The 86,685-nt window shown below is 42.7% G+C and carries 92 protein-coding genes and 13 tRNA genes; 62 read left to right on the top strand and 43 right to left on the bottom strand.

Annotated elements, in window-relative coordinates:
* The 4 genes from PHC85_01685 to PHC85_01670 form a co-directional block, all read left to right on the top strand.
* Positions 1-623, top strand: a 623-nt coding sequence (locus PHC85_01685; protein ID MDD5032809.1) for a hypothetical protein, incomplete at its 5' end; no start/stop codon positions are given.
* A gap of 6 nt (positions 624-629) precedes the next feature.
* Positions 630-2,180 (top strand): LamG domain-containing protein, encoded by a 1,551-nt coding sequence (locus PHC85_01680; GenBank protein MDD5032808.1) that lies wholly within the window; start codon positions 630-632, stop codon positions 2,178-2,180.
* A 12-nt stretch (positions 2,181-2,192) separates the two neighbouring features.
* Positions 2,193-3,161, top strand: a complete 969-nt coding sequence (locus PHC85_01675) for a hypothetical protein (GenBank protein ID MDD5032807.1) — start codon at positions 2,193-2,195, stop codon at positions 3,159-3,161.
* Positions 3,162-3,167: 6 nt separating this feature from the next.
* Entirely contained in the window at positions 3,168-5,207 is a 2,040-nt protein-coding gene (locus tag PHC85_01670) for a hypothetical protein (protein MDD5032806.1), read from the top strand.
* A 73-nt stretch (positions 5,208-5,280) separates the two neighbouring features.
* Here the strand turns inward: PHC85_01670 and PHC85_01665 are convergent.
* A tRNA-Ala gene (locus PHC85_01665) sits at positions 5,281-5,351 on the bottom strand.
* Positions 5,352-5,428: 77 nt separating this feature from the next.
* On the opposite strand from PHC85_01665, the gene PHC85_01660 reads away from it, so the two are divergent.
* The 4 genes from PHC85_01660 (at position 5,429) to PHC85_01645 (ending at position 9,648) form a co-directional block, all read left to right on the top strand.
* Positions 5,429-7,417, top strand: coding sequence for a sodium-translocating pyrophosphatase (locus PHC85_01660; GenBank protein MDD5032805.1), 1,989 nt, complete (start codon positions 5,429-5,431; stop codon positions 7,415-7,417).
* A gap of 89 nt (positions 7,418-7,506) precedes the next feature.
* The gene (locus PHC85_01655; GenBank protein MDD5032804.1) at positions 7,507-7,875 is read left to right on the top strand and encodes a hypothetical protein; all 369 of its coding nucleotides are present in this window, start codon (positions 7,507-7,509) and stop codon (positions 7,873-7,875) included.
* Positions 7,876-8,006: 131 nt separating this feature from the next.
* On the top strand, positions 8,007-9,053 hold the full coding sequence (locus PHC85_01650; GenBank protein MDD5032803.1) for a trigger factor: 1,047 nt from the start codon (positions 8,007-8,009) through the stop codon (positions 9,051-9,053).
* Between the two features lie 13 nt (positions 9,054-9,066).
* Positions 9,067-9,648, top strand: coding sequence for an ATP-dependent Clp protease proteolytic subunit (locus PHC85_01645; protein ID MDD5032802.1), 582 nt, complete (start codon positions 9,067-9,069; stop codon positions 9,646-9,648).
* A 57-nt stretch (positions 9,649-9,705) separates the two neighbouring features.
* On the opposite strand, the gene ftsZ is transcribed toward PHC85_01645, so the two are convergent.
* The 8 genes from ftsZ to lepB all read right to left on the bottom strand — a co-directional run bounded on the left by ftsZ (position 9,706) and on the right by lepB (position 15,472).
* Complete coding sequence (gene ftsZ / locus PHC85_01640) at positions 9,706-10,836, bottom strand: cell division protein FtsZ (protein MDD5032801.1); 1,131 nt, start codon at positions 10,834-10,836, stop codon at positions 9,706-9,708.
* Between the two features lie 104 nt (positions 10,837-10,940).
* Positions 10,941-12,119 (bottom strand): cell division protein FtsA, encoded by a 1,179-nt coding sequence (gene ftsA, locus PHC85_01635; GenBank protein ID MDD5032800.1) that lies wholly within the window; start codon positions 12,117-12,119, stop codon positions 10,941-10,943.
* A 23-nt stretch (positions 12,120-12,142) separates the two neighbouring features.
* Positions 12,143-12,493 carry an rRNA maturation RNAse YbeY gene (locus tag PHC85_01630; protein MDD5032799.1) on the bottom strand — a complete coding sequence of 117 codons (351 nt, stop codon included), beginning with the start codon at positions 12,491-12,493 and terminating at the stop codon, positions 12,143-12,145.
* Entirely contained in the window at positions 12,487-12,960 is a 474-nt protein-coding gene (locus tag PHC85_01625) for a GatB/YqeY domain-containing protein (GenBank protein MDD5032798.1), read from the bottom strand. Before PHC85_01625 ends, PHC85_01630 begins: the two co-directional genes overlap by 7 nt.
* Entirely contained in the window at positions 12,957-13,196 is a 240-nt protein-coding gene (locus PHC85_01620; GenBank protein ID MDD5032797.1) for a hypothetical protein, read from the bottom strand. The genes PHC85_01625 and PHC85_01620 overlap by 4 nt, the downstream gene beginning before the upstream one ends.
* Before the next feature lie 18 nt (positions 13,197-13,214).
* On the bottom strand, positions 13,215-13,583 hold the full coding sequence (locus tag PHC85_01615) for a histidine triad nucleotide-binding protein (protein ID MDD5032796.1): 369 nt from the start codon (positions 13,581-13,583) through the stop codon (positions 13,215-13,217).
* Positions 13,580-14,860, bottom strand: a complete 1,281-nt coding sequence (gene hisS / locus PHC85_01610) for a histidine--tRNA ligase (protein MDD5032795.1) — start codon at positions 14,858-14,860, stop codon at positions 13,580-13,582. The genes PHC85_01615 and hisS overlap by 4 nt, the downstream gene beginning before the upstream one ends.
* 21 nt (positions 14,861-14,881) lie before the next feature.
* On the bottom strand, positions 14,882-15,472 hold the full coding sequence (gene lepB, locus PHC85_01605; protein MDD5032794.1) for a signal peptidase I: 591 nt from the start codon (positions 15,470-15,472) through the stop codon (positions 14,882-14,884).
* Between the two features lie 199 nt (positions 15,473-15,671).
* Here lepB and PHC85_01600 point away from each other — a divergent pair, with 199 nt between their 5' ends.
* The 3 genes from PHC85_01600 to pth all read left to right on the top strand — a co-directional run bounded on the left by PHC85_01600 (position 15,672) and on the right by pth (position 17,829).
* Positions 15,672-15,968, top strand: coding sequence for a hypothetical protein (locus PHC85_01600; GenBank protein ID MDD5032793.1), 297 nt, complete (start codon positions 15,672-15,674; stop codon positions 15,966-15,968).
* 168 nt (positions 15,969-16,136) lie between these two features.
* Positions 16,137-17,069 (top strand): hypothetical protein, encoded by a 933-nt coding sequence (locus PHC85_01595; protein ID MDD5032792.1) that lies wholly within the window; start codon positions 16,137-16,139, stop codon positions 17,067-17,069.
* Between the two features lie 193 nt (positions 17,070-17,262).
* Positions 17,263-17,829, top strand: a complete 567-nt coding sequence (gene pth, locus PHC85_01590) for an aminoacyl-tRNA hydrolase (GenBank protein ID MDD5032791.1) — start codon at positions 17,263-17,265, stop codon at positions 17,827-17,829.
* Between the two features lie 97 nt (positions 17,830-17,926).
* On the opposite strand, the gene PHC85_01585 is transcribed toward pth, so the two are convergent.
* Positions 17,927-19,018, bottom strand: a complete 1,092-nt coding sequence (locus PHC85_01585) for a S1 RNA-binding domain-containing protein (GenBank protein ID MDD5032790.1) — start codon at positions 19,016-19,018, stop codon at positions 17,927-17,929.
* 100 nt (positions 19,019-19,118) lie between these two features.
* Between PHC85_01585 and PHC85_01580 the strand changes: the two genes are divergently transcribed.
* From PHC85_01580 to PHC85_01535, 10 genes are all read left to right on the top strand, one after another.
* Entirely contained in the window at positions 19,119-19,778 is a 660-nt protein-coding gene (locus PHC85_01580) for an MBL fold metallo-hydrolase (GenBank protein ID MDD5032789.1), read from the top strand.
* A gap of 8 nt (positions 19,779-19,786) precedes the next feature.
* A complete protein-coding gene (locus PHC85_01575; GenBank protein ID MDD5032788.1) occupies positions 19,787-20,047 on the top strand; it encodes a hypothetical protein in 261 nt (86 codons plus the stop codon).
* Positions 20,048-20,101: 54 nt separating this feature from the next.
* The gene (gene gyrA / locus PHC85_01570; protein MDD5032787.1) at positions 20,102-22,576 is read left to right on the top strand and encodes a DNA gyrase subunit A; all 2,475 of its coding nucleotides are present in this window, start codon (positions 20,102-20,104) and stop codon (positions 22,574-22,576) included.
* A 78-nt stretch (positions 22,577-22,654) separates the two neighbouring features.
* Positions 22,655-23,209 carry a methyltransferase domain-containing protein gene (locus tag PHC85_01565; protein ID MDD5032786.1) on the top strand — a complete coding sequence of 185 codons (555 nt, stop codon included), beginning with the start codon at positions 22,655-22,657 and terminating at the stop codon, positions 23,207-23,209.
* A 5-nt stretch (positions 23,210-23,214) separates the two neighbouring features.
* Positions 23,215-24,522, top strand: coding sequence for an extracellular solute-binding protein (locus PHC85_01560; protein ID MDD5032785.1), 1,308 nt, complete (start codon positions 23,215-23,217; stop codon positions 24,520-24,522).
* A 13-nt stretch (positions 24,523-24,535) separates the two neighbouring features.
* Positions 24,536-24,946, top strand: coding sequence for a hypothetical protein (locus PHC85_01555; protein MDD5032784.1), 411 nt, complete (start codon positions 24,536-24,538; stop codon positions 24,944-24,946).
* Between the two features lie 22 nt (positions 24,947-24,968).
* Entirely contained in the window at positions 24,969-25,352 is a 384-nt protein-coding gene (locus tag PHC85_01550) for a hypothetical protein (protein ID MDD5032783.1), read from the top strand.
* Positions 25,353-25,422: 70 nt separating this feature from the next.
* The gene (locus tag PHC85_01545) at positions 25,423-25,776 is read left to right on the top strand and encodes a hypothetical protein (protein MDD5032782.1); all 354 of its coding nucleotides are present in this window, start codon (positions 25,423-25,425) and stop codon (positions 25,774-25,776) included.
* A gap of 18 nt (positions 25,777-25,794) precedes the next feature.
* Positions 25,795-26,034, top strand: coding sequence for a hypothetical protein (locus PHC85_01540; GenBank protein ID MDD5032781.1), 240 nt, complete (start codon positions 25,795-25,797; stop codon positions 26,032-26,034).
* Entirely contained in the window at positions 26,034-26,486 is a 453-nt protein-coding gene (locus tag PHC85_01535) for a pilin (protein ID MDD5032780.1), read from the top strand. Before PHC85_01540 ends, PHC85_01535 begins: the two co-directional genes overlap by 1 nt.
* Positions 26,487-26,561: 75 nt before the next feature.
* Here PHC85_01535 and PHC85_01530 read toward each other — a convergent pair whose 3' ends face one another.
* The 9 genes from PHC85_01530 to infB all read right to left on the bottom strand — a co-directional run bounded on the left by PHC85_01530 (position 26,562) and on the right by infB (position 32,092).
* Positions 26,562-27,050: a hypothetical protein gene (locus PHC85_01530; protein MDD5032779.1), complete on the bottom strand. Its 489-nt coding sequence runs from the start codon at positions 27,048-27,050 to the stop codon at positions 26,562-26,564.
* The gene (locus PHC85_01525) at positions 27,043-28,398 is read right to left on the bottom strand and encodes a hypothetical protein (GenBank protein ID MDD5032778.1); all 1,356 of its coding nucleotides are present in this window, start codon (positions 28,396-28,398) and stop codon (positions 27,043-27,045) included. The genes PHC85_01530 and PHC85_01525 overlap by 8 nt, the downstream gene beginning before the upstream one ends.
* 284 nt (positions 28,399-28,682) lie before the next feature.
* A complete protein-coding gene (locus PHC85_01520; GenBank protein MDD5032777.1) occupies positions 28,683-29,000 on the bottom strand; it encodes a hypothetical protein in 318 nt (105 codons plus the stop codon).
* An 861-nt stretch (positions 29,001-29,861) separates the two neighbouring features.
* Positions 29,862-29,932: transfer RNA gene (locus tag PHC85_01515), tRNA-Gly, on the bottom strand.
* A gap of 21 nt (positions 29,933-29,953) precedes the next feature.
* Positions 29,954-30,037, bottom strand: a tRNA-Leu gene (locus PHC85_01510).
* Between the two features lie 5 nt (positions 30,038-30,042).
* Positions 30,043-30,124 (bottom strand) — tRNA-Leu (locus PHC85_01505).
* Between the two features lie 38 nt (positions 30,125-30,162).
* Positions 30,163-30,234 (bottom strand) — tRNA-Cys (locus tag PHC85_01500).
* A 4-nt stretch (positions 30,235-30,238) separates the two neighbouring features.
* Positions 30,239-30,571 (bottom strand): 30S ribosome-binding factor RbfA, encoded by a 333-nt coding sequence (gene rbfA, locus PHC85_01495; protein ID MDD5032776.1) that lies wholly within the window; start codon positions 30,569-30,571, stop codon positions 30,239-30,241.
* 3 nt (positions 30,572-30,574) lie between these two features.
* Positions 30,575-32,092 carry a translation initiation factor IF-2 gene (gene infB, locus PHC85_01490; GenBank protein ID MDD5032775.1) on the bottom strand — a complete coding sequence of 506 codons (1,518 nt, stop codon included), beginning with the start codon at positions 32,090-32,092 and terminating at the stop codon, positions 30,575-30,577.
* 187 nt (positions 32,093-32,279) lie between these two features.
* Between infB and ftsH the strand changes: the two genes are divergently transcribed.
* The 3 genes from ftsH (at position 32,280) to PHC85_01475 (ending at position 35,873) form a co-directional block, all read left to right on the top strand.
* A complete protein-coding gene (gene ftsH / locus PHC85_01485) occupies positions 32,280-34,139 on the top strand; it encodes an ATP-dependent zinc metalloprotease FtsH (GenBank protein ID MDD5032774.1) in 1,860 nt (619 codons plus the stop codon).
* Between the two features lie 9 nt (positions 34,140-34,148).
* Positions 34,149-34,221: transfer RNA gene (locus PHC85_01480), tRNA-Ile, on the top strand.
* Between the two features lie 107 nt (positions 34,222-34,328).
* The gene (locus tag PHC85_01475; protein MDD5032773.1) at positions 34,329-35,873 is read left to right on the top strand and encodes a glycosyltransferase family 2 protein; all 1,545 of its coding nucleotides are present in this window, start codon (positions 34,329-34,331) and stop codon (positions 35,871-35,873) included.
* A 16-nt stretch (positions 35,874-35,889) separates the two neighbouring features.
* Here the strand turns inward: PHC85_01475 and recG are convergent, their stop codons facing one another.
* The 4 genes from recG to PHC85_01455 all read right to left on the bottom strand — a co-directional run bounded on the left by recG (position 35,890) and on the right by PHC85_01455 (position 39,800).
* Positions 35,890-38,079, bottom strand: coding sequence for an ATP-dependent DNA helicase RecG (recG, locus tag PHC85_01470; protein MDD5032772.1), 2,190 nt, complete (start codon positions 38,077-38,079; stop codon positions 35,890-35,892).
* Entirely contained in the window at positions 38,058-39,176 is a 1,119-nt protein-coding gene (locus PHC85_01465; protein MDD5032771.1) for a glycosyltransferase family 4 protein, read from the bottom strand. Before PHC85_01465 ends, recG begins: the two co-directional genes overlap by 22 nt.
* 2 nt (positions 39,177-39,178) lie before the next feature.
* A tRNA-Arg gene (locus tag PHC85_01460) sits at positions 39,179-39,250 on the bottom strand.
* Between the two features lie 40 nt (positions 39,251-39,290).
* A complete protein-coding gene (locus PHC85_01455) occupies positions 39,291-39,800 on the bottom strand; it encodes a DUF5673 domain-containing protein (GenBank protein ID MDD5032770.1) in 510 nt (169 codons plus the stop codon).
* Between the two features lie 108 nt (positions 39,801-39,908).
* Here PHC85_01455 and PHC85_01450 point away from each other — a divergent pair, with 108 nt between their 5' ends.
* From PHC85_01450 to PHC85_01425, 6 genes are all read left to right on the top strand, one after another.
* Positions 39,909-41,147 carry a PKD domain-containing protein gene (locus PHC85_01450; protein ID MDD5032769.1) on the top strand — a complete coding sequence of 413 codons (1,239 nt, stop codon included), beginning with the start codon at positions 39,909-39,911 and terminating at the stop codon, positions 41,145-41,147.
* Between the two features lie 117 nt (positions 41,148-41,264).
* Complete coding sequence (locus tag PHC85_01445) at positions 41,265-43,187, top strand: PKD domain-containing protein (protein ID MDD5032768.1); 1,923 nt, start codon at positions 41,265-41,267, stop codon at positions 43,185-43,187.
* Positions 43,188-43,286: 99 nt separating this feature from the next.
* The gene (locus PHC85_01440) at positions 43,287-43,865 is read left to right on the top strand and encodes a prepilin-type N-terminal cleavage/methylation domain-containing protein (GenBank protein ID MDD5032767.1); all 579 of its coding nucleotides are present in this window, start codon (positions 43,287-43,289) and stop codon (positions 43,863-43,865) included.
* Positions 43,866-43,875: 10 nt separating this feature from the next.
* Positions 43,876-44,400: a hypothetical protein gene (locus PHC85_01435; GenBank protein MDD5032766.1), complete on the top strand. Its 525-nt coding sequence runs from the start codon at positions 43,876-43,878 to the stop codon at positions 44,398-44,400.
* A gap of 18 nt (positions 44,401-44,418) precedes the next feature.
* Positions 44,419-44,937, top strand: coding sequence for a hypothetical protein (locus PHC85_01430; GenBank protein ID MDD5032765.1), 519 nt, complete (start codon positions 44,419-44,421; stop codon positions 44,935-44,937).
* Between the two features lie 40 nt (positions 44,938-44,977).
* Positions 44,978-45,352 (top strand): hypothetical protein, encoded by a 375-nt coding sequence (locus PHC85_01425; protein MDD5032764.1) that lies wholly within the window; start codon positions 44,978-44,980, stop codon positions 45,350-45,352.
* 76 nt (positions 45,353-45,428) lie between these two features.
* Here PHC85_01425 and PHC85_01420 read toward each other — a convergent pair whose 3' ends face one another.
* From PHC85_01420 to PHC85_01390, 7 genes are all read right to left on the bottom strand, one after another.
* A complete protein-coding gene (locus PHC85_01420; GenBank protein MDD5032763.1) occupies positions 45,429-45,752 on the bottom strand; it encodes an RNA-binding protein in 324 nt (107 codons plus the stop codon).
* 136 nt (positions 45,753-45,888) lie between these two features.
* Positions 45,889-46,506 (bottom strand): DedA family protein, encoded by a 618-nt coding sequence (locus PHC85_01415; protein MDD5032762.1) that lies wholly within the window; start codon positions 46,504-46,506, stop codon positions 45,889-45,891.
* 27 nt (positions 46,507-46,533) lie between these two features.
* A tRNA-Ser gene (locus PHC85_01410) sits at positions 46,534-46,623 on the bottom strand.
* Between the two features lie 103 nt (positions 46,624-46,726).
* Positions 46,727-46,951 carry a DUF5652 family protein gene (locus tag PHC85_01405; GenBank protein MDD5032761.1) on the bottom strand — a complete coding sequence of 75 codons (225 nt, stop codon included), beginning with the start codon at positions 46,949-46,951 and terminating at the stop codon, positions 46,727-46,729.
* A 68-nt stretch (positions 46,952-47,019) separates the two neighbouring features.
* Positions 47,020-47,634 (bottom strand): class I SAM-dependent methyltransferase, encoded by a 615-nt coding sequence (locus PHC85_01400; GenBank protein ID MDD5032760.1) that lies wholly within the window; start codon positions 47,632-47,634, stop codon positions 47,020-47,022.
* A gap of 40 nt (positions 47,635-47,674) precedes the next feature.
* Positions 47,675-47,761, bottom strand: a tRNA-Ser gene (locus PHC85_01395).
* A gap of 25 nt (positions 47,762-47,786) precedes the next feature.
* Positions 47,787-48,437: a ComF family protein gene (locus PHC85_01390; protein MDD5032759.1), complete on the bottom strand. Its 651-nt coding sequence runs from the start codon at positions 48,435-48,437 to the stop codon at positions 47,787-47,789.
* A gap of 49 nt (positions 48,438-48,486) precedes the next feature.
* Between PHC85_01390 and pilM the strand changes: the two genes are divergently transcribed.
* The 14 genes from pilM to PHC85_01320 all read left to right on the top strand — a co-directional run bounded on the left by pilM (position 48,487) and on the right by PHC85_01320 (position 62,140).
* The gene (pilM, locus tag PHC85_01385) at positions 48,487-49,623 is read left to right on the top strand and encodes a type IV pilus assembly protein PilM (GenBank protein MDD5032758.1); all 1,137 of its coding nucleotides are present in this window, start codon (positions 48,487-48,489) and stop codon (positions 49,621-49,623) included.
* An 8-nt stretch (positions 49,624-49,631) separates the two neighbouring features.
* Positions 49,632-50,249, top strand: a complete 618-nt coding sequence (locus tag PHC85_01380) for a hypothetical protein (protein MDD5032757.1) — start codon at positions 49,632-49,634, stop codon at positions 50,247-50,249.
* Between the two features lie 22 nt (positions 50,250-50,271).
* Entirely contained in the window at positions 50,272-50,826 is a 555-nt protein-coding gene (locus PHC85_01375; GenBank protein MDD5032756.1) for a hypothetical protein, read from the top strand.
* An 11-nt stretch (positions 50,827-50,837) separates the two neighbouring features.
* Positions 50,838-51,179: a hypothetical protein gene (locus PHC85_01370; GenBank protein ID MDD5032755.1), complete on the top strand. Its 342-nt coding sequence runs from the start codon at positions 50,838-50,840 to the stop codon at positions 51,177-51,179.
* Between the two features lie 60 nt (positions 51,180-51,239).
* The gene (locus PHC85_01365; protein MDD5032754.1) at positions 51,240-52,949 is read left to right on the top strand and encodes a GspE/PulE family protein; all 1,710 of its coding nucleotides are present in this window, start codon (positions 51,240-51,242) and stop codon (positions 52,947-52,949) included.
* Positions 52,950-52,983: 34 nt separating this feature from the next.
* Entirely contained in the window at positions 52,984-53,427 is a 444-nt protein-coding gene (locus PHC85_01360; GenBank protein ID MDD5032753.1) for a response regulator, read from the top strand.
* A gap of 72 nt (positions 53,428-53,499) precedes the next feature.
* Positions 53,500-54,573: a PilT/PilU family type 4a pilus ATPase gene (locus tag PHC85_01355; GenBank protein MDD5032752.1), complete on the top strand. Its 1,074-nt coding sequence runs from the start codon at positions 53,500-53,502 to the stop codon at positions 54,571-54,573.
* Positions 54,574-54,579: 6 nt separating this feature from the next.
* Positions 54,580-55,788, top strand: a complete 1,209-nt coding sequence (locus PHC85_01350; GenBank protein MDD5032751.1) for a type II secretion system F family protein — start codon at positions 54,580-54,582, stop codon at positions 55,786-55,788.
* Between the two features lie 126 nt (positions 55,789-55,914).
* On the top strand, positions 55,915-56,424 hold the full coding sequence (locus tag PHC85_01345; protein ID MDD5032750.1) for a type II secretion system protein: 510 nt from the start codon (positions 55,915-55,917) through the stop codon (positions 56,422-56,424).
* A 108-nt stretch (positions 56,425-56,532) separates the two neighbouring features.
* Positions 56,533-57,300, top strand: a complete 768-nt coding sequence (locus PHC85_01340) for a prepilin peptidase (protein MDD5032749.1) — start codon at positions 56,533-56,535, stop codon at positions 57,298-57,300.
* 32 nt (positions 57,301-57,332) lie between these two features.
* On the top strand, positions 57,333-59,402 hold the full coding sequence (gene ligA, locus PHC85_01335) for an NAD-dependent DNA ligase LigA (protein MDD5032748.1): 2,070 nt from the start codon (positions 57,333-57,335) through the stop codon (positions 59,400-59,402).
* Between the two features lie 361 nt (positions 59,403-59,763).
* The gene (locus tag PHC85_01330; GenBank protein ID MDD5032747.1) at positions 59,764-60,084 is read left to right on the top strand and encodes an aspartyl/glutamyl-tRNA amidotransferase subunit C; all 321 of its coding nucleotides are present in this window, start codon (positions 59,764-59,766) and stop codon (positions 60,082-60,084) included.
* Positions 60,080-61,531 (top strand): Asp-tRNA(Asn)/Glu-tRNA(Gln) amidotransferase subunit GatA, encoded by a 1,452-nt coding sequence (gene gatA / locus PHC85_01325; GenBank protein ID MDD5032746.1) that lies wholly within the window; start codon positions 60,080-60,082, stop codon positions 61,529-61,531. The genes PHC85_01330 and gatA overlap by 5 nt, the downstream gene beginning before the upstream one ends.
* Before the next feature lie 45 nt (positions 61,532-61,576).
* Positions 61,577-62,140: a hypothetical protein gene (locus tag PHC85_01320; protein MDD5032745.1), complete on the top strand. Its 564-nt coding sequence runs from the start codon at positions 61,577-61,579 to the stop codon at positions 62,138-62,140.
* Between the two features lie 158 nt (positions 62,141-62,298).
* On the opposite strand, the gene PHC85_01315 is transcribed toward PHC85_01320, so the two are convergent.
* Positions 62,299-62,370, bottom strand: a tRNA-Ile gene (locus PHC85_01315).
* Between the two features lie 559 nt (positions 62,371-62,929).
* On the opposite strand from PHC85_01315, the gene PHC85_01310 reads away from it, so the two are divergent.
* Positions 62,930-63,328, top strand: coding sequence for a hypothetical protein (locus tag PHC85_01310; GenBank protein ID MDD5032744.1), 399 nt, complete (start codon positions 62,930-62,932; stop codon positions 63,326-63,328).
* A gap of 62 nt (positions 63,329-63,390) precedes the next feature.
* On the opposite strand, the gene PHC85_01305 is transcribed toward PHC85_01310, so the two are convergent.
* Both PHC85_01305 and PHC85_01300 read right to left on the bottom strand, forming a co-directional pair.
* Positions 63,391-63,464: transfer RNA gene (locus PHC85_01305), tRNA-Asp, on the bottom strand.
* 20 nt (positions 63,465-63,484) lie between these two features.
* A tRNA-Met gene (locus tag PHC85_01300) sits at positions 63,485-63,558 on the bottom strand.
* Between the two features lie 93 nt (positions 63,559-63,651).
* On the opposite strand from PHC85_01300, the gene PHC85_01295 reads away from it, so the two are divergent.
* The 11 genes from PHC85_01295 (at position 63,652) to recA (ending at position 73,563) form a co-directional block, all read left to right on the top strand.
* Positions 63,652-64,110, top strand: coding sequence for a C40 family peptidase (locus tag PHC85_01295; GenBank protein MDD5032743.1), 459 nt, complete (start codon positions 63,652-63,654; stop codon positions 64,108-64,110).
* Between the two features lie 89 nt (positions 64,111-64,199).
* Positions 64,200-64,826 carry a hypothetical protein gene (locus tag PHC85_01290; GenBank protein MDD5032742.1) on the top strand — a complete coding sequence of 209 codons (627 nt, stop codon included), beginning with the start codon at positions 64,200-64,202 and terminating at the stop codon, positions 64,824-64,826.
* A gap of 37 nt (positions 64,827-64,863) precedes the next feature.
* Positions 64,864-65,721 carry a transketolase gene (locus tag PHC85_01285; protein MDD5032741.1) on the top strand — a complete coding sequence of 286 codons (858 nt, stop codon included), beginning with the start codon at positions 64,864-64,866 and terminating at the stop codon, positions 65,719-65,721.
* A gap of 23 nt (positions 65,722-65,744) precedes the next feature.
* On the top strand, positions 65,745-66,740 hold the full coding sequence (locus PHC85_01280) for a transketolase C-terminal domain-containing protein (GenBank protein ID MDD5032740.1): 996 nt from the start codon (positions 65,745-65,747) through the stop codon (positions 66,738-66,740).
* Between the two features lie 36 nt (positions 66,741-66,776).
* Entirely contained in the window at positions 66,777-67,361 is a 585-nt protein-coding gene (locus tag PHC85_01275) for a type II secretion system protein (GenBank protein MDD5032739.1), read from the top strand.
* A 72-nt stretch (positions 67,362-67,433) separates the two neighbouring features.
* A complete protein-coding gene (locus PHC85_01270) occupies positions 67,434-68,021 on the top strand; it encodes a type II secretion system protein (protein MDD5032738.1) in 588 nt (195 codons plus the stop codon).
* A gap of 30 nt (positions 68,022-68,051) precedes the next feature.
* Entirely contained in the window at positions 68,052-69,038 is a 987-nt protein-coding gene (locus PHC85_01265) for a carbohydrate kinase family protein (protein MDD5032737.1), read from the top strand.
* Positions 69,039-69,168: 130 nt separating this feature from the next.
* Positions 69,169-69,813, top strand: coding sequence for a S41 family peptidase (locus tag PHC85_01260; GenBank protein ID MDD5032736.1), 645 nt, complete (start codon positions 69,169-69,171; stop codon positions 69,811-69,813).
* Between the two features lie 149 nt (positions 69,814-69,962).
* Positions 69,963-72,149 (top strand): DNA translocase FtsK, encoded by a 2,187-nt coding sequence (locus PHC85_01255; protein ID MDD5032735.1) that lies wholly within the window; start codon positions 69,963-69,965, stop codon positions 72,147-72,149.
* Entirely contained in the window at positions 72,142-72,501 is a 360-nt protein-coding gene (locus tag PHC85_01250; GenBank protein MDD5032734.1) for a hypothetical protein, read from the top strand. Before PHC85_01255 ends, PHC85_01250 begins: the two co-directional genes overlap by 8 nt.
* 75 nt (positions 72,502-72,576) lie before the next feature.
* Complete coding sequence (recA, locus tag PHC85_01245; GenBank protein ID MDD5032733.1) at positions 72,577-73,563, top strand: recombinase RecA; 987 nt, start codon at positions 72,577-72,579, stop codon at positions 73,561-73,563.
* Positions 73,564-73,597: 34 nt separating this feature from the next.
* Here the strand turns inward: recA and rpsR are convergent, their stop codons facing one another.
* From rpsR to ychF, 4 genes are read right to left on the bottom strand one after another with little or no spacing between them, the layout of a single operon-like run.
* Positions 73,598-73,798, bottom strand: a complete 201-nt coding sequence (rpsR, locus tag PHC85_01240) for a 30S ribosomal protein S18 (GenBank protein MDD5032732.1) — start codon at positions 73,796-73,798, stop codon at positions 73,598-73,600.
* A 17-nt stretch (positions 73,799-73,815) separates the two neighbouring features.
* On the bottom strand, positions 73,816-74,271 hold the full coding sequence (locus PHC85_01235) for a single-stranded DNA-binding protein (protein ID MDD5032731.1): 456 nt from the start codon (positions 74,269-74,271) through the stop codon (positions 73,816-73,818).
* Positions 74,272-74,295: 24 nt separating this feature from the next.
* Positions 74,296-74,787, bottom strand: a complete 492-nt coding sequence (locus tag PHC85_01230; GenBank protein ID MDD5032730.1) for a 30S ribosomal protein S6 — start codon at positions 74,785-74,787, stop codon at positions 74,296-74,298.
* 45 nt (positions 74,788-74,832) lie between these two features.
* Complete coding sequence (gene ychF / locus PHC85_01225; protein MDD5032729.1) at positions 74,833-75,885, bottom strand: redox-regulated ATPase YchF; 1,053 nt, start codon at positions 75,883-75,885, stop codon at positions 74,833-74,835.
* Positions 75,886-75,910: 25 nt separating this feature from the next.
* Here ychF and PHC85_01220 point away from each other — a divergent pair, with 25 nt between their 5' ends.
* Positions 75,911-77,269: a phosphomannomutase/phosphoglucomutase gene (locus PHC85_01220; protein MDD5032728.1), complete on the top strand. Its 1,359-nt coding sequence runs from the start codon at positions 75,911-75,913 to the stop codon at positions 77,267-77,269.
* A 73-nt stretch (positions 77,270-77,342) separates the two neighbouring features.
* Here PHC85_01220 and PHC85_01215 read toward each other — a convergent pair whose 3' ends face one another.
* The 6 genes from PHC85_01215 to secG form a co-directional block, all read right to left on the bottom strand.
* Complete coding sequence (locus tag PHC85_01215) at positions 77,343-77,558, bottom strand: hypothetical protein (GenBank protein MDD5032727.1); 216 nt, start codon at positions 77,556-77,558, stop codon at positions 77,343-77,345.
* Between the two features lie 157 nt (positions 77,559-77,715).
* Complete coding sequence (locus PHC85_01210; GenBank protein ID MDD5032726.1) at positions 77,716-79,470, bottom strand: ribonuclease J; 1,755 nt, start codon at positions 79,468-79,470, stop codon at positions 77,716-77,718.
* A 62-nt stretch (positions 79,471-79,532) separates the two neighbouring features.
* A tRNA-Leu gene (locus PHC85_01205) sits at positions 79,533-79,614 on the bottom strand.
* 71 nt (positions 79,615-79,685) lie between these two features.
* A complete protein-coding gene (locus PHC85_01200; protein ID MDD5032725.1) occupies positions 79,686-80,435 on the bottom strand; it encodes a glucose-6-phosphate isomerase family protein in 750 nt (249 codons plus the stop codon).
* Complete coding sequence (locus tag PHC85_01195) at positions 80,414-82,171, bottom strand: ABC transporter substrate-binding protein (protein ID MDD5032724.1); 1,758 nt, start codon at positions 82,169-82,171, stop codon at positions 80,414-80,416. The genes PHC85_01200 and PHC85_01195 overlap by 22 nt, the downstream gene beginning before the upstream one ends.
* A 55-nt stretch (positions 82,172-82,226) precedes the next feature.
* On the bottom strand, positions 82,227-82,445 hold the full coding sequence (gene secG / locus PHC85_01190; protein ID MDD5032723.1) for a preprotein translocase subunit SecG: 219 nt from the start codon (positions 82,443-82,445) through the stop codon (positions 82,227-82,229).
* Positions 82,446-82,696: 251 nt separating this feature from the next.
* Here secG and PHC85_01185 point away from each other — a divergent pair, with 251 nt between their 5' ends.
* From PHC85_01185 to PHC85_01165, 5 genes are all read left to right on the top strand, one after another.
* Positions 82,697-83,014: a co-chaperone GroES gene (locus PHC85_01185; protein MDD5032722.1), complete on the top strand. Its 318-nt coding sequence runs from the start codon at positions 82,697-82,699 to the stop codon at positions 83,012-83,014.
* Between the two features lie 42 nt (positions 83,015-83,056).
* A complete protein-coding gene (gene groL / locus PHC85_01180) occupies positions 83,057-84,754 on the top strand; it encodes a chaperonin GroEL (GenBank protein MDD5032721.1) in 1,698 nt (565 codons plus the stop codon).
* Between the two features lie 117 nt (positions 84,755-84,871).
* Positions 84,872-85,432, top strand: a complete 561-nt coding sequence (locus PHC85_01175; GenBank protein ID MDD5032720.1) for a LemA family protein — start codon at positions 84,872-84,874, stop codon at positions 85,430-85,432.
* 2 nt (positions 85,433-85,434) lie between these two features.
* Positions 85,435-86,346: a M48 family metallopeptidase gene (locus PHC85_01170; GenBank protein MDD5032719.1), complete on the top strand. Its 912-nt coding sequence runs from the start codon at positions 85,435-85,437 to the stop codon at positions 86,344-86,346.
* Positions 86,347-86,387: 41 nt separating this feature from the next.
* On the top strand, positions 86,388-86,685 hold a 298-nt coding region (locus tag PHC85_01165; protein MDD5032718.1), incomplete at its 3' end, for a myo-inositol-1-phosphate synthase.

Raw genomic sequence — 86,685 nt, 5'->3', positions numbered from 1 at the left:
TTGCAGAGAATTCTCCCAAAGAAGTTCTTTCTGCCACCGGAGACGGAGTGGACATCTACAAAATGGTCTCATACGCCTGGGCAGGCATTAAAGCCCAGCAGGAGAAGATAGATAAAATGGAATTGAGGATGGGGGAGCTGGAGGGGATTATTTTAAACAGCGGTAGCAATAACATTGAAGACCGCGAAGAAAATGATTCTATTTCCTCATGGCTCTCCGGCAGGATATTAAATGTCAAAAAATTATTTGTTGAGGAGGAGATATGTATTGGCAATACTTGTGTTAATGAACAGCGTCTTAGGGAACTTCTTGATAAAAACGGAATAACGCCGGGGACGCCAGATGATAACATAGAAAAAATTCTGCCGAGTCTGCCGGCTGACGGAGAAGAATTTTTAGAAGAACCGGCGGAAGAACCTCGGGAAGAAATAGAAACTTTACCGGCGGAAGAGCCGGCTGCGGAACAGCCGGAAACGCCGGCAGCGCCGGAAACTTCGCCTGCTGAAACACCCGCGGTAGAACAACCGGAGACACCGGAAACACCCGCGACAGAAATTCCTCCGGCAGAAAATCCGCCGACAGAATTTGTTCCGAATGAAACAGCGGGAGAAACGGCCCAATAATTTGAAATGAATTTTACAAAAAATCAAAAGCTTATCGCTATCTCAATTTTTGTCGTCGTCATTGTCGGGTTCTTTTTAAACTCCGTAATTGGCGGCACGGGAATCATTGTTAATGTCACGCCAAAAAATAATTTAGATTCCGGCCTTGTCGGCTATTGGACTTTTGACGGGAAAGACACCAATTGGGGAACCGGGCAGATAACGGATAAAAGCGGGAATAACAACACGGGAAAAGTTGTGGGAATGTCCACCTCAACCGCGCCGACAATAGGAGTTTCCGGACAGGCGCTGAATTTTGTGAGAGCGTCATCGCGGAAAGTCGTGGTTTCGGACGCTTCTTCTATTCAGCTTACGAATGCCGTAACCGTATCTATGTGGATAAAGCCTACGGTAACAGGAACTGACCGTAAGCTTTTATCCAAACAGAGCGGCGCTGTTATGACAGGATACAAATTAAGCATTTATACCAATAATAAGGTTGAATTTGAAATCAGGGGCAATAGCACTTCCGATTTAAACAGAAATGTTTCCGGCGGGACAACGCTTGCGGCAAATACGTGGTACCATGTTGTCGGTCTGTTTTCGGATAGCGATAATTTAATTGCCACTTATGTAAACGGAGTTCTTGACCGTTCTCTTGTTACGCAGAAAGGGCTTGGTTCAAACAATTTGGATATGTGGATAGGAGCCGGGCAAAACGAATCATATTGTTCTCCAAACGGTTGTTTTTTTGACGGCGTGATTGATGATGTCCGTGTTTATAACCGGGCATTGTCATCAAATGAAATTTTTGAATTATATAAAACAGGCGAGAGAAAAGCCAATATGAATATTTCTCAGAAAAATGCAATTGCCGGCAGCCTTGTCGGCTACTGGACTTTTGACGGAAAAGACACCAATTGGGGAACCGGGCAGATAACGGATAAAAGCGGAAACGGCAACACGGGGCAGATGGTGGGAATGTCCACTTCAACCGCGCCGACAATAGGAGTTTCCGGACAGGCTCTGAATTTTGACGGGGTAAATGATTATGTAAACGCTGGTTCCGCCGCTTCTTTGGACGATGTCCGCCCCATAACGATTTCCGCTTGGATAAAACCCGATAGCTATGGCGGCGCCAACGAAGGGGCGATTGTTTCTAAGGGAGATTCAGGGGCTTCCGGCGCGTGGAGATTGTATTTAAATCAGGCCGCTTCCAATTTTATTTTCCAAGCGGGCGGGTCAAGTCCGCCGTGGCGTTCCAGCAGTGTAAATATTATTACTCTTTCTCAGTGGCAGCATCTGGTGATTACATGGGACGGCGGATTGGATCCTACGGGAATAAACCTATATTATAATGGTTCATTATCAAATGACTCCGGTAGCATAGGTGATTCACTTACTTCTGACGCTTCTAATTCGCTTTATATGGGAATGCGGTATGCCGGAGGCAGAGACGTTCCTAACTATTTTGACGGCGCGATTGACAATGTCCGTATTTATAGCCGTGTTTTATCGGCAAGCGAAATTCAGAGCTTATATAATTCCGGCGCGAAGAGCCTTAATATTTCTCAATAAAAAATTTAATTTATGCTTTTTTCTGTCAAAAAATTTTTTGTTGCCCCGGAGAGTAAACATGAAAAATTATTTCGTGTTTTTTGTCGTATTCTGCCGGCGTTTTTGTTTCTGTTTTTCGTTTCTTCCGCCGCCGCTTCCACTCTTTATTTCAGTCCGTCATCGGGAAATTTTCCGGGAGAAAATGTTTTTCGCGTAGACGTAAAAATTGATACAGGAGACGAAACGATAAACCTTGTTGACGTCAAAATAAATTTTTCGGAAAAAGATTTGGAAATAGCGGATTTTTCAGACGGCGGTTCTCTCGTCAATTTTTGGGTTAAAGAACCGGAAATTAGGGGCGGAGTTTTAAGTTTGGCGGGAATTACTCCGGGAGGTTTTTTCGGCGACGGCACTATTTTGAAATTGGCAATAAGGGCAAAAAATTCCAACTCTTCGGTATCGCTTGATTTTTCAGAAAATTCTCGCGTTCTTTTAAACAGCGGCGGAGGAAACGAAGCGAATCTCATCTTGCAGGGAGCGGATTACTCAATAGGGGAAAGCGGCGGGGTTGAGTCCGGCAAGACGGATTATTTTTCCGACGGGGAAAAAGACGACATCCCTCCGGAACCCTTTGAGCCGGTTCTTGGCAATGACCAGGATTTTTTTAAAGGCAGGTACTTTATCGCTTTCGGTTCGCAGGACAAGGATTCGGGAATAGACCATTATGAAATTTCTGAATCAAAAAAATCGAAAATAAAAGACGCGGTTTGGGTGACGGCCGAAAGCCCCTATGTTTTAAGAGATCAGACGCTTTCAAGCTACGTGTATGTTAAAGCCGTTGACAAAGCCGGCAACGAAAGAATTGCGGCGGTCTATCCGAAAAACGCGACATGGACGCGGTTTAAATTAATCTCTTCTGCGGTTATTTTATTTTTGGTATTATTAATTACAGCGGTTGTTTTTAGGAAAAAAAATATTATACGGAATAAAAATCTTGCGTAATTTAAGATGGCATTAATAAAAAAATTTTCCCCTCTTTTTGTTTTTTTTCCTGTCTTACTCGTTTTTTTTGCGTGTTTTCCTTTTGGCGTTTCGGCTTCTTCTCTTGTTTTTTCTCCTTCAAGCGGAACTTTTACCGCGGGAAGCGTTTTCGATGTTTCCGTTTTTTTGGATACCGAAGACGAATCGGTTAATGCTGTCTCGGTTTTGATAAAATTTCCTCCTGAAAAAATTCAGCTTGTGTCTCCAACGACCGGACAATCCATTATAGATATGTGGGTCAGCCAGCCGAAGTTCAATAACCAGACCGGCATTATAGAATTAAAAGGTGGCATGCCCGGCGGCATGAATGTGCAAAAAGGGCTTATTACCAAATTATCATTTCGAGTCAAAAGTATCGGTTCGGCAGCTTTAAAATTTTTGGATGAAAGCCAGGTTCTTTTAAATGACGGCATGGGGACTGAATCTTTAAAGCATGCGGGCAACGCTTTTTTTAGTTTCGTTCTGCCGCCTCCGGCGGGGCCGCTCGTGGTTTCTTCGACTCATCCCGAGCAGACGCGTTGGTATTCAAATCCGACGGCCGTGCTGAATTGGGGCTCCGGAGAAAAAGTAGACGGTTATAGTTATGTTTTGAATAATGATTTAATTTCCGACAGTGACGGTATTTCCGAAGGCAAAAATGAAACCGTTGTTTACAAAGATCTTGAAAACGGCAGGCATTATTTTCATATAAAATCTTTGAGGAACGGAGCGTGGGGAGGATTGACTCATTTTGTCGTCAATATTGATAATGAAATCCCCGCGTCTTTCCCCGTTGAAATTTCTCCGTCAAGCAAGACCAGCAATTTGCAGCCGATAATTAAATTCGGCACGACTGATGAGTTTTCCGGTATAGACCATTACGAACTTAAGCTCATAGACCTTAATCCTTCGGCCGATAATTCGGATAGCTGCGGTGAAGGGTGCTCCTCTTTTTTTATAGAAACTGGAAGCCCTTATATTCCACCTGCGCTGAATCTTGGCAAATACGATTTGATTATCCGCGCTTTTGACAAGGCTGGAAATTACAGAGAGGTTGTCCAAAGGCTGGAAATAATAAATCCGCTTTTCCGGTTCGTGGACGAAAGAGGTTTTGAGATAAGGGGGGTGATAACTATTCCGTGGTTTTTATTTTGGATAATTGTCGTTGCGTTTCTGGCGGTTTTATATTTGTCCGCAATATCTTTGGGCAGGAAGCGCAAAATGATTGAAGAAAAAAATGGCGTTAATAGATTGCCCGGGACAGTGAAAGAGAAGCTTAAGGAGCTTCGGAAATATAAAGAAAGATACGGCAAAATTATGGTAATTGTCGGCTTGTTTTTATGCTCGGCTGTTTTTGCCGAAGCAAATGTTTCTGTTAATCCGCCGATAATAACCACCGTGACTAGAAATATTTCAAACGAAGAGATATTTTATATAGGAGGAAAGACCGAGACTGTCGGAGGAGAAGTGATTATTTATCTTCAGAATTTGCAGACAGGAGAAACACTCGGAAAAAGCGTCAGCCCGAATGGCAGAGGAGATTGGTTTTACACGCATACCGATTTTTTGCCGACCGGCAGTTATCTTTTATGGGTTCAGAATAGAATAGGCGAAGAAATGAGTCCGCCGAGTCCCCAGGTGAATCTTGTCGTGCGCGAAACCGCCCTGCAAATGGGGTCTTCAAGAATAAGTTTTGAGACTTTCTATTTTATCGGGATGGCGGGTTCGATTTTAATAATTGTTTTTTTGATTGCGTATATAATTTTTCACGTCTTACGCCTGAGGAAGGCGCACTTGAAAATCATCGCTGAAACGAAGGAGGCGGAAGAAGCGGTGCGGCGCGGCTTCGCTATTTTGAGAAAAGATATTCAATCCGAACTTTCCATGCTGAAAGAAATTCATATGGGGAAAAGTCTGTCGCTTGAAGCAAAAGAAAAAGAAGAACAGCTTTTAAGCGATTTAAATGAAGTGGAGAAAAATATCGGCAAGGAGGTGTTTGACATAGAAAAAGCCGAATACGAAGATTAGGATTTCGTTTTTAACCGGAATAATTAAACCGCCCCGCTCCGACGTTTTATCGGAGCGGGGCGGTTTTTTATTTTGGACCTAGCCAGAATCGAACTGGCGTCTCGTCAATGCGAATGACGTGTCGTACCACTAGACCATAGGCCCCTAAATCTTTGCCTTGAGTTATCTTACAAAATTTATATAATGAATTCAATGTCGTTATCGGCTTAATTTTTTATTTTATGTCAGAAACATTTGTGATTTCTTCGGCCTTTTTGGCCATCGCTTTTGCTATCTGGTCGGCTTTCCGCGTTTTAAAACTTCCCTCGGGAAATGAAAGAATGGGGGAAATCGCTTTGGCTATCCAGGAGGGAGCGAAAGCCTATTTAAACAGGCAATATAAAACAGTCGCGTTTGTGGCGATTGCTTTATTTTTAGCGATTGGACTAGCGGTGAATTGGCTTACCGCGTTTGCGTTTTTGATAGGAGCGTTTTTCTCCGCCTTGACTGGATACATAGGAATGAACGTATCTGTTCGCGCCAATGTTCGCACTGCCGAAGCCGCGAAAAGCGGCCTCAAAAATGCCTTGGCCGTTGCCGTAAAAGGCGGAACAGTTACCGGAATGCTTGTCGTCGGCTTGGCTCTTTTGGGCGTCGCCGGATTTTATTTCATTACAAAAGACATTCACGCGCTTATCGGATTCGGTTTTGGAGGTTCTTTGATTTCTATTTTCGCGCGGCTCGGCGGAGGAATTTTTACAAAGGCCGCTGATGTAGGAGCCGACCTTGTCGGAAAAGTGGAAGCCGGAATTCCGGAAGACGACCCTCGCAATCCTGCGGTTATCGCCGATAATGTCGGCGATAATGTCGGCGATTGCAGCGGAATGGCCGCGGACCTTTTTGAAACTTACGCAGTTACCGCTATTGCGGCAATGCTTCTGGGTTTTTTGGTTTTTCCGGATTTTCCAAACGCTATTTTCTTTCCATTAATTTTGGGAGCGGTTTCGATAGTCGCTTCTCTTGTCGGAAGTTTTTTTATCCGGCTTGGCAAAGGAAAGGGAATTATGGCCGCGCTCTATAAAGGGCTTATCGCTTCGGCGTTCCTGTCCGCTTTCGCTTTTTATCCGATTACAGAGAAAATTATGGTTGGCAATGGAAAATACGAAACGTTCTCGCTTTATCTCTGTTCTCTTATAGGCCTTGTCATAACCGGATTTATGGTTTTTATCACCGAGTATTACACTTCAAAATCTTACAAGCCGGTTCAGGACATAGCCAAAGCTTCTGAAACAGGACACGGGACGAATGTTATTGCCGGACTTGCGGTCTCCATGAAATCAACGGCGTGGCCCGTTATTGTTATTGTTGCCGCGATTTTAACTTCTTTTTGGCTTGCGGGGATTTACGGAGTGGCAGTGGCGGCAATGGCGATGCTTTCAATGGCGGGAATAATTGTTGCCATAGATTCTTACGGACCGATTACGGATAATGCCGGAGGAATTGCCGAGATGGCGGAAATGGGAGAAGAGGTGAGGAATATTACCGACCCGTTGGATGCCGTGGGGAATACCACCAAAGCCGTTACCAAAGGATATGCTATTGCTTCTGCGGCTCTCGCGGCGCTCGTTCTTTTTGCGGATTTTACGAATAGTATCGGCGCAAACGGCGGCGTTGTTTCATTTTTAATAAACGATCCGAAAGTCTTAGCCGGACTTTTTATTGGCGGACTTTTGCCGTATTATTTTGGAGCGCTTTCAATGCAGGCCGTTGGAAGAGCCGCAGGTTTTGTCGTTGAAGAAGTCAGAAGGCAATTTAAAGAAAAGCCCGGCATAATGGACAGAACCGAAAAACCGGACTACGGAAGAGCCGTTGACATTGTCACTAAGGCCGCTTTAAGACAGATGATAATTCCCGCGCTTATACCGGTTGTCGCGCCTATTGTTGTAGGTTTTGTTTTGGGCGTTGAAGCGCTCGGAGGGCTTTTGGTTGGTTCTATTATTACGGGAATTTTTGTGGCGATTTCAATGACATCTGGCGGAGGCGCTTGGGATAATGCCAAAAAATTTATTGAGGACGGAAATTATGGTGGAAAAGGTTCGTTCGCGCACAAAGCCGCTGTCACCGGAGATACTGTTGGCGATCCGTACAAAGATACTGCCGGTCCGGCAATTAATCCGATGGTAAAGGTGGCGAATATAGTGGCTTTGCTTATCGTGGGACTTTTGGTGTAAGGTTTTTTTGAAGCTTGATAATTACCGGATTATTTGATAGATAAAAGAAAGAACAAAATATCTATTTTGGCTGAAAAAGGAGGCAAAGAATGAATTTAGAATTGGGTGAAGATGAGTGGTTATTTGAGCATAATAAGTGGCTGAAGATAATTGAAAAAGTTCGGGCCAAAAAACCATTCGATAACTTTTATGGGTTTGAAGGGCTTACGGTTGTCGGTTCGTGCGAACATTGCGAACTGGCAAAATCAAACAAATGCAATGCGGCTATTTGGGAAAGAAAAAAATGCCACCATTTGCATCATCACTTCAGCCTCTTGTTATTTTCGATGTTTGTGGATGAAATGTGCGATGAAAATCCTGATTTCTCCAGAGCGCTGGACCACGCCACAAAAATTCTTGCCATTATCGAATATTGCGGCAGGGAGTGGGGATACCTAAAAGAAAAAGTTGCGGTTTAAGAGCATCGGGTTAGAAGTCCTGTTTGGCGGCTTATCGCCAAACAGGACTTTTTTTATTTAGAAATTGCGGCTGTGTTTTTTTGTTTTTGCCCGCGGTTTGCAAATATTTTTGTGAGTGATATTATTTCAAAATGTCATTAGAAATCAAAAAACTTCCCAAATCAGAAGTTGAAATAACCGGCGAAGTGGAAGCCGGCGAATTTTTGAAATTTTACAAGAAAGCGGTTGAGGACTTGGCGAAAGAAATCAAAGTGGACGGATTCAGGCCGGGGAAAGCGCCGGAACAAATTATCGTTGAAAAACTCGGAGAAGGCGCAGTTTTGGAAGAAGCGGCCGAGCTCGCTTTAAGCGACGTTTACCCGAAGATTATTTCGGATAAAAAAATAGAAGCTATAGGCCGGCCAAAAGCGACGATAACAAAAATCGCCAAGGGCGATTCGCTTGGCTTTAAATTTGTCGTTTCTGTTCTGCCGGAAATGAAATTGCCGGACAACTTTAAAGAAATAGCGCTGGAAAAGCTAAAAGTAAAAGAAGAAGCGAAGGTCAGTGAAAAAGAATTGGAAGAAGCCGTCGATTATTTGAGGAAAGCGCGGAAAAAAGAGGGGAGCGGGGAACTTCCGGAACTTGACGATGAATTTGCGAGAAGCGTCGGAAAGTTTGAAAATCTTGAGCATCTTAAAAAAACAGTGTCTGAAAATCTCCAAATTGAAAAAGAGATGAACCTTAAAGAAAAAAAGAGGCTTGAAGCGCTTGAAGAAATTTTAAAAAAATCGGAATTCGAGATCCCGGATATCCTGATTGACGCGGAAAAACTAAAAATGCTTCAAGAGCTGAAATCGAGCATAGTCAACATGGGATTGAAGTGGGAGGACTATCTTCAGCACGTGAACAAAAAAGAAGAAGAAATTGTCGCGGGATGGGCGGAGGAATCGCTTCGCCGAGTTAGATACGGACTGCTTTTAAGGCATCTCGGAGAAATTCTGCCGATTGAAATTTTGCACGAGGAAGTGCATAAGAAAGCCGATGAATTTGGCGCTCCTCACAGCGACGAACACGGGATTGACCGCAAAAGATTTGAGGATTATGCTTATGGCATAATAAGAAATGAAAAAATATTTTTAGCACTGGGCGAACCTTCGTCTGCCGATAAAAAAGGATCTCCCGGCGAACAAAATTAAAATCATAAAATTTATGTTAATCCCAACAGTAATAGAAAAATCGCAATTTGGAGAGCGCGCTTACGACATTTATTCCCGCCTTTTAAAGGAAAGGATAGTTTTCGTGGGCGGTCCCATAACCGATGATTTGTCGAATATAGTTATCGCTCAGCTTCTTTTTTTGGACTCTCAGGATTCTAAAAAGGACATTTCACTTTACATAAATTCTCCCGGCGGTTCCGTCACCGCCACTTTGGCGATTTACGATACGATGAACCACGTGAAATCCGATGTTTCGACGATTTGCGTGGGGATGGCGGCGTCAGGAGGAGCCGTGCTTTTGGCCGGAGGCAAAAAAGGAAAAAGATTTGTTTTGCCGAATTCGGAGGTGATGATTCATCAGGTTTTGGGTGGGGCGGAAGGACAAGCGTCCGATATAGAGATAGAAGCGAAGCATATCTTAAGAGTAAAAGAAAAAATAAACCAGATTCTCGCGAAGCATACCGGAAAATCTTTGGCTCAGGTTGAAAAAGACGCGGACAGGAATTTTTTCATGGATGCCGAGGAAGCGAAAAAGTACGGGCTTGTGGACGAGATTATAAAAGGGAAGAATTGATTTCAATAAAAATACCCCGGCGTTATGCCGGGGTATTTTTATTTGCGATTTCCTTTTTTAATCTTCCTTTTTTGCTGTTCTCCTTAGAAAAGCGGGAATAGCTTCCCAGTCTTTTGATTTGTCGTCCATTTTTTTGGAAGGGTCAAATTCCTCTTTTTTTATTCTTTCAACTTTTTCGCCCGGTTGCCCTCCGTGAAAAAGACTTTGCGTTTTGATCGGCGTTTTTTGTTTCTCTTCCGGAAATCCCGAAGCCACTACCGTGACTTTCAATTCATTTTTCTTCAGCCTTTCGTCGTGGAAAGCGCCGAATATGATTTTCGCGTATTCGTCTACAGATTCTGTTACCACTTTGGCGGCTTCCTGAATTTCGGACATTGTCATTTCCGGGCCGCCGGAGATGGCAAAAAGTATGCCTTTGGCTCCGTCTATGGAGATATCCAAAAGAGGCGAATTTATGGCTAATCTGGCCGCTTCTTCCGCTCTTTTTTCTCCCTGCGAAGTTCCGATTCCCATAAGAGCCGAGCCCGCGTTTTGCATAACGGCTTTGACATCGGCAAAATCAACGTTGATTATGCCCGGCAAAGTGATAAGGTCTGAAATTCCTTCAACGGCTTGCCTTAAAACTTCGTCGCACATGGCGAAAGCCGAGACAAACGAAGTGTCCTTTTGCACTACATTTAAAAGTCTGTCGTTCGGAATGATTATTATCGCGTCCACCGCTTCCCGGAGTTCTTGGAGTCCTTCTTCCGCTATCCTTGCTCTTTGCGCTCCTTCAAATCCGAATGGTTTTGTCACTACGCCGACAGTGAGAACTCCTTGGTCTTTGGCAATTTTTGCTATAACCGGAGACGCTCCGGTGCCGGTGCCTCCTCCGAAGCCGCAGGTGATAAACGCCATGTCCGCGCCTTTTATCGCTTCCTGAATTTCTTCTTTGGTTTCTTCGGCGGCTTGTTTGCCGATATTCGGGTTCATCCCCGCGCCGAGTCCGCGCGTGAGGTTTTTACCTATGTGTATTTTTTTGGGAGCCAGGCTGTTATGAAGGTCTTGAGCGTCGGTGTTTATGCAGATGAATTCAACTCCTTTTACTTTTGAACGGAGCATGTGGTCAACGGTATTCGCGCCCGAACCGCCAATGCCTAAAACCTTTATTCTGGCGAATGCTTCTACGTCTGGTTGAACTCGAGTCATGATATATAAAAATTAGATAAAACTCCCGTTATTGTCAACGGGAGTTTTATCAGAATAGAATTGCTTGAAGTGGTCAACTTTTTTCTTGCAAAAAACGCTGTTTTTTAAGGTATAAAATTTTTGAAAAATTGAGCGATTTTTCCTTTCGGTTTGGACATGATGTCTTGTCCGAAAGATGGGATATTACTTTCGTTTGCTCCGATAAGGCAGAGGCCGAGAGCAACCGACCATGACGGGTCGGCGTGCGAACCCTTCGGCGCGCCCGGAAATTCTCCTCTGCATATTTTTACCGGAAGCTGCAGTGATTTTTTTGCAATCTCGTCTATTCCTTCAAGCTTTGAACCGCCGCCGGTCAGAATTATTCCCCCCGGAAGAAGTTTAGCTCTTTTTATTTTATCAAGATGATTTTCAACAAATTCAAAAATATCTTTAAGACGCGGTTCTATTACGCTTGCCAGCTTTTTTTTGATGGCTATGTCTTTTCCGTAAGAAAGTTTAAATTCTTCCGCTTCGTTTAAGCCCACCTGGAATGCCTGCGCGATGTCGTATGTTATGTGATTTGAACCAATGGGTAGAATTTCGTGGGAAATAGGGCCGCCTTCTTCAAAGACCATTAAGGAAGAGGTATCGCCCCCTATGTTTACGAGAATGCATCCGACTTCTTTATCCTTTTTGCCCAAAAGAGCGTGGCTTGTTGCCCAAGAATCAACAACTACGTCTTCAATGGAGATTCCGGCAATTTCAAGGCTTTTTTCAAGACCGCTTAAATGCTGGGATAAAATCGTTATAAAAAGAGCATCAACTTCAAGTTTTTCTCCTCTCATTCCAACGGGATTTCCCATAACCGGTTCGTCGTCTATTTTATAGGCGATAGGGAAGACATGGATTATGTCTCTGTTTAGAAGGTAGGAAGAAGAAGTTCTGCGCAGCTGAGTTTCGCACTGGCTTAAAGATCTTTTTACGTCCGCATCGCTGATTTCGTGGTCGGCTCTGGAAACGGCGATTGAGCCTTTTGACCTTACGGCGTCAATTCCCGCTCCTCCGACCGAAACATATGCCTGCTTGATGCTTATGCCCGTGTTTTCTCTGGCTTTTTTTAGAGAATCTTTTATTGCCGCTCCTACTTCGCGGCTGTCTATTATGTAGCCTTTTCTGAGCCCCAAGCTTGGGCTTGAGCCCGTCCCAAGTATGTAAGGAAGAGTTTCGTTTTTTCTTTTTTCGGCTATCGCCGTCTTAATCGACGATGTGCCGATATCTATTCCCATTATGATATCCCGCGCCATAAAATACTGTTTTGCTTATGACTTTATTTTAACTCTTCGCAGATTTTTTTGAAATATTTTTGTTCTGTTTTTTCCATTTTTTCTCCGTGTTCCATCCCTTTCAGGTGGAGAAGGGAGTGGACAAAGAGGGAAAGAGCTTTTTTGTGAGTATTTTTTGAGTTTAGAAAAATCTCCCCGTATCCTTTGTTTATTATAAACGATAGTGTGTCTGCCGGGGTTTTTTTGTTCCGATAAACCCGGTTGAATTTGGACATGAGCTTATTTTCCGCCAAAATTACACTGAGCGAATATTTTTTGCCGAGGACCATGTCTTTGATTTTTTCCCAGGGCAAAGCCGGCCTTCTTTTTTTTGTCAAATTGACTAAGTTTAACATTGGACGCAGCCGGAATTTTCAAGAGCTTTTTTTATCGCGGCTCCCACTTTGTCGCCGGACGCGCGGCCTTTGATTTTTTGCATGGCGACTTTCATCGCTTGACCGAAATCTTTAATAGATTCGGCTTTTGATTCCGCCACGGCTTCTTTCGCTATTTTTTCAATTTCTTCAAGAGGAAGTTCTTCGGGAAGAAGAGCTTCTATGATTAAATTTTCTTCTTTTTCTTTCCGGGCCAAATCGTCGCGTTTCGCTTCAGTGTAAGCCGCGGCCGCGTCGCGCCGCTTTTTCGCTTCCGCCCTTACTGCTTCTATCATTTTTTCTTCGCTTATTCCGGTTTCTTTCTGTTTGAGTTCTATTTCTTTATTGTTTATGGACGAAAGAAGCATCTTCATTACGGAGACTTTTACTTCGTTTTTCTCTCTCATCCCGTTTTTGAGTTCTTCCTTTATTTTTTCTTTGAGATTCATGATTTATGAGAATATGCCGTCGGTTTTATTTTCCCGAGTTTGAAAAGTTTTTCCATTTTTTTCGCGCGCGCCATTCTTTTCAGCGCTTCTTCTTTTTTCTTCAGCGCCGATTTCGCCCTTGTCTTAAATTGGCGATTTTTGAATTTCGAAATAACTCCCGACTGTTTCATCTTCCGGCTGAATCTTTTTAGCAAACTCACCGTGGTTTCTTTTTTCTTTTTTGTGACTTGGACCATTATTGATTGGTTATTGTTTTAATTTTTAAAATTAACGCCTATCGGGTGTATATTTTCGGAGAGGGGAGCGCCTCCCACAAGATGAAGATGAATATGGTTTACTTCCTGCCCTCCGTGTTTTTTAACCCTGAAAAGAAGTTTATATCCTTTTTCTGAAATGTTCAAATCCCTGGCGATTTTTTGCGCGGCCATTATCATCCGTCCGGCGACGGGCTCGTCCGTTTTTTCTAGGTCGTCGATTGTTTCAATATGCCGGTTTGGAATTATCAAAACGTGAGCGGGCGCCATTGGTTTCGCGTCTTTAAACGCCGAAACCATGTCGTCTTTGTAAAGGAATTCCGTTTTTATCTCTCCGTTTAAGATTTTGCAGAAAACGCAGTCTGTCATAGCTTCTTTTTTAAGTATTCGGCGAGATTGGAAAGCGGCACCGTTTCCTGAGACGCTGTTTCCACATTTTTGACGATTATGGAATTGTCTAAAGATTCTTTTTGCCCGAATATCAGCGCGTAGGGAGCTTTTGTTTTTCCCGCCAGGTTCAACTGTCCTCTCATGCTGTTTTTGGTTAAAGAATGCCTTACCGGTATTTTTGCTTTTCTTAGGATTTCCAGGATCTTTAAGCTTTTGAATTTCGCTTCGTTTCCAAGCTGGATGAAAAATACTTTCGGTTTTTTCTTTTCCAGGTCGTCTTTTCCTTTTTCTTTCATTTTTTCGATTACGCGGTCAACGCCCAAAGCGGCGCCGACTGCGGGAATATCCTTGCCGCCAAGCATCTTTGCCAGTGAATCATAGCGTCCGCCTCCGACAAGCACCAGGGAGTCGTCTTCAATCGTAAGTTCAAAAGCGGTTCTGGAATAGTAATCAAGCCCGCGAACAAGATAGTGGTCGATGTAGTAGGGGATTTCGGACGAATCAAGCACCTCAAGCGTTTCTTTAAAATGATTTTTACACGGATCGCACAGGTAATTTATGATCTGAGGAGCTTCTTCTTTTATTTTCGCGCAGCTTTCTTCTTTGCAGTCTAAAATTCGGAGAGGGTTTGTTTTGATGCGGCGGTTGCAATTTTTGCATAAATACGAAGATTTTTTGCGTAAATAGGTTGTAAGTTCTTTTAGATAAGCTTTTCTGCAGTTTTTGCATCCTACGGAATTGATGCGGAGAGTTATCGGTTTTAACCCCGCCGCTTCTTCAAGTATCACGAGAAATGTTTTTATAATTGTCGCGTCCGTGATCGGGTCTGTTTCTCCGAGTATCTCAAGCCCCAGCTGTTCAAATTCTCTGCGTCTTCCTTTTTGAGGATTTTCGTGCCTAAAGAAAGAACCTTCGTAGTAAAGCATTACCGGCTGAGGTTTGGTGTGGAGTCCGTGTTCAATGTAAAGGCGCGTCATGGGAGCCGTACCTTCGGGCCTTAGAACAAGTTTGTCGCCGCCTTTGGTTTTGAGATTATACATTTCTTTTTCAACGATATCGGTTGTCTCTCCGAGTGTTGTCGTAAAAAGCTCCTCTTTTTCGAGTATGGGCGTGCGTACGGGTTTAAATCCGTAAAAAAAGGCGATTGCCGCCGCTTTTTCAACAAATTTTTTTCTTAAAAGATATTCTTTGGGCAGAATATCGTGCATGCCCTTGGCTTTTTGCACCGGTTCTTTTTTTGTCGGTTTTATTGGCATTTTTTATTTTAGTAAAGAAATTTAAAAAGAGATGCTTGCCTTGTTAAAAGGCCAAAGACGTATCCACGCGCGGCCGATTATCAAATCTTTTTTCAGAGGACCCCACGAGCGCGAATCGGAACTCATCCCGCGATTGTCGCCCATGACGAAATACTGGTCGTTTGAAAGAAGCATCGTGAGATTCGTGGTCCGCATTTCTTCGGGAAGATATGATTCTTGAAGCATAATGCCTTCCGGGAACTCATTGTTGTACGCGTAGATGCTATTGTTTTTTATCTCAACGCGTTCCCCCGGGAGCCCGACTATTCTTTTTATGAAAAATTTAGACGGATCGTCGGGGTAGCGGAATACGATAACTTCTCCTCTTTGCGGCGCTTTAAATTTGTATGAAAATTCGTCTATTATAAGGTACTCTCCGTTTTCAAAATTGGGGTACATTGAAGAACCGCTTACTATAAACGGCTGGGCTATCCAAAGCCTTAAGGGCACGACAATTATGCCTGCAATGATGAAAAACTTAACAAATTCCCATAAAGACCGTCTAAAGCCGGCCGTGCTTTCGGGCTGTTTTTCCGGTGTTTTTTCTATGTTTTCTTTATTTTCGTTCTCCATTAAGGCAAATTATATAGCAAAAAAATAGGGAAATCAAGGGGTAGAGAATCAACCTTATTTTAAGCCATTTTTCACCGCTTTTTGCCGCTTTTTGACCTTGACAAATAATCCTTTTGGGTGTATAATTAAAATAAAATTTGAAAAGCTACCAAGACCTTAAGTCTTTTTTTAAGGAAAAAAAGAAAGGGAGGAGAAGGAAATGATTACCGTTGATTTGAGTTTAAAAAATCTGCAACTGTATAATGGTTGCGAAATTGGGGAGGTTGGCGGTCGGCAGACGTTGATTACAGAGCCTTTTGAAGCTTCCAATATCGTTGGCCGCAATGCCAACGCTATTGTAGAAGCGACTCCGGCTGACCAGCGGGACGAGGTGGTGCTCACCGGTCCCATGGCCGTATGGGCTTACCTGATTGTTTTTCATCAAGTGGTCCATAAATTCCGTCGCGTGGTGTACGATGACGGTCGCGGCGGTCGGGTTTTGGTGGCACAGCACTAAATTGGACAAGGAGAGCTCTGTCGCGTTTGTAAGCGACATCTCTCCTCTTTTTCCGAAGTCGTCAAAGTTTTGGTGGCTTCAGAAGAGGAAAGTTCTTTGAGAGCGTTAAATGAGAGTTAAACCGTAAAAGCGGAAAAAAATAGAATATGATATGAAGGGAGAACGGAGATGAAAAAGATATTGGATGGCAAGTTTATGATTACATCCCACGGCCATTGGGGTAGCGACAATGAGCCCGATGAGGCGCAATACGTCAAAATCGGGATGGACCGTACGTCCACCCGAAAGTCTTGGGCTTTCGGGTGGGGTGAGAGAAATTCTTGTACCCCGGCGGAGTTAGCTGATTTTATCTTGGCTAATCCCCGTCTTTTTGCCGGAAGCGTGTTCCGGCTTGAAACACGGGGCCGCGACCTGATTATCAAAACGGTCGCTCCGGGCGCGTGGATTGGGTCCGGCGGTCGCTGGGCAAAGGGCATGACTGCTTGTCTAAAAAACAGCGGTCGGGTAAATATCCAATCCATCCCCTCAGCCACAGGGACATCTTCTTCGCCTTTCAGGTTTCGTTTTGCGGAAGGATGGGAAGATGTTTTCTTTGGCAAAGTGGCCGATAAGGTTGTTGGTCACGAAGGAGTCACTTCTCAAGACAATTCCCATAATTATCTTGGGGATGTCTGGGGATTAGACATGCCTTTGCCGGAGGTTGAAAGGTTGCGAAAATTGGCAAAGGCGATTGACGAATCTGCTCGCCTTCGTCAAGAGCGAAAATATCAGGAGAGCGAAACGCTTAAAGCCGCCGTAAAGGTAACGCACCCCAACCTTTATTTTGGTGGTAGAATTTATGTCATTGATTTGCCGAAAGAGTGGTTGGAGTGGTCAAAAGCGGTTGCGGTCGCCGTAGCGGATGTTCGCGCAAGTGGAAGCGACCGTAAGTTGCAACTGGGCGTCTACGGGGATTATCTCTTTGTTGGCGGTTCGTGCCAGAAGGATAATCCTGCTGATGTGGAGATGGTTGGAAAAATTCTGGCCGTTGTTTCTCCTTTGGGCGGCGATGTAGTATCGCACAAAGGTTATGACGGTCAATTCCAAATAGTAAGGAAATAGTTCTTTCACGGCGAGTCGCGCCTTAAAAACGCGCGACTCGCCCTTCATCCTAAATTTTGATTTAAAATTTGAGGTTTAAGATGAGGGGTTCGTTATTTGATTGTTTGCCTGCCGTTTTTGGAATAAAGGCGCCGCGCGTGAAGAACCGCGGAGCCTTTTTGATTTTTAGAAAAATCGAGTTAAAATAATTCATATGTTTTATTTAGTCGGTTTGGGAAACCCGGATGAGGAATACGAAGGCACAAGGCATAATACCGGCAGGATGGCGGTTATGGAATTTTGCCGTGTAAATGATTTTTCCGATTTTGAAGAAGATAAAAAAAATCTTTCGCTTTCCGCGGAAGGGAAAGCGGGTAAGGAAAAAATCGCCGCTTTTCTTCCTGAAACTTTTATGAATAAATCCGGTTCGGCGCTAAAAAAAATCATTACTTCGAAGAAGAAAGCGGAGCAGATGATTGTTGTTCACGATGACATTGACCTTGCTTTTGGCAAATTCAAAATTTCTTTTGGGAAAGGTTCCGGCGGGCACAAGGGCGTTGAATCAATAATGCGTCAGGTAAAAACAAAAGATTTTTGGAGGGTTCGCATCGGCATAATTCCCGCCGGCTCCAAAGGAAAACTAAAAAAGCCCGATGGTGAAAAACTTTTGAATTTTTTGATGGCTAAATTCAAGCCGGACGAAAAAACCGCTTTGAAAAAAGTCTTTAAGGCGGCTGGAAGCGAAATAGAGAAGATTATTTCAGGAGAAAGAAAAGTCTGATTTCATTGAAAGAACGCCCCGCCACAAAAAGTGGCGGGGCTTAGTCATCCGCAAAAAGCATACGATGTATAAAGAACATTACATCTTCCTCCTTTGATTATTGCAGATATGACAATATCAGCCGTTCTTCGTCCGGTTCAAAAAGGTTTATTTTGAAATCGTAGGATTTTCCGAGCTCCAATTTGTTTTTCATCTCTTCTTCCGAGGGGAATTCGGAAATATGGATAAGTCCGGCAACTCCTTCTTCTATGCTCGCGAGAGTTCCGTATTTATTGTATTTGATGACGACGCCCTTTACGGTGTCACCTTTTTTGTATTTGTTTTTAGCGCCTTGCCACGGGTTGAATTTGAGCGCCTTTACGGAAAGTGAAATTTTGCCGTCTTTTATGGAGATTATTTGCGCGTTGATTTTTTGTCCGACTGTAAAAAGTTTGTTCGGGTCTTCAACCAAACCCCAGTCAAGTTCGGAAATATGAGCGAGCCCTTCAAGCCCGTCTTCTATTTTTATAAAAATCCCGAAATTAACCACGCCGGTTATTTCTCCGTCCACCACGTCGCCGATTTTGTATTTGGCTATGGCGTCTTTCATTTTTCCCGCTTCGGTTTCTTTTTCGGAAAAAATGAGTTTGTTTTCTTTTTTGTCTACGTCTATGACTATGACCGAGAGTTTTTCGGCCATAAGTTTTTTGAGTTCTCCTAAAATCATATCTTTATCTCCGCCTTCGACTCTAGGATAGTGGCTGGTTTTGAGCTGGGAAGCGGGGAGAAATCCCTGAAGACCCTTCCATTCAAAAATAAGGCCCCCTTTGTTGGCTTCTATCGGCGCCAACGAAAAAACCGTCTGGCCGGCTCTTGCTTCTTCGGCTTCAACCCATACCAGTTCCTGTCCTGCTTCTTTTAAGGAAAGTTCAAAATAGCCGTCTTCGTTTTCGGCGTCAACAATTTTTGCCGTTATTTTGTCTCCTGTCTTGAGCGCTTTTATAATTTCACGCGCGTTGTTGTATTCTCTGCCGTAAATTATCCCCGTTCCGAAAGGCTTTACACCCACAAAAAGCGTCCCTTTCTTTTTTTTCAGAACTTCTCCTTCAATGAGGTCGCCTTTCTTCGGCGGGGTCATAGGGAAGATTTTTGAAAGGAAATCCATTGAGCCTCCCTGTTTTTTTATTACGTTTTTCTCTGCTGTAAGCATGAGGAATAGTATAGTAATTGCGCCGGTTTTTTGCAAGAGTTTTCCATTTTTTAGCCCTTTTATTTTTTGCGATAATCCTCTATAATTTAATTAATAAAACATGGTTATCACATACTACGGAGCCTCCTGTTTTAAGGTTCAATCAGGGGATACGATTTTAGTTTTTGACCCGCCTTCAAAGAAGTCGGGATTTAAGTCGCCTCGTTTCCAGGCGGATGTAGTTTTCGCCAGCCATGGCCACGACAATCACAATGGCGCCGAAAATATCTCGGCAAAAGAAGGCAAAGAAAAACCGTTTGTCGCCGCCGGTCCCGGAGAATACGAAATCGCGGGAATTTATGCCCGAGGAATAAAAAGTTTTCATGATAAAGAAAACGGGCAAAAAGACGGGCTTAACACGATTTTTTCGGTTCTTTTTGAGAACCTTAATATCTGCCACCTCGGCGATTTCAATGAAAAAGAATTAAGGCCGGAGGTTGCCGAGATTTTGGGAGATGTGGATATTCTTTTTATTCCGGTGGGCGGAGACGAAGTTTTGGATGCGGAGAACGCTTCAAAAATAATCAATCAGATAGAGCCTAAAATAATAATTCCGATGCATTATATAACGAAAGATTTCAAGCCCGACGAAAAAAAGCTTAAAGAATTTTTAAAAGAAATCGGGCAGGACGATACAAAGCCGGTTGAAAAGTTCAGTTTCAAGAAAAAGGACATAGAAGCGAATAAAAGCGATGTTGTGGTTTTATCGCCTATATTATAGAAGAAAGCATGAGGATTCTGGATTGGATTGAAAAAACAAGAGAAAAGCCGGAAGGTCAGAGAAAGATAACGGCGTTCTTTTTGACGCTGGGATGCATGGCGATAGTGATTTTTTTATGGCTTTTTGTTGAACTTATTCCGGGCAGGTTTGCCGATGAAAATTCGGACAACGTCCGCGCTCTTTCGGAAAAAGGTCCGATATCGGTTGTCGGAGACATGATTGGAGAGACCGTGGTAAGAATAAAAGAGCTGAATATTTTTGATGAGTGATTTTAAAATTGTTCCGGCAAGAATTCGTTTCGCCGGACATCCAAAAATAAATAAATGAAACCGAAAGAAGAAAAAAATAAGAACGCGGAGGAAGAAAAACCGATTTCCAAAATCATTGAGCAGGATATCAGCGCGGAAATGAGAAAATCGTATCTGGACTACGCGATGTCCGTTATCGTGAGCCGCGCGCTTCCCGATGTTCGTGACGGGCTTAAGCCCGTGCAGAGAAGAATTTTGACTGTAATGCACGAAGACGGGCTTTCAAGTTCCGCCCGCTTCAAAAAATCGGCAACGGTTGTGGGCGATACCATGAGCAAATATCATCCTCACGGCGATATGGCTATTTACGACACCATGGCAAGAATGGCGCAGGACTTTTCTTTGCGTTATCCGCTTGTTGACGGCCAAGGCAACTGGGGTTCCATAGACGGAGACGCGCCGGCGGCTCATCGCTATACCGAAGCCCGCATGACTAAAATTGCCGGAGAAATGCTTAAAGATATTGAAAAGGAAACGATTGATTTTATTCCCAATTATGACGGAAGGCTTAAAGAGCCTAAAGTTCTTCCTGCGGCCATACCGAACCTTTTGATGAACGGCACTATCGGAATCGCCGTGGGTATGGCCACCAATATTCCTCCTCATAATCTCGCGGAACTCATTTCGGCCGCGGCCCATCTCATAGACAATCCTAAATCCGGAGTTGAAGATTTGATGCAATTCGTAAAAGGTCCGGATTTTCCCACCGGCGGCATCATTTTTAATGAAAAAGATATTGAAGCGGCGTATGCCACCGGACGCGGCGGAGTGGTGACAAGGGGAGAAACGGAAATAGCGGAAGTGAAAGAAGGGCAGTATCAGATATTGGTTTCGTCCATTCCTTATTCCGTGAACAAGGCGGACCTCATCACTAAAATTGCCGACCTTGTGCAGGAGAAAAAGATAGAAGGAATCCGTGATCTGCGCGACGAGTCCGACAAAGAGGGCCTTTCTATTGTTATAGACCTTAAAAACGGGGCAAACCCGCAAAAAATTCTTAACGCTTTGTATAAACATACCGAGCTGGAGAAAGTGTATCATTTCAATATGCTGGCTTTGGTTGACGGCATACAGCCGCAGGTGCTTTCGCTGAAGGCCATTCTGGAAAAATTTTTGGAGCATCGGTTTGTCGTTATTGAACGCCGCGCGAAATTTGACTTGAACGTCGCCAAAAACCGCGCGCATATTTTGGAGGGGCTTAAAATAGCGCTTGATCATATAAATGAAATTATCAAAACCATAAGAAGTTCTTCGGATAAAGACGAAGCTCGCGTAAGATTAATGAAAAATTTCAAACTGTCCGAAAGGCAGGCGGTGGCAATTTTGGAAATGCGCTTACAGGCGCTTGCCGCTCTTGAAAGGCGGAAAGTGGAAGACGAGCTTGCGGAAAAAAAGAAACTGATAAAAGAATTGGAAGCGTTTTTAAAAGACCCGAAGAAAATAATGGCCGCAGTCAAAAAAGAACTTCTTGATATAAAAGAAAAATACGGAGACGAAAGACGGACAAAGGTAATGAAGCGCGCCGTCGGAAATATTTCCGAGGAAGACATAATTCCGGAAGAAACCGTGACTCTCGTTTTGACGGAAGGGGGGTACATAAAAAGGTCAAAACCGGAATCGTACAAGGTTCAAAAAAGAGGAGGCAAGGGAGTTATTGATCTGACAACGAGGGAAGAAGATTCGGTGCGCATTCTTCTTCAGGCGAATACTCACGACGATTTAATGTTTTTTACCGACAAAGGGAAGGCGTATAAAATAAAAATGTACGAGCTCCCGGAGGGTAAGCGCGCCACGAAAGGCAAATCGGCGATGAACTTTATTTCAATGAGTTCGGAAGAGCGAATAACCTCCATTTTGGTAATGCCGAAAACCGGAAATGAGGATAAAACTTTTCTGGCAATGGTCACGAGAAGAGGAGTCGTTAAAAAAGTTCCGATTTCGCAGTTTAAAGACGTAAGAAGGAGCGGAATTATCGCGATTAAGCTTCAAAAAGGAGACGAGCTCGGATGGGCGCGGATTGTTTCTTCATCAGACCATTTGATTCTTGTGAGCGCCAAAGGCCAGGCAATAAGATTTAAGGAATCCGATGTCAGGCAGATGGGCAGGCAGGCGGCGGGAGTGCGCGCCATCAGGCTTAAAGCGGGAGACGAGCTTGTGGGTTCTGACGTGATAGCTTCCAAAGAAAAAGACACATATGTTCTTACCTTAAGCGAAAAAGGATTTGGCAAAAAAACAAAAGTGAGCGAATACCGTTTGCAGAAGAGGGGAGGTTCCGGAATTAAAACCGCGAAGGTGACTTCAAAAACAGGAGTGCTTTCAGCCGCGAAAGTTCTTGAACCGGAGCTTGAAGAAATTATCGCGATTTCCAAAAAAGGACAGATAATCAAAACTCATCTTTCGGAAATTCATGTTTCCGGCAGGCAGACTCAGGGGGTGAAAGTGATGACCCTTAAAGAGGGGGACAAGCTGGCATCAATAACTTGCCTTTAGAAAAATTAAATTCTTATGCACACCCGGGCGGTTTTTCCGCCCTTTTTTTGTGTTAGAATTTAAGAAAAAGGAAAACAAATGTTTTTGAATCCCGCGAAAATAATAGCTGATTTGGATTTGAGACCCGGCATGAAGGTTGCTGATTTTGGTTGCGGCTCGGGCCATTTTACGGGCGAGATGGCGAGAAGAGTGGGAAGAAGCGGGATTGTTTATACTTTTGACATACAGAAAGAAGTGCTTGAAGCGTTAAAGAGCAAACTTTTGGTTGAAGGCATTACCAATGCGCAATTCAGCCGCGTTGATTTGGAAAAAGAAAAAGGCACAGGGCTCGCGGATTCTCTTGTTGATTTTGTGCTGATTTCCAATTCGCTTTTTCAGATGGAAGATAAGGGAGCGGCGATAAGAGAAGCGTTTAGAATTTTGCGTCCCGGAGGAAAAATAGCGGCAGTGGAATGGAAATTGTCTGTTGTCGGCATTGGCCCTCCTCCAAGCCTGAGAACCGGCGAAGAAGATTTGCGGGCGCTTTTTTCCGGAGCGGGTTTTGAATTTCTAAAAAGTTTTGACGCCGGAGACAGCCATTACGGAATGGCGTTTATAAAGCCCGACACCGGCGTTTACAAAAAAGTTTTTTAAAAAATATGTCTAAATTTCAAATAGCGCTTTACGGCGCAATAGGAGCTTTGGTTCTTTTATCTTTTCTCGTTTTGTCGGGAATTTTACCGTGGCTTCCCGGCCAAAGTTCGGAACCCCCCGCAGACCTTACTATGTGGGGAGTGTTTTCCGAAGATTCGTGGGGCAGGATAATTGACGCGGTCAATTCCGAGAACCAAAAGTCTTTTTCCATAAAATATTATGAAAAAGACCCTGCCACTTACGAAACCGAACTTGTTAATGCCATAGCTTCGGGCACCGGCCCCGATTTATGGTTTTTGCCTCAGGACCTTCTTTTGAAGCACGGAAGCAAGGCATTTTTTATACCCTATGAATCTTTAAGCGAAAGGACGTTTCGGGATACTTTTGTAGACAGCGGATTTCTTTTTATGAAAAAAGACGGCATTGCCGGAATGCCTTTTTGTGTTGATCCCCTGGTTTTGTATTGGAACAAAGATATTTTTTCAAAAGCCGCCATAGCGAACCCGTCGGCGACCTGGGACGGATTTTTAAATCAATCGCGAGCCATGACGGAAAAAGACGAGTCGGGAAATATTTTGAAGTCGGGCGGAGCAATGGGCGAATTTTCCAACATAAAAAACGCCAAAGAAGTTTTTTCGCTCCTTCTTCTCCAGACAGGGAATAAAATTATTGATCCGGAAACAAACAAGCTTTCTTTCGGAGAGAGAGGGGACTCGTCGGTTGACCCCGCGGCGAGCGCTTTGAATTTTTTCACGAGTTTTTCAAATCCGACAAAGATTTCTTATTCATGGAACAGGGCGCTGCCGGAGGACATTGATTTTTTTGTGTCAGGAAAACTTGCCGTGTATTTTGGATACGCGAGCGAAGCGAGGGAAATTGTCCGTAAAAACCCCCATCTGAATTTTGATGTTTATCAAGTCCCGCAGGTCAAAGATTCGGCAACCCAGTCTACTTTCGGCCGTGTTTACGTTATGGCGGTTTCGAAATCGACCGCAAACGCTTCCAAGGCCTTTTTGGCGGCTTCGGTTTTCAGCTCGGACGAAGTTCAAAAGATGATAGAAGAGAATCTTTATTTGCCTCCGGTTAAAAGAGCCCTTTTAAGTTCAGGACAAGGAGTTGAGGATAATCCTTTTATGGAAACATTTTACAAAGCAGCCATACGTTCAAAGTCGTGGCTTGAACCCGATCCTTCGGCAGTTTCTTTGATTTTTAAAAACATGGTTGATTCGGTGGTGAGCGGAAAGAAAAATGTTTCTTCGGCAATCCGCGACGCCAAAATCCTTTTGGCGGAAGAGATGGATAAATTGGAATAAACATAGAGGAGCAATGGGGAGAAATATAAAAATTTTGGGAGTAAACATCTTGACTGTTTTTTTCTTGATGTTTCCTCTTTTGGCTGGAGCGGCAAAGATAGTGCCTTGCGGCGGCGCGGGACAGCCTGCGTGCGATTTTTGCAAGTTTGCCGAGCTTGCGGGCAATCTTGTAAAATTTCTTGCTTTTAATATAGTTTTGCCTTTGTCCGTTTTGTCTTTTGCCGCGGCGGGAATTATTTTTATGACGGGAGGAGATAATTCAAGCCAAATTGAGAAAGGGAAAAACATTTTTAAATTTACGGCAACCGGCATTGTTATCGCTTTCGCGGCTTACGCCGTAATCAATACGATACTTGGTTTTCTGCTTGACCCCGGGTTCAGTCTGTATAAATCGTGGAACCAGTTTCCTTCCTGCTCGCTTTAGGTTAAAATTATTTTAAGAGAAGATGAAAGTATTCTTGTATAAAAATATGAACTGCTTGTTTCCGGCGTTTTTGCTGGCGGTTTTGATTTTTCTGCCGGTATTTGCTGTTTGCGAGGCTGTCGGTTTTGGCGAAAGTAGCGGGGGTACCGGGCTTGAAAACCCCATAGGCACTTCTGATTTTTCAGTCATTGTCAAAAAAATTACCGCGCTTGTCGCTAAAATAGGAAGTATAATCGCGGCCCTTATGGTAATTTGGTCCGGGTTTCTTTTTACCACGGCGCGCGGCGATACTGAGCAGCTTAAAAAGGCTAGAAGCACTTTTTATTACGCGGTAATCGGCGCGGCGGTGCTTTTGGGCGCTTACGCTATAGCGGCGGCAGTATCGGATTTCGCGCAAAAACTTTAATAATCGCAGTCAAATTTTAAAATAAGGTCGAAAAAAAGAATCATTAAAATTATCAATTAAAAATCATAATATGAAAAAATTATCCAGATTTTCTCCGTTTATTCCGGCAATTGTGGGATTTGCGCCGCTTTGCGCTTTCGCCGCCTCAGACCTTGAATCTATTCTTGATACGCTTAAAAGTTTGGCGAACGGGATTATTCCGCTTTTCATGCTTCTCGCCGTCGCGGTGTTTTTGTGGGGCATAGTGAAATACGTTACTGCCGGAGGAGATGAAGCGAATGAGAAGAAAGCAAGAGGGCTTATCATCTACGGACTTATCGGAATTTTCGTTATGGTCGCTTTCTGGGGAATAATCCAGATTTTTGCCGATACTTTCGGTATCCAGACAGGAGGCAGTCCGAATTTTCCTGACATTAGCCTCTAATAACCGAAAACTCATATAATGGATAAAGTTATAAACACCATTATAGAAGAAGCCATACAGCCATTCGTGATTTTTATTTTCGCGGTGGCTATTATGGTTTTTATCTATGGCGTGGTTGAAATGATTTATTCGGCCGATAACGAAGAGAAGAGAAAAAAAGGGAAACAGCATCTGGCGTGGGGTTTAATTGGAATGGCTTTGATGATTTCCAGTCAGGGCGTGCTTATGATTATTCAAAATTTTGTCGATTCATTTTGATGTCCTTTGGGAAAAACATAAAATCGTACTCCGTATTTTTGCCTTTGTGCGCTGTTTGTTTTCTTTTGCCTTTTTTTGCCGCAGCAGCTTCTGTTAAGGAAGTTTTTGAAAGAGGCACGGACATCGTGCTTCAGATAATACAGCTTTTATGGCTTGTCGCGTCTGTGGTTTTTATTTTCGGAGTTCTCAGATACATCACCACGGCGAATAATCCCGAAAAAAGAAAATCGGCTAAAAATTTTCTGATATACGGGCTTATAGGATTTTTTGTCTTGCTTTCTTTTTGGGGGCTTATCCGGATTTTACAGGACACGGTTTTCGGGCAAAGCCCTTCAGACACTTATTACGATTACGGATATGACGCAACGGGAGATTATTCCGCCGATTACTATTATTGGAATCCGCCCGAAGAGGATAATTCAGACACTTACATGGATTATTCCGATTGGTGATTAAGAGCGGTATTTATTTGGAATAGAAAAAGGGGTTCGTGTTTAACACGAACCCCTTTTGGGTTTTTCTCCTCGCTATCCATTAAGTGAAAAGGTAGTGGGGATTTTTTCTTTTGTCTCCGAGTCTTCATGCCAGCCTATGGCATGGTTTGGAGAATCAAAGACCAGTTTAAACTTGCCGCCATGCCGGTCCGCTCCCGTCCAACTTCCTTCATACACGATTCCGTCAAGGGATTTTCCCTCAAATCTGCCCACCCCTTTGCGTTCCAGAATCATGTCGGTTCGCGTCCGATTTGCGGCAACCGTTATGTTCGCCTCGCGTCGTTGCTCCGGATTTATTTTACCGGAATGTTTCCATTTCAAGACACCGGTGCTGGCGAAATGAGGAATGACAGCTTGTGTTTTCTCTTTCCTTTTTTCTTCTCCTGTTCTTGCTGCATGGATTAAGTATGCCCTTTGAAAGAACACAGCAAGGCAAATTAAAACTATAAACCACCAAAGCGAAGAGGGAAGCTTTCCTATAACTACCGGTTTCTCTTCCGGCTTTTCTTTTTTATCAGCCATTTTTTACCTCCTTTACCGCTCTAACGATTCCGCCAACGATTGCAGAAATTGCGTCTTGGCTTTCCGGCGTTAAAGAGATTTGAACTTCTTTGACAGATTTTTGAATCTTTTTTTGCTGGATCATGACAATCTCGTCAGCTTGTTTTCTTGTTCTGCCGGTGGGTATTGTTTTTGTTTTTCCGTTCTCGTCTTTTACCACTGCTTCCATAAGCTCACTGCTTCTCTCGTTGACATTCAATACCTGGACTTTTTCAGCAGCCCTTTCTCTCTGTTCCATCGCCTCTTTTTCCATTGATTTTGCGAGTTCTCCAAACGGGACGACTTTTCCGATATCCAGCTGTGTAATAATTATTCCCAGCTCTGGTTTCCGGAAATTTCCTTTGCCTTGTCTGACTGCCTCAATATCTTCTTCCCGGTTTTCTACCTGTTTTTTTATCAGATCTTCTTTTTTGCTTTCTTTCAGCTTTTCTTCAAGCTTAGCCCAATCCTCGCTTTTTCCGTCACTTGAGTAGAGTTTTTTCAGATTTTCCGTAAGCGGTTTTCGGGGCTCGGCAAAATATCTGAAAAGAGCTATCGTGGGAATTTCTGAATCAATCTTGCATAAAGACATAGGAGCCATTTTTTTAAGAAGCCTGTTTACCGCTTCCCATTGGGCGGCCAGAAGTTCCATATAACCCGCAGGACCTTCTTCGGGCGAAGCGGCCCATTGTCTTATAGTGCTTGTCCATATGTTAAACAAATTTTCTACCGCTCCTTTAGCTCCGCCCACGTTTTGAAAATTTCGAAGATTTTTCGGGTCGGGTTTCCAGGAAATTACTCCAGTAATTTTTGATTCGGCTTGATCCGGAGTTCTTACGTCCTGTTCAGGCAATTGTTCGGCGCGGACTCTCATGTCAAAGGCGATTATGCCGAAGAGAAAAGGGTATAAGGGTAAAAAAGTCCAGCCGTTTACCGTAAATAAGCAAGTTCTCATGCCAAAAATGGTGATAAGTCCTGCTGTTGGCGGTTCAGCGGGCAGATTTCTCCAGGCTCCGTAAAAAATTCCGCAAGGGAGAAACCATGTTATTGCTACGACAAAAATTAATTCAATATACCCGCCGCTGTAAGATGTTCCTTTGAAAATCGAATCCACGGGGATTATTTGGCATCCCCTCCAGATAAGGTAGAAAGATCCCATCCGCAGAAGAAAAGAAATTATTCCAATACTTAATTTTTTCTCTTTGTCATTTTCTTTTTCCCTTTCTTTATCATCCTCTTTTCTTTTTCGAAAAAAGGAGGGCCATTTCCATGTTATTGATCCCATCCGCAGAAGAAAAGAAATCAGTTTATTCCATATCCTTGATTTCATAATTCAATACCTCCTCGTTTTTGAGATTTATATTTTTTCAAAAAACTCCTTTATTTTCCTGACCCAATTATATCATATCCGCTAAAAAAGTCAATCCCGTTTGGAAACCAGAAACTTTAGTTTTGGCAGAAAATTTATTTCCTTGCTTTTTGCGAGTTTAAGTAAAAATAGGGCAAAAAACTGCTTATTTTAAAGATTTTTTGTCTTTTTGAGATTAAAAAAAGAAGCCCCTTCGGATAAGTTCCGTTTCGGGGCTCCTGCTTGTGGTATCCGTGGAGGTAAGACTATAAAGCTTTGCATGCGGCGCGAAGTTTATCGAGCGCCGCTTCAGCCATGTTTTCCGCCCTTTCCTGGTCTTTGCCAGCGAAAGGTCTGTATTTCGGATTCGGTTCTCCGCATTCCGGACACTTTTTGTGGCGGCAGAGAAACAGCTCTCCGCATTTGCAAAAATGCAATTCCTCAAGCTCTTCCAAGGCATCAATAAAATTTTTCGCCGTTCTGCACACAACTTTCATCTGTTCAAATGTTTTTTCTTTTGTTTCCATCGCGGGCAAATTTTCTTCTTTCTTTGCTCCTAGCCGTTTCCTTATCATGTTTAGCATAGCCCCTCCTTTTTTGTTAAGGTGCGAGAATTTCGGAAATTTCAGTTAAAAGCTGTTATCTTCAGATTTCAAAAGATTTCAAAGTAGCATAACAATTACGTTATAAAAATCAATAGCTGTCCAATTTAAAAAATTGATTAGCAAAAGCCCTATGCAAAATTGGATTCTGCACAGGGCTTGGTCGTGAACTGTTCACTGTGCTTCCAGTATTGCGTGAGACACTGATAGAAAGCAGAATTTTATCTTCTTTAATAAATCTATTTCTGTAAAAATCCATAATATTAACAATCTTCATAAGTGACCAAAAAAGAAAACCGCTGGGCTCTATGCCCAACGGCTTGATGAATTTTTGTCTTTCTGGTTTTTGCTACTGTCCATGCCTTTTTATACAAAAAAGATGTTCAATTTGTTTCTGGCGGATTCCCAAAAACTGTGTTTCTAAGCCTGGAGCAGGAACTGTTGAAATTTTGGTGTAAGTTAATCTGCTTCCGCACCTCGGGCATTTATTCATAAGCCGCGGCCAAAAAAAGAGGCATAAAGGAAATCCTATCAAAAGACATATTGCCAACGCAAAAATTATGGCTCCTTCTGACATTTTTTTCTCCTTTCAAGGTTTGATTTTCCTCTACCATTATACATTGCCAAACAAAAAAGTCAAGATTTAGTTAAGACTTCTGTTTGGCCAACAAAAGATTATTTATTTTCAACGAAAATCGGCTGTCGCTATTATCAAGGCCATACATTCCTTGTGCAGGGGGTGTAACGATGTTTGAACTTTCGAAGTATGTGAAATCCTAAATATTTCCAGCGTGGTTGGAGCGCCAAAAGTTTCATTTTGTTTACCCTGAGTTTATTGAAGGGTGCGGCCAGGGAGAATCGAACTCCCACCTGCTCCTTGGCAAGGAGCCGTCCTGCCACTAAACCATGGCCGCTTAAAATTTTTCAATATCCAATGGGCGAGGGGAGAGTTGAACTCCCACAGGATTTCTCCCATAAGGTCCTAAACCTTACGCGTCTGCCAATTCCGCCACTCGCCCGTTTATGCTCGGGGCGGGGGTCGAACCCGCATCTCTTGCGAGACACGATTTTAAGTCGTGCGCGTATACCAATTCCGCCACCCGAGCAATGGCTAAATTTCTGTTTTCAAATGCTCTATGGCTTGAGGCCAGGGCGGGAATTGAACCCGCGTGTAAGGGTTTTGCAGACCCTTGCCTTACCACTTGGCTACCTGGCCTTTTTTAAACCCCTGCCGACAAAATCTTTTCTATCTTTTGCCGGTTTTTTTCTCCTTTGTCCAAAACGAATTCAAGTTTGGGCAGAAATCTCATTTTGGTTTTTTCGGAGGCGTATTTTCCGATTTTTCCACGGTTTTTTCCCAGAAAAACCAGCATTTCTTTTTCTTCTTTTTCCGGATAAATACTGACAAATACTTTAGCAGATTTTAAGTCGTTTGAAAATTCCATCCCGGTGATTGTTGCGAATCCATTTCCAACATTTCGCCTGGCGATAAATTCCGAAACCAGTTTTGTGAAGAGGGAAACGAATTTTCCCGCTCTTTTCTCGGATGCCATTTTTTAGATTTGAATTTTTTCTATAATCTCAAATATGTCTTTTTCGGCGATATTCGCCTTGGTTTGAATCAGCGCCCCGAATTGCAGTCCTTCTTTGACTTCGTCAGCTTTGTTTTTGTTTTGCTGGAGCTCCGTTATTTTTCCTTCTCCCAGGAAAAAATCGCGGCGGTATATTTTTATGTTGGCGTTCAGGAATATTTTTCCGGAAATCACTTCTCCTCCGACGATTTTTTTGGTTTTGTCGTTTTTAAAAATTTTTAATAATTTTGCCTTGCCAACCGTTTCTTCTTTCATCTCAAGGGGCTCGCGTTTTTTTATTTCTTCTTTCAGCCAGTCTTCGGCTTCGTATATTATGTCAAAAATTTTAACCGGAACGGTGAAGCGTTCGCTAAGAGCCGCCGCGGCCGTTTCTTGTTTTACTCTAAATCCGATTATCAGCGCGTTTTCTCCGGCGCTTGATACCAGCCTTACGTCGTCTTCGTTTATATCGCCCACGTCGGAACGCAGAATTTTTATAGTCGTTTTATCGCTTCCTAGTTTCTGCGCGATTTTTTCAAGCGCCTCAGCCGAGCCGCCTGCGTCCGATTTAAGCACGAGAGCTACAATAGAAACATCATGTTCTCCTTGGATTTTCGGCCCAAGATCTTTATTGATTTTCCCCGCGGAAGCGGAGATAAACTTTTCAATCGCGACCTCCGCTTCTTTTTTGTTTTCAAAAGTTTGGAATTCGCTTCCTGCCGCGGGTAATTTATTGAATCCCGTTATCTGAACAGGAGAAGGCGCGGATGCTTCTTTTATGGATTTTCCAAGAAAATTTTCAAAAATCCTTACCGGGGCGCACGCGTCGGAGGCGACCACGTGCATTCCTTGCTTTAATTTGCCGTTTTGTATGACAAGAGTCGCAGAAACGCCCCTTTTTTTATCAACGTGCGCTTCCGCGATATAGCCGGAAGCCGGAGCGTTGGGGTCGGTCTTGAATTCTTCCATGTCGGAAAGAAGCAAAATCATTTCCAAAAGATTATCCACGCCTTGCCCTGTTTTGGCGGAAATTTCCACTGCCGGAGTTTTTCCGCCCCATTCTTCAAGATACACTTCTTTTTCGGAAAGCTGTTTTTTAATTCGTTCGGGGTTGGCCCCTTCTTTGTCTATTTTGTTTATCGCCACAACGAAAGGGATATCGGCGTTTTTTATCGCGTCAAGGGTTTCGTATGTTTGTTCTTTCATCCCGTCATCAGCGGCGACAACAAGAACGGCGACATCGGCTATTTTCGCTCCACGTTCCCTGATTTTTGAAAATGCTTCGTGCCCGGGCGTGTCGAGAAAAGTTATTTTCCTTTTTACCTTTCCTTTGTCCAATTCTATTTCATACGCGCCAATGTGCTGGGTAATTCCACCCGATTCTTTTTCCGCCACTTTTGTTTTTCTGATAAAATCCAAGAGCGTGGTTTTGCCGTGGTCAATATGCCCCATGATGACAACTATGGGCGAGCGGGGGATTAAATTTTTATTTTCAGTATTCATCGGTTTAACTTGTCAATAATACAATATTTTATTTCGTTTGACAAACTTTACTTCGTTTTTCTCTTGTTTTTGACGCGTTCGGGGGTTATAATTGGCAGTGAGGAAAAAATAAAAATTTCTGTTTTCTTCCGGCCGAACGGGCCAATCAGACGGAGTATAATATTTAAAACAAATTTAAAAAATTATTATGGCCAAAAAAGAATTAAAACCGAACATGGGCAATTACGGGCGTCATTTTATCACGGCGCTTTTGGCACTGATGCTTTTGGCCGCCGGATATTCTTTTTTGGCTGAATCTTTTTCCAAAAAAGAAAGCATGACTTTGTCCGAAGTCGCCAGCCAGATTAATTCGGACGGTATTTCAAAAATATCGGTTGCAGGAGACAATTTGAATATTATTTTGAAAGACGGCGTTGAAAAAGTTTCCAAGAAGGAAGCGGAAACTTCTCTTTCCGAAACTCTTAAAAATTACGGGGTATCTCCGGAGAAGCTCGCTGGAGTAAGCATAGAGGTGCAGAATCCGACCGGGTTCTGGTTTTGGGCCGGCAATCTTTTGCCTTTCATTCTGCCTTTGGTTTTTATTCTGGTCTTTTTCTGGTTTATAGCGAGACAGGCAAAAAGCAGCGCGCTTCAAGCTTTCAATTTCGGTCAATCGCGCGCTCGCGTAATCGGTCCCAATGACAAAGGAGAAAAAGTCGCGTTTAAGGATATTGCCGGAGTCAAAGAAGCGAAAGAAGAGCTGCGCGAAATAGTCGATTTTCTTAAAAACCCGCAGAAATTTTTAAACATCGGCGCGCGGATTCCCAAAGGTGTTTTGCTTATGGGCGCTCCGGGAACAGGAAAGACTTTGCTTGCCCGCGCGGTTGCCGGCGAAGCGGGAGTTCCTTTTTTTCATATGTCCGGTTCGGAGTTTGTGGAAATGTTCGTTGGTGTGGGCGCTTCACGCGTCCGAGATCTTTTCAGCATGGCGAAAAAAGCGTCGCCTGCCATTGTTTTTGTTGATGAAATAGACGCCGTAGGAAGGCATCGAGGGGCCGGTCTCGGAGGAGGACATGACGAACGCGAACAAACTTTAAATCAGATTCTTGTGGAGCTTGACGGATTTGAACCCAATGAAAAACTTATTGTCATGGCGGCGACAAACAGACCGGATGTTTTGGACCCGGCGCTGCTTCGTCCGGGAAGATTTGACCGCAGGGTTGTTCTGGATTTGCCGGATATCGGAGACCGCGAGGAAATTTTAAAAATACACGCGCGTAAAAAACCTCTTGCCGGAGAAGTTGACTTGAAAAGAATTGCGGAACGCACTCCGGGATTTTCCGGAGCCGATTTGCAGAATCTCATGAACGAGGGAGCGATACTGGCGGCACGTGAAGACAGAAAAGAAATTACACAGTTAGACCTTACGAGGTCAATTGAAAAAGTAATGCTTGGTCCCGAAAGAAAGAGCCATATTTTGAGCATTGATGAAAAGAAAATTTCTTCTTACCACGAAGCCGGGCATGCTCTCGTGGCGGCGGCTTTGCCGAATGCCGACCCCGTGCATAAAGTTTCCATAGTGGCGCGCGGAAGGGCAGCCGGATATACTTTAAAACTTCCGGAGCATGAAAGGCATCTATATTCAAAATCCCATTTTCTTGAAGAGCTTGCGGTGGCGCTTGGCGGGTATGCCGCGGAAAAATTGGTTTTTAACGAAATCACGACAGGCGCGTCCGATGATTTAAGAAGAGCTACGGACATCGCGCGCGCTCTGACCACAAGATACGGCATGTCCGATAAAATCGGCCCGGTGTCTTTGGGCGAGCACGGAGACTTGGTGTTTTTGGGAAAGGATATTGGAATGGAAAAAGAATACTCCGAAGAAGTGGCTTCTCTTATTGACCAAGAGGTGAGTAAATTTATGAAAGACGCTTTCAGACGCGCCAAAGATATTTTGGTGAAGCATAAAACCAGCCTTGACCTTGTCGCCAAAACTTTGATAGAAAAAGAAAGCATTGAAAAAGACGAGTTTGAAAAATTAATGAAAGTATCGGGGGTCAGGAAATAAAATAAGGGGGGATGTGTAGCTCAATTGGCAGAGCTTCGAGCTTATACCTCGATGGTTCCAGGTTCGAGTCCTGGCACATCCAAAAATATTATGAAAAAATCGATTATTTTCGTCGCGCTTTTGGGAGCCGCGGTTATGGCGTTCGTTCTCTGGTATCTTCCTCAAGCCAGCGCTTTTTGATACATTAAAATGATGAATGCCGGTGTTTTGGATAAAAGGCCGTATCTTAAAATCGGCCGCGCTTCGGAACTTTCAGGAAACGACAGAATAATATACAGAATTCTGGAAATGCTTCCTGGTTTTTTGATGTGGTTCACCATAATCGGCGTTGTCTTTCTTTCGTGGTTTAAGCCGGTGTGGGTCGCGCTTTTTATAATCGTTTTTGACGTCTATTGGCTGATAAAAACCGCGTATCTTTCATTGCATCTGCGCGCTAACTGGCAAAGGATGAAATCCAATATTGAAACGGATTGGCATAAGCGGCTTATGAATATGAAATGGCAGCATCTTTATCAGATGGTGCTTTTGCCTTTTTACAAAGAAGATTTCGGAGTAATAGAAGACGCGGTTGTTTCAATTTTGAATTCCGACTGGCCCAAGGAAAAAATGATAATAATTCTGGCGAGCGAAGAAAGAGCGGGCGCGACTGCCGCGGAAAACGCGAAAAAAATTTTTGAAAAATACGGAGATAAATTCGCTCATTTTTTGATAACGAAACATCCGAAAAATATTCCGGGAGAAATGGCGGGGAAGGGTTCAAATATCGCCTTTGCCGCGGAAGAAGCAAGAAAAGAAATTTTGGACAAAAATAATATACCTTACGAAGATGTTTTAGTATCGGCTTTTGACATAGACACGCGCGTTTACCCGAAATATTTTTTATGTCTGACCTGGCATTTTCTTACCGCTGAAAAGCCGTATAAAAGTTCTTACCAGCCGGTGCCTCTTTATAATAATAATATCTGGCAATCGCCGGCTCTTTCCCGTGTCGTCGCCACTTCCGGAACTTTTTGGCAGATGATACAGCAGGAACGTCCGGAAAGGCTTGCCACTTTTTCGTCTCATTCGATTCCTTTCAAGGCGCTTTACGAAATAGGGTATTGGCAGAAAAATATGGTTTCCGAGGACTCGCGGATCTTCTGGAATTTTCTTTTGTTTTATGACGGCGATTATCGCGTGGTTCCTCTTTCTTATCCGGTTTCAATGGACGCCAATTTGGCTCCAAGTTTTTGGCGTACGTCTTTGAATGTCTACAAACAGCAGCGGCGTTGGACCTGGGGCGTTGAAAACGTACCGTATATCCTTTTCGGTTTTTTGAAAAACAAGTCAATTCCTCTTGCGCAAAAATTACGCCTTGCGTTTGTGCAGATTGAAGGCTTTTGGTCTTTGTCCACGAACCCCCTGCTTATCTTTATGCTTGGGTGGCTTCCTCTGGCTTTGGGCGGACAGGAATTCAATAATATGCTTCTTTCCTACAATCTTCCGCGCATAACAAGATTGCTTATGACAATAGCTATGCTCGGGCTTGTCGGTTCGGCGATTCTTTCTTTCAAGCTTTTACCAAAGCGGCCCGATGGCAAAAAATTCTACAATGTTGTTTATATGTTTTTTCAGTGGGTGCTTATCCCTTTTACGATAATAGTTTTCGGAGCGATCCCCGGAGTTGATTCCCAAACACGTCTTCTTTTAGGGAAATATATGGGTTTTTGGGTAACACCTAAATATAGGAAGTAAGGTCCTTTCTATCGGATTATTCAAAATGTATATTGAGATTTTCTTGTTCAAGCCGCTCTTTAATGAGCGGGCATTTTTTTAGGTCGGAGTCGCTGGATAATAAATTTTTTGCTTCCTCCCTCGCCGCCTCTACCATTTTTATATTTTTGAGCGCTTCCATTCCGACATCGGAAATACCCCATTGTTTTTTGCCCGATAATTCTCCCGGACCTCGGAATTCCAAATCATATTCCGCCAGTTCAAATCCGTTTTTCGCGGTTTTAAGCGCCTTAAGCCGCGCCAAAGTTTTTTGCGTTCCCGATTCCGTGAAGACAAAACAGTAGGGTTGGTAGGTGCTTCTTAGGACGCGCCCTCGCAATTGGTGAAGCTGAGCTAAGCCAAAACGTTCCGCGCCTTCTATTATTATTACCGTGGCGTTCGGCACGTTTACTCCGACTTCTATTACCGACGTCGCCACTAGAATATTTATTTCTCCTTTCTCAAAAGCTTCCATGACCTCTTCTTTTTCTTTGGGCTGCATTTTTCCATGGAGCATGCCCACTATGAATTCCGGGAAAATTTTTTCGGAAAGTTTTTCGTATTCGTCTTTTACCGCCCTCATATTCAGCGAAATGAGGCTTGCCGTTTTTTCTTCGGAAGGTTCTATCCTCGGGCATATGACATACGCCTGCCGCCCCTTTTTAATTTCTTCCCGGATTTTTTCATAAGCGTTTTCTCTTTCGTTTGGCGCGACTATTTCCGTTTCTATTTTTTTTCTGCCGGGAGGCATTTCGTCCAAGAGCGTTAAATCAAGGTCGCCATAAACAGTGAGCGCTAATGTGCGGGGAATAGGGGTGGCTGTCATTGAGAGAAAATGAGGAATTCTGTTTTTGTCGCTTTCGTTTTTTTTGTTTATCAAAGCGGCGCGCTGGTTTGTGCCGAAGCGGTGCTGCTCGTCTATTATTACCAGGGCAAGCTTTTTATCTTTGTAGATTTCTTTCTCCAGAATCGAAAATTTCACCTTGTCCTGGATAAGCGAGTGAGTTCCTATGATAATGTCCAGTTCTCCTTCGGAAATCCATTTGAACATTTTTGATTTCGGTATTTTTGCCGAAGTTTCCGTTTGTATTTTTGAAGGGAACTTCCTGCAGTCCGACGAAGTCAGGAGCCCTATTTTCGCTCCCGTGTTTGAGAAATATTTTATAAACGATTCAAAAATCTGGCGCGCCAGAATTTCCGTCGGCGCCATGTAGGCGGTTTGAAGTTTGTTTTTAAATATTATGTAGGTTGCTATCGCTGCGACGGCAGTTTTTCCCGAGCCGACGTCTCCCTCGAGCAGACGCGCCATGGGCGTTCCTTTTTTGAAATCATTAATGATGTTTTCCGCGGCTTTTTGCTGGGATTTTGTGAGAGGAAAAGAAAAATTTTTTACAAAAGAGTCTGTTTCGTTTTTCCCGGCTTTTGCCTCAAATGACGGGAGTTTTTCGCACAATTTCCTTTTTTGCTGTCTGGATATTTGTATAAAGAAAATTTCTTCAAAGGAAAATCTTTTTCTGGCGGCTTCGGCGTTTTTTCTGTCTTTCGGGGTGTGAATGTAAACAAGGGCGTCTTTTAAGGAAGGAAGATGATATTTGTTAAGGATTTCTTTCTCAAGAGGATCGGGTAGACTTTTTATGTCTATTTTTTTTAACGCGGTTTGAATTTTTATCCGGAACCATTTTGAAGAAAGACCTCTTGTTTCGGGATAAATCGCCAAAAGCCCGGCTTTGCCGTTTTTGGCGTCAAAAGAGGTCTGGTTGTTTTCCGCTTTTTCGTATTCAGGATTGGCGAAATAAAAACCCTGCCTGCCGTCAGGCATGGCCTTCTCGTTTTTTTGGACCTTTCCGCTTATTTGCACACTGTCGCCTTCTTTTAAGAGATTCGCCACAAACGGTTGGTGGAACCAGACAAGCTTTACCATTCCCGTGCCGTCATCAAGAGACGCGTGGGCTATGTTTATCTTCTTTTTCCACGTTTTTTCAAAATCTATTTTGGAAATTCTGCCGATTATGGTGGCGCGGACTCCTTCTTCAAGATCCGCGATTGTTTTTTTCTCCCCCATCTCTTCGTATCTTGAAGGGAAGTGCCAAAGCAGTTCTTTCGCGGTTTTTATCCCGAGTTTTTTCAGCGCCTTTTTTTGGTATTCGGTGAGACGAAAGTGTTCTGTCAGGAGTGAATTAAGTTCCATAAAATTTTTGACATTTTTTGAGAAATTCCGTTCCACCCGTATTTTTCAAAAACAAGCTTTTTTCCGTTTTCTGAAAGTTTTTGAGTTAAGGCAGGGTCATTGATTAGTATCTTTATTTTTTCGGCGATGCTTTTTGGATTGCCTGGTTCGGCAAAAAGTCCCGTTTCTCCGTCGCTGATGAAATCCGGTATTCCGCCCACCGGAGTCCCTACAACCGGAAGTCCCGCCGCCATTGCTTCAAGAAAAGAATTGCCAAGCCCTTCGGAAAGAGAAGGCCGGCAAAAAATATCGGCGGCTGCCAGATATTCAGGTATCTGTTCCTGCGGGACATGCCCTAATAAATTTATCTTGTCTCGCAACCCGTAATTCGCAATCCTCAATTCGCAAGCTTTTTTTTCGGGACCGTCGCCCAAAATCTGGAGTTCAATCTTACATTCTTCTTCAGTTAAAATCTTTGCGGCATCAATTAAATCGGCGATGCCATTTTTCGGCACCAGCCGGGAAGTGGTGATAATTATTGTTTCGTCCGCTTTTCGCTTCTCTGCTTTCGGTTTAGCCTTTGAAAGGTCGACTCCGTTCGGGACGATTTCAATCGGACATTTTGCATTCATTTTTTCCGCCCAATCGGCCAGGTATCGGCTTATGGCTTGTATGTAATCCGCTTCGGTAAAAATCTTTTTAAAAAGCGGCTTTATGATAATCCAGAGAAAGCCCGCGCGTTTTTTTATGTATTCAGCGGGGTCTCCTTCCTGCAACGTAAGAAGAAATTTTATCTCGCGAAAATTGAATTTGAAAAAGAGCGCGGCAAAGCCGGCGCGGTTTGCCATGATGGACCATACGGCGGAAAAATTTTCTTTTTTGTGAAGTTTTCTTGCGGCAAGATATGCTTTAAAAGGGAAGAGAAGTTTTGAAGAATTTATTCTAAAAATATTTATGTTTCCGATTCGCTCTTTTTTTTCGTCTCCGGTGTTGAATTTTTTGGTAATCATAAAAAATTCCGCATCCGCAATCCGGTCAGTAATTTCTTTGACGGCAATTTCAGCTCCGCCCCAAAGAGGAGAATAGGCCAGAGAAAAAATAAGAATTTTCGGTTTCATTTTGCGCCCACGAGGAATCGAACCTCGATTTCAAGCTCCGCAAGCTTGCGCTCTATCCGTTGAGCTATGGGCGCATTTTATAAAATGCCCTGTCCGTAATTTTAATTAGGCATATTACAACCCTAAGATATCCGTGATTGTTTCCAAAAAAGGCTGTTCGTATTTTTTTTCCTGCAGTAATTTTATTAAAGCGGATTTAAGGTCTGCCGGGTTGGCGTTTCCCAAGGGTACTTTTATATATCTAACCATTTTTCCTTTAAATTCAAATACCAGTTCTTTTTTCTCCGGCCTTTCCGTTTCCAGCCAAAAAGATTTTATTTTCTCGTATTCGTAGAATTTGCTTTCTACTCTTACTCCTTTTTCTTCCACTGATATGCTGATTTTTTTAGGCTTTCTGATCCCCTGAAGGGCTATTGCCAGCGCGGCGATAACCGCGAATACCGCTAAAAGAAAATTTTTAAGAAAAATTGCCGTAATCACTAAAGCCAAAGTTCCGCTTCCTAAAAACCAAAACCAGTTTGGTCCTTTGGGTACGTATCTGTACTCAAGGGCAGACCATGCTATTGGTAGTTTAACTTGTGGCTGTTTTTCTTCTTTTTGCCCGTTGTCCGTCGCGGTTTGCATGTATTTAATATTATAGCGATTCTTCCCGGGAAACAATAATAAAAACTGGTATTTTTATTATCCACAACAGGTTTGCCGTTGACCGTTTTCTGGCGTAAAATAAAGACAATGAATCTTTCCATAATAAAAAAATCGGCATCCGAAAAATTTAGTTTTTCAATAAATGTTTTAATCTCCGTTGCGATTATTTTTTCGGGAGCGATGTTTCTTCTAAATTCGAAATCCGTAAACGCTGGAAATATGCAAAATACCACCGGTTTCGCTTGGTCCGAAAATATCGGATGGATAAGTTTTAATAATTTGACCGGAGGCGGCACTTCCGATTACGGAGTGAATCTTAATTTGGACACCGGTATTTTTTCCGGTTTTGCCTGGTCCGAAAATATCGGATGGATAAGTTTTAACGCGGCTGATCTCGCAGGCTGTCCATCGGGCGTTTGCGATGCCAGAGTCGCTTTGCCAAATAAAATAGGAAAGGAAACAGTTGCCATAGAAGGCTGGGCGAAAGCTCTTTCTTACGGCGGAGGCTGGGACGGATGGATTAGTTTGAAAGATAGCGGAGAGGCCTACGGCACCACTATGGACACTTCGGGAAATTGGTCAGGCTGGGCATGGGGAGGAGATGTCGTCGGGTGGGTGAATTTCAACGGCTCGGGATATCAGGTTAATACTTCTTTTGTGCCGGTGGATATCAATCCGAAAGCTATCGATCTTACGGTTTCCTCGCCAAGCTCCGATACGTACTGCAATACCGCCCGCCATACCTTCTCGTGGACGTATTCCGACCCTCTTGAAAAAGCGGAATCAAGATTCCAAATGCAGGTAGACAACAACAGCGATTTTCTATCGCCTGAAGTGGACAGAAACCAATCGGGACTTTCATATCCAAGCCCCACGATAAATACACAGCAGGTTCTCGTCATTGATGTCCCCGAATCAGACAAACTCGTCTACGGAGAAACGTATAATTGGCGCGTCAAAGTCTACAATGACGATAACGGCCATTCTGATTGGATTGTCGGAACTCCTTTTACCACGGATTACGTCGAATACCCGACCGTTGTCTACACATGGCTTCCTTTCAAGCCCAACGAAGACGATGTCGTTCAATTCACGGACAGTTCAACGGTCACCGAAGGAGCTTCCACCACTGAACGCGTATGGGAATTCCAAGACGGTTCCCCCGGAACTTCGGTAGAACAAAGCCCGATGACAACATTTTTAAGCCAAGGCTCAAAACAAGTCTCCTTAAGAATCACCGATTCAAACGGAAAATCATGCACGCTTTTAAGCACAGTGGAAGTAAAATGGCCGCTTCCTAATTGGAAAGAAATACTTCCTTTTTAAATCAATTCAACCGACGCTTGATATTCTTTCATTCCGGCTGCGCTTATCGGCGGTCGGAATGTTTTATTATCCACAACAGGTTTGCCGTTGATCGTTTTCTGGCGTAAAATAAAGACAATGAATCTTTCCATAATAAAAAAATCGGCATCCGAAAAATTAGGTTTTTTAATAAATGTTTTAATCTCCGTTGTTTTTATTTTTTCCGCCGTGATGTTTTTGCGGAATTGGGAGCCTGCAGAAGCCGGAAGCGCGCAAAATACCACCGGTTTCGCCTGGTCCGAAAATATCGGATGGATAAGTTTTAACAATTTGACCGGAGGCGGAACCTCCAGCTACGGAGTGAATCTTAATTTGGACACTGGTATTTTTTCCGGTTTTGCCTGGTCCGAAAATATCGGATGGATAACTTTTAACGCGGCTGATCTCTCAGGCTGTCCATCGGGCGTTTGCGATGCCAGAGTTGATTCTCCGGCCGATATAGGAGATGAGAATCTTTCCATAGAAGGCTGGGCGAGAGCTCTTTCTTACGGCGGAGGCTGGGACGGATGGATTAGTTTAAGAGACCCTTCCGCAGGAGGCGGAGGCATTGGAGGTAATGACAGCTATGCGAAATTGCTTTTGCATATGGATGATATGGGGTTGACGAATAGTTCGGCCTTCACCCATGTGATGACGCCAAACGGAAATGTCGCGAGAAGTTCCAGCCAGAGCAAATTCGGAGGATACAGCGCCGCTTTTGACGGCAGCGGAGATTATCTTTCTACTCCCAACAGTTCCGATTGGGATTTTAGCGGAGACTTTACCGTTGATTTTTGGGTGTATCTAAATTCAATAAATACTCATCAAAATTTTGTCGGAAGAGGAGGCAGGGGAACGGCAGACACGGATGGCTGGAATTTATGGAGGCACGCTGACGGAACGCTATACTTCACTTACGATAAAAGCGGAAGTGTAATTTTAATGTCGAGAGATTGGACCAGCGCGCAGCTTCACACTTGGTATCATTTGGCGCTTGTGAGAAACGGAACAAAGATTCGCATGTATGTAAACGGCGTTCAGCTGGGCGCTGATTATACCGATGCTTCTATAACTAATATAAACGCGGGCAATTATGATTTAAGAGTCGGAGCGCATTGGAATGGAGATATGGGAGTGAATGGTTATATTGACGAACTTAGAATTTCCAAAGACATCGCCCGCTGGACTTCAAATTTTACTCCGTCGGCTGCGGCATATGATGAAGGAGAGAATCCCGGCGCCTACGGCGCCACTATGGACACTTCGGGAAATTGGTCAGGCTGGGCATGGGGAGGAGATGTCGTCGGATGGGTGAATTTCAACGGCTCGGGATATCAGGTTAATACTTCTTTTGTGCCTCCAAGCGGAGATCCGGAAGCTACTGACCTCTCTGTATCAGAACCGGGTCCTGACACATATTGCAATATAGCCCGCCATACCTTCTCGTGGACGTATTCCGACCCTCTTGAAAAAGCGGAATCAAGATTCCAAATGCAGGTAGACAACAACAGCGATTTTCTATCGCCTGAAGTGGACAGAAACCAATCGGGACTTTCATATCCAAGCCCCACGATAAATACACAGCAGGTTCTCGTCATTGATGTCCCCGAATCAGACAAACTCGTCTACGGAGAAACGTATAATTGGCGCGTCAAAGTCTACAATGACGATAACGGCCATTCTGATTGGATTGTCGGAACTCCTTTTACCACGGATTACGTCGAATACCCGACCGTTGTCTACACATGGCTTCCTTTCAAGCCCAACGAAGACGATGTCGTTCAATTCACGGACAGTTCAACGGTCACCGAAGGAGCTTCCACCACTGAACGCGTATGGGAATTCCAAGACGGTTCCCCCGGAACTTCGGTAGAACAAAGCCCGATGACAACATTTTTAAGCCAAGGCTCAAAACAAGTCTCCTTAAGAATCACCGATTCAAACGGAAAATCATGCACGCTTTTAAGCACAGTGGAAGTAAAATGGCCGCTTCCTAATTGGAAAGAAATACTTCCTTTTTAAATCAATTCAACCGACGCTTGATATTCTTTCATTCCGGCTGCGCTTATCGGCGGCCGGAATGTTTTTTGCACTTTGTTATGATGATGTATAATTAAATCAATGATGAGTCTGTTGCCAAAAAACAAAAAAGCCGGATTTCTGAGGATCGGGTTTACTCTTATTGAGCTTATGGTCGTGGTTTCTGTCATAACTATAATAACGGCAATCATCGCGGCTAATTATAAAGAAGGAGAAAAAAAATACAATTTAAGCCAAGCTGCGCAGCGTTTGGCTTCGGATATAAGAAGGGCTCAAAATTTGGCCATAAGCGGGATTGACGTAAAAGAACAATATTGCGGATACGGAATAATCTTTCCTTCGTCGGGAGATTATTATTCTGTTTATGCCGACGTGTCTCCCGAATGCGCGACCAGCAATAACATATATGACGCGGGGGATTATATTTTAGAAACTGTTTATTTGCCTTCGGGGATTTCTTATCAGTACCCGCCCTCTTCTTTTGATATTTTTTTTAAGCCGCCGCGTCCGACTACTTTTTTTGACGGCAATTCGGAAGACCCCTTTGGTTCCAGTTTCTCCATAACACTGTGGGCGGGAAGCGGTTCGGATATAACTTATAATATAGTATTGGCAAAGAGCGGAGGAGGAGTCGATATTCTTACTCCTCTGGCGGAATAAAATAAAATTTATGAATAATTCCGGTCATCCGAAAAATCAAGGATTGAGTTTTGTTGGAGTTATTGTGGCGACGTCCATCGCCATTGTCGGAATATTCGGAGTTTTCAACATGACTAATTATTCGCTAAAAGCCGTTGAAAACAGCAAGTCGCGGCTTATCGCTTCAGGATTGGCGCAGGAGGGGGTTGAAATAATAAGGGATATAAGAAAATCAAACGGCGATTGGAGAAGCTGGGAATGGTACAGTACTACCACTCCTTATTCGCATCCGATAGGAAGCTCTCAAATTTATTGCCCTGTTCATGACAGTATTTTGCTAATTGACGCTTCTTGCGCGGACCCGGAAGCGCCATTGAAAATAAATTCTTTCGGACTTTATCAATACGAGGAGGGAGAGGACACGCCTTTTTACAGAAGGGTAATTTTATCCCGGGTAAGCAACGATGAAATAAAGGTTGTCTCAGAAATAAGATGGCAGGCTCGGACAGGGTGGCACACTTTAAACGTGGAAGACCGCTTGTGGAGATGGAGATAAAAATTTTAAAACTGAAGCATGAAGCTTAAAACATTAAAAAAGAAGGATATTGAATTTTTGGCGGGATTTACGATTATAGAAACCCTCGTTTCTTTGGCGATTTTCAGCGCTTTTGTTTTGAGTATCACGGCTGTTTCAATTTCCGTGGTCAAAACTCAGCGCAAAGTATTTTTAGTCCAAAACCTTTATGAAACCGGACGTTATACTCTGGAATTTTTAACAAGGGAATTGAGGACAAGCGTCGTAAACTCTGTTTCGGAAGACGGGTCTACTTTGGACATTACGAATTCAGCCGGAGAAAATTTGGTCTATAAATTTGGAGATGTCGGGCTTTATTTTTATAAACCGCCGTCTACTGTCCCTGTTTTTGATGTGACCCCGGAAGGCGCAGTGAAAGTCTCGGGAGCTTTTTATGTAAGAGACTATACGTCTCCAGACAGGACGTTTGTCACTATAATTCTTAAACTTGAACCCGGTGTTAGAAGCAGCGGCGGATCGGATGTTATTAATCTTCAAAGTTCCGTGGCTTTAAGATAAAAACATGACAGATATGGTTAAAAAAACTTTTTTTCGGAGGTTGGCATTGAATTTTAAATTAAACAGGAAAGGCGGAGAAGAAGGAGCTATTTCTATTCTTCTTTCTCTTCTTATGTTAAGCATGCTTTTGAGTATCGGGCTTGGCGTGTCTGTTTTGATGTTCCAGCAGATAAAAATGACGATACAATCAGGACAGTCTGTCGTGGCTTTTTACGCGGCCGATGCCGGCGCCGAAGAATGTTTTTATCAGGTAAACCAGGAAACAACCATCGGGTGCGACGACGGGCTGACGGCCACTATTTCCTGCAGTCTTGATAATGGCGCGACTTGCAGCGCGGAATATGACGGTGAAGGATCTATAATTTCCACAGGCCGGTATGGCAACGCTGACCGCGCGCTTGAATTGAATTGGTGATTTGTTTCGAAAAACGTTAAAACAAAAACAACCTCTGAGCAGAGGTTGTTTTTGTTTTAACTATCTTTCCAAAAATTTAGAAAGAATTGTTTCTTGAGCCGAATCCGCCACGGCCTCTGCTTCCACCAAAATCTCTTCTCGGTGGGCGAGCTTCCATTGGTCTGGCTTCGCTGACGTTTATCGTACGTCCATCAAATTCTTTTCCATTGAAAAGTTCGATGGCTTTTTGGGCTTCTTCGTCTGTGGACATTTCCACGAATCCGAAACCTTTTGAGCGGCCCGTCATTTTATCAGTGATGACAACAGCCGATTCAACGTTTCCAGCCTGGGAGAATCCGTCTCTCAGGGTGTCATCCGTTGTTCCGTACGACAAGCTTCCTACGTATAGTTTTTTTGCCATAAATTTCCTTAACACGAATATAATACGACCACTTTTCCTAGACTTCTTTCCTGCCTCGTATAACTATTCGCGCAAGGAAGAGAGTGGAATAAGTACAATTCTACAATAGCAGGTCTGGGGCAAAAGTCAACCCCTTTTATAAAGTATTGATTTTAGCCCGCGCTTTTACCCTTCTCATTATTAGAAAAACCGCTGTTCCTAGTATTAAAATTATAATGGCAATATCGATAATTTCGCTGAATTTTCTTATTTCAGCCCAGTTTTCTCCTAGATAGTAGCCGAGATAAGTAAGAAACGCGTTCCATATTCCAGCCCCCAAAATCGTATAAGAGGAAAATTTCAGCAGATTCATTTTGCCGATTCCCGCGGGCAGGGAAATCAGGTGCCTTATTACAGGAATAAAGCGGCTGAATAAAATCGTTTTACTGCCGAATTTTTTGAAAAATTTTTCGGTTGCTTCAAGGTGCTCTTCGTTTATTAAAAAATATTTTCCGAATTTTTTAATAAACGGTTCTCCGGCATAAAAGCCTATAAAGTAAGAGAGAAGAGAACCGATGATACTGCCGATTGTGCTGAAAAAAATTATCCAGCCGAAAGACATTTTTCCCAGAAACCACAGAAATCCGGCAAAAGGCATTATGGCTTCACTAGGCAAGGGCATTGCCGTGCTTTCAAGCGCCATCAAAAAGACTATTCCGGGGTAGCCTCCAGTTTCAACTATTTTGACGAAAAAATTTATGAGGAATTCAAACATTGGCTATTTGAGAGAAATTCACAAGCTTGGCGGAGGCGAGAGGATTCGAACCTCTGATGCCGTTGCCGGCATAACGGTTTTCAAGACCGCCGCCTTCAACCGCTCAGCCACGCCTCCGCCAAGCTCACCAATTCAAATTTAACGTGTTTTTATAAATATCTGCAAAAGCCCGAATTACATTCGAGAACAATCCTAAATCAAAATCTTGACTAGGGCAATATCAGAGAGTTTTTATAAGTTCCTGGTTTTGCTTCCTTGCTACGAAAAAGATATAGATTATTTCCAAAATCGCCAGAGTGTTTAAAACGAGCAGAGCGATGAACCACCACTTTTGGCCGAACCGGGCCGCTTTCCACAAAGCGACGCCTTTCCATGGGATGGTCCACGCGGCGACTAGAAATAAAATCCAATAACTTTGCGAAGCAAGAAACGGTAAATCCGTCATGTTTAGATTATAGAATATTTTTTGGAAAAAATGAATAAAACGAAAAAATAGGGCAGGGCTTCGCGCCTCTATTTTATGAACATAAAAGCTACGGCTTTATGCTTTTTATTCCCAAATTTTGGATTTATCTTAAATTCAAACGTGAGTTTTTTCTTTTGAGTAAGTTTATCCAGTATTTTTATAACATCCGCCGGGTTATGATTATAGACTTTTTCACCTGTTATGTAAGAATTTCTTTTTTTGCCTAATTCTGGTTCAAAAATATAAGCAAGAATCAAAGTATTACATATTTTTTGTAATGAAAATAAGTAAGCACGAATATTTTTTCTGTTGATATGATGAAAATTAAGCCAATCAAAAATATTTGCGTTGGCGTATCTTTCTTGATTCAGTTTTTCGGTTTCAACTGTTTTAAATTTCAATTTTGGAAATCTCTTTCTTGCTCCGGCTGTCGCTTTTTTAGAAATATCCGTACCCATTATTTTTCTAAAACCCATTTTGGAAAGAACGCCAGCCGTGTCTCCGAAACCGCAGCCGGGAATTATCATCGTAGTATTTTTATCCAGCGCGGAAATCCATTTTGTTACTTCTTTCGGAAATTTTAGATTGAACCACGGTAATTCAGCGGGAGTATATTTGCTATAAACCTTATTCCAGACATCTTTTTGTCTTTTTTTAATCATTACAAATAATTCAGATTCCTGATTTGAGCCTGTCGAAGTACGGAGGCGGCAGGATTCGAACCTGCGGAGGAGTTTCCCCCTCAACACATTAGCAGTGTGCTGCTTTCGGCCGCTCAGCCACGCCTCCATGTTTTTTTACGCTAACACATTTTTTACCCTCGCGCCACAGTGATTCCGATAATTTTTTTCGCGCCGGCATGCCTTAAAACCTTTGAGGCTTCGTATAAAGTCGCGCCGGTTGTGCAGACATCGTCAATTAGAAAGATTGTTTTTTCATGAACGGCTGAAAAATCTTTTACGACGAACGCGCCGGCTAAATTTTTCAGCCGTTCATCTCGATTTTTTATTTCCACTTGCGATTCGGTTTCTTTTGTTTTATAGAGGATATCGCCGCGCATCTTTATAAATATTTTGTCCGATAGAATTTTTGCGATAAGCTCTGCTTGGTTGAACCCTCTTTCTCTCGTTCTTTTTGGGGAAAGGGGAATTGGCACCAAGATATCATCGTCTTCTATTTCTAAAATTTCCGGTGAAATTATTTTTTCAATAATTATATTTGCCAAGGCTTCCGCGGTATTTTTGGCATATCTGTATTTTAAATTTTTGATGGCATTTTTTATCCCATCGTTTTGATATGAAGCCGCGCTAAATACTTCAATTTCGCCGAATTTTGATATCTTCGGGCCGTTAATTTTTTGCCGGCATTTTTCACAAAACAAGAAACCGATTGTCCCGCAGCCAAAACATCTTTCAGGGAAAATTATATTCAAAAATGTGTGGATAACTTGCTTCACAATGCCCATATTTCGTTTTCTTTATATGGTATAATAATCTTAAATTCAAAAAGATGCGATGGCTTTTACATTATTCGGTAAGACACTTTCCCCTGATTTAAAATTTTGGCAGAAAGACCAAAGAGTTATTGGTATTGATATCGGCAGTTCATCGGTGAAAATAGTTCAGCTAAAAAAAGAAAAAGAAAAAGCGATCCTTGAAACATACGGAGAACTTGCCACCGGGCCGTACGCGAATCGTCCAATAGGGCAGAACGCTCAACTTTCAGAGGAAGCGGCGGTTTCCATGATAATGGATTTGGCCAAAGAATCGGGAGCGGGCGCTAAAGACGCGATTGTTTCTATTCCGGTGAAAAGCAGTTTTTTGACTACGATAAAAATTCCTTTGGTGGAAGGAGGAAAGAATATGAATGAGATGATAGGTTTTGAAGCCAGAAAATATATTCCGGTCCCCTTGAACGAAGTTGACCTTGATTGGTGGGTTCTTGACGCGGGTTCGGATGAAACAGGAGAGGAAGAACAACAACTTCTTTCTTCCGGAGGAAAAACAGAAAAAAAACAGATGGTTGAAGTGCTTCTTGCGGCGATTCAAAGGGAAGTGATTATGAAATATCAGCATATAATTTCAAAAGCCGGAATGAAAGTTAAAGCGTTTGAGATAGAAGTTTTTAGCGAGTGGCGTTCTTCCATATTCAGACAGACAGCTCCGTTTATGCTGATTGATTTGGGCGCTTCGTCTACAAAGATAAGCGTTATAGATAAGGGAGCGTTGCGAATGACACATGCCGTCGACAAAGGAGGACAGGCGATAACAACCGCCATCGCCAATTCATTAAAAATAAGTTTTGAAAGGGCGGAGGAGATGAAACAGGAGATAGGTCTTTCGCCGAGGCCGGAGTATCGCGAATTCGTGAATGTAATGGAAACTGTTTTAAGTTTTATTTTTGCCGAATCAAAACAGATGTCGCTTGCTTACGGAAGAAAATACGGGAATTCAGTGAGTAAAATTGTTTTAATCGGCGGCGGCGCGCTTCTAAAGGGAATAACCGATATGGCGGTGAAAAACTTGGGAGTTGAAGTTTCGCTTGCCGACCCTTTTTCAAAAACAGAATACCCGCTTTTCCTTCAGGAAAGCATAAAACAAATTAGCCCTGTGTTCGCGGTGGCAACAGGTCTCGCGATGAGGGATTTGTAAAAATTTTTATGGAAACTTCCGGAAAAATATCTTTCATGCCAAAAAGTTCCTTTTCAACGGGGAAAGATTATTACCGCAAGGTTAGCTCCGGTTTTTTAATGAAAATCTCGGTTTTTCTTTTGACTATTTCTCTTTTGGCTTTCGGCGGATCTCTTTTATATAAGCGAATGATAAGCCAGCAGATAACCGATCTTTCCGCTTCTTTGGAAAGGGCAAAGGCTGCGTTTGAATTGTCTCTTATAGCGCAGATGGAGAATCTTTCTTTTTCAATACCCGACGCAGGCGCTCTTTTGGGGAATCATCTTTATCCGACGAGGGTTTTTAAGCTGGTTGAAGAGACGACGGTCAAGGATGTGTATTTTTCAAACTTTTCTTATTCTTACGGCAAAGCGGTAGGAAATGAAAAAGGAAAAACAAAAGTCGTTTCAAGCGAAGGAGAGCAAAATAGCATAAAAGTGCAGCTTTCGGGGAAGGCTAAAAATTATGAGGCTTTGGCTCAGCAATCGGATGTTTTCAATAAAAATAAAAACATAGAAGATTTTTCTTTTTCAAATTTTAATTTGACGGAAAAAGGTGAAGTGTCTTTTTCCTTGAGTTTGGTAATAAGCGAAGAGATAAATAAATGATAATGATCTAAATCTTAAACACATGGGCAGAGGAATTACAATAATAATAATGCTGTTGGCCGCCGTCGGAGTCTTCCTTTCTTGGACGAAACCGGCATTAGACCAAATAAAAACTTTAAAAACGCACAAGGCTGCGCTTGATTCGGCGCTTAGCGAATCGCGCGAAACAAAAAAAATAAGAGATGAACTTTTGGATAAATATAATTCCATAGACCCGAAAAATTTGGAGCGTCTTTCCAAGATGGTGCCTGAAAACGCCGATAGCTTAAGACTTATGGTGGAACTTTCAAATATCGCGTCGGCGTCGGGAGTGATTATAGAACAGCTTCAGACCCAGGCCGAATCAAAACCTCAGGCCGCTAGCAATTTGCCCGGAGAAAATGGCGGCGAAAGCCGCTCTGTGCTACAGGTAAATATGTTTTTTTCGGCTTCTTATCCGGCGGCTAAATCTTTTTTTGACGAGATACAGCGCAGTCTGCGTTTCATGGATATTACGGGAATAGAATTTTCTTCCGAGAGTGGCGAAACCAACGTGCATAAATTTTCCATGACCGCCAACGCTTATTTCAAAAAATAAAAACCGATAAAATGTTTAATAAACGCAATTTAATTTTTATTCTGTCTTTGGCGATTTTGGCTGTGGCTAGCTACTATATTTATGCGAATTTTTTCAAAGGCGGCAGTTCTTCGGGCTCCGTGGCTTTGCCTTCAATCGATTCAATAAATCTTGGTTCTCCGGCCATTCTTGCTGACGAAAGTATAGTAGGCAAGGATTTTGTCGAGATAGTAACGCGCATAAGAAACATAGAGATTGATACTGGATTTTTTGGCCGGTCTGATTTTAAAGCGCTTAAAGATCTTACGCCTGTCATTCCTTACCCTGACAAAATAGGAAGAGAAAATCCTTTCGCTCCCGCGAATGGGATATAATAAATTTCCGCGATTCGCCTATTACAAACTGCAAGACAGTAATTTTGAATTTTTTATTTTATGACTTTTGGAGAAGTTTTAGTAAAAAATAATATTATTTCCAATGACCTTCTTTTTAAGAGCAAAAAAGAGGCCGACGAAACAGGGGCTGACCTTGAAGAAATTCTTGTTAAGCGAAATATCTCCGCAGATGAAATAACTAAGGCAAAAAGCGAAGTTTTCGGGTTGCCGATAAAAAAAGTGGAGGGTTCTTTGACTTTACCTTTTGAAATAATAAAAAATATCCCCGAAGAATCCGTTCGTTTTTACAAATTCGCGCCGCTTGGCGTTGAAGAGGGAGTTATGGAAGTGGGGATTGTAAATCCGGACGATATGGAGGCCCGAGAAGCTCTTCAGTTTTTATCTTCGAAATTGAATATGCCGTTCAAGCTGTTTCTGATTTCTTCGACTGATTTGAAAAACGCCCTGAATAGCTATCAAAGTCTTGGCGGCGAAACAGTAAAAATTCTTGATGAATTGGAATCGGTTATCGCGCAGAAGACTTTGCCGGAAGACATAAAACAGGCGGAAGAAATGGCCACTTCCACCGAAGAGGCGCCGATTACAAAAATGGTTGCCGTTATCATAAGGCATGCCATAGAAGGAAGAGCTTCGGATATACACATAGAACCGCTTTACGACCGGCTGAAAGTCAGGTTCAGGGTTGACGGCGTTTTGTACACCAGTCTTACTTTGCCGAAAAAAGTGCACGAGGCGGTTGTCGCGAGAATAAAAATTCTTACTAACATGAAATTGGACGAAAAAAGAAAACCGCAGGACGGTCGTTTTGAGGCGGGCGTCGGCGGTAAAAGGATTGATTTTCGCGTTTCCACTTTTCCGACTTTTTACGGAGAAAAAATAGTGATAAGAATTTTGGACGCCACTAAGGGGCTCAAAAAATTGGAAGAAGTCGGTCTTTTGGGAAGAAATTTAAAAATGGTAAAAGAAGGGCTTGAAAAGCCCTATGGAATGATCTTGATAACCGGTCCCACCGGTTCCGGAAAAACTACCACTCTCTACGCGATGCTCAATCTTTTGGATAAGGAAAAAAGCAACGCTGTGAGCTTGGAAGATCCTATTGAATATAATTTGGAAGGAATGAGCCAATCGCAGGTAAGGCCGGAGATCGGTTATGATTTCGCGAGCGGGTTAAGGTCAATTTTAAGGCAAGACCCGGATGTAATCATGGTTGGCGAGATACGAGACAAAGAAACAGCGCGGCTGGCGGTGCAGTCTGCTTTGACCGGTCACCTTGTTTTCTCAACGCTTCACACGAATACCGCCACCGGCGTTATTCCGCGTCTTATAGATATGGGAGTTGACCCGTTTCTTATTCCGGCAACTTTGATTTCGGCAATTTCTCAGCGTCTTGTCGGGACTCTTTGTCCCGAATCAAAAAAAGGAGTAAAAGTTTCCGGCACAGTAAGGGCTATGCTTGAAGAAGAGATAAAGCAAATGCCTGCCGGAGTAAGGGAAAAGGTCGAAATCCCCGATACTATTTATCAAGCCTTGCCTTCCGCGCAGTGTCCAAGAGGCACCAGGGGGAGGATCGGAATTTTTGAAGTTATGTCGATGACGCCAGAACTTGAAAAAATAATTTTAACAAATCCGGGAGAATCGGCTATAATGAAAGAAGCATTCAGCCAGGGGATGATAACAATGAGGCAAGACGGAATTTTAAAGGTTTTAGACGGCACCATAGGGCTTGAACAGTTGAGGGAAATAATATGATGATACGGCGGCACTCTTAATCAAAAATAAAATTATGTCTCAAGGAAACACAACCGCAAGCGATCTTTCGCCCGAGTCCGAAAAAACAATGGATAAGGTAATTACGGTTTTCCTTTTAGACGACGATGATTTTCTTTTGGACATGTATTCGGTAAAGTTCAAATCATCCGGCTTTAGTGTGGAATCTTCAAAAAGCACGGATGACGCTCTGAATAAATTAAAAGGCGGATTTCGGCCGGATATCATGCTTTTGGATGTTGTCATGCCGAAAATGACCGGTCTGGAATTTTTAGAAGCGCTTAAGACGGAAGGTATTATCGGAAAATTTCCGATAATCATTTTAAGCAATCTTGGGCAAAAAGACGATATAGACAAAGGAATAAAGCTTGGCGCTTCGGATTACATCGTAAAAGCGAATTTTACGCCCACTGAAGTTGTCGAAAAAATCAAGTCGGTATTGGAGAGGAAGAGAGCTTAAAACGGAAATTTTGGAACAAAAATATAAAATTGTAATTTTATAATCGGTATTTTATCTTCTTAAATTATTTTGATGCCTTCAATCGATTATTTAAAAGAAATTAATGATTTGGTTACTTCCGTCGTTGAATCAGGCGGGTCTGATTTGCATCTTTCCGTTGGCAGGCACCCGACCGTGAGGGTTTCCGGAACACTGGTTCCTTTGGTAAAGAAGCCGATGATGACGCCGGAATTGATAGAAGGAATCGTTTTTTCCATGATAAAAGAAAGTCAAAAAACGGAACTTTTGGCAAAAGGAGATTTGGATTTCGCGTATAATGCCGCGAATAAAGCTCGTTTCAGATGTAACGCTTTCAGGCAGAAAGGCTACATGGGTTTGGCGATGCGTTTTATTCCTTCCGAAATAAAAAATCTTGAAGACCTGAATGTGCCGGATCTTTTAAGGACATTTGCTTTAAAGCAACAAGGTTTTTTCCTTGTAGTCGGTCCTACCGGGCACGGTAAATCAACCACCCTTGCCGCGATGATAGATATAATAAATCATGAAATGAATCAGCATATTGTGACGATTGAAGATCCTATAGAATATTTATTCATACAAGACAAATCAACAATAGATCAGCGCGAAGTGGGGACTGACGCGGAAGATTTTCCGCGCGCCCTTCGCGCCATGTTCCGTCAAGACGTGGACGTGGCAATGATAGGCGAGATGAGAGATCCGGACAGTATCGCAATTGCCGTAACCGCGGCGGAAACCGGGCATATGGTTTTTTCATCGCTTCACACCAACAACGCAAGCCAGACCGTGGACAGAATTATAGATTCTTTCCAGGCGGACCAGCAAAACCAGATTCGCCTGCAGCTTGCGGGAAGTTTGCTTGGCATTTTTTCCCAAAGGCTTGTGCCGAGGATTTCCGGAGGGCTTATCCCCGCGTACGAACTTCTTATAGCAAACACGGCGATTCGGAATTTGATACGCGAAGGTCGCACGCACGAGATAGATATAGTTATAGAAACGAGTTCGTCAGAAGGGATGATAAGCTTGAATAGTTCACTTTTGAATCTTGTGAGAAGCGGTGAAATAAGCATGGACAACGCGCTTGCTTTTTCTTTAAATCCCAAAGCGCTCGTTGATTTAAATTCTTGATTTTCTATGCTTTTTTATTACAAAGCGACAACGCCTAACGGAGAAATTAAAGAAGGCGAACTGGAAGCGTCAAGCCAGGAAATCGCCTTAAGTTCTCTCCAAAGAAGAGGCCTGATAGTAATCTCCCTTGTTTCAAAATCAAGCAGGATTCCTTTTTTTGACAAGGATATTTTTTCTTTTAAAAAAGTGAAAAGAAAAGATATAGTGATGCTTTCAAGACAGATAGCGACTCTTTTTGAGGCGAAAGTTTCAGTATTGAGCGCTTTTAAACTTCTCTCTGCCGAAATTGAAAATCCTGCTATGCGCGAGGTTCTAAATGGCATTGTCGTGGATATAAGCGGCGGCTCAAGGATCGCGGAAGCGCTTTCGCGATATCCGAAAGTTTTCTCTAATTTTTACGTAAGCATGGTGAAGACAGGGGAAGAATCCGGAAAATTGGATGAAATTTTCAAACATTTGGCTGATTATCTGGAACGCAATGCCGAACTTATAGGCAAAGCGAAAAAAGCGCTTATCTATCCAGCTTTCGTTGTTGCCGCTTTTATCGGTGTAATTGTGGTAATGATGGTTGTTGTTATTCCCAAACTCACCGATATTATTAAAGAAAGCGGGCAGGAGGCTCCTCTTTACACGAAAGCGGTAATGTACACAAGCGATATTTTGAGAAATTACGGAGCTTTTTTCTTCCTTTTTTTGGCAGTAGGAGTTTTCCTTTTATGGAGATATTCAAAAACACCCGATGGCCGTCTTAAAGTCGCTTCTCTCCAGCTTTCTATTCCTTATCTTGGAACTTTATACCAAAAGCTTTATCTTGCCCGTATTGCCGACAACCTGGAAACTTTGATTACCGGAGGCGTGAGCATGATAAGGTCTTTGGAAATAACATCGGATGTGGTTGAGAGCCCGATTTACAGGGCGATTTTAAAAGATACGATAGAATCGGTTAAAGGAGGCGCCACTATTTCCGAAAGTTTTTCCAGGTATCATGAAATTTCGCCTCTTATGGGACAGATGATAAAAATAGGGGAAGAAACAGGGAAATTGGATTTTATATTTAAAACGCTGGCGGGTTTCTATAAAAGAGAAATGGACGACGCTCTTGAAACAATGATAGGTCTTATTGAGCCGGCGATGACCGTTGTTTTGGGCGTCGGTGTCGGGCTTCTTCTGGCTTCTGTTTTGGTGCCGATTTACAACATCGCGATGGCGGTATAATGCGGAGTTGTCTTGCAAAGAAACTTATCCACAACAAAACGTGAAAAATAAAGTCAGAAACGTTATAATGAATTTGTAATTAAGCAATTAACCAAAAGGTCGATTAACTTAATACCGAATTAAAAAATGTTTAGCAAAAGAAATAAGGGCTTTACTTTAATTGAACTCCTCGTGGTTATCGCCATCATTGGTATTTTGGCGTCAGTAGTTTTGGCGTCATTGAACAGCGCGAGGCAGAAATCAAGAGATGCTAGAAGAATTGCGGACTTAAAACAAATTCAATTGGCGCTTGAGCTTTGTTATGACGCAGCGTGCGCCACTGAAACTGGTTATCCGGATGCATTGTCTACTCTTGCTCCTACGTATATAGCTGTAGTTCCGACTGACCCTAGCTCTCTCGCAGGCTATGCTTATGATAATTTGGATAGCAGCGCTGGAGGCGCGTGCGCCGTGGCTGATGCGGGCAACTGTCTTTATTACCATCTTGGAGCGGTCCTAGAAGATACTTCTAATGCTGCTCTTGATAATGATGCAGATAAGTCTCCTTCAGCTGACTTCGGTTTTGACGGAAACGACGCTGACTGCGATGCGACTGATGGTGCAGGAACTGATGCTTGCTACGACGTAACTCCGTAATTCCTTTCAGATTGCATTGAAACAGGCAACCCAGCCCCCTTATAAGGAGCTGGGTTTCTGTTTATGCCGCCGTGTTTAGAAATAAAAAAGATATGGTAAAATTAGAATATGAATAATGTTGTTCTTGGCATAATTGTTTTTATCTTCGGGTCTGTCATAGGCAGTTTTTTGAATGTGCTTATACTTAGGCGCGGCACCGGCGAGGGCGTTTTTTGGGGAAATTCAAAATGTTTTTCCTGCGGAAAAAAATTAAAGTGGAAGGAGCTTTTTCCGATTTTCAGTTTTTTGGCGCAAAAAGGGAAATGCAGGGGGTGCAAAAGCAAAATTTCCTGGCAGTATCCGATATTAGAAACAATAACGGGGCTGTTGTTCCTGCTGATTTTTAATTTTAAATTTTTAATTTTCAATCAATTTTCCAATTTCCATTTGCTTGGGATCGTGTTTTTTCTTTGGCTTATTGTTTCAATCCTAATCGTTATCGCGGTTTATGATTTTCTTCATTTTATAATTCCGAACGGTTATGTTTGGTTTTTCAACGCGCTCGCTTTTAATTACATGATTTATTTTTCAAGTTTCAGCCTCTACGATTTTCTTCTGGATTTGTCAGCGGGATTTCTTTTTGGCGGTTTTTTTGCCGTCCTTTGGTTTTTGTCAAAAGGAAAGTGGATGGGTTTTGGCGATGCCAAGCTCGCCTTAGGTCTTGGCTGGTTTTTGGGATTTGAAAAAGTATTTTTCGGATTTTTGTTCGCGTTTTGGGTAGGCTCAATAATCGGGCTTTTGCTGATTTCGCTTAAAAAAGGCTACGGGCTTAAGAGCAAAATTCCTTTCGGCCCGTTTCTTGTCTTCGGCTCTCTTTTGGCATTTTTTTGGACATAAGTTTCAATTTTTTGCCGGCGTTTTTGTAAAACATGGATAAAAGTGAAGCAAAAGAAAGGATAGAAAGACTTAAAGAACTGATAAACAAACACAGATATTTTTATCATGTCTTGGATAATCCTGAAATTTCCGATGCCGCATTCGATACTTTAAAAAACGAGCTGGAAGAGCTTGAAAGAAAATTTCCCGAATTTATCACTTTCGATTCGCCGACCCAGAGAGTGGGAGGAGAGCCTCTTGAAAAATTTGCGAAGGTTCCTCACAAAATTCCGATGCTCTCTTTAAACGACGCTTTTGGAGAAGAGGAATTTTTGGAATGGGAAGAAAGAATAAAAAAACTCGCGCCCGGCGAAAAAATTGATTATTTTTGTGAACTTAAAATGGACGGCCTTGCAGTAAGCCTTTTGTACAGGAAAGGAATTTTTGTTTTGGGTTCCACCCGGGGTGACGGGAAAACGGGAGAAGACGTGACTCAAAATTTAAAAACAATAAACGCGATCCCTTTACGATTAAGGATTCCCGAGAAAAAAGAATTTGAAAAATCCGGAAATTTATTTTTTCAGAAAGAACGAATTTTGGAACTTGCGGCAAACGGCGAGATGGAAATTCGCGGAGAAGCGGTAATGACAAAAAAAGTTTTTAATGAACTTAACCGCGGGCTGGAAAAAGAAGGGAAGCCTCTTTTTGCGAATCCCAGAAACGCGGCCGCCGGTTCCATCCGCCAGCTTGATTCAAAAATTACCGTCTCGCGCCGGCTGGATTTTTACGTTTACGGAATTTTTTCCGACTTTGGTCAGGTTTATCACCATGAAGAACACGCCTTGTCGAAGATGTTGGGTTTTAAAACAATAGAGCGCAACGAAGTCCGCGCGGATTCAAAAAGCGTTATTGATTTTCATAAAAAATGGACAAAAGACCGCGAGAGGCTTCCATTTGAATGCGACGGCGTGGTTGTTGTGGTTGATAAAATAGATTTGCAGAAAAAAATGGGGGTTATCGGAAAAGCTCCACGCTACATGATTGCTTACAAATTTCCTCCAGAAGAGGCGGCAACGATTCTTGAAGACATAAAAATTCAAGTTGGCCGCACGGGCGTGCTTACTCCGGTTGCGATATTAAAGCCCGTGGACATAAAAGGAGTTGTTGTAAGCCGCGCGACTTTGCATAACGAAGATGAGATAAAACGGCTGGGTTTAAAAATAGGCGATACCGTTATTGTCGGCAGGGCGGGAGACGTTATCCCCGACGTAAAAAGAGTTTTGACGGAATTGCGGACAGGCAAGGAAAAAAGTTTTCATATGCCTGAAAAATGTCCGGTTTGCGGAAAAGAAATAGAACGCGATGCCGATAAAAGCGGGACGGGGAAAAACGGAGTTAATCTGCGTTGTGTAAATAAAAATTGCCCCTCGCGTAAAAGAAGAACGCTTTATTATTTTGCCTCGCGGCCGGCTTTTAACATAGAAGGGCTTGGACCGAAAATAATAAACGCGCTTTTGGACAGCGGGCTTATACAAAATCCGGCGGACCTTTTTGACCTTAAAGAAGGCGATATAGCTCCGCTTGAAAGGTTCGCGGAGAAATCAGCTTCCAACCTCGTAAAGTCGATTCAATCAAGAAGAAAAATTTCTTTGCCCAGATTTATCATTTCTTTAAGCATTCAGCATGTCGGCGAAGAAACCGCTCAAAGTTTGGCGGATCATTTTAAAAATATAGAAAAAATCAGAAATGCCGCTTTGGAAGAAATTCAGGAAGTAAAAGATATCGGGCCTGTTGTGGCGCAAAGCGTCTTTGATTGGTTTAGGGAAAACGCGAATAAAAATTTTTTGGAAAATTTACTGAAACGCGTGGAAATTGAGCCGTATGAGCCGAGGGAAAAAGGGAAATTTTCCGGCAAAAAATTCGTTCTGACCGGTTCTCTTTCTTCTATGCCGCGAGAGGAAGCAAAAGCCAAAATACGCGAAATTGGCGGTGATGTTTCCGAATCGGTCTCAAAAGAAACGGATTTCGTGGTGGCGGGCGATGAGCCGGGTTCAAAATTTGATAAAGCGAAAAAGCTCGGCGTAAAAATTTTAAGTGAAAAAGAGTTTCTTTCTTTGTTGTGATAGTAGGGAGTAGAATGTTTTCCCTTCGCTCATTCTCGTCCCGCCAGCGCGGGACTCCGAGGGTTCCGGCGTTTTGCCCCGCCAAGGGCGGGGACCATGCCAAAACGCCTACACAATCCGCTCAGAGGAAACATTCTGCTCCCTACTGGTTTTTAGCGAACCTCGGTAATATTTCTTTCAAGATCATTCGAAGACGAAAAAAGATTGGTATTTTTTGTTAAAATTTATAAAACAAAAAATTTTTTTCGCCGTAGACGAGCGAGTGAGCCGCTGGAGCGAAGAGAGCGTGTCGCGAAAGGAATATTCCAGAGGTTCGAAGCGGATGCTTTTAATAATCTCCTTGCGCGTGTAATATTAAAACATGGCATTTACGAAAAAAGAGTTGGAAAAATTAGCCGAACTTGGCCGTTTGGATGTTCCTGACAGCGAGTTGAAAGTGCTCCAAAAAAATTTGGATGATATCGTGACGTTCATCTCAAAATTAAAACAAGCGCCGGGTGAACTGCAGATTATCTCGGCTGAAAACGAAAACGGGGACAGCGCGGGACTTAAGAACGTTTTAAGAGAAGACGAGAATCCGCATAAGGAAGCCGAATACAGCGAAACGTTTTTGAAAGAAGCGCCGCAGAAAGAGAGAGGGTTTGTTAAGGTTAAAAAAGTTTTTGATAATGACGAAGATTGATTTATCCGAACTTTCAATAAAAAAAGCGCACGAACTTCTAAAAACCGGCGAAATTTCCAGCAGGGAACTTTCCGTTTTTTATCTTGAAAACATCAAGAAAAGAAACAGCGATATCAACGCTTATTTGGAAGTTTTTGACGATGTAATGGAGAAGGCGGAAAAAATTGACGAGCAAATCAAAGAGGGAGGGCGATTTTCGGAATTGACCGGGATTCCTTTGGCGATAAAAGACAACATTTTGATAAAAGGAAAAAAGTGCACTGCCGCGTCGAAAATTCTTGAAAATTTCAAAGCGCCGTACAATGCCGCGGTTATTGATAAGCTTGAAAAAGAAGGCGCCATATTTTTAGGAAAAACCAACCTTGATGAATTTGCCATGGGCGGTTCAACCGAAAATTCCGCTTTTGGAGCGACCAAAAATCCTTATGACGGAGAAAGAGTTTCCGGCGGGTCTTCCGGCGGCTCCGCCGCCGCGGTCGCCAGCCAGATGTGTCTTGCCGCGCTTGGTTCCGACACCGGCGGTTCAATAAGGCAGCCGGCCGGTTTTTGCGGAATTGTGGGGTTTAAACCGACCTACGGAGCGGTCTCAAGACACGGACTTATTGCCATGGCATCTTCTTTGGACCAGATAGGCCCGATGACGAAAACCGTGGAAGATGCGGAAATAATTTTTAACGCCATACGAGATTGCGACCCGATGGATTCTACCAGTGAAGAAACCAAAAACAGAAAATCGATTCGTCGGCCGGCGGACGATAGTCAAAAGCTGAAAATAGGAATACCAAAAGAATTTTTCAATTTATCCGGTGAAAACAAAGGCATTGATAACTTCGTTTCCGAAAATGTTTTTAAAGCGATAGGGTTTTTCAAAAATTCAGGATATGAAATAAAAGAAATCAGTTTGCCGAGCTTGAAATACGCGCTTGAAATTTATTATGTAATTATGCCAGCCGAAGTTTCTTCAAATCTCGCGAGATACGACGGTATAAAATACGGATTTTCAAAATCCGGAGAAAATCTTTTGGCCGGCTATAAAGAAACAAGAGGAAAAGGTTTTGGCAGGGAAGCGCGCAGGAGGATTTTGCTTGGAACATACGTTCTTTCGTCCGGTTATTATGACGAATATTACGGTTTGGCGCAAAAAGCCAGAGATTTGATGAAAGCCGATTTTAACCGGGCTTTTACCGATGTTGATGTCGTGTTGAGTCCGACAACCCCTACGCCGGCTTTTAAACTTGGAGAAAGAACAGAAGACCCCGTACAGATGTATCTTGCGGATATCTTTACCGTGTCGGCAAATTTAAGCGGAGTTCCGGCAATCTCTTTGCCTTGCGGGTACGCGGAAATTGGAGCGAAAAAATTGCCGATAGGCGTTCAATTTATGGCTCCGTGGTTTGAAGAAGAAAGATTATTTTCTTTAGGCAAATTTTTTGAAGAGAATTTTTAAATTATTTTGTTCTTTCCGTCTTGTTTGTATTTATCTTTTGTTTTTATGAAACCTTATCTGAATTTGGAATACATTTTTTATCGCATCTCGGTTTTTTTTGAAGAATCAAACCGTTTCTTCACGACCGGAGAATGGAAGCGTTTCGGCTCTTTTTCTCAGGTAAAAATATTTTCGGTGGTTCTTTCCATTATCCTTTTCTTTGGAATTTTGTGCGTCCTGCTTATGCTTTTCAGAATGAGAAAAACAAAATTAGCGGAACTTTTAAAAAGGACGGCGGACTTTTCTCCGCAGGAAAGGATTGAAAGATGGAATAAAGTAAAAAGACTTCGGGACTCGGAAAACCCGGAGGATTGGAAATGGGCGGTTGTTGAGGCGGATAATATTATTGATGAGATAATAATCAAAATAGGGTATCAGGGAGAAACTTTCGGCGAAAGGCTTTCAAAAATAGACCATCATAAATTCAAAGGAATTTATGATGTGTGGAGAGCTCACGAGGTGCGGAAGAATATAGATTTTGAAGGCGAAGCGTATGAGTTTACTCAAGATGAAGCCAAGGAGGTTTTGTCGCTTTATGAAAAAGCGCTGAAGGAAGTGGAGTATATATAAATCAAAATAAAAACAATGATTTCCCCTTCCTATAATGAATAGGTTAATAAATTTTTTCTATTTTATTTTCTCCGCCTGAAGTGGTATTTTCTTCGCGCTTAGTTCCTCAATAGCAACAACAAAAAACACCCGGCAAGCGGATGTTTTTTGTTGTTGTGTTGCGGGGGTAGGAATTGAACCTACTACTACAAGGTTATGAGCCTCGTGTGCAACCGTTACACTTCCCCGCGATAAATTTATTTTTAAAATATAACAGTTTTTTCCCAAATAAACAAGCACTTGATTATTTTTTATCAGCGCGGTAAAAATTAGTTTAGATAAAATCTGATGTTGAATCTTAAAAAAAGGGGGAAATAGAAATGGAAATATTGATGATTTTTGCTTTTATTATTTTTCTTTGGTGGTACCGAAAAACAGGGGTGCTTTATTATCAAATAAAACATGCCAGAGCCGAAGATTACAACAGGTCAATACCGAAAGTCTGCCTCATCCCTCCGCCTAATTTCTTTCTATTTTTATTCAACAAAATCACAAAATTCCGTTTTTACTGGTTGATTCAAAAGTCTAGCGGAATTTTTTTATCAGACTTTAAGGACCCGCGTCAGATAAAATTTTTGTTCCGGCAATACAAGGAAATCTACGGTTGGCCGTTTATTATGTTTTTTGCCGGCTATAAAAATCTTAAATTTTTGATAAAGGTCCGGTTGAAAGCTTTTCGTAGAGCTTAACGCTTGATTTTCTGAGGCAGGTTAAACATTAACCTGCCTTTCTTGTTTTCTTTTTGGCATTGTGATAAAAGACAGAAGGGAACAGGACGTTGATAATAATAAATTTGTTTATTTTGAGATTTTAGACGGGAGAAAGGAGAGCGGAAATATGACGAAAAACGAAGTTGTTTCGGTTGTTGAAATTCATGGGGCAAAAAATTTGCCGCAAAAAACACGGCAGGATTTTACAAGAGCCGTAAAACTCGCCATACAAAAAGCCGGAGCAAAAAGCAAGGTTATCTTAGAAGATTTTGATACTGCCGCTTTTGTTTGCGACGACCATTGCGATGTGAGTTTTCCTTTTGTGAAAATTTATTCATCCGACCCTTGTGAGATTGAGGCGTTGAGCCAGGAATTAAAAAAAGTTTCATTTTTTAATTTTGAGGCCCCTTCTTTTACTGTCTTGGTCAAGAAATATTAAGCTGCAGTAAGCTGCAGCAATAACGGAAAATTCCCGACTTTATGTCGGGAATTTTAATTAAGCGCGGCTGATGGGATTTGAACCCACGGTCTCTTCCGTGACAGGGAAGCGCTTTAAACCGCTAAGCTACAGCCGCAAAAATTTTCAATCGTACAATGCCGGCGAGTGGAATCGAACCACTGACCTTGGGTTTATGAGTCCCATGCTCTAACCGACTGAGCTACGCCGGCTTTAATTATACAAGGATACATTAAACTTTGACAAATTTCAATAAGAGTGTAAGCTTGTATAAAATTGGTTTTTTAAATAAGGAGGAACGCTTTATGGAGAATAAAAAGATTGAAATAGTAGTAGAAGAGGCGAAACGTCTTATCGGCAGTCCTTACAAATACGGGGCATATCTTGATGAGCTTGGCGTTGAGAATAAAGTATTTGATTGTTCTTCTTTCATCCAGTCCGTCTTTGCCAAAGCTGACATAAAGATTCCTCGTTCAACGATTCTTCAGGCGGCGGATCGGCAGGGTTTTGAGGTTTGCGGAAGACGAAATGTTCAAGCGGGAGACCTTGTCTTTTTTGAAGGCGAAAGGGGCCATTACAGACATGATTTATTTCCGGAAAAGAAATTGTATATTGGGCACGTCGCTCTTTTTGTTGGCGGGAACAGCATTATACATGCCACGAATAGCAACGGCTTTTCGGGAGTAATTGAACAGAAAATTTTCCCTTTTGAAAATCCGCTGTACAATGCCAGCACCATAGTTCTTATCAAAAGATTTTTTTAGCATGGCATTGGCCAAACAAGCCCCCGTTTCGCAGAACGGGGCTTTTTTTGCCTCGCGCGGATTTTGGCGGGGTGGTATAATCTTTCAATATGGAAATAATACCCGCTATCAACGCAGAATCTTTTGAGGAAGTTAAAAGGCAGATAAAATTAATTGAGCCGTATTCAGAATGGGCGCAGATAGACGTCTGCGACGGCACTTTTACGCAAAATATTATTTGGCATAATCCGAAAGATTTAGCCGATATCAAAACGCCTCTAAAACTGGAGGCGCATTTGATGATAAACGATATTGACCAAAAAGTTGAAGATTGGCTTATAGAGCCGATTAGCAGGATTATTTTTCAGCTTGAAACCGCGAAAGACCCTTTTTTGGTCGCGGATAAATGCCGTAAAGCCGGAAAAGAAGTCGGAATAGCCATAGCCCCGGACACTGCGTGGACCAGACTCGTGCCTTTTTACGAAAAAGTTGATATTTTTCAAATTTTGTCAGTCCGCGCCGGATTGGCCGGGCAAACATTTTTAGAAGAAAGCCTTGATAAAATAATCCACATAAAAGAAAATTGTCCGTCTGCTATAATAGAAGTTGACGGCGGAATAGATAAAGAAGCCGCTAAAAAAGCCGCTGAGGCCGGAGCCGATATTTTGGTTACGGCATCGTATATTTTTTCCGCAAAGGATATAGGAATGGCCGTAGAAGAATTAAAGAACGCATAATTTACAAGAAATAAATTAATAAATTAAAAAATATATCATGTATTTATCCGATGAACGATTAAAATCCTTAGACGATACCGCAAGGCAAATTCGCGAGGATATTATCAATATGCTCGTTGAAGCGAAATCCGGACATTCTGCCGGTCCTATGGGCATGGCGGATGTTTTTACCGCGCTTTATTTTGAAGTGTTGAAACATGATCCGAAAAATCCGGCATGGGAAGAACGCGACAGGGTTATTTTATCCAATGGTCATATTTGTCCTGTGCAATACGCGGCCATGGCTCGCGCCGGATATTTTCCGACCGAAGAATTAAAAACATTGCGCAAGATGGGCAGCCGTTTGCAGGGACATCCTCACAGAAAAGCGCTTCCGGGGATAGAAAACAGTTCCGGACCTTTGGCTTTTGGTCAGGGCATAGCGGTTGGCATGGCTATTTCCGCGAAAATGAACAAAAAGAAACATCAGATTTATTGTCTTGTTGGCGACGGCGAAATGGACGAGGGTATGACTTGGGAAGCGGCTATGCTTGCCGGAAAATGGCATTTGGACAACCTCACTTTTATCATGGACAGAAATAATATTCAGATAGACGGATACACAGAAAGCGTTATGCCGAAAGAACCGCTTCGCGAAAGATACGAATCGTTCGGCTGGCACGTTATCGAAGTTGACGGGCATAATATAGAAGCGATTGTTAACGCTTGCAACGAGGCGAAAGCTGTTTTTGAAAAACCGGTTATGATTTTGGCCCATACGATTCCCGGGAAAGGAATTGATTTTATGGAATTCGATTGCTCTTGGCACGGCAAAGTGCCAAAACCCGAGGAAGCGGAAAAAGCGCTGGCGCAATTAAGGTCTCTTTGCGGCAAAATAAAAAGTGATTATGAATAAATATAAAATTACCGTCTAATATCATGCAAAATCAAAATTTAAAACTGAGCCAGAATTTATTGGATAAGGAAAAAATTGAGCGTATCCCAACCCGTTTTGGATATGGAGAAGGGCTTGTTTTGGCGGGGAAAGACGATCCGAATGTCGTTGCGCTTTGCGCCGATATTTCGGAATCAACGCGTTCCGCCGAATTTATGCGCGCGTTTCCGGACAGATTTATTGAAATGGGCATTGCGGAGCAAAATATGATGAATGTCGCGGTTGGCCTTGCCCTTGACGGAAAAGTGCCTTTTTTGGCGACATATGCCGTGTTTAGTCCGGGATTGAATTGGTGCCAGGTTCGTGGGGCCGTGCAGAACGAAGCCAATGTTAAGATTGCAGGCGCTCATGCCGGGATTTCAGTAGGTCCTGATGGAATGAGTCATCAGGCGCTTGAAGATATCGCCATAACGAGATGTTTGCCTGGCTTGGTCATAATCGCGCCGTGCGATTCCATAGAAACAAAAAAAGCGACGCTTGCGGCAGCAAAATACAAAGGCCCTGTTTATTTAAGATTCGCGCGTGAAAAAACTCCGGTTATGACAACCGAAGAAACTCCGTTTGAAATAGGAAAAGCGGAAATTTTTTGGTCGCCGGAGGGCGGAAATTCCCAAGTCTCAATAATCGCTTGCGGTCCGCTCGTTCATAATGCGATTTTGGCCGCGGCGGAACTTGAAAAAGAGGGGGTTAAAGCGGAGGTAATAAATAATCACACAATTAAGCCGATGGATAAAAATACGATTTTGGAAAGCGTAAAAAGAACCGGAGCCGTAGTTACCGTTGAAGAACACCAGGTTAATGGCGGTATGGGTTCGGCTGTGGCGGAAATTTTATCTGAAGAATTTCCAGCGCCGATTGAATTTGTGGGAGTCCGCGACAGATACGGGGAATCCGGCGAGCCGGATGAACTTTTGGAAAAATTCGGAATGGGAGTTGAGAACATAAAAGAAGCGGTTAAAAAAGCGTTGGCGAGAAAATAATTTGTTGAATTTTCAAAACGTTTCTATCTTTAAAATATGAACTTGAAACTGGTTTTTTCCCGGCGTTTTGTCATAAAAAAGAGAAACGCGGCTTTTACTCTTTTGGAGCTTCTTGTTGTCATCGGAATTGTGGGATTGTTGAGCTCTGTCGCTCTTGTTTTGTATAATGGCGTAAGAATAGATTCCAGAAATTCAGAAAGAATATCGGACATAAATCAATATGTAAAAGCCATAAATTTGGCAATTTCAGGAAATGGAGAATATCCAGACCCGGGAGATACCGGACCGCATTGTTTGGGAGATTACGACGATGACAAATGCGGACTTAATGGGACATATTATTCCGAATCGGAGACGCTGAATAATATCCTTTCTCCTTATTTGGATTTGAAAACTTATGCCGGCAATAAAGCCATGGTCTGCGGACTTCCTGGCGGAGAAGCCCCGGAGGAGTGCTCCGAAGGATATATCTATTTTTGTTCTGAGCGTCCGAATAATTTTTGCAAAACAATTGTCATCCAATGGCTTATGGAAGGAGCAGACGCTTCTTGCGGAATCGGTATTTCACATGAAATGAGGGGCGGCGCTACCATAACAGGATGTTCATATGTAGGCCATTGATAATTTTCTTATCCGATAATACGTGAAAGAAAAAGCGCGAAGAAGCGTACTTAAGAGGTTGAAAATTAAAATATGAACTTGAAACTGGTTTTTTCCCGGCGTTTTGTCATAAAAAAGAGAAACGCGGCTTTTACTCTTTTGGAGCTTCTTGTTGTCATCGGAATTGTGGGATTGTTGAGCTCTGTCGCTCTTGTTTTGTATAATGGCGTAAGAATAGATTCCAGAAATTCAGAAAGAATATCGGACATAAATCAATATGTAAAAGCCATAAATTTGGCAATTTCAGGAAATGGAGAATATCCAGACCCGGGAGATACCGGACCGCATTGCTTGGGAGATTACGACGATGACAAATGCGGATTTAACGGGGTATCGTATAGCGAATCATCGGTGCTTAACAGTGCGCTTTCTCCCTATGTTGATTTTAAAAATTATACGGGAGACCAAGGAATTATTTGCGGGCCTTCCGGGGCAGGGGGAGGACCGGATATCTGTTTCCAGGGATATGTTTATTCTTGTTCTTTTCGTCCGAACAATTTTTGCAAAAGCTTTTTCCTTCTTTGGTATCTGGAAGGAGAAAACGTATCTTGCGGAATCGGTATACCTGTTCCAAACAGTAATGGCGTGGGGGTAACAATATGCCAATATCTGAGTAATTAGAGTCTTTTTATTATTCAATAAAAAAATAATATGTTTGACGTTATAACTTTCGGTTCGGCGACTTATGATTTATTTATGGCCAGCGACAAGCTGGTGGCAATTGACGATGAAAAGTTCGCGACAAAAAAAGGGCTGTGCGTTCCTCTTGGTTCAAAAATTCATATTGATTCGGTCTTTGCGTCAATGGGAGGCTGCGGCACGAACGCGGCCTGCACTTTTTCCGAACAAGGATTAAAAACCGCTTATTTCGGATCGGTAGGAAAAGATGTTTTTGCCGAAGCGGTCAAAAAAGAACTTTCAAGGCACGGCGTTTCTTTGGAATTGCTGGAAGAAACGGATAAATACCCCACGGCTTTTTCCGTAGTCCTTTCTCTCCCGAATGTTGACAGGAGTATTTTGGAAAAATATGGCGCTTGCCATGAGCTTACCAAAGAAGATATTCCGTTTGAAAAGCTCGGAGCAAAATGGTTTTATGTTTCTTCACTATCGGCGAATAGTCACGAGATGCTCGTTCCGCTCATGGAATTTGCCGAAAAAAGCGGAATAAAGGTGGCGTCAAATCCGGCGGGCAGTTTAAAGAATGAAAAAGATACTGAAATTTTAAAAACCGTTTTGGATAAAATCGATATTTTGATTTTAAACCAGGAAGAATCGGCGGAGCTCGCGGGCGTTGATTACAAAGACGAAAAAGGAATTTTTAAAAAGCTTGATGAAATGGTAAAGGGCATTGCCGTGATGACGAAAGGTCCGGATGGGGTCGTTGTTTCCGACGGGAAAGATCTTTATTCCGCGGGGATTCCGGAATCGGAGATGGTTGACCGGACAGGAGCAGGGGATTCTTTCGGCTCGGCTTTCGTTTCCGGTTTTATTGAAAATGGGAGTATTGAATATGCCATACAGCTTGGTACGGCGAATGCCACGTCTAACATGCAGGATTTCGGAGCGACGACCGGTCTTTTGAAAAAAGGAGAGTGGGGAATCTGGCCTAAAGTGGAAGTAAAAAAAATTCCGCTTTAAGAATTTTGCTGCTCGCGGCTTATTTTTCTTGCTTGACTTGGTGTTAAATTTGTTCCAAAATGCCCAGAGAATAATAGGCATTTTTTGACATATAAACAGCTCAAAAACCTGAAACTAAAAGGAGGGGTTTATGTTTCAGAACAAGAAGCGGGGAAAAGTTTTGGCAGCCGTTTTCCTTTTTATAATACTTCTTTTTTTCTTGCTTGGCGCAGGCGCCGGACTGGCTCGCTGCGAAGATCCGTTATGCGCGAAAATAACCGTTCCGAGTTTTGACAGGGGTTTCGCTCAAAAATTTTTGCGTTTTTCCATCGGGGCCTCTTTGGTCGGGTGCGAAAGGTGGATTTTTGATTTGCGGAATTGTACGGGCGGCCAAGACAGCGAAGCTTTAAGAACAGCCTGGATGTTTTTGCCGGAGGATGCCACTGTCGTATTTGAGAGCATAAAAAATAAATCCGGATTTAGCGCGGTAAATGCCGACAGTTTCCAGTTTGAGGAAGAAGATATTGATTTTCAGATTGACGGCCAGGTTATCATTTTAGTCAGCCGTCAAACATCCGGCGCGGGGGAACTTTTTGCCGCTTCGCTTCAGGACAATCACAGGGCGGTTATAATAGGGGAAAAGACCGCGGGAGATAAATCCTTGATGAAATATTTTTCTCCTCTTACGAGAAGGTGCCTTTTGGGCGGTATTGAGCCTGACATCAAGGCGGATGTGTCAAACGGAAAAGAAATTTTTGAACTTGCCAGAAGTTTTTTGGCGGGAACAAAAATTTAACGTGCGTTTCAAAACCTGTGGGGAGATATTCCCCGCAGGTTTTTTGATTTTTCGCCGTTTTGGACTATAATTGACAATGAGGGTGAATAAAAACAAAATTTTTTATTTTGACCCGAAGAATCAATTAAACGTAGCATAACTAAGTTGAAATGGCGTTAAAAAACGGCGTTAAAAAAAGCATTTCCTCATCTGCCGAAAAGAGCGCGAAAAACGCGCCCGATACGCGTTGGCATTCCGGGCTTAAAGACGAGACAAAATATTCAATTTGGGGCATAGTTTGCCTTGGATTTTCTCTCTTTTTTGTCCTCGTTGTCTGCAATAAGGCTGGGGTGGCCGGAGAATATGTCCGTGTTGGGCTTGATTGGCTTTTTGGCACGGCGATTTTTTTGGTGCCCGCGGTGCTTTTTTTTATTTCCATTTCTCTTTTTTCCTCATACAGGCCGCGGCTTCTTGCCTCCAGCTTGATAGGCGGGCTTTTTATTTTTGTAAGCAGCTTATCTCTTATAGATATCGTTTTTGGGAAAAAAACCGGCGGATACGTGGGTTTTTTGGCGGCTCTTCCTTTTTTGAAGCTGATTGATTTTTGGGCCAGCATAATTGTTTTCTCCATGGTTTTTATCGTCGGCTTTCTGATAATGTCTAATATTCCTATTTCTTTCGCTTCGCTCGCGAGAAGAGCAAGAGAACGAATGTTTTTTTCCAAATCCAAACTCGAAGAATCGGATGCCCAGTCTCAAGGCGAAGTTTACGGTATTCCTTCCGTTCCCGCGGACGCAATAGCGGTCGGAGAAAAAACAGAAGAAAACGGAAATGAGATGAAAAAAGAACCAGGTGAAAAATACGACGTGGAAGAAGAAAATGAAAACGGGATAAAAACAAAAATTTTGTCAGGTGTTTTTAAAAAATTTTCCGACAAAAAATTCAATCCTCCTCCATTTGAGCTTTTGGAATCGGATAAGGGCAAGCCTTCGGCAGGGGACATAAAAGCTAATTCCAATATCATAAAACGGACTTTTCAGAATTTCGGAATAAGCGTGGAAATGGATGAAATAAGAATAGGTCCTTCCGTTACGCAATATACTTTAAAACCGGCGGAAGGCGTAAAATTATCGCGCATCACGGGACTTAATAATGATTTGTCTTTGGCGTTGGCAAGCCATCCCATACGAATAGAAGCTCCAATACCCGGCAAGTCTCTTGTGGGAATAGAAGTTCCAAACAGGTCATCTTCTCTTGTCGGTTTGCGGTCGCTTCTTCAGCAAACGGAATATCTGAATTCCGAACTGCCTCTTCTTTTGGCCTTAGGCAGAAACGTGGCAGGCAGACCGGTCTACGCTTCAATAGCGAAAATGCCCCATGTGCTTATAGCCGGAGCTACCGGTTCCGGAAAATCAGTGGCAATACATTCGCTTATAATGAGCTTGCTTTACAGACATTCTCCGGCAGACCTTCAGCTTCTCATGATAGACCCGAAACGCGTGGAGCTTACCATGTACAATAATTTACCGTACCTTCTTTCGCCGGTAATAACAGAAGCGAAGAAGGCGATAGTGGCTTTGAAATGGGCGACCAAAGAAATGGAAAGAAGATACGATGTGCTTTTGGCGGCCGGAGCGAGAGACATAAATTCTTATCACAAAAACGGTAAAACAGAATCAATGCCGTATATTGTCGTTATAATTGACGAGCTCGCCGATATTATGATGAGTTATCCGCGCGAGTTTGAATCTTCAATAGTGAGGCTGGCGCAAATGTCTCGCGCCGTGGGGATACATCTTGTTGTTTCCACCCAAAGGCCCTCGGTTGAAGTTATCACCGGACTTATAAAAGCGAACATCACCAGCCGCGTTGCTTTTCAAGTTGCGTCTCAAGTTGATTCCAGAACAATTTTGGATATGGCGGGAGCGGAGAAGCTTTTGGGAAACGGAGACATGCTCTACCTTTCCGGCGATTCGGCAAAGCCGCGGCGCATACAGGGAACTTTTGTTTCGGAAAGCGAGGTAAAGAAAGTAGTCAATTATCTTTTGGGAGAATATGAAAATTTCGATTCGTCGGAAATAAATTTGGGAAACGGCGAAATGCAGCAATCCTCGATTTTTGACGAGACGCCAGGGTCCGGCGACGACGAAGAAGACGAACTTTACGAACAGGCAAGAGAAATAATTATTCAGTCAAAGAGAGCGTCAACCTCTCTGCTGCAAAGAAGATTAAGGGTCGGTTATTCCCGGGCCGCGCGCCTTCTTGATATGATGGAAGAGAGAGGAGTTGTCGGGCCTCCCGACGGTTCCCGTCCGCGCGAGATTTTAGACTTACCTCCGGAAAATTACGATGCTTAAAGCGATAAAGATGAACGCGGCGTTTTTTGCGAAAATAATTTTCGTTTTTGTTATATTTTTCGCGTTTGTTTTTTATCTTTACGGACGTTCCAAAAATTTTTTACAGGGTCCCGGCATAAGCCTTGATTATCCTAAAAACGGAGAAACTGTAAATAATCCGGTTATAAAAATAAAAGGCGTTTCTGTAAATGTTTCTGCACTGTATATAGACGGAAGCCATGTTTTGACCGATAGCCTTGGAAATTTTGAAAAAGACATGATTTTAGCGCAAGGATATAATATCATTGAAGTTAAAGCCGAAGACAGGTTCGGAAGGACTTATAAACAAAAAATAGAAGTGGTAATGAAGTAGTTTTAATTTAAAAGGCTTAATATAATTTATAAAATGGCTAAATTTACAGCAAAAGCGAAAAAAGAACCCAAGACAATGGGAGCGGACATAAATTCCGTGATAGAAGGGATTAAAAGCAAATACGGTGAAGGCGCGATAATGAAGCTTGGCGACACGAAAAGAGTTGATGTGGACGTTATCTCTACGGGCTCTCTTTCTTTAGACGTTGCCTTGGGGCTTGGCGGGCTTCCGCGCGGCAGAGTTATTGAAATTTTTGGTCCGGAATCTTCGGGTAAAACCACGCTGGCTCTCCATGTTCTTGCTCAAGCTCAAAAAAAAGGAGGCCTCTGCTCTTTTATAGACGCTGAGCACGCGATGGATCCCGTGTACGCGGAAAAACTTGGCGTAAAAGTTGACGATCTTCTTATCTCCCAGCCCGACACGGGAGAACAGGCTCTTGAAATAACAGAAAGCCTGGTTCGTTCCGGAAAAATCGATGTAATCGTGATAGATTCCGTCGCCGCTTTAACGCCGCGGGCAGAGATAGAAGGAGAGATGGGAGACGCGCACGTGGGTCTCCAGGCAAGACTTATGTCGCAGGCGCTTCGCAAACTTACGGCAATATCCGCAAAATCCAAAACAATCGTGATTTTTATAAATCAGATTAGAATGAAAATAGGAGTGATGTTCGGAAATCCGGAAACCACGCCGGGAGGAAAAGCGCTGAAATTTTATTCTTCCGTGAGGATAGACGTGAGAAGAATAGCCCAGATAAAAAGAGGTGATGAAATAATCGGCGGAAGGGTAAAAGCGAAAGTCGTAAAAAATAAAGTGGCGCCTCCTTTCAGGGAAGCCGAGTTTGACCTTTTGTACGATGAAGGAATTTCAAGGAGCGCTGAACTTCTTAATTTGGGCGAGAAAGCCGGAATAATAAAAAAATCAGGAACTACGTATTCGTATGGAAGCCTGAAATTGGGAGTAGGCTATGACAAGGCGAGAATTTTTCTGCGCGAGGACAATAAAACAGCTGACGAGATAACGAAAAAAATAAAAGAATTCTATAGCATAGAAAAAGGCCGGTAGAATATAATTGCTATCCGGCCTGTAATTTCTAAAATTAATGTCTTACAAAGGGGAGCAGTCCCAGCATGCGGCTGCGTTTTATGGCTTGAGCCAGCCTCCTTTGATGTTTGATGCAAAGCCCGGTTTCTTTGGCGGGCATTATTTTCGCTTGGTGGTCTAAGAACTTATTTAAGTTCTCCGCGTCTTTGTAGTCGATTTTTTTCACGTTGTTTGTGCAAAAATGGCAGTTTTTCATAATTTTAATGATTTAAATTAAAACGGTATATCGTCAGGATTTCCGTTTTCATCCGGGTATTCAATGGTATCCAAGGTGTCGTTTCCTGTTTTGCCGGGATTTTTACTTGTATTTTCCTGGCTGCGGTTTCCGGAAAACTCGGCATCTCTTCTCGGGCCCATCTGCATTTTTTCCATAACTATTTCGGTTCGTGTTTTTTTCGTTCCGTCTTGGGCTTCCCAGTTTCTGGTATTAAGTCTGCCTTCAACCAATATCATGGCGCCTTTTTTAAGATATTGAGCTACTATTTCCGCCTGTTTTCCAAAGGCAACGATGTTGTGGAATTGAACTTCTTGCTGTTTTTCTCCGGTCTTGTTTATCCACACCCTGTTTGTGGCTACTCCGAAAGACGCTACCGCGCTGCCGGAAGGAAGAGTGCGCAATTCCGGGTCGCGAGTCATGTTTCCGATAATAAACACTTTGTTGAGATTCATATTTTTATTCTAACTTTTTCAATATTATTTTTGAACTTCGCTTTCTCCTAAAAGTTCCTCTATTTTTTTATCAAGCTCTTCTTCTTGGATTTTATTGTCCGAGGGTTCTTCTTTTTTGGCTTCCGATTCCGGAATATGGATAATGGCTGACGCCGGCTTTTCACCCAATTCCGGCATTTTCTTTTTGAAAGCCGTGACAGAGGCTTTTACCGGTTCTTCTTTCATGCTTTTTGTCGTTATAAAACGAAGAACCATATTTTCTTTCTTCAGTTCGTTTTCTATCTTTTTTATGGAATCCGGAGAGGTCTGAAATTTTATCCAGTTAAAAACACCGTCGCTTTCGTTTTTTATAGGGTAGGCAAGAGGCTGTTTTTTAGGTTTTCCTTCGGAAATTACAATGGAATTGTTTGAAGTTATGATGCTTCTGATTTTCTCCGTAAAATCCAAAAGCTCTTCGCCTTCCAGCGAATCTTTGAACATGTATCCTATTTCGTATGAGAGCGTTTCTTTTTCCATTGGACTCATGATAACATCGGATTTCCGTATTTGCAACCCTTGTTTCTAAATTTTAAATTCTATCACGTCTCCGTCTTTGACAATGTAGTTTTTGCCTTCGGTGCGGAGCAGCCCTTTTTCGCGGGCCGCGCCATAGCCGCCCGAGTCCAATAAATCTTTCCAATTTATCACTTCCGCCCTTATGAATTTTTCTTCAAAGTCGGAGTGTATGGCGCGGCCCGCCTGCGGAGCCGTTGAGCCGGTTTTTATCGTCCACGCGCGTGTTTCGTCTTCTCCTGTCGTTAAAAAAGTCATGAGACCCAAAAGTTCGTAGGATTTTTTTATGAGCTTATCAATCGTTGATTCGGGAAGCTCAAGCTCTTTCCTTTCTTCTTTTGAAAATCCCGCGGATTCAAATTCCGTAAGTATGTCTAAAATAAGGTAAGTCCAGCCGCTGTTTTCAAAAGTTTTTTTAATGTTTTCCGGAACTTCGTTTTCTTTTCCGTTTAAGATGAAAATTTTCGGTTTTAAAGAAAGAAGCTGAAGCGAGCCTAATATTTTTTTTTCTTCTTTATCTAAAGCGATTTCCGCGAGAGGCTGGCTTTTTTGAAGAGCGTCTTTTGCTTTTTCCGAAACACCCCATTCTTTTATTGCGTCTTTGTTTCCGGCTCTTTTCTGTTTTTCCAGCGTTTGCATGTGTTTTTCCAAAGTTTCCAAATCTTTAAGCATAAGTTCGGTTTCAAGTATTTCTTTGTCCGCCGTCGGATTTATCTCGTTCTGAGTATTTATTATTTTGTCGTTTAAAAAAGCCCTCAAAACAAAAACAATCGCGTCTGTTTCGCGGATATGCGACAGAAATTTGTTTCCAAGGCCTTCGCCCTCGGCCGCGCCTTTTACAAGTCCGGCGATATCGACGAATTCAATAACCGTATAAATCTTTTTAGCCGAGCCTGAAAGTTTTTCAAGCAAATCCACACGCTCATCGGGAACAGCCACCACTCCGACATTGGGGTCTATGGTGCAAAAAGGATAGTTTTGCCGGTCTACCTGTTTTTTTGTCATGGCTTCAAACAGCGTTGATTTTCCAACATTGGGAAGCCCGACGATTCCAATACGCATGTTTTTAATGTTATAATACCGTTTGATGGATATCAATCCGAAAATTTTCGGCGCTTACGACATAAGAGGCGCTTATCCCGAAGAAGTGAACGAAGACATTTTTTGCTTGCTGGGGAAAACTTTTGCCGGTTTTTTGTCTGAAAAAGGCGATTTAAGCAAAAAAGAAATAATAATAGGGCGCGACACAAGAACAAGCTCCAAGCCGCTTGCGGAATCTTTTATAAAAGGCGTTCTTGGCGCGGGTTTTGATGTTTTGGATATCGGCGTTTGCACTACGCCGATGTTTTATTTTTCCGTTTCCGAAATTAAAGCCGAAGGCGGCGCGATGATAACCGCTTCCCATATTCCGGCAAAATATAACGGCATAAAATTGGTCGCTTCTTGCGCCGCGCCAATCGGCGGGGAAGAGATGAAAGATTATTTTTACAAAAACAGGGAGGAAAAAGCCGCTGAAGAGGGAAAGAGAAGCGAAATTAAAATGTCAGAAAAATATATGGAGCGGCTTGTTTCCGGATTTAGCGCAAAAAGAGATTTGAAAGTTGTCGTTGACGCTTCCGGCGGAACAGCGGGGCTTTTTTTGCCGGATTTTGTTCGTAAGTTTGGAATAAGAGCCGAACCGATTTTTTTTGAAACAGACCCGGATTTTAAAAAACATGACCCTAATCCTTTAAAAGAAGAATCGCAGGCTTTCGCGCGTGAAAAAATTTTGGAAACAAAAGCCGATTTCGGAGTCATTTTTGATGCGGATGGGGATAGAATCATAGTTTTGGATGAAAACGGGGAAAACATAAGAGCTGACGCGATAGGAGGAATTATTGCGGAGCAAATTCTTAAAAAAGGAAACCTTGCTCTTTTTGGCATCACTTCTTCAAAAGCCGTTGAAGAATATTTTATGGATAGCGGAATTAAAATTGAAAGATGCAAAGTCGGACATTTTTACGTGGAAAAAGAGATGAGAGAAAAAAATGCGGATTTTTCTTCGGAAAATTCCGGACATTATTATTTTAAATCCTTTAATTTTTCGGATTCGGCATTTTTGGCGTTCAGGTTCATATTGGAAGCGCTTGATAAAAATCCCGGCAAAAAAATTTCAGAATTGGCGCGCCCGTTTTTGAAATATAATTACTCAGGAGAAATAAATGTTCCGTTAAAAAAAGACAAGAATTGGGAAGAATTAAAAAAGGAGCTGGAAGAAAAATACGGGGAAGGCAGGCGGAATTTTATAGACGGAATTACGGTGGAGTACGGGGATATCGATAAGGGCGGCTGGTGGTTCAATTTAAGGCCGTCAAAAACAGAGCCGATTTTACGGCTGATGATTGAAACGAATAGCGAAGAAATTTTAGAAGAAAAAAGGGCGGAAATTTTGAAATATCTGGAGTGAAAAAGAAACGCTGAAAATAAAAAACCCCCGTGTCCGGAATTTCCAGGACGGGGGATTATTTTATTGAGGCGGTTTATTTTAATTCAACCACCAGACAGTATCCATGTCCCATTTTTTTCGTGTAAACAGGGACAACCCAGTGGTTTTTAATTTTTTTCTTCTTTTCTTTCAGCTTTTCAAAGACGGCGTTCACGCATTCATCAACGTTTTGATAGCGCGAAACCGCATTGTCTATTTTAACTTCGCATTCGCCGTCTTTTTTGTCGCAGACTATTACAAAAGACAGCATGTCTTCTTTCGCAGACGCGTAAGGCGGCTGAAAGATACAAGTTAGACAGATGTTAAAAAAGACTCCTAAGATTAGAATTTTCTTCACTGTTTTTCCTCCTCAATTTTTTGGTTGGATCTCTTTTTCAAATGTACACTAAAAGAGGAAAAATGTCAAGTTATATCTCTATTACCACCGGCAGTACCATCGGCCTGCGCTTTGTTTTTTGGAACAAGAATTTGCCGATGCGCTCTTTCATCTGGTCTTTTACGAAAGTGATGTTTATGGGATGCATGTTTGAAGATTCTTCAACTATTTTCCGCACGATATAACGCACTTGTTTTAAAAGTTCCTGTGATTCTTTAAGATATACGAACCCGCGGGAAATTATATCCGGTGAGCCTTTCACTTTTCCTTCTCTGGAATCAATGGCGGTGATTATGACGAAAATTCCGTCTTGCGCCAGCATTTGCCTGTCGCGCAAAACCACTTCTTTTACGTCGCCAACTCCGAGTCCGTCAACCATAATATAATTTGCCGGAACTTTTTCTTCCGTGAGTTCTATTTTTTCTTCTTTTAATTTCACCACCTGCCCGTTTTCGGGAATCGCGATGTTTTCTTTCGGTATTCCGACCGATTCGGCAAGATTCCCGTGAAGTTTCAAAAGATAATAATTTCCCTGGATGGGTATGAAAAATTTCGGCCGCATCAGGTTTATCATCATTTTTAAATCTTCGGCTTTGGCGTGTCCGCCGGCGTGAATGTCCATCATCTGGTAATGGAAAACTTCGGCGCCTTGTTTGTAGATTACGTCTTTTAACATTTGAACCGAACGTTCATTGCCCGGGACTATAGAGGATGAAAAAATAACGGTGTCTCCCTCGTGAAGGCGCACGTATTTATGTTCTCTCAGAGCTATCCTCATAAGCGAAGCGTTTTCTTCGCCCTGCGCTCCCGTCGCGACAAGAACGACTTTATCCGCCGGATAATTATCAAAATCTTTCAAGTCTATAAAAGTGCTTTTTTTCGCTTTGAGATATCCCAGTTCTCCGGCAATAGCAACGTTCGTTTTCATCGAGTACCCGTCGAGCGCCACTTTTCTCCCGTATTTTTCAGCCAGATGTATTATTTGCTGGACTCTGCTTAAAAGAGAAGCGAACGTGGCCGTGATAATTCTTCCTTTTGAATGTTCAAAAATGCGTTCAAGATTTTCTTGGATCGTCTTTTCCGAAATGGAATGTCCGGGCTGTTCGGCGTTCGTGGAGTCGGACATAAGAAGCAAAACGCCTTCGCTAGAAAGCTGCGCCATCTTCGCGTAATCGGCCGGTTTGTCGCCGACGGGGCTATTGTCGAATTTAAAATCGGCCGTGTGCACTATGGTGCCAAGCGGCGTTTTTATCGCCACGCCGACCGTGTCAAAAATGTTGTGATTAACGTGGAAAAATTCTATTTCAAAAACGCCGAGTTTTAGATGAGTGTCTTTCGTGATTTCTTTCACGTTAAGTTTCTGCATATCGGGAAATTCCTCCTGGCGTTTTAAGATTATCGCTTTTGTGAGGGGCGCGGCGTATATCGTCGGATTCCCCAATTTTTTTGCGAGATAGGGAACCGCGCCTATGTGGTCGTAATGCCCGTGCGTGATAATCGCGCCCATTATCTTGTTTTTTCTGGTTTCAAGATATGCGGAATTGGGAATTATAAAGTCTATTCCCGGCATGTTTTCTTCCGGGAACTGAAGACCCATATCTACGATTACTATTTCTCCGTGATAGGGGGAAGACGGATTGTAATATTCAAAAACCATCATGTTTCTTCCGACTTCTTCCATTCCTCCCAGCGGGATTATTCTTATGTGCCCTTCGCCGTCGTCCTTTGCCTTTTTTGAAGCAGGGAATCGGGTAAAGATTTTTCTTGCTGTTCTTGTTTTTTCCATAATTGTTAATTTTAACTTGTCCGCGCTAGAGCGCGAACTTTTTAATGATAATTTTTTGTCTGTGGGCGAGGAGGGATTTGAACCCTCAAGCCGTAAGGCATACGCTCCTGAAGCGTACGTGTCTGCCAATTGCACCACTCGCCCTTCTGGCAGTTTGACCCGTAAGGCTGCTTTGGTCGGTTTTCGGAATTCCGCCGCCGCGGCATTAGGAACTTTTAGATTTTTTCAAAACACTTTTCTATGGTGAGAATATCTTTGTACTTTTCGATATTGCTCAGGAAATCAAGCGTTTGCGGATTTTCAATATAAGAAACAAGCGGTTTGTCGAATACTATCCCCATCTCCGGAATTTCTTTCGGCCTTAATTTGACGATTTCCGGAACCTTCTCGTAATTGGGATTTTTTTCAAAAATTATTTCTCCATTTTCGCGAAGAACATAATAGCATCCTCCGTGAAGTTTTTCGTAATCCGAGTAATCCGATTCCGCTTTAACGCTGACCCAGTTTGAAGTCGAAAGTTTTTTCTCGTTAGGGTTTATGGTGATATGTCCGAAACCCACGGGGTAAATGATTTTTTCGCCTTCTTTCACTTCCGCCAGATAAACTTCTTCTATTATTTTTTCAGAGGAGCCTTTTTTCTGAAGCAAGTACCATGCGGTTCCATCGGCGGCTTCGGTTATCTCTGTAAACCTGTTTTTATGATAATGTCCGAAAGTTTTTGATAATTCCGCGTTAAAAGATTCCGGAGAAATAATGGTGATATCATAGCGCAGATTTTTTTCTTTCGTTTCTTTTTCGTATTTTTCCGGTTCAGCCGCCCGATACATTTCATACGCTATTTTTTCGCTTTTTTCTCCTGCGGCAGCGGAAGGTTCGCGCAGCGCCGGCGTCATATCTCCAAAAAGCCTTACGGAAGCCGTTTTATTTTCTGCAAGTTTTTTTGTTATTTCTCTAATATCTTCCATACTTTTTTGGTTTCCAGATACCAGTTATTTATTCCTGAAAATCTTTCCGACGAAATTGTTATTGACTTGGAATTTATTCCGCCAAGAGATGAAGGAACGAGATAGAGAAAATTGGGAGAATAAAGGAAAATTGCCGGTTTGTCTTTGTTTATTTCTTTCTGAAATTTAATATTTTTTTCTTCCCGCTTCTCCGCGTCGGAAATAGTTCTGGCTTCTTCAAGCAGTTTGTCGGCCGTAATATTGGCGTAAAGCGCGATGTTTAATCCGGGGTCGTTTCTCTGCGAAGAATGCCAGAAAGCGAAGAGGTCGGGGTCGCGGTTCAGAATTTCGCCAAAAAGCAGGGTATCGTATTTTCTCGGTCTGATGACGTTTTGTTCAAGGTCTCCTATTTCAAATATTTTGACGTTGACTTTCGCTCCCATGCTTTCCCATTCGTTTTTTAGAATTTGCGCCGTCTGCACAAGATCGGGAACATCCGATGTTGAAATTGAAAATTCCAGCTTAAGGATTTCTTTTTTCTTTTTTTCCTTTTGCCAGACTTTTTCTTCTTCGTTGTATTTCCAGCCGTTTTTTTCCAAAAGTTTTTTTGCCTCTTCTTTGTTTTTTTGCGCGTCTTGTTCTTCGTTCGCCCCTGCCGGAGAATACCCCAGGCTTCCTGGCGGTATAGGGCCGTCCAGCGTGTTTCCGAATTCTTTAAGGACTTCTCTGACTATCAGTTTTTTGTCGGTTGCAAGAGTGAGCGCTTCTCTGACTTCTTTTTCCGCGAAAACCGGAGCGTCGTTTTGGTTGAAAAAGACGGCGAACACCCTGGGCAGTTGATAAACTTTGAGAAAGGATTCGGCCTTCTGCATCGCGAGCATGTTTTGGGGGGACAGCGCGCTCACGCTGTCTATTTCGTTTTTTTCGTAAGCTTCAATCAATTTTTTCTCCGATGGATAAAATTTTACGGATATTTTTTTTATGAAAGGTTTTTTCAGTGAAAAATTATCGTTTGCCGAAAGGAGATAAGAGGCTATTATGCCGGAAGAACTTTTTGTCACCTTTTCTATTTTATACGGGCCCGATCCGACAGCGTTTATATTGAAATCGCTTAATGACATTTGTTCCGGCAGGACGTTTTCCCACACGTGCTTGGGAAGAATTCCTATCGTGGTGTTTTCAAGAAAAGGAGAATAGGGTTTTTGCAGGCGGAAGTTGACTGTTCTCTCGTCAACGATTTCAGCTTCTACTCCTTCCCAGTTCGCCCGTTTCGGACTTTTTGTGTCCGGATTTTGTATAAATTGTATTGTGAAAAGAATATCTTCCGTTGTCAGTTTTTTGCCGTCGGACCATTTTAAGTCCGGCTTCAGCGTAAAAGTATAAACAAGCCCGTCCTCGCTTAACTCGTATTTTTCAGCCAAATCGGGAATAAGCCCGCTTTCACTCGGTCTCATCAGGCCGGAATAGATCAAAGAAGTCATATCTCTGTCGGTGTCGGAAATAGTCAAAACCGGATTTATGAAACGGGGAGTGCCTATTATTCCTTCTCTAAGCATTCCGCCTTCGGACGGAACCGTCACGCTTAAAGCCTTATCGGCTTGGTAGAGGAGAAAAAATCCGCTTATCGTGAATACCGAGATGAAAAGAATTAACAGCGCTCTAAGCTGCAGGGAGAGCGTTTTCGCGGCAAGCCGGAGCTTTAATTCTGACAGAAGAAATTTAAATTTGAACGATGATAAAATTTTAGAATAATTCACAGGAAATTTCAGCCGTTCCCTTAGGACATTTTGAACAGCCGTAGATTTTTGTTAGTTATTTCAGTAAAGCCAAAAAGGCTGATAAAAGAAAAAGAAAAGCCAAAACAATAGTGGAAACAAACAGAATTTTTTCCATTCCGCGTCTTGTATGATATCCTTCGTCTCCCCCGCCGAAAACACCGGAAATTCCGGCGCCTCTTTGCTGAAGAAGTATAGCTATTCCCAAAAGGCAAGAAAGCACTATTTGGATGTATGGTAGAAAATTAAATAACATAAACGATATTAAACGTTAACTCGGAGTATAACGCAAGGGATAAAAATATGCAAGGGATATCTTTTACTTCTCGCTTTTGCTAAAATTGATTGTCTGGATTATCATTTCTCCAAAATAGGTTGTTTTGTGTTAAATTCCCATCTAGCCGGACGATTTAACGGGGTTGACAAGGATTTTTATTTTTCCGAAAATATAGGTGCGAAATATGGGCTCGAATTTATAAACCAATTAAAATTAATCTAAATATAGGTATGGCAGCTAAAAAAATATCCATAAACCCTCTTTCGGACAGGGTCTTAGTTGAACCGCTTTCCGAGGAGGATAAATTTAAAAAGACAAAGGCCGGTATAGTTATTCCTGAAACCGCCGGCGGGCATGAAAAAATGAACAGAGGAATTGTTGTGGGCGTTGGCCCGGGAAAAATGTCTGAAGAAGGAAAAAGATTGCCGATGTCCGTTAAAAAAGGGCAGACCGTGATTTTTTCCGAATACAGCGCGGAAAAAGTAAAAATAGACGGCGAAGAGTACTATATTATAGGAGAGGGAAGCATTTTGGCTGTAGTGGAATAACAGCTGAATTTTCAATTATCAATTTTTAATTTTTTTTAAGGTATGTCCAAACAGATTATTTTTAGTGAAAAGGCCAGAGAGGCGCTTAAAAGAGGCGTTGATATCTTGGCGAATACTGTAAAAGTTACGCTTGGTCCTCGCGGCAGAAACGTGGTTTTGGGAAAAGGATTCGGTTCTCCGGACATCACGAATGATGGCGTTACCATTGCCAAAGAAATCGAACTTTCGGACAAAGTTGAAAATATGGGCGCGGAAATCGTTAAAGAAGTTTCCAGCAAAACTAACGATGTCGCCGGAGACGGCACTACGACTGCCGTCGTATTGGCTCAGGCGATAATCAGAGAAGGGCTTAAACACTCTGCCATGGGCGCGAATCCGATAGGAATAAAAGCGGGCATAGAAGCGGCTTGCGAACATCTTGTTTCCGCTTTGGAGAAGATGGCGAAACCTTTGAAAAATAAAAACGGAGCGCTTAACAAAAGCGAAATACTCCAAGTGGCGACAATTTCGGCGGAATCAAAAGAAATAGGAGAAATAATTGCCGATACCTTTGAAGAAGTCGGACAAAACGGCGTTATTACGGTTGAAGAATCGCAATCTTTCGGAGTTGAAAAAGAGCTTGTGAAAGGGCTTCAGTTTGACCGCGGTTATTCTTCCGCTTATATGATAAACAATGCCGAAAGAATGGAAGCGGTTTATGAAAATACTCAGGTTCTTATAACAGACAAGAAAATTTCCACCATAGCGGAGATTTTGCCGCTTCTTGAAAAATTGGCGCAGACAGGCAAAAAGGAGCTTGTAATCATTGCCGAAGAAGTGGAAGGTGAGGCTCTTGCCACGCTTGTCGTGAATAAGATACGGGGCACTTTCAGCGCGCTCGCGATAAAAGCGCCCGGATACGGGGACAGAAAAAAAGAAATGCTTGAGGATATCGCGATTGTCTGCGGCGGCAAGGTCGTTTCCGAAGAAAAGGGGATGAAGCTGGACAGTGTTGAGTTAGACGTGCTTGGCGGGGCGAGAAGAATAATTGCCACGAAAGACAATACGACCATTGTCGGAGGAAAAGGAAAAAAACAGGACATAGACGAAAGAATAGCTCAAGTGAAAAATCAGATTTCAAAAACCGATTCCGATTTTGAAAAAGAAAAATTACAGGAGCGGCTGGCGAAACTTTCCGGAGGCGTGGCTATTATTAAAGTCGGCGCGGCAACGGAAACGGAAATGAAGTATAAAAAATATAAAATTGAGGATGCCAAAGAAGCGACGAAAGCGGCTATTGAAGAAGGAATCGTACCCGGAGGGGGAGTAGCTTTGCTTAAAGCGGCGATTTCCGTTTCAAAAGACGTTTCCGAAGGCAAGATAAAATCACCGTCAAAGGATATTGAGCGGGAATTTGAAGCCGGAGTGAATCTGATTTTGCGCGCGGTTGAAGAGCCTCTTAGGCAAATAGCGATGAACGCGGGCAGGGAAGACCATTCCGTTATTGTGAGCGCGATTAAAAAAGAAATAGAAGAACATCCGAATTCAAATATCGGATATGACGCGAGAAAAGACGATATTATTTCCGATATGCTTAAAGCGGGAATAATCGATCCGCTCAAGGTGACTCGTTCGGCTTTGCAAAATTCAGTGTCAGCGGCGGCGATGCTTTTGACGACCGAAGCGGTTGTGGCGGATATTCCGGAAAAAAATCCGCCGGCCGGCGGGCACAATCACGGTCCAATGGGTGAGGATTATTAATTGGATAAACAAGGATTCATAAACATAAACCGTTCCGGCAAATAGCCGGGACGGTTTTGTTTTGATGTCGCTTTGTTTTATAATGTAGGCATTATCAACTTTAATTTAGACTTATTTATGAACCCTTTTACCATAGTTATTTTAGCCGTTTTAGCAGTCTTAGTTTTGTGGTTTATCGTTGTTTTTAACCGACTCGTGATTTTGCGCACTAGATCCAAGGAAGCTCTTTCCGATATAGACGTGCAGACAAAAAGGCGATATGACCTTATCCCAAACCTTGTTGAGACCGTGAAAGGTTATATGCAGCACGAGAGAAATGTTTTTGAAAATGTGACAAAGGCTAGAAGCGAAGCGATGTCAGCCGGAGACGGGATGGCGCAAAAAGCGGAAAAAGAAAACGCTTTATCAAACACTTTGAAAACTCTTTTCGCTGTTTCTGAAAATTATCCGGAGCTCAAAGCCAACGAGAATTTTTTGGAACTTCAGCGCGAGCTTAGCGATACGGAAAATAAAATCCAGGCGGCGAGGAGGTTCTACAACGGCAATGTCCGCGATTTGAACATTAAGATAGAAACTTTCCCGTCCAGAATTGTTGCCGGACTTTTCGGATTCGCGAAAATGGAATTTTTTGAAGTCGCGGATGAAGCTGAAAAACAGCCGGTGAACGTGAAGTTTTAGAAATGGCCACTTTATATAACCAAAAAGATTCAAATATTCGGCGGACGTGGTTTCTGATGACCTTGTTTTTTGTTGTGGTTATCGGAATCGGTTGGGTATTTTCGCGGGTTTACGGAAACCCGGGAATTTTGGCCGTGTTCGTAGTTTTCAGTGTTTTTATGAATATTCTGAGCTACTGGTATTCGGATAAAATCGTTTTGAAAATCAGCAGGGCGAAAGAAATAAAACACGAAGACAATCGCGAGCTTTATCATATCGTTGAAAACCTCGCTATTTCCTCCGGACTTCCGACTCCGCGACTTTATCTTATAGATGAAGCCGCCCCGAATGCTTTCGCGACCGGCAGAAATCCCGAGCACGCGGTTGTTGCCGTAACCCGCGGACTTTTGGAACGTCTTGACCGTTCGGAGCTTGAGGGAGTTTTAGCTCACGAATTTTCGCACATTGGAAATCGCGACATGCTTCTTTCAACCGTTGTAGTGGTTCTTATCGGGTTTGTGGCGCTTCTTTCGGATTTTTTTCTGCGTTCAAATATGTTTGGAATTTCAAAAAGCAGAGACGATAACGGTAAAGCGGGAGGCGTCTTAATTCTTGTCGGCATTATAATGGCTATTTTAGCTCCTATCGCCCTTAACCTTATGCAGCTGGCAATTTCCAGAAAAAGGGAATTTTTGGCGGATGCTTCGGGTGCGTTTTTAACGCGTTATCCGGAAGGTTTGGCAAAAGCTTTGGAGAAAATAGCGTCAGATCCGACGCCACTAAGAGTGGCGAATAAGGCCACGAATCATCTGTGGGTTTCTTCGCCGGTAAAAAATGGCTTCGACAAGCTCACCACAAGGAATTTAAGCGCGTTTTTTTCCACACATCCGCCGATAGAAGAGCGGGTAAAAAGGCTTCGCGAAATGAATGTGTAAAATGTGTATTTTTTTTATTTTAATATTAAATAATTTTTAATATGGCAAAAAATATTCGCGTAGGCATTGTCGGTGTGGGCAATTGTTTTGCCGGACTTATACAGGGGATTGAATATTACAAAAAACATCCGAAAAAAGAACCGATAGGGTTGATGCACGAGAAGATAGGGGCGTATGATTTCAGAAATATTGAGTTCGTGAGCGCTTTTGACGTTGGCGCGAATAAAATAGGACAGCCGCTTCACAAAGCGGTTTTTGCTTCTCCAAACCTTGTAAAATGGACAACGCTTCCGCCTTTAAAAACGATTGTGCGGGAATCGCCGATTTTGGACGGAATCG

The organism is Candidatus Paceibacterota bacterium (assembly GCA_028711505.1).
Classification (GTDB): Bacteria; Patescibacteriota; Minisyncoccia; order JAHISW01; family Tagabacteraceae; genus JAQTSC01.
The sequence above is the reverse complement of the archived record's forward strand: the minus strand, read 5'-3'. Positions and strand labels throughout refer to the sequence as shown.

Coding starts and splice junctions, on each gene's coding strand:
- PHC85_01680 (MDD5032808.1), top strand. CDS start 630: ATGAATTTTACAAAAAATCAAAAGCTTATCGCTATCTCAATTTTTGTC.
- PHC85_01675 (MDD5032807.1), top strand. CDS start 2,193: ATGCTTTTTTCTGTCAAAAAATTTTTTGTTGCCCCGGAGAGTAAACAT.
- PHC85_01670 (MDD5032806.1), top strand. CDS start 3,168: ATGGCATTAATAAAAAAATTTTCCCCTCTTTTTGTTTTTTTTCCTGTC.
- PHC85_01660 (MDD5032805.1), top strand. CDS start 5,429: ATGTCAGAAACATTTGTGATTTCTTCGGCCTTTTTGGCCATCGCTTTT.
- PHC85_01655 (MDD5032804.1), top strand. CDS start 7,507: ATGAATTTAGAATTGGGTGAAGATGAGTGGTTATTTGAGCATAATAAG.
- PHC85_01650 (MDD5032803.1), top strand. CDS start 8,007: ATGTCATTAGAAATCAAAAAACTTCCCAAATCAGAAGTTGAAATAACC.
- PHC85_01645 (MDD5032802.1), top strand. CDS start 9,067: ATGTTAATCCCAACAGTAATAGAAAAATCGCAATTTGGAGAGCGCGCT.
- ftsZ (MDD5032801.1), bottom strand. CDS start 10,836: ATGACTCGAGTTCAACCAGACGTAGAAGCATTCGCCAGAATAAAGGTT.
- ftsA (MDD5032800.1), bottom strand. CDS start 12,119: ATGGCGCGGGATATCATAATGGGAATAGATATCGGCACATCGTCGATT.
- PHC85_01630 (MDD5032799.1), bottom strand. CDS start 12,493: ATGTTAAACTTAGTCAATTTGACAAAAAAAAGAAGGCCGGCTTTGCCC.
- PHC85_01625 (MDD5032798.1), bottom strand. CDS start 12,960: ATGAATCTCAAAGAAAAAATAAAGGAAGAACTCAAAAACGGGATGAGA.
- PHC85_01620 (MDD5032797.1), bottom strand. CDS start 13,196: ATGGTCCAAGTCACAAAAAAGAAAAAAGAAACCACGGTGAGTTTGCTA.
- PHC85_01615 (MDD5032796.1), bottom strand. CDS start 13,583: ATGACAGACTGCGTTTTCTGCAAAATCTTAAACGGAGAGATAAAAACG.
- hisS (MDD5032795.1), bottom strand. CDS start 14,860: ATGCCAATAAAACCGACAAAAAAAGAACCGGTGCAAAAAGCCAAGGGC.
- lepB (MDD5032794.1), bottom strand. CDS start 15,472: ATGGAGAACGAAAATAAAGAAAACATAGAAAAAACACCGGAAAAACAG.
- PHC85_01600 (MDD5032793.1), top strand. CDS start 15,672: ATGATTACCGTTGATTTGAGTTTAAAAAATCTGCAACTGTATAATGGT.
- PHC85_01595 (MDD5032792.1), top strand. CDS start 16,137: ATGAAAAAGATATTGGATGGCAAGTTTATGATTACATCCCACGGCCAT.
- pth (MDD5032791.1), top strand. CDS start 17,263: ATGTTTTATTTAGTCGGTTTGGGAAACCCGGATGAGGAATACGAAGGC.
- PHC85_01585 (MDD5032790.1), bottom strand. CDS start 19,018: ATGCTTACAGCAGAGAAAAACGTAATAAAAAAACAGGGAGGCTCAATG.
- PHC85_01580 (MDD5032789.1), top strand. CDS start 19,119: ATGGTTATCACATACTACGGAGCCTCCTGTTTTAAGGTTCAATCAGGG.
- PHC85_01575 (MDD5032788.1), top strand. CDS start 19,787: ATGAGGATTCTGGATTGGATTGAAAAAACAAGAGAAAAGCCGGAAGGT.
- gyrA (MDD5032787.1), top strand. CDS start 20,102: ATGAAACCGAAAGAAGAAAAAAATAAGAACGCGGAGGAAGAAAAACCG.
- PHC85_01565 (MDD5032786.1), top strand. CDS start 22,655: ATGTTTTTGAATCCCGCGAAAATAATAGCTGATTTGGATTTGAGACCC.
- PHC85_01560 (MDD5032785.1), top strand. CDS start 23,215: ATGTCTAAATTTCAAATAGCGCTTTACGGCGCAATAGGAGCTTTGGTT.
- PHC85_01555 (MDD5032784.1), top strand. CDS start 24,536: ATGGGGAGAAATATAAAAATTTTGGGAGTAAACATCTTGACTGTTTTT.
- PHC85_01550 (MDD5032783.1), top strand. CDS start 24,969: ATGAAAGTATTCTTGTATAAAAATATGAACTGCTTGTTTCCGGCGTTT.
- PHC85_01545 (MDD5032782.1), top strand. CDS start 25,423: ATGAAAAAATTATCCAGATTTTCTCCGTTTATTCCGGCAATTGTGGGA.
- PHC85_01540 (MDD5032781.1), top strand. CDS start 25,795: ATGGATAAAGTTATAAACACCATTATAGAAGAAGCCATACAGCCATTC.
- PHC85_01535 (MDD5032780.1), top strand. CDS start 26,034: ATGTCCTTTGGGAAAAACATAAAATCGTACTCCGTATTTTTGCCTTTG.
- PHC85_01530 (MDD5032779.1), bottom strand. CDS start 27,050: ATGGCTGATAAAAAAGAAAAGCCGGAAGAGAAACCGGTAGTTATAGGA.
- PHC85_01525 (MDD5032778.1), bottom strand. CDS start 28,398: ATGAAATCAAGGATATGGAATAAACTGATTTCTTTTCTTCTGCGGATG.
- PHC85_01520 (MDD5032777.1), bottom strand. CDS start 29,000: ATGCTAAACATGATAAGGAAACGGCTAGGAGCAAAGAAAGAAGAAAAT.
- rbfA (MDD5032776.1), bottom strand. CDS start 30,571: ATGGCATCCGAGAAAAGAGCGGGAAAATTCGTTTCCCTCTTCACAAAA.
- infB (MDD5032775.1), bottom strand. CDS start 32,092: ATGAATACTGAAAATAAAAATTTAATCCCCCGCTCGCCCATAGTTGTC.
- ftsH (MDD5032774.1), top strand. CDS start 32,280: ATGGCCAAAAAAGAATTAAAACCGAACATGGGCAATTACGGGCGTCAT.
- PHC85_01475 (MDD5032773.1), top strand. CDS start 34,329: ATGATGAATGCCGGTGTTTTGGATAAAAGGCCGTATCTTAAAATCGGC.
- recG (MDD5032772.1), bottom strand. CDS start 38,079: ATGGAACTTAATTCACTCCTGACAGAACACTTTCGTCTCACCGAATAC.
- PHC85_01465 (MDD5032771.1), bottom strand. CDS start 39,176: ATGAAACCGAAAATTCTTATTTTTTCTCTGGCCTATTCTCCTCTTTGG.
- PHC85_01455 (MDD5032770.1), bottom strand. CDS start 39,800: ATGCAAACCGCGACGGACAACGGGCAAAAAGAAGAAAAACAGCCACAA.
- PHC85_01450 (MDD5032769.1), top strand. CDS start 39,909: ATGAATCTTTCCATAATAAAAAAATCGGCATCCGAAAAATTTAGTTTT.
- PHC85_01445 (MDD5032768.1), top strand. CDS start 41,265: ATGAATCTTTCCATAATAAAAAAATCGGCATCCGAAAAATTAGGTTTT.
- PHC85_01440 (MDD5032767.1), top strand. CDS start 43,287: ATGATGAGTCTGTTGCCAAAAAACAAAAAAGCCGGATTTCTGAGGATC.
- PHC85_01435 (MDD5032766.1), top strand. CDS start 43,876: ATGAATAATTCCGGTCATCCGAAAAATCAAGGATTGAGTTTTGTTGGA.
- PHC85_01430 (MDD5032765.1), top strand. CDS start 44,419: ATGAAGCTTAAAACATTAAAAAAGAAGGATATTGAATTTTTGGCGGGA.
- PHC85_01420 (MDD5032763.1), bottom strand. CDS start 45,752: ATGGCAAAAAAACTATACGTAGGAAGCTTGTCGTACGGAACAACGGAT.
- PHC85_01415 (MDD5032762.1), bottom strand. CDS start 46,506: ATGTTTGAATTCCTCATAAATTTTTTCGTCAAAATAGTTGAAACTGGA.
- PHC85_01405 (MDD5032761.1), bottom strand. CDS start 46,951: ATGACGGATTTACCGTTTCTTGCTTCGCAAAGTTATTGGATTTTATTT.
- PHC85_01400 (MDD5032760.1), bottom strand. CDS start 47,634: ATGATTAAAAAAAGACAAAAAGATGTCTGGAATAAGGTTTATAGCAAA.
- PHC85_01390 (MDD5032759.1), bottom strand. CDS start 48,437: ATGGGCATTGTGAAGCAAGTTATCCACACATTTTTGAATATAATTTTC.
- pilM (MDD5032758.1), top strand. CDS start 48,487: ATGGCTTTTACATTATTCGGTAAGACACTTTCCCCTGATTTAAAATTT.
- PHC85_01380 (MDD5032757.1), top strand. CDS start 49,632: ATGGAAACTTCCGGAAAAATATCTTTCATGCCAAAAAGTTCCTTTTCA.
- PHC85_01375 (MDD5032756.1), top strand. CDS start 50,272: ATGGGCAGAGGAATTACAATAATAATAATGCTGTTGGCCGCCGTCGGA.
- PHC85_01370 (MDD5032755.1), top strand. CDS start 50,838: ATGTTTAATAAACGCAATTTAATTTTTATTCTGTCTTTGGCGATTTTG.
- PHC85_01365 (MDD5032754.1), top strand. CDS start 51,240: ATGACTTTTGGAGAAGTTTTAGTAAAAAATAATATTATTTCCAATGAC.
- PHC85_01360 (MDD5032753.1), top strand. CDS start 52,984: ATGTCTCAAGGAAACACAACCGCAAGCGATCTTTCGCCCGAGTCCGAA.
- PHC85_01355 (MDD5032752.1), top strand. CDS start 53,500: ATGCCTTCAATCGATTATTTAAAAGAAATTAATGATTTGGTTACTTCC.
- PHC85_01350 (MDD5032751.1), top strand. CDS start 54,580: ATGCTTTTTTATTACAAAGCGACAACGCCTAACGGAGAAATTAAAGAA.
- PHC85_01345 (MDD5032750.1), top strand. CDS start 55,915: ATGTTTAGCAAAAGAAATAAGGGCTTTACTTTAATTGAACTCCTCGTG.
- PHC85_01340 (MDD5032749.1), top strand. CDS start 56,533: ATGAATAATGTTGTTCTTGGCATAATTGTTTTTATCTTCGGGTCTGTC.
- ligA (MDD5032748.1), top strand. CDS start 57,333: ATGGATAAAAGTGAAGCAAAAGAAAGGATAGAAAGACTTAAAGAACTG.
- PHC85_01330 (MDD5032747.1), top strand. CDS start 59,764: ATGGCATTTACGAAAAAAGAGTTGGAAAAATTAGCCGAACTTGGCCGT.
- PHC85_01320 (MDD5032745.1), top strand. CDS start 61,577: ATGAAACCTTATCTGAATTTGGAATACATTTTTTATCGCATCTCGGTT.
- PHC85_01295 (MDD5032743.1), top strand. CDS start 63,652: ATGGAGAATAAAAAGATTGAAATAGTAGTAGAAGAGGCGAAACGTCTT.
- PHC85_01290 (MDD5032742.1), top strand. CDS start 64,200: ATGGAAATAATACCCGCTATCAACGCAGAATCTTTTGAGGAAGTTAAA.
- PHC85_01285 (MDD5032741.1), top strand. CDS start 64,864: ATGTATTTATCCGATGAACGATTAAAATCCTTAGACGATACCGCAAGG.
- PHC85_01280 (MDD5032740.1), top strand. CDS start 65,745: ATGCAAAATCAAAATTTAAAACTGAGCCAGAATTTATTGGATAAGGAA.
- PHC85_01275 (MDD5032739.1), top strand. CDS start 66,777: ATGAACTTGAAACTGGTTTTTTCCCGGCGTTTTGTCATAAAAAAGAGA.
- PHC85_01270 (MDD5032738.1), top strand. CDS start 67,434: ATGAACTTGAAACTGGTTTTTTCCCGGCGTTTTGTCATAAAAAAGAGA.
- PHC85_01265 (MDD5032737.1), top strand. CDS start 68,052: ATGTTTGACGTTATAACTTTCGGTTCGGCGACTTATGATTTATTTATG.
- PHC85_01260 (MDD5032736.1), top strand. CDS start 69,169: ATGTTTCAGAACAAGAAGCGGGGAAAAGTTTTGGCAGCCGTTTTCCTT.
- PHC85_01255 (MDD5032735.1), top strand. CDS start 69,963: ATGGCGTTAAAAAACGGCGTTAAAAAAAGCATTTCCTCATCTGCCGAA.
- PHC85_01250 (MDD5032734.1), top strand. CDS start 72,142: ATGCTTAAAGCGATAAAGATGAACGCGGCGTTTTTTGCGAAAATAATT.
- recA (MDD5032733.1), top strand. CDS start 72,577: ATGGGAGCGGACATAAATTCCGTGATAGAAGGGATTAAAAGCAAATAC.
- rpsR (MDD5032732.1), bottom strand. CDS start 73,798: ATGAAAAACTGCCATTTTTGCACAAACAACGTGAAAAAAATCGACTAC.
- PHC85_01235 (MDD5032731.1), bottom strand. CDS start 74,271: ATGAATCTCAACAAAGTGTTTATTATCGGAAACATGACTCGCGACCCG.
- PHC85_01230 (MDD5032730.1), bottom strand. CDS start 74,787: ATGGAAAAAGAAACGCTCTCATACGAAATAGGATACATGTTCAAAGAT.
- ychF (MDD5032729.1), bottom strand. CDS start 75,885: ATGCGTATTGGAATCGTCGGGCTTCCCAATGTTGGAAAATCAACGCTG.
- PHC85_01220 (MDD5032728.1), top strand. CDS start 75,911: ATGGATATCAATCCGAAAATTTTCGGCGCTTACGACATAAGAGGCGCT.
- PHC85_01215 (MDD5032727.1), bottom strand. CDS start 77,558: ATGCTGTCTTTTGTAATAGTCTGCGACAAAAAAGACGGCGAATGCGAA.
- PHC85_01210 (MDD5032726.1), bottom strand. CDS start 79,470: ATGGAAAAAACAAGAACAGCAAGAAAAATCTTTACCCGATTCCCTGCT.
- PHC85_01200 (MDD5032725.1), bottom strand. CDS start 80,435: ATGGAAGATATTAGAGAAATAACAAAAAAACTTGCAGAAAATAAAACG.
- secG (MDD5032723.1), bottom strand. CDS start 82,445: ATGTTATTTAATTTTCTACCATACATCCAAATAGTGCTTTCTTGCCTT.
- PHC85_01185 (MDD5032722.1), top strand. CDS start 82,697: ATGGCAGCTAAAAAAATATCCATAAACCCTCTTTCGGACAGGGTCTTA.
- groL (MDD5032721.1), top strand. CDS start 83,057: ATGTCCAAACAGATTATTTTTAGTGAAAAGGCCAGAGAGGCGCTTAAA.
- PHC85_01175 (MDD5032720.1), top strand. CDS start 84,872: ATGAACCCTTTTACCATAGTTATTTTAGCCGTTTTAGCAGTCTTAGTT.
- PHC85_01170 (MDD5032719.1), top strand. CDS start 85,435: ATGGCCACTTTATATAACCAAAAAGATTCAAATATTCGGCGGACGTGG.